Source organism: Paenibacillus sp. 7516 (assembly GCF_002272715.1).
GTDB classification, from domain to species: domain Bacteria; phylum Bacillota; class Bacilli; order Paenibacillales; family Paenibacillaceae; genus Paenibacillus; species Paenibacillus illinoisensis_A.
In genome coordinates this window covers 1-115,343 of the sequence record NZ_NPBI01000006.1, presented here as the reverse complement: position 1 = coordinate 115,343, position 115,343 = coordinate 1, and the positions used below count along the sequence as shown (strand labels likewise).

At 47.1% G+C, this 115,343-nt stretch carries 98 protein-coding genes (1 of these 98 running past the window's edge); 79 read left to right on the top strand and 19 right to left on the bottom strand.

The genetic code is table 11. The annotated features are described in order from the left end of the window. Together CHI14_RS03980 and CHI14_RS03975 are read left to right on the top strand one after the other, a co-directional pair. Positions 1-717, top strand: partial view of a tyrosine-type recombinase/integrase gene (locus tag CHI14_RS03980; RefSeq protein ID WP_095287127.1) — the 3' portion only. Its footprint begins 228 nt before the window's first position; the window shows 717 of its 945 coding nt (coding positions 229-945); its start codon lies off the left edge, out of view; the stop codon is at positions 715-717. Positions 718-731: 14 nt separating this feature from the next. Next, positions 732-1,946: a chromate transporter gene (locus CHI14_RS03975; RefSeq protein WP_095287126.1), complete on the top strand. Its 1,215-nt coding sequence runs from the start codon at positions 732-734 to the stop codon at positions 1,944-1,946. 268 nt (positions 1,947-2,214) lie between these two features. Here CHI14_RS03975 and CHI14_RS03970 read toward each other — a convergent pair whose 3' ends face one another. Continuing rightward, positions 2,215-3,144, bottom strand: coding sequence for an L-lactate dehydrogenase (locus CHI14_RS03970; RefSeq protein WP_095287125.1), 930 nt, complete (start codon positions 3,142-3,144; stop codon positions 2,215-2,217). Between the two features lie 315 nt (positions 3,145-3,459). Between CHI14_RS03970 and CHI14_RS03965 the strand changes: the two genes are divergently transcribed. From CHI14_RS03965 to CHI14_RS03900, 15 genes are all read left to right on the top strand, one after another. Beyond that, positions 3,460-4,740 carry a VPS10 domain-containing protein gene (locus CHI14_RS03965; RefSeq protein ID WP_095287124.1) on the top strand — a complete coding sequence of 427 codons (1,281 nt, stop codon included), beginning with the start codon at positions 3,460-3,462 and terminating at the stop codon, positions 4,738-4,740. A 137-nt stretch (positions 4,741-4,877) separates the two neighbouring features. Continuing rightward, on the top strand, positions 4,878-5,087 hold the full coding sequence (locus CHI14_RS03960) for a hypothetical protein (RefSeq protein WP_095287735.1): 210 nt from the start codon (positions 4,878-4,880) through the stop codon (positions 5,085-5,087). Positions 5,088-5,351: 264 nt separating this feature from the next. Next, positions 5,352-5,744 carry a DUF2500 domain-containing protein gene (locus CHI14_RS03955; protein ID WP_095287123.1) on the top strand — a complete coding sequence of 131 codons (393 nt, stop codon included), beginning with the start codon at positions 5,352-5,354 and terminating at the stop codon, positions 5,742-5,744. 181 nt (positions 5,745-5,925) lie between these two features. After that, on the top strand, positions 5,926-6,675 hold the full coding sequence (locus tag CHI14_RS03950; protein WP_095287122.1) for an SDR family NAD(P)-dependent oxidoreductase: 750 nt from the start codon (positions 5,926-5,928) through the stop codon (positions 6,673-6,675). 204 nt (positions 6,676-6,879) lie between these two features. Next, positions 6,880-8,571, top strand: a complete 1,692-nt coding sequence (locus CHI14_RS03945) for a hypothetical protein (RefSeq protein WP_249280992.1) — start codon at positions 6,880-6,882, stop codon at positions 8,569-8,571. Between the two features lie 162 nt (positions 8,572-8,733). Next, positions 8,734-9,156 carry a cell wall hydrolase gene (locus CHI14_RS03940; protein WP_095287120.1) on the top strand — a complete coding sequence of 141 codons (423 nt, stop codon included), beginning with the start codon at positions 8,734-8,736 and terminating at the stop codon, positions 9,154-9,156. Positions 9,157-9,174: 18 nt separating this feature from the next. Continuing rightward, the gene (gene gerQ, locus CHI14_RS03935) at positions 9,175-9,684 is read left to right on the top strand and encodes a spore coat protein GerQ (protein WP_095287119.1); all 510 of its coding nucleotides are present in this window, start codon (positions 9,175-9,177) and stop codon (positions 9,682-9,684) included. A gap of 128 nt (positions 9,685-9,812) precedes the next feature. After that, positions 9,813-11,447, top strand: coding sequence for a sigma-70 family RNA polymerase sigma factor (locus tag CHI14_RS03930; protein ID WP_249280991.1), 1,635 nt, complete (start codon positions 9,813-9,815; stop codon positions 11,445-11,447). Between the two features lie 433 nt (positions 11,448-11,880). Beyond that, positions 11,881-13,197 carry a hemolysin family protein gene (locus tag CHI14_RS03925; protein WP_095287117.1) on the top strand — a complete coding sequence of 439 codons (1,317 nt, stop codon included), beginning with the start codon at positions 11,881-11,883 and terminating at the stop codon, positions 13,195-13,197. Between the two features lie 276 nt (positions 13,198-13,473). Next, entirely contained in the window at positions 13,474-14,673 is a 1,200-nt protein-coding gene (locus CHI14_RS03920; protein WP_095287116.1) for an MFS transporter, read from the top strand. 318 nt (positions 14,674-14,991) lie between these two features. Further along, entirely contained in the window at positions 14,992-15,804 is an 813-nt protein-coding gene (locus tag CHI14_RS03915; RefSeq protein WP_095287115.1) for a Cof-type HAD-IIB family hydrolase, read from the top strand. 15 nt (positions 15,805-15,819) lie between these two features. Then, on the top strand, positions 15,820-16,458 hold the full coding sequence (locus CHI14_RS03910; protein WP_095287114.1) for a sugar O-acetyltransferase: 639 nt from the start codon (positions 15,820-15,822) through the stop codon (positions 16,456-16,458). Between the two features lie 180 nt (positions 16,459-16,638). Beyond that, a complete protein-coding gene (locus CHI14_RS30625) occupies positions 16,639-16,767 on the top strand; it encodes a hypothetical protein (protein ID WP_283163793.1) in 129 nt (42 codons plus the stop codon). Positions 16,768-16,876: 109 nt separating this feature from the next. Then, positions 16,877-18,355 (top strand): Lsa family ABC-F type ribosomal protection protein, encoded by a 1,479-nt coding sequence (locus tag CHI14_RS03905; protein ID WP_095287113.1) that lies wholly within the window; start codon positions 16,877-16,879, stop codon positions 18,353-18,355. Between the two features lie 197 nt (positions 18,356-18,552). After that, positions 18,553-19,044, top strand: a complete 492-nt coding sequence (locus CHI14_RS03900) for a hypothetical protein (protein WP_095287112.1) — start codon at positions 18,553-18,555, stop codon at positions 19,042-19,044. Position 19,045: 1 nt separating this feature from the next. Here the strand turns inward: CHI14_RS03900 and CHI14_RS03895 are convergent, their stop codons facing one another. The 4 genes from CHI14_RS03895 to CHI14_RS03880 all read right to left on the bottom strand — a co-directional run bounded on the left by CHI14_RS03895 (position 19,046) and on the right by CHI14_RS03880 (position 23,333). Next, positions 19,046-20,005, bottom strand: a complete 960-nt coding sequence (locus CHI14_RS03895) for a hypothetical protein (protein ID WP_095287111.1) — start codon at positions 20,003-20,005, stop codon at positions 19,046-19,048. After that, positions 19,983-20,573 carry an RNA polymerase sigma factor gene (locus tag CHI14_RS03890; RefSeq protein WP_095287110.1) on the bottom strand — a complete coding sequence of 197 codons (591 nt, stop codon included), beginning with the start codon at positions 20,571-20,573 and terminating at the stop codon, positions 19,983-19,985. The genes CHI14_RS03895 and CHI14_RS03890 overlap by 23 nt, the downstream gene beginning before the upstream one ends. Positions 20,574-20,780: 207 nt before the next feature. Next, positions 20,781-22,013, bottom strand: coding sequence for an aminopeptidase (locus CHI14_RS03885; protein ID WP_095287109.1), 1,233 nt, complete (start codon positions 22,011-22,013; stop codon positions 20,781-20,783). An 84-nt stretch (positions 22,014-22,097) separates the two neighbouring features. Continuing rightward, the gene (locus CHI14_RS03880) at positions 22,098-23,333 is read right to left on the bottom strand and encodes an aminopeptidase (protein ID WP_095287108.1); all 1,236 of its coding nucleotides are present in this window, start codon (positions 23,331-23,333) and stop codon (positions 22,098-22,100) included. 215 nt (positions 23,334-23,548) lie between these two features. Between CHI14_RS03880 and CHI14_RS03875 the strand changes: the two genes are divergently transcribed. The 23 genes from CHI14_RS03875 (at position 23,549) to CHI14_RS03765 (ending at position 53,920) form a co-directional block, all read left to right on the top strand. Further along, on the top strand, positions 23,549-23,821 hold the full coding sequence (locus tag CHI14_RS03875; protein ID WP_221192408.1) for a hypothetical protein: 273 nt from the start codon (positions 23,549-23,551) through the stop codon (positions 23,819-23,821). A gap of 176 nt (positions 23,822-23,997) precedes the next feature. Then, positions 23,998-24,807 (top strand): MBL fold metallo-hydrolase, encoded by an 810-nt coding sequence (locus CHI14_RS03870; protein ID WP_095287107.1) that lies wholly within the window; start codon positions 23,998-24,000, stop codon positions 24,805-24,807. 163 nt (positions 24,808-24,970) lie between these two features. Beyond that, positions 24,971-25,972, top strand: coding sequence for an aldose 1-epimerase (locus CHI14_RS03865; protein ID WP_095287106.1), 1,002 nt, complete (start codon positions 24,971-24,973; stop codon positions 25,970-25,972). Between the two features lie 149 nt (positions 25,973-26,121). Further along, entirely contained in the window at positions 26,122-27,510 is a 1,389-nt protein-coding gene (gene fumC / locus CHI14_RS03860) for a class II fumarate hydratase (protein WP_095287105.1), read from the top strand. Positions 27,511-27,822: 312 nt separating this feature from the next. After that, complete coding sequence (locus CHI14_RS03855) at positions 27,823-30,561, top strand: CHASE3 domain-containing protein (protein WP_095287104.1); 2,739 nt, start codon at positions 27,823-27,825, stop codon at positions 30,559-30,561. Positions 30,562-30,817: 256 nt separating this feature from the next. Beyond that, positions 30,818-32,428: a PucR family transcriptional regulator gene (locus CHI14_RS03850; protein WP_095287103.1), complete on the top strand. Its 1,611-nt coding sequence runs from the start codon at positions 30,818-30,820 to the stop codon at positions 32,426-32,428. 304 nt (positions 32,429-32,732) lie between these two features. Continuing rightward, positions 32,733-34,238, top strand: coding sequence for a factor-independent urate hydroxylase (pucL, locus tag CHI14_RS03845; protein ID WP_095287102.1), 1,506 nt, complete (start codon positions 32,733-32,735; stop codon positions 34,236-34,238). Continuing rightward, positions 34,238-34,615: a hydroxyisourate hydrolase gene (gene uraH, locus CHI14_RS03840; RefSeq protein ID WP_095287101.1), complete on the top strand. Its 378-nt coding sequence runs from the start codon at positions 34,238-34,240 to the stop codon at positions 34,613-34,615. Before pucL ends, uraH begins: the two co-directional genes overlap by 1 nt. A gap of 40 nt (positions 34,616-34,655) precedes the next feature. After that, positions 34,656-36,071 carry an allantoinase AllB gene (gene allB / locus CHI14_RS03835; protein ID WP_095287100.1) on the top strand — a complete coding sequence of 472 codons (1,416 nt, stop codon included), beginning with the start codon at positions 34,656-34,658 and terminating at the stop codon, positions 36,069-36,071. After that, on the top strand, positions 36,058-37,359 hold the full coding sequence (locus CHI14_RS03830) for a Zn-dependent hydrolase (RefSeq protein WP_249280990.1): 1,302 nt from the start codon (positions 36,058-36,060) through the stop codon (positions 37,357-37,359). The genes allB and CHI14_RS03830 overlap by 14 nt, the downstream gene beginning before the upstream one ends. A 6-nt stretch (positions 37,360-37,365) precedes the next feature. Next, positions 37,366-38,607 (top strand): pyridoxal-phosphate-dependent aminotransferase family protein, encoded by a 1,242-nt coding sequence (locus CHI14_RS03825; protein WP_095287099.1) that lies wholly within the window; start codon positions 37,366-37,368, stop codon positions 38,605-38,607. Next, positions 38,601-40,196, top strand: a complete 1,596-nt coding sequence (gene ggt / locus CHI14_RS03820; protein ID WP_095287098.1) for a gamma-glutamyltransferase — start codon at positions 38,601-38,603, stop codon at positions 40,194-40,196. Before CHI14_RS03825 ends, ggt begins: the two co-directional genes overlap by 7 nt. 84 nt (positions 40,197-40,280) lie before the next feature. Beyond that, on the top strand, positions 40,281-41,603 hold the full coding sequence (locus tag CHI14_RS03815; protein WP_095287097.1) for a 5'-deoxyadenosine deaminase: 1,323 nt from the start codon (positions 40,281-40,283) through the stop codon (positions 41,601-41,603). 74 nt (positions 41,604-41,677) lie between these two features. Then, positions 41,678-42,760 carry an XdhC family protein gene (locus CHI14_RS03810; RefSeq protein ID WP_095287096.1) on the top strand — a complete coding sequence of 361 codons (1,083 nt, stop codon included), beginning with the start codon at positions 41,678-41,680 and terminating at the stop codon, positions 42,758-42,760. Beyond that, a complete protein-coding gene (locus CHI14_RS03805; protein ID WP_095287095.1) occupies positions 42,726-43,379 on the top strand; it encodes a nucleotidyltransferase family protein in 654 nt (217 codons plus the stop codon). Before CHI14_RS03810 ends, CHI14_RS03805 begins: the two co-directional genes overlap by 35 nt. Positions 43,380-43,746: 367 nt before the next feature. Next, on the top strand, positions 43,747-44,658 hold the full coding sequence (locus CHI14_RS03800) for an FAD binding domain-containing protein (RefSeq protein WP_095287094.1): 912 nt from the start codon (positions 43,747-43,749) through the stop codon (positions 44,656-44,658). Positions 44,659-44,692: 34 nt separating this feature from the next. Next, the gene (gene pucD, locus CHI14_RS03795) at positions 44,693-47,017 is read left to right on the top strand and encodes a xanthine dehydrogenase subunit D (protein WP_095287093.1); all 2,325 of its coding nucleotides are present in this window, start codon (positions 44,693-44,695) and stop codon (positions 47,015-47,017) included. Beyond that, on the top strand, positions 47,014-47,562 hold the full coding sequence (locus tag CHI14_RS03790; protein ID WP_095287092.1) for a (2Fe-2S)-binding protein: 549 nt from the start codon (positions 47,014-47,016) through the stop codon (positions 47,560-47,562). Before pucD ends, CHI14_RS03790 begins: the two co-directional genes overlap by 4 nt. Before the next feature lie 714 nt (positions 47,563-48,276). Next, entirely contained in the window at positions 48,277-49,353 is a 1,077-nt protein-coding gene (glpX, locus tag CHI14_RS03785; RefSeq protein ID WP_095287732.1) for a class II fructose-bisphosphatase, read from the top strand. Positions 49,354-49,610: 257 nt separating this feature from the next. Continuing rightward, positions 49,611-50,657 carry a LacI family DNA-binding transcriptional regulator gene (locus CHI14_RS03780; protein ID WP_095287091.1) on the top strand — a complete coding sequence of 349 codons (1,047 nt, stop codon included), beginning with the start codon at positions 49,611-49,613 and terminating at the stop codon, positions 50,655-50,657. 39 nt (positions 50,658-50,696) lie between these two features. Further along, positions 50,697-51,869, top strand: a complete 1,173-nt coding sequence (locus CHI14_RS03775; RefSeq protein ID WP_095287090.1) for a Gfo/Idh/MocA family protein — start codon at positions 50,697-50,699, stop codon at positions 51,867-51,869. Between the two features lie 119 nt (positions 51,870-51,988). Beyond that, complete coding sequence (locus tag CHI14_RS03770; RefSeq protein WP_095287089.1) at positions 51,989-52,714, top strand: ThuA domain-containing protein; 726 nt, start codon at positions 51,989-51,991, stop codon at positions 52,712-52,714. Positions 52,715-52,813: 99 nt separating this feature from the next. After that, positions 52,814-53,920, top strand: a complete 1,107-nt coding sequence (locus CHI14_RS03765; protein WP_095287088.1) for a Gfo/Idh/MocA family protein — start codon at positions 52,814-52,816, stop codon at positions 53,918-53,920. A 105-nt stretch (positions 53,921-54,025) separates the two neighbouring features. Here the strand turns inward: CHI14_RS03765 and CHI14_RS03760 are convergent, their stop codons facing one another. Together CHI14_RS03760 and CHI14_RS03755 are read right to left on the bottom strand one after the other, a co-directional pair. Next, complete coding sequence (locus CHI14_RS03760) at positions 54,026-54,847, bottom strand: SPL family radical SAM protein (protein WP_095287087.1); 822 nt, start codon at positions 54,845-54,847, stop codon at positions 54,026-54,028. After that, positions 54,844-55,428 carry a bifunctional transcriptional activator/DNA repair enzyme AdaA gene (locus CHI14_RS03755; RefSeq protein ID WP_095287086.1) on the bottom strand — a complete coding sequence of 195 codons (585 nt, stop codon included), beginning with the start codon at positions 55,426-55,428 and terminating at the stop codon, positions 54,844-54,846. Before CHI14_RS03755 ends, CHI14_RS03760 begins: the two co-directional genes overlap by 4 nt. 180 nt (positions 55,429-55,608) lie before the next feature. Here CHI14_RS03755 and CHI14_RS03750 point away from each other — a divergent pair, with 180 nt between their 5' ends. The 3 genes from CHI14_RS03750 (at position 55,609) to CHI14_RS03740 (ending at position 58,366) form a co-directional block, all read left to right on the top strand. Next, positions 55,609-56,589 carry a Gfo/Idh/MocA family protein gene (locus tag CHI14_RS03750; protein ID WP_095287085.1) on the top strand — a complete coding sequence of 327 codons (981 nt, stop codon included), beginning with the start codon at positions 55,609-55,611 and terminating at the stop codon, positions 56,587-56,589. A gap of 30 nt (positions 56,590-56,619) precedes the next feature. Beyond that, positions 56,620-57,342 (top strand): SAM-dependent methyltransferase, encoded by a 723-nt coding sequence (locus CHI14_RS03745; protein WP_095287084.1) that lies wholly within the window; start codon positions 56,620-56,622, stop codon positions 57,340-57,342. A gap of 130 nt (positions 57,343-57,472) precedes the next feature. Next, positions 57,473-58,366 carry an NAD-dependent epimerase/dehydratase family protein gene (locus CHI14_RS03740; RefSeq protein WP_095287083.1) on the top strand — a complete coding sequence of 298 codons (894 nt, stop codon included), beginning with the start codon at positions 57,473-57,475 and terminating at the stop codon, positions 58,364-58,366. A gap of 107 nt (positions 58,367-58,473) precedes the next feature. Here CHI14_RS03740 and CHI14_RS03735 read toward each other — a convergent pair whose 3' ends face one another. Beyond that, a complete protein-coding gene (locus CHI14_RS03735) occupies positions 58,474-59,505 on the bottom strand; it encodes a LacI family DNA-binding transcriptional regulator (protein WP_095287082.1) in 1,032 nt (343 codons plus the stop codon). 402 nt (positions 59,506-59,907) lie between these two features. On the opposite strand from CHI14_RS03735, the gene CHI14_RS03730 reads away from it, so the two are divergent. The 4 genes from CHI14_RS03730 (at position 59,908) to CHI14_RS03715 (ending at position 64,462) form a co-directional block, all read left to right on the top strand. Then, positions 59,908-61,698, top strand: a complete 1,791-nt coding sequence (locus CHI14_RS03730; RefSeq protein ID WP_095287081.1) for an L-fucose isomerase — start codon at positions 59,908-59,910, stop codon at positions 61,696-61,698. A gap of 70 nt (positions 61,699-61,768) precedes the next feature. Continuing rightward, a complete protein-coding gene (locus tag CHI14_RS03725) occupies positions 61,769-63,268 on the top strand; it encodes a rhamnulokinase (protein ID WP_095287080.1) in 1,500 nt (499 codons plus the stop codon). A 27-nt stretch (positions 63,269-63,295) separates the two neighbouring features. Further along, positions 63,296-63,958: a class II aldolase/adducin family protein gene (locus CHI14_RS03720; RefSeq protein WP_095287079.1), complete on the top strand. Its 663-nt coding sequence runs from the start codon at positions 63,296-63,298 to the stop codon at positions 63,956-63,958. A 153-nt stretch (positions 63,959-64,111) separates the two neighbouring features. Then, positions 64,112-64,462 carry a hypothetical protein gene (locus tag CHI14_RS03715; RefSeq protein ID WP_095287078.1) on the top strand — a complete coding sequence of 117 codons (351 nt, stop codon included), beginning with the start codon at positions 64,112-64,114 and terminating at the stop codon, positions 64,460-64,462. Between the two features lie 92 nt (positions 64,463-64,554). Here CHI14_RS03715 and CHI14_RS03710 read toward each other — a convergent pair whose 3' ends face one another. Next, positions 64,555-65,181 carry an FMN-dependent NADH-azoreductase gene (locus CHI14_RS03710; protein WP_095287077.1) on the bottom strand — a complete coding sequence of 209 codons (627 nt, stop codon included), beginning with the start codon at positions 65,179-65,181 and terminating at the stop codon, positions 64,555-64,557. 261 nt (positions 65,182-65,442) lie between these two features. Between CHI14_RS03710 and CHI14_RS03705 the strand changes: the two genes are divergently transcribed. The 6 genes from CHI14_RS03705 to CHI14_RS03680 all read left to right on the top strand — a co-directional run bounded on the left by CHI14_RS03705 (position 65,443) and on the right by CHI14_RS03680 (position 72,379). Continuing rightward, the gene (locus CHI14_RS03705; RefSeq protein ID WP_095287731.1) at positions 65,443-66,381 is read left to right on the top strand and encodes a sugar-binding transcriptional regulator; all 939 of its coding nucleotides are present in this window, start codon (positions 65,443-65,445) and stop codon (positions 66,379-66,381) included. A gap of 213 nt (positions 66,382-66,594) precedes the next feature. Next, positions 66,595-67,245 carry a deoxyribose-phosphate aldolase gene (gene deoC / locus CHI14_RS03700; protein ID WP_095287730.1) on the top strand — a complete coding sequence of 217 codons (651 nt, stop codon included), beginning with the start codon at positions 66,595-66,597 and terminating at the stop codon, positions 67,243-67,245. A gap of 185 nt (positions 67,246-67,430) precedes the next feature. Next, the gene (locus CHI14_RS03695; protein ID WP_095287076.1) at positions 67,431-68,621 is read left to right on the top strand and encodes a NupC/NupG family nucleoside CNT transporter; all 1,191 of its coding nucleotides are present in this window, start codon (positions 67,431-67,433) and stop codon (positions 68,619-68,621) included. 29 nt (positions 68,622-68,650) lie between these two features. Further along, on the top strand, positions 68,651-69,829 hold the full coding sequence (deoB, locus tag CHI14_RS03690; protein ID WP_095287075.1) for a phosphopentomutase: 1,179 nt from the start codon (positions 68,651-68,653) through the stop codon (positions 69,827-69,829). A 139-nt stretch (positions 69,830-69,968) separates the two neighbouring features. Further along, the gene (gene deoD, locus CHI14_RS03685) at positions 69,969-70,676 is read left to right on the top strand and encodes a purine-nucleoside phosphorylase (RefSeq protein WP_095287074.1); all 708 of its coding nucleotides are present in this window, start codon (positions 69,969-69,971) and stop codon (positions 70,674-70,676) included. 401 nt (positions 70,677-71,077) lie between these two features. Continuing rightward, positions 71,078-72,379, top strand: a complete 1,302-nt coding sequence (locus CHI14_RS03680; protein ID WP_095287073.1) for a pyrimidine-nucleoside phosphorylase — start codon at positions 71,078-71,080, stop codon at positions 72,377-72,379. A 140-nt stretch (positions 72,380-72,519) separates the two neighbouring features. On the opposite strand, the gene CHI14_RS03675 is transcribed toward CHI14_RS03680, so the two are convergent. Then, positions 72,520-73,503, bottom strand: coding sequence for a TIGR03943 family putative permease subunit (locus tag CHI14_RS03675; RefSeq protein WP_095287072.1), 984 nt, complete (start codon positions 73,501-73,503; stop codon positions 72,520-72,522). A 41-nt stretch (positions 73,504-73,544) separates the two neighbouring features. Continuing rightward, positions 73,545-74,576: a permease gene (locus CHI14_RS03670; RefSeq protein WP_095287071.1), complete on the bottom strand. Its 1,032-nt coding sequence runs from the start codon at positions 74,574-74,576 to the stop codon at positions 73,545-73,547. Positions 74,577-74,818: 242 nt separating this feature from the next. Here CHI14_RS03670 and CHI14_RS03665 point away from each other — a divergent pair, with 242 nt between their 5' ends. From CHI14_RS03665 to CHI14_RS03635, 7 genes are all read left to right on the top strand, one after another. Further along, positions 74,819-76,018 (top strand): GTP-binding protein, encoded by a 1,200-nt coding sequence (locus CHI14_RS03665; protein ID WP_095287070.1) that lies wholly within the window; start codon positions 74,819-74,821, stop codon positions 76,016-76,018. A 70-nt stretch (positions 76,019-76,088) separates the two neighbouring features. After that, positions 76,089-76,238, top strand: a complete 150-nt coding sequence (gene rpmG, locus CHI14_RS03660) for a 50S ribosomal protein L33 (protein WP_036613813.1) — start codon at positions 76,089-76,091, stop codon at positions 76,236-76,238. A gap of 49 nt (positions 76,239-76,287) precedes the next feature. Next, complete coding sequence (locus CHI14_RS03655; protein ID WP_095287069.1) at positions 76,288-76,995, top strand: metal ABC transporter ATP-binding protein; 708 nt, start codon at positions 76,288-76,290, stop codon at positions 76,993-76,995. Then, positions 76,941-77,834 (top strand): metal ABC transporter permease, encoded by an 894-nt coding sequence (locus CHI14_RS03650; protein ID WP_095287068.1) that lies wholly within the window; start codon positions 76,941-76,943, stop codon positions 77,832-77,834. The genes CHI14_RS03655 and CHI14_RS03650 overlap by 55 nt, the downstream gene beginning before the upstream one ends. Next, positions 77,821-78,969, top strand: coding sequence for a metal ABC transporter substrate-binding protein (locus CHI14_RS03645; protein ID WP_095287067.1), 1,149 nt, complete (start codon positions 77,821-77,823; stop codon positions 78,967-78,969). Before CHI14_RS03650 ends, CHI14_RS03645 begins: the two co-directional genes overlap by 14 nt. 167 nt (positions 78,970-79,136) lie before the next feature. Next, complete coding sequence (locus CHI14_RS03640; protein WP_095287066.1) at positions 79,137-79,613, top strand: hypothetical protein; 477 nt, start codon at positions 79,137-79,139, stop codon at positions 79,611-79,613. Between the two features lie 46 nt (positions 79,614-79,659). Then, positions 79,660-80,367 carry a M50 family metallopeptidase gene (locus CHI14_RS03635; RefSeq protein WP_095287065.1) on the top strand — a complete coding sequence of 236 codons (708 nt, stop codon included), beginning with the start codon at positions 79,660-79,662 and terminating at the stop codon, positions 80,365-80,367. A 76-nt stretch (positions 80,368-80,443) separates the two neighbouring features. Here CHI14_RS03635 and CHI14_RS03630 read toward each other — a convergent pair whose 3' ends face one another. The 5 genes from CHI14_RS03630 to CHI14_RS03610 all read right to left on the bottom strand — a co-directional run bounded on the left by CHI14_RS03630 (position 80,444) and on the right by CHI14_RS03610 (position 84,443). Further along, positions 80,444-80,815, bottom strand: a complete 372-nt coding sequence (locus CHI14_RS03630) for a DUF4363 family protein (RefSeq protein WP_095287064.1) — start codon at positions 80,813-80,815, stop codon at positions 80,444-80,446. A 32-nt stretch (positions 80,816-80,847) separates the two neighbouring features. Next, the gene (locus CHI14_RS03625) at positions 80,848-81,576 is read right to left on the bottom strand and encodes a DUF421 domain-containing protein (RefSeq protein WP_095287063.1); all 729 of its coding nucleotides are present in this window, start codon (positions 81,574-81,576) and stop codon (positions 80,848-80,850) included. A 228-nt stretch (positions 81,577-81,804) separates the two neighbouring features. Beyond that, complete coding sequence (locus CHI14_RS03620) at positions 81,805-82,668, bottom strand: SDR family oxidoreductase (protein ID WP_095287062.1); 864 nt, start codon at positions 82,666-82,668, stop codon at positions 81,805-81,807. Next, positions 82,665-83,732 carry a mannonate dehydratase gene (uxuA, locus tag CHI14_RS03615; protein WP_095287061.1) on the bottom strand — a complete coding sequence of 356 codons (1,068 nt, stop codon included), beginning with the start codon at positions 83,730-83,732 and terminating at the stop codon, positions 82,665-82,667. Before uxuA ends, CHI14_RS03620 begins: the two co-directional genes overlap by 4 nt. A 42-nt stretch (positions 83,733-83,774) precedes the next feature. After that, positions 83,775-84,443, bottom strand: a complete 669-nt coding sequence (locus tag CHI14_RS03610) for a GntR family transcriptional regulator (RefSeq protein ID WP_095287729.1) — start codon at positions 84,441-84,443, stop codon at positions 83,775-83,777. Positions 84,444-84,704: 261 nt separating this feature from the next. Between CHI14_RS03610 and CHI14_RS03605 the strand changes: the two genes are divergently transcribed. Next, positions 84,705-85,007, top strand: coding sequence for an ArsR/SmtB family transcription factor (locus CHI14_RS03605; protein WP_095287060.1), 303 nt, complete (start codon positions 84,705-84,707; stop codon positions 85,005-85,007). A gap of 97 nt (positions 85,008-85,104) precedes the next feature. Next, positions 85,105-86,505, top strand: a complete 1,401-nt coding sequence (locus tag CHI14_RS03600; RefSeq protein ID WP_095287059.1) for an aldehyde dehydrogenase — start codon at positions 85,105-85,107, stop codon at positions 86,503-86,505. Between the two features lie 61 nt (positions 86,506-86,566). On the opposite strand, the gene CHI14_RS03595 is transcribed toward CHI14_RS03600, so the two are convergent. Then, positions 86,567-87,481 carry an AraC family transcriptional regulator gene (locus CHI14_RS03595; RefSeq protein WP_095287058.1) on the bottom strand — a complete coding sequence of 305 codons (915 nt, stop codon included), beginning with the start codon at positions 87,479-87,481 and terminating at the stop codon, positions 86,567-86,569. Positions 87,482-87,697: 216 nt separating this feature from the next. Between CHI14_RS03595 and CHI14_RS03590 the strand changes: the two genes are divergently transcribed. The 9 genes from CHI14_RS03590 to CHI14_RS03550 all read left to right on the top strand — a co-directional run bounded on the left by CHI14_RS03590 (position 87,698) and on the right by CHI14_RS03550 (position 98,425). Continuing rightward, positions 87,698-89,923, top strand: coding sequence for a glycoside hydrolase family 52 protein (locus CHI14_RS03590; protein WP_095287057.1), 2,226 nt, complete (start codon positions 87,698-87,700; stop codon positions 89,921-89,923). After that, positions 89,920-92,061: an alpha-glucuronidase family glycosyl hydrolase gene (locus CHI14_RS03585; RefSeq protein WP_095287056.1), complete on the top strand. Its 2,142-nt coding sequence runs from the start codon at positions 89,920-89,922 to the stop codon at positions 92,059-92,061. The genes CHI14_RS03590 and CHI14_RS03585 overlap by 4 nt, the downstream gene beginning before the upstream one ends. Positions 92,062-92,138: 77 nt before the next feature. Next, on the top strand, positions 92,139-93,206 hold the full coding sequence (locus CHI14_RS03580; RefSeq protein ID WP_095287055.1) for an NAD(P)-dependent alcohol dehydrogenase: 1,068 nt from the start codon (positions 92,139-92,141) through the stop codon (positions 93,204-93,206). A gap of 167 nt (positions 93,207-93,373) precedes the next feature. After that, complete coding sequence (locus CHI14_RS03575; protein WP_236146554.1) at positions 93,374-93,640, top strand: HPr family phosphocarrier protein; 267 nt, start codon at positions 93,374-93,376, stop codon at positions 93,638-93,640. Between the two features lie 142 nt (positions 93,641-93,782). Then, entirely contained in the window at positions 93,783-94,034 is a 252-nt protein-coding gene (locus tag CHI14_RS03570; protein WP_095287054.1) for a type B 50S ribosomal protein L31, read from the top strand. Between the two features lie 183 nt (positions 94,035-94,217). Further along, complete coding sequence (locus CHI14_RS03565) at positions 94,218-94,523, top strand: Dabb family protein (protein WP_170948013.1); 306 nt, start codon at positions 94,218-94,220, stop codon at positions 94,521-94,523. Between the two features lie 116 nt (positions 94,524-94,639). Then, positions 94,640-95,407 carry an SDR family NAD(P)-dependent oxidoreductase gene (locus tag CHI14_RS03560; protein WP_095287053.1) on the top strand — a complete coding sequence of 256 codons (768 nt, stop codon included), beginning with the start codon at positions 94,640-94,642 and terminating at the stop codon, positions 95,405-95,407. Between the two features lie 242 nt (positions 95,408-95,649). Next, on the top strand, positions 95,650-97,377 hold the full coding sequence (gene poxB, locus CHI14_RS03555; RefSeq protein WP_095287052.1) for a ubiquinone-dependent pyruvate dehydrogenase: 1,728 nt from the start codon (positions 95,650-95,652) through the stop codon (positions 97,375-97,377). Positions 97,378-97,669: 292 nt separating this feature from the next. Next, entirely contained in the window at positions 97,670-98,425 is a 756-nt protein-coding gene (locus CHI14_RS03550) for an SDR family NAD(P)-dependent oxidoreductase (RefSeq protein WP_095287051.1), read from the top strand. A gap of 132 nt (positions 98,426-98,557) precedes the next feature. Here CHI14_RS03550 and CHI14_RS03545 read toward each other — a convergent pair whose 3' ends face one another. Together CHI14_RS03545 and CHI14_RS03540 are read right to left on the bottom strand one after the other, a co-directional pair. Next, positions 98,558-98,908 carry a ribosomal protein L7/L12 gene (locus CHI14_RS03545; RefSeq protein ID WP_095287050.1) on the bottom strand — a complete coding sequence of 117 codons (351 nt, stop codon included), beginning with the start codon at positions 98,906-98,908 and terminating at the stop codon, positions 98,558-98,560. A gap of 41 nt (positions 98,909-98,949) precedes the next feature. Beyond that, positions 98,950-100,140, bottom strand: coding sequence for a cytochrome P450 family protein (locus CHI14_RS03540; protein WP_095287049.1), 1,191 nt, complete (start codon positions 100,138-100,140; stop codon positions 98,950-98,952). Positions 100,141-100,430: 290 nt separating this feature from the next. Here CHI14_RS03540 and CHI14_RS03535 point away from each other — a divergent pair, with 290 nt between their 5' ends. From CHI14_RS03535 to CHI14_RS03500, 8 genes are all read left to right on the top strand, one after another. After that, complete coding sequence (locus CHI14_RS03535) at positions 100,431-101,408, top strand: aldo/keto reductase (RefSeq protein WP_095287726.1); 978 nt, start codon at positions 100,431-100,433, stop codon at positions 101,406-101,408. A 301-nt stretch (positions 101,409-101,709) separates the two neighbouring features. Beyond that, complete coding sequence (locus CHI14_RS03530) at positions 101,710-102,810, top strand: ATP-binding protein (protein ID WP_095287048.1); 1,101 nt, start codon at positions 101,710-101,712, stop codon at positions 102,808-102,810. After that, positions 102,798-105,212, top strand: coding sequence for a DUF5682 family protein (locus CHI14_RS03525; protein WP_095287047.1), 2,415 nt, complete (start codon positions 102,798-102,800; stop codon positions 105,210-105,212). The genes CHI14_RS03530 and CHI14_RS03525 overlap by 13 nt, the downstream gene beginning before the upstream one ends. Further along, positions 105,197-106,387, top strand: a complete 1,191-nt coding sequence (locus CHI14_RS03520) for a VWA domain-containing protein (RefSeq protein WP_095287046.1) — start codon at positions 105,197-105,199, stop codon at positions 106,385-106,387. The genes CHI14_RS03525 and CHI14_RS03520 overlap by 16 nt, the downstream gene beginning before the upstream one ends. Before the next feature lie 47 nt (positions 106,388-106,434). Continuing rightward, entirely contained in the window at positions 106,435-109,995 is a 3,561-nt protein-coding gene (locus CHI14_RS03515) for a DUF4132 domain-containing protein (protein ID WP_095287045.1), read from the top strand. Between the two features lie 109 nt (positions 109,996-110,104). After that, a complete protein-coding gene (locus tag CHI14_RS03510; protein ID WP_095287044.1) occupies positions 110,105-111,781 on the top strand; it encodes a hypothetical protein in 1,677 nt (558 codons plus the stop codon). After that, positions 111,750-112,046 (top strand): hypothetical protein, encoded by a 297-nt coding sequence (locus tag CHI14_RS03505; RefSeq protein WP_212676974.1) that lies wholly within the window; start codon positions 111,750-111,752, stop codon positions 112,044-112,046. Before CHI14_RS03510 ends, CHI14_RS03505 begins: the two co-directional genes overlap by 32 nt. A 209-nt stretch (positions 112,047-112,255) precedes the next feature. Beyond that, entirely contained in the window at positions 112,256-114,760 is a 2,505-nt protein-coding gene (locus tag CHI14_RS03500) for a WG repeat-containing protein (protein WP_095287042.1), read from the top strand. Positions 114,761-115,343 lie beyond the last annotated feature (583 nt).

The window sequence follows — 115,343 nt, the reverse complement described above, 5'->3', positions numbered from 1 at the left end:
CGCAAACATGCAGCGGTAAATTGCTTCTTCAAGTCGCTAATCGAATTGGAAGTGTTAACGAATAATCCCGCATCAGGAATCAAAAAATCCAAAACCGAGAAAAATCGGGCCCCCGTCTTTCTGGATGAAAGCGGTCTGGAGCGATTTTTGCAATCGGTAGAAGGAAAGTATCGTACACGCAATCTTGCGATCTTTCTGTTAATGGGTTATATGGGATTGCGGGTTGGTGAAGTCCATGCGCTCAACTGTAAAGACTATAATGCGGAGCGGCGCACGCTGGACGTCTTCGGTAAAGGCCGTAAATGGCGTACACTCCCTGTTCCGGAGATGGTTGCGGAGCTGTTAACCTTGGCTGTAGAAGAGCGTTTGTCTCCATGGCGGTCGAAGGAAGAAGCGATGTTTGTTTCGCAAAAAGGGAAGCGATTATCCATTCGCAGTATTCAGCTCATATCTACGGAAACCTTCGAACGTTTCCAACAGGAATCTCCGACTCATCAGCGTCTACACTATTCCAGCCATAAGCTGCGGCACTCATTCGCAACCATGATGCTGCGGCGCGGCGCCGATCTGCGTACGGTTCAGGAGTTGCTCGGTCACGCATCGATTCAAACCACAACCGTTTATACGCACGTCACCAGCCGGGAGAAGGAAGAGGCGATGGCTTTGCTGGATGTCAAAATTCCAGAATTTATGGTGTCTCAACCACTCTATGATTAGGAGAGATGTGCAGAATGGGAGAGAACAAAAATACCCCAACGATGGACGAGCCACAAGAAAAAACAGCTTCTCTTTGGGAAGTCCTCCTGGTGTCAACTAAACTGGGATTGACTTCCTTTGGAGGACCTACTGCACATTTGGGTTATTTTCACAATGAATATGTACGCAAGCGACAATGGATGGATGAGCGAAGTTATGCGGATCTTGTAGCACTGTGTCAGTTCCTTCCAGGACCAGCTAGTAGTCAGGTTGGTATTGGAATTGGTGTAATTCGGGCAGGTATTATTGGAGGGCTGATTGCATGGATCGGTTTTACACTTCCTTCCGTAATTGCTCTGGTGTTGTTTGCTTTCCTATTGAAGGAATATGATATAAGCAATGCCGGATGGCTTAACGGATTAAAGATTGTAGCTGTCACGATCGTCGCTCATGCGATTCTGGGAATGGGCCAAAAATTAACGCCTGATAAAATGAGGGTTACGCTTGCTGTGTTGACAGCAACAGTTGCTCTATTATGGACAGCTGTTTACAGTCAATTCGTTCTTATTTTCTCAGCAGGATTGATTGGTTTGTGGTTGTATAGGAAAACATCTGCTCCGCAGGTTCCTGATCTTGTTGTCCCGATAAGTCGAACGGTCGCCGTACTATGTTTGACTACCTTTATTGGTTTGTTCATAGCACTGCCGATATTGCGTCAGTTTACGGGGATTCAGTGGTTAGCCTTATTCGATTATATGTACAGATCGGGTTCGCTGGTCTTTGGGGGAGGACACGTGGTTCTGCCACTTCTGGAGCAGGAATTGGTACCCAGGGGATTGTTGACAAAAGATGATTTTCTGGCTGGGTATGGGGCAACTCAGGCCGTACCAGGACCGCTGTTCACTTTTGCTGCTTATCTCGGAGCAATCACAATGGGTATATCAGGGGCGATTGTTGCTACGATAGCCATTTTTTTACCGGCTTTTTTACTTATCATTGGCACGCTTCCTTTTTGGAATTCCCTCCGCAAAAATCAGCACATGCAAGCGGCACTGACTGGAATAAACGCAGCGGTGGTTGGCATTCTTCTGGCAGCTCTATATCAACCACTATGGACGACAGCTGTTAATACACCTGCTGATTTTTCGTTGGTATGCATTCTATTTATCATGCTTGTTTTCTGGAAGTGTCCACCGTGGTTCATTGTCATTGCCGGGATTATAGGTGGTATGTTAATTGAACTATTATAGGAAGAACCAACCAATGATTCCTTGGATTCATTGGTTCTTTTTTTGTTATGAGGCGATTAAAAAAGCGGAAATTATAGAAATACGCTTATTTTCTGATTAGTAGAGCGATACAAAGAACAAATAGAGTATACATAGCAAATGTTATGTAAACTGAAATAATGTGTCGGACTTCGTTCAGGCCATTACCGATTAATTCATACCAAAGAACCATCCGAATCAGCATGAAATGCGATCCAGATGGTCCTTTGGTTATATTAAAATAATGACATTATTCCAATCCTGCGATCTGTTCCTTTAATTTGTTTGCTGAAGCTTGGAAAGCGACTTTCTCTGTCTCATTTAGTGGAAGCGGCAATATTTCACGTACACCGTTGCGATCCACCACGCATGGAACCCCGAGATAAACATCGGAGACGCCATTATAGTCTTCCAGCAATGTAGATACGTTTAGGACCGATCCTTCATTGCCCAAAATGGCGGCTACAATACGATCCAAAGCAAGTGCGATTGCATAGGAAGTGGCTCCTTTGGCATTAATAATCTCATAAGCCGCATTTTTGGTGCGATCAAAGATATCCTGCTGCGTTTCCTCGTCGAGTTCCAGATCTGTTCCGGCTACGTTGGCTAGACTCCATACAGGTACTTCGGAATCACCATGTTCCCCAATGATGTGTGCATGAATGCTGCGGGGATCAATGCCTTTGTTCTTACCAATCAGGTAGCGGAAGCGGGCGCTGTCGAGCAAGGTACCGGAGCCAATCACCCGTGAAGCAGGCCAGCCGCTCTGTTTCCAGGACGTATAAGATAATATGTCTACAGGATTGGTGGCTATGAGCAGAATACCATGAGAGTTCACTTCGGTAATACGTTCAATGATATCTTTGAATATGCTGGCATTTTTCTTCAGCAGATCAATGCGGGTTTCACCAGGCTTCTGGGAGGCACCGGCCGTAATGATAATGATGTCTGCGTCTTTGCAGTCCGAGTAATCGCCAGCCCATACTTTGACGCCTCCGGTAAATGGAAGCCCATGGTTCATATCCAGCATTTCGCCTGTAGCCTTATCATGATTCACATCCACAAATACCAACTCGGATGAGCGCTGTCTTAACATCAGCGTATATCCCGTTGTTGTTCCCACCGCGCCCATGCCAATAATGACTACGCGACTTGGTTTGAGCAATGCACTGTTTACCATGTTCATATCCTCTCCTTTTTGGGGTAGACTTCCATCCATATTAAGGTATAAATGTTTGAAAAGAAAGCGATGTCTATAAAATATTTCACTTTCGTTGTCTGTTTAAGGAAGATTGAGTCGAAAGTACGGCATGGGCATCCAACTATGGAACGAGTACTGCCTAGCGGTTACCTTCTGATACCCCTATTACCCAAGATGAGCCTTTTCGACATGGTTTGTGGTAGAATGGGAGAAGTGGATTCTGATGAATCGTAAAATGTATACCGATCGGACAGGCATGCGCGCCTGCTATTGGATGAGAGAGGTGAACTCCACTTGCGTTTGCAATGGACCAAAATCGCGCAGACAGCATTGCTGTCTATAGGAATAGCTGCCCTACTGGCTGCCTGCACCGACACAGGTCAGACCCCGGTGGCAGAACCGCCCCAACAGCAGGAAGAGATCGGAAATACCGGACAGACATTAACGGTTGTTCCTCCTGATAACAGTACGCAAACGACTACAGATACGGCGGAATATCAGATCCAGACACGTCTGACCGACTTCCAGCTGCTTAATGACAACGGAGGATTGGCGTGGGGTGTTACGAGAAACGCACTGCGTTTATATTACACTCAGGATCGGGGCGTAACCTGGACGAATATTTCTCCTTCGGAGAATGTGCAATTTCCGGCCAACCCGCAGTATGGGCAAAGCATTTATTTTGTAGATCGTACCCATGGTTGGATCGTTCGTGAAGGGCTGGGCGGAACCGATACGATGGTCTTGCGCACCAATAATGGGGGAGTAAGCTGGAGCTTGTCTTCCTTGTCCCAGACGGACAAAGTCACTGCCATATCCTTTGTATCCCCGGAGAAAGGCTGGATTCTGACTACGGTGGATACTTCCATCGGGAAGCAGGATAAAAAGCTGTATGTTACCGAGGATGGAGGCATCACCTGGAAGGAGATGTCATCCAGTGATGAGGACGATCGGCCGGCTTCGGCGGAGATTCCGACACGCGGATATACAACAGGCCTGACTTTTTCAGATCCGAAACACGGCTTCTTGACAGCCCTTGAATTTGGCACTCCGAAGCTGTATGTCACGACAGATGGCGGAGAGAATTGGAAGACTGGACCGACATTTTTTGACCGGAATGACTTCAATGGGTGTGGCAATTTCAACATTGGTTCACCTCAGTTTTTTGGTCGGGAAGCGAAGGGGGCTTGGATGCCTTTAACCTGTTCCAGCGGAGATTATACCAAGTTCAACGGATACTTCACAGATGACGGAGGTAAGAGCTGGACGTTATCGACCTTCGGCCTGAATAAGCAGAAGGGAATCAATCGTAACCTGACTCCCGCTTTCCTGAATGCTTCAGAAGGTTGGGTGGTTCAGTCGGGCACGACATACCAGACCAAGGATTCGGGAAAAAGCTGGAAGGCACTTCCGGGCAGTAAAGTCCTGGACGGTATTCTGGAGGATTATCCGGAGATCGTGAAGCTGCAGATGGTTTCCTCGAAACTCGGCTGGATTTTGGTAGAGAATACGGATACCAAGAGATCCTTGCTCCTGCAGACTGTGGATGGTGGTATGCAGTGGAAAGTGCTGTAGGTATCTTAAAAAATAGGCATTGTTTAGAAGAGAAACCGTCGGGTTTCTTTTCTTTTTACCTACTTTGTGAAATTAATCACAATAACTTCGTTTAAATGATGTTATATTGAATTCAAGAAGAGATGGGAGTGATGAAGATGAGAACCAATGAACAAACTCAATTCACGCAGGCGGACGAATTAACGAGATACATGCTTCACTTATGCTACAATTGCGATGATGCCAACCGTTGTACAACCGAAGAAGAAGTGAAGGCCTGCATGGCACAATACGCTCAGCCAGAAGAACCCGAACAAGCGGAGGGAGCAGAAGCAACCCGCGATTTCATGAACCTGATGTATGCATAACAAGCAATGCAAGGTAGAGAATGGTAACAGATAGAGAAATGCTGGTGTACTGAATGCAAGGCCCCTGATCAGGGGCTTTTTATTTGCAACAAATCTTGAACCTCAAGGTGCAGCATGAAGGAGGTCATTCGCGCGGAACATTTTCTGTCCGTTCCTTACAATTTGAACTCCTGATAACAAGTTCCATATTACTCGCGCATATACATGTACAGGAGACGGGTCAAGACTCTGGCTGTCCTAGGTGTAAGAACGGAGGGGAGAGACATGGGCATTGAATCATCCTGGATGTTTGATTTTTTCGGAACCGTCTTTCCAGTCGTATTTGTTCTGATTATAGGTATTGTTCTTCTGTCTGTGGGGAAAGAAGTATGGAGATGGGGGCGCAACAACGCAGAGCCTCTGCTTACCGTACCTTCACGAATAACGGGCAGAAGGATGCAGATCAGTCAGTCGCAAGCTGAACCAGGCAGTTCAGCCCGTACGCTGTATTACATTACCTTTGAAGTCGAGAGCGGAGATCGGCTTGAGTTCAAGGTGAACGGAGAAGAGTACGGATTGTGCTCCGAAGGAGATGAAGGCCGTCTTTCCTTCAAGGGAACACGGTATATAGGCTTCGAGCGCTACAACCGCCTGTATTCAGAACGTGTACGCGGATAATCCGGCTGGCTTGCGCCATAGTGGCGTAAGCTTTTTTTAATGCCTATTTTCTTGGACAAGCGTTTCTTAAAGGTGGTATCGTGTTTTTATATAAGGAGAGGGTCTTTATAACAATAAGGTTTCTTGATTCGACATAATCGTATGGGATGATAGAAGCGTCTTAATAGAGGAGGAATTCATGATGTCATTTACAGATCAAGTCGTTGTTGTTACGGGAGCAGCTCAGGGGATTGGACGCAGCGTTGCCGAAGCTTACGCGGTTGCTGGTGCCAAAGTTGTACTTGCCGATTATCAGGAGGCGGAAGGCGCCGCAGCAGCTGCTTCGATTCGCAATGAAGGCGGCGAAGCCATCTTCGTTCAGTGTGATGTTCGCAAGGAGCAGGATATTACGAATTTGATTCGCACAACCATCGAAGAATTCAAACAGATCAACATCCTGGTGAACAATGCCGGTGTAGTCAGGTGGAAGTCTCCCTACGAGCTGACCTTGGAGGAATGGGACGATGTGCTTAATACGAATGTAAGAAGCTGCTTTCTCGCGAGCCGTGAAGCGGCCAAACATATGAAACAAAATGAACATGGAGGTGCTATAGTCAATATGGCATCGACACGTGCGTTTATGTCTGAACCTGAGACAGAGGCTTATGCAGCGTCCAAAGGAGCCATTGTGGCCCTGACACATGCGATGGCGGTCTCACTTGGCAAGGACGGTATTCGGGTCAATTGTATCAGTCCGGGATGGATTGAGACAGGCAATGTGGACGAATTGAAGCGGGAAGATCATGAACAGCATCCTGCAGGACGTGTAGGCGTCCCTTCGGATATCTCCCGCGCATGTTTATATTTGTCGGATCCAAGCAATACCTTTGTCACTGGGACCAATCTGATGATTGATGGGGGCATGACTCGAAAAATGATATATGAGGACTAGAACCGGGATTCCCTCGGTCTGTTGTACAAATTGAATGCTCCAGCATCCGTAAGCCCAAGTTAAGCACTTGGGCTTATTTGAAATTCGGAAATCGATTGCTATAATGAATGTGATTTTACAACAGAACAAGAATGGAGGGAGTATATGTTCGGGAATTCATCCCGGAAGATCATTGGCCTATTACTGCTGATTGGAGGGATCATAATGACAGGAATGGCTTCGCCTGTGGAGGCAGACACGGGCGACATACGGGCAGCCTGGGTATGGCAGGCCAAGTCTGTCCAAGATGATGGAGGAGATGAGCTGCTGGCTAACGCAGCTAAATATAAGATTAACAGACTCTATGTGAACGTGGATATGAATTTATCTGATGAGGTATATCGCACGTTTATATCCAAAGCCAGTAATGCCGGTATTGCTGTTGAAGCACTAGGAGGGGACCCGTCCTGGGCTGTTCGTGACCGTGAGGCGCCAATGCTCCGTTTGGCTGCATGGGTTTCTGACTATAATCAGAGAGCTGCTGCAGAAGAACAATTTGATGCCATCCATCTGGATATCGAACCCTATGTTCTGCCTGCATGGAAAGACGATTCAGAGCCTTTGGTTCAGTCATGGGTAGCCAATATGAAATTGTTGCTCGAACAGGTCGATTCAAATGGTGCCATCGACATTAATGTGGATCTGCCATTTTGGCTGGATTCTTATACGATCGCTGGTACAAAAACAACAGATGATACAGATAACCTGCCGTTATCACGCTGGTTCATGGAACAGTTTAATCATGTTACTTTAATGGCTTACCGCGATAACGCACAAGGGAATAACGGTATTATTCAACTCATTGAACAGGAGATGAATTGGGCCGATGCCAGCGGTGCGTCAGTCACCGTTGGCGTAAATACGAAGCCGATGCCTGGTGAAGAGTTTACGACTTTTGCCGGAAAGGGTGCAGCGCAGCTGGAGAGTGTCTTGGCAGAGGTTGCAGAATCCTTACGTAATCACGCTTCATATGCCGGTTCTGCCGTACATGATATCGTATACTGGGGACAGCTTGAACCCGAAGAACAGCCCGTGCCGGAGAAGCCAACCTTACAGCCTGAGCTTCGCGGAACTTACATCTGGGAGGCCTCGCAGGTAACGGATGATGGCGGTCAGCATATTCTTGAATTCGCCGCAGCACAGCATATTAACTTCCTATATGTCCGGCTTGATCTGGACCAGCCTTATTCAAGTTACCGCAGTTTTGTTAAACGAGCCCAGGCACAAGGGATTGAAATTCACGCCATGGGCGGCCATCCCATCTGGGGCAGATCCGAGAACAGACCACGGATCGAGCGACTGATTAATTATGTGAAAAATTATAATGCCGAAGTTGAACCCGAAGAACGATTCAAGGGTATTCACCTGGATATCGAGCCCTACACACTGCCGGAATGGAATTCCGACCGCGATGCACTTTTGACAGAATGGGCCTCCAATATCTCCTTTTTCCAGGAAGAAACGAAGAAGGACAGCAGTTTGGAGACCAGTGCCGATCTGGCTGTATGGCTGGATAGCTCCCCTTTGCCAGGACAGGACATGTCTGTTAGTGAATTTATGATCCGCACATTGGATCATGTCTCCCTCATGGCTTTCCGTAACACGGCTGAAGGGTCCAATGGCATTGCGGCAGTGGTCAGACAGGAGATGGAAATCGCCGACCGTTTGGGCAAACCACTGCTGATTTCGGTAGAAATGAAAGAGAATCACGAAGGCGCCCATATTTCATTTTACGAAAAAGGTGCTGCCGAGATGGAACAGCAGCTTGCGAAGCTGCCTGAACTGCTGAAGGATCATGAAGCCTATCAAGGTAACATGGTACATGCTTACGATTACTGGATTAATGCCAAGCCTTAATTAGGCTGGTTATATAGGAAATGTTTGTTCTCGGGACTTCACATGGGGTGAGGTTCCGGGATTTTTTTTGTGGAAAAAAGTTGGATTCGTGTCACCGAATAGGCTCCTGCACAATACGATGTACGGTGATGAAGAGAGCTGAAGCAAGGGAGGAAACAGAATATGGCTGTTATTAAAGCCAACTCAGAAGACGTCAAGCTGCTGGCAAGACTGATGAGGGCAGAGGCTGAAGGTGACGGCGAACAGGGCATGCTGCTCGTAGGTAATGTGGGTGTGAACCGGGTGCTGGTGGACTGTTTGGATTTTGGGGACATTCGTGACATTAACCGCATGGTATTCCAGAATCCCGGCGGGTTCGAATCGACTCAAAAAGGCTATTTCTATCAGCGGGCAAGACAATCCGAGATTCGCTTGGCACAACGTGTAATTAATGGAGAACGGATCTGGCCGGCCAGTAATTCTCTGTGGTTTTTCAGGCCCGTGGGCGATTGTCCTCCAACCTGGTATAACCAGCAAAATACGGGCCGTTTCAAAGCGCACTGTTTCTTCAGTCCGACAGGTGAAGATTGTCCGGAAGTTTATTAAATTTTGGGAGGAATTACAATGATTAATCAACCATATCAACCAACAACACAGGCACTGGGTCAACAAGCCAACTCGCAAGTTCAAGGAACATCCTATAAAATCGGTAACGGCGCGCCTTCGATGTCGCCAACACCAGGCATGGTTTCACCAAGCATGGTTTCTCCAAGCTCCACAAGCGTACCACCGCTTGTATCCAGCGGCAGTCCAATGACGCCAACAGGTGGAGTTGTAACGACAACTGCGCCGCAGTTTGAACAATCATACATCGAAAACATCCTGCGCCTGAACCTCGGCAAATTTGGTACATTCTACATGACATATGAAGGTAACAAAGAATGGAATGCACGCATTTTCCAAGGAATTATTGAAGCTGCAGGTCGTGATCACATCATTATCAGCGATCCTAAGACAGGAAGACGTATTATGCTGTTAATGGTTAACTTCGATTATGCTACGTTTGATGAGCCATTGTTGTACCAATATCCGGGCGTTATCGGTAACTATCCTCAAGCTCCAAGCAGATTCTAATTTGTTATTAAACGGGGGTTCCTCTAGACAGAATGTTTAACCACGCTGTTCCGCATGTGGATTCGCATCCACAAGTGGGACAGTTTTTTTCGTTATAATGGAGATTGTAGTAACCTTTAATCGCATTCATGGCACTTATACATATACAGGCTGAGCACGACGCTCACAGAGAGGAGTTTACATCATTGAACGAGTGGATTGAGGGAGCCATCCGGGGCGAGCCTGAGGCTTATGAGCAGTTAATGAAACAGTTCCGCGGAATGGCGCTCGCTGTAGCCTATAACAAACTGGAGGATGCTTTCTGGGCTGAAGATATGGTACAGGAGGCGTTCACAGAAGCATTTGCTAATCTGTCGAAGCTGGAGACAGCCGAAGCCTTTCCAGGATGGTTTAAAGTAATTGTTGAACGGCAGTGCTACCGTTGGTTAAGGCGCAAACAGCACATCACTTCCCCTGAGCAGGAGTTGCAGTACAACATCGATTCGAGCGAAGAGGGGGACAACCCTGAACAGCTTGTTTTGCAAAAGGAACGGTATCGGATTCTTCGCGATTCCATATCCAGTCTGCCGTTATCCATGCAGCATGTAGTGGACATGTTCTATTTTCAGGGATATTCGCTTAAGGAAATTTCCGATTTCCTTAGCGTTTCTGTTCCGGCATTGAAGAAAAGGCTGTTCGATGCCCGGGCGAAGCTGAGGCGTACATTACCCGTGGCGGACGTTATAACCGTATTTAATGAACTTTATGAAGGGGGCAAAGGCATGCTGCATATTACGAATGGAGACCATGCTGCAGATCGTTTGCGGCACAGCGGGATCGAAGGGGAGGTTATGGTCTGGCGGGAACTTTATACATTCGGTCCTGTCGTCCAAGATATGGGGAACGAGGTGGAGAGAAGCAAGCGTGCTGCCTATCTGGAACAGCAATTAGGGATTCCCCAGAAGGAATATCTGCAAATCGCGGAGCTGGAGCGAAAACTGCATGCGTTTCATCAGTACAAGGAGATTGTACTCTGGTTTGAATATGATCTCTATGATCAGGTGATGTTATCTTATCTGCTGCACTATTTTAATGGTCAATCGCTTGGGGAAACCAAGCTGAATCTGTTATGTATTGATGCTTATCCGGAAATAGAGAACTTTCGGGGGCTGGGCCAGCTTACACCCGGACAGATCGGACGTTTGTCTGGTACGTGGCATGTCATGGGGACGGAGGAGCTTCAGGCGGGAAGTCAGTTCTGGCAGGCGTACACCTCTTCCGATATTCAGGATCACATGGATTATTTAAGACAAAACAGTACGGTTCTCCCATTTGCGCATGCTGCATTTGAGGCTCACTTGACCCGCCTGCCTTCACAATCTAATGGTCTCGGTGCAATTGAACAAGCGACCCTGAAAGCTGTGAGTCAAGGTGTCGATCATCCATATCCGCTCTTTGAGCATGTGAGTGAACGGCTGCATGTGTTGGGGATGGGAGACCTGGAATATTGGGCACATTTAAGAAGTATGACCAAGGAGCCCCATGCTCTACTGCATATTAGCGGAGCAGACACGTTCCCTGATTTCAAACAGCACAATGAACATTTCCGTAATGCAGTATTGTCTCTGACGGAGTTCGGCATCCAGGTTCTTGCAAAAGAAGCAGACTATGCAGAATTAAGAAAAGACGAGATGTGGATAGGAGGTTTGTGGAACGTACAAGGCGAAGAACCGCAGTGGCGATGGGATACGGCGTCCCGTTTCCCTGTCAAAATAAGCAGATAACATTACCTCCTTAACTCGCTGTACCATCCAAGAGTATTCCCCGAAGTTGGATATCAATGGGAATACTCTTTTAAGTTTTACATTGTACTTGAATTCGATTTAGACACCTTGCCTGGTACAAGATATAAACAATAAACCCGTTTGATATTTTCTCAATATACTTAGTTAGCAAATGTAAATAAGACGGCGTATTCGCTACCTTTGTAAAGTAATTTGCTGGTTAGCATCATTTCGTTGTCATAGGACACGGATTGACTGTGTAGTTTAGAGTTATATAATAAAAGAAGCATATCCTTTTATTCGACACAATCCAGAAGGAGGTGGAAGCATTGGGAAGTTGAACCTGCAAATGAGCGGCAGAATGGCTAATATCCTACATTTTCGAAGGAGGTGGACCTATTTGCCGAAGAATGACGGCGAATAGGATGACAATTTGAGTGACCCCTTACCGAGTATATTAAATTTATTTTTAATTGCTTTGCTTGTATTGATGAACGGTTTTTTTGTCTCGGCAGAATTCGCGATGGTAAAAGTTCGCGGCAGCCGAATTGAGGCTTTGGTGGAAGCAGGCAACAAAAGAGCCATCTATGCTTCTAATATTGTACGTAACCTGGATGCCTATCTGTCTGCGTGCCAATTGGGCATAACGCTGGCTTCCCTGGGACTCGGCTGGCTCGGTGAGCCTGCCATTGCACACTTGCTTGAGCCCATGTTTACCGCGTTTGGACTCGGCCCGGTATATGTACACGGAATTTCGATTGTGATTGCATTTGTTATTATTACGATTTTGCATATTGTACTCGGGGAACTTGCTCCCAAGACGATGGCAATCCGCAAATCGGAGACGGTCACGTTATGGTCTGCGGTACTGCTTACGTTCTTTTACAAATTGATGTATCCCTTTATCTGGGCTTTGAATGGTATGGCGAACAGCCTGCTGAGATTGTTTCGAATGGCACCTGCTTCGGAGCATGATTCGGCACATAGTGAAGATGAAATACGCATTCTGATGAAAGAAAGCAATAAGAGCGGTTTAATTGACAATACTGAATTGGCGCTTGTTGATAATATATTTGATTTTACGGCAACAACTGCCCGTGAAATTATGATTCCGCGGACGGAAATGATCTGTCTGAACGCCAATCAGTCCATGCTAGAGAATCTGGAAATTGCCAGTGAAAGCATGCGAACCCGCTATCCCGTCTATAACGGTGACAAGGATCACATTATCGGCTTTATTCACATTAAAGACCTGATGCGGTCCCAGCTCACAGATACCATTTCTGTTATCCGACCAATTCTTGCCGTTCCCGATTCGACGCCAATCAGTGATCTGCTAAAGCGTATGCAGCGCAGCAAGACACAGATTGCCATTCTGATTGATGAGTACGGCGGAACTTCCGGAATGGTAACACTGGAGGATATTATGGAAGAGATCGTAGGCGAGATTCAGGATGAGTTCGATCAGGAGCGTCCTGCCATTGAGAAAGTGGATGAGATGGAATACTCCATTGATGGCATGATGCTGATTGAAGAAGTCAGTGAGCGATTCGAACTGGATATGGATCGGAGCGACTATGACACGATTGGTGGCTGGCTGTACTCCAGAGTGGAGACGATTCCGCCTGAAGTCGGTCAATCCGTTGAATATGGAGGATATGTATTCGTCATTCAGGAGACGGAGCATAAGCGGATTTCACGGGTAAATGTAATTAAGCTTGAAATGTTAGTGGAGGAAGAAGGGGCTTAGTTTAGTTGCTTCATTCCAGTGTAAGTTATTCGAAGCAGTCTAGTGATGATATTTCATCCTGGGCTGCTTTTTTATGCACCTATGGAACATTCCGTATAGTTTCGATTAAATGTTACAGTTTTCCGGATTTGACTAAAAGTAATAATTATATCTGATTTTGCTGATAGACTGAGTATTGACAAAGGAACACCTTATCCCGCATATTTAACTTAAACACTTTATAAAGTATGTTTATTAATCCAGATGATCGACTACATCAAGAGAGGAGTTACAAAGATGGCAACCTGGTTTCTCATCGTAATCTATCTGGCTTTTATAAGCCTGGGACTTCCGGATTCACTGCTTGGATCTGCATGGCCGGTCATATGGCCGGAAATAGGTTCCTCCGTAGGCTCAGCAGGTTTCATTTCCATGATTATTGCCGCAGGCACCATCGTCTCCAGTCTGGCAAGTGGGAAAATGATTCAGAAAATGGGCACAGGCAACATTACGTTGTTTAGCTGTTTGCTAACCGCAATTTCGTTGATTGGATTTTCTATGGCACCTTCAATGTTGTGGTTTATGATCTTGGCCGTTCCACTTGGCTTGGGCGCAGGAGCCGTGGATGCAGCGTTGAATCATTACGTCGCTACAAATTACCAAGCGCATCATATGAACTGGCTGCATTGTTTCTGGGGGGTTGGCGCCACCATGGGCCCAATCATCATGGCTGGTTATATAGCAGACCAGAACTTCTGGAGAGGTGGTTATGCTGCAGTTGGTGTCATCCAGTTTGTACTGGTTATCGTACTTCTTATCACGCTGCCGTTATGGAAAAGGGTGGCTGCATTGCGTGAGACCGCACCAACAACTATGACCGATAACGAGACAAATTCGGAAATACGTATGCCAGGGAACGTCTTGAGATTAAGAGGTGTTAAGCCCTCATTGCTCGCTTTTCTGTTATATTGCGGGGTTGAAACTACAGTGGGTTTATGGGGAGCCAGTTACTTGGTTGGAACGAGAAGCATCTCGGCAGAGATGGCGGCGGGCTGGATCTCTCTTTATTACGGAGGTATTACGTTTGGCAGGTTCATTACAGGTTTTATCTCGTTAAAACTTAACAACCGTTTATTGATTCGTTATGGTCAATGGACAACGATCCTCGGAGGACTCCTTTTATTGCTTCCGCTTCCTTCATCATTTTCGGTAGCAGGCTTTATTTTAATCGGGCTTGGTCTAGCGCCAATCTACCCTGGACTTTTGCATGAAACGCCAGCTCGCTTCGGGAAAGAAAACTCCGTCAAGTTAATGGGATACCAGATGGCTGTCGCTTATAGCGGTACGACGCTGCTTCCTCCTCTCTTTGGGTTTCTTGCAGCGAAGACCAGTACAGATTCATTTCCGGTTGTCGTGCTTGTGCTGCTCGTATTGATGTTATTTAGCGCGGAAACCGTGAATCGCATACTCCTAAAATCTCAGAAAGTGGGGAGGTGAGAAGATGGCATATGTTATTTTAGCTGTTATCATCTGGGCCGCAGCCTATGCGTGTTTAGCTTTGTCGAAACAGTCTATTGAAGTGAAACCTATGCGCTCCGTCGATGATTGGTTTGAGTAACGGATGTACGGTCGTGAAAAAGTGGGTTGACATGAAACCAGTTACATGGATTACGCTTGTTATGTAGTTTATTAATGGCATACCGATTGCCGAGTGAACATGATCATCTTATTTTTCTGCTCTCTTTATAAATATACATTACAAAGTTGGTATGAAAAGTGTAATGAATTATCCTTAAACAAAGAGGGGATTGCTAAATGATTAAACTTGTAGTAACTGACTTAGATGGAACGTTCCTCAACAACAAGGGATTATTCGATATTGAATTATTCAACAAAGTGCATTCAGAAATGCAGAAGCAGGGAATGACCTTTGTGGCATGTACAGGAAAACAGTGTGAACGGGTAGAAAAATTGTTTGGAGAACATGGCAAGGGGATATGGGTACTTGGAGATAGTGCAGCCAGAATTAAGAAAGATGGGGAAGTTGTAAAAGAATTCAGCATTGATCGTGAACTTGCATTACAAAGCATTGAAATAATACAACGTTTTGCTCCAAACATGACCCTCATTGTATGTGCAAGCGATGCAGCATATGTTCACTCTTCCATCCCCGAGGAGATGTACAATGTGGTTAAAAGCTCATACGAACAGGTTAAGAAGATTGACTCTTTCCAAGAGATCGACAGCCGCTTTATTAAAATAACAGTATACGATACAGAGGAACGGAGTAGTGCCTTAAGGAAACATGTAGAGAAGACGCTTGGCGGCCAAATCTATATTGTAGATTCAGAACCCAAGTGGCTTGATATCACGGCCCTGCATACGCATAAAGGAGAGACGGTTAAAAAATTGCAGGAGCTGCTCGGCGTAACTTATGAAGAAACGATGTCCTTTGGAGACGGAGAGAATGATGTAGAGCTTATGGCTATTGCCAAATACAGCTTTGCCGTCAGCAATGCATGTGAGAATACCAAAAAAGCAGCGCGCTTTATTACGAAATCCAATGAAGAGAACGGGGTTCTCCTGACCATCCAGGACTGTATGGACCTTCAAAAAAACGTGAATTGATCGGGAGTTGATCACATGACTGAGGAAGAACGGATATTGAACGGGATTTTATTCAGTCCCAGCCACCCGGAACTAAAGGCCATTAAACTTCGTTCGCACAACTTGAGCCATCAATACAGCCAGATGTTCGAGGATCAGGCAGAGGAACGTGAAGCGATTCTGACACAGATTCTTGGTCGCAAAGGGGAATCCTGCTTCATTCAAGGGCCTGTATTCTTTCATTATGGTGTTCACACAGAGATCGGTCATCATTTCTTTGCGAACTACAATCTAACGATTCAGGACGATGCCAAGGTTACCATTGGAGACCATACCAGTTTTGGTCCTAATGTAACGATTGTTACTCCCATTCACCCGTTTATCGCTTCTGAACGCCGGCAAATGCTGGATCAGAACGGTGATCCGAAGTCTTTGTGTTACGCCAAGCCCGTAACGATCGGAAACGATGTATGGTTATCTGCTAATGTAACGGTATGCGGAGGAGTTACCATCGGAGACCGTTGTGTAATCGGTGCCGGAAGTGTAGTGACGCAGGACATTCCGGCAGACTCCTTCGCAGCAGGTGTCCCCTGCAGAGTCATTCGCAAAATTACGGAGACGGACAGTATGCGTTATAAACCGGAAGTCATGGCGGATTGCCGTGTTATCGAATAGAAATCCATTCTAAAGGGAGCGAGCACTTGTCCAGACCCGGATAAGAACTGGCTCCCTTTGCCTGCGTACGGATCCTTCTGGGAACTCCGAACCATCATCCTTGACCCACGAATCCCATCCATGTTAAGTTTTCTGTATCTGAAAGTCGAAACCATATGATTTTAAAGGGGGGATAGAGTTATGACTGAATTAGAGGTTGTAGATGTTTATGTGAACCTGTCACTGGATATGAACATTGGCATGGTTCACCAAATCAAGAATCGGAATTCGGAGCTTTATCTATCCACGCATCGTTTTACCTGGCTTTGAGCTTCGAAATGCTTGGATTCTTTCGAGATCGGATACAATAAGGGAATCATGTCATGATCATAACCTCATTTATTTAGCATCTGAATATAAATGAAAAGGATGATCCCTTATGTCAATGATAAACGTATCAAACCTGACTTTTGCCTATGACGGCAGTTATGATAATATTTTCGAAAATGTGAGTTTTCAATTGGATTCCGACTGGAAATTAGGCTTTACCGGAAGAAACGGGAGAGGGAAAACGACTTTCCTTAACCTTTTGCTTGGCAAATATGAATATAGTGGTACCATCTCTGCCCAGGTTGATTTCGAGTACTTTCCTTTCCCTGTTGAGAATAAAGACTCGATGACGCTTGATGTGATAAGTGATGTTTATCCAGACTATCAGCATTGGGAACTGGTGCGGGAGCTTAACCTTCTGAAGGTTTCCGAAGATGTTTTGTACCGACCATTCGATTCCCTATCCAATGGAGAACAAACGAAAGTCATGCTGGCTGCCTTGTTCATGAAGGAAAATCAATTTTTGCTCATAGATGAGCCTACCAATCATCTTGACATGCATGCCAGAAAGCTCGTCAGCAGCTATCTAAGCAGAAAAAGTGGTTTTATTCTCGTATCACACGATAGATCCTTCCTGGATCACAGTGTAGACCATATCCTTTCGATCAATAAAACGAACATCGAGATTCAAAAAGGCAATTTTTCCGCCTGGTGGGAGAATAAGAAGAGACAGGATCAATATGAGCTTGCAAGCAACGAAAAGTTACAGAAAGACATTAAACGCTTGTCCGACTCCGCTAAACGGACTGGCGGTTGGTCACATGAGGTTGAAAAGTCCAAAAACGGGACTAGAAACTCCGGTTCGAAAGTGGATAAAGGCTACATTGGGCACAAGGCTGCCAAAATGATGAAACGGTCCAAAAACATCGAACAACGGCAGCAATCTGCTATTCAAGAAAAATCCAAACTTCTCAAAAATATCGAAAGTGCAGAACGGCTGCAGATCCATCAATTGGAATTTCACAAAAATGAAATTGTTCAATTGGACAATGTGTCGATTGCATATGGCTCCAATATCGTTTGTAAGGATATTTATTTAACCGTTGAAAAAGGAGACCGAATCGCTCTTTACGGTAAAAATGGTTCGGGTAAATCAAGCATTCTTAAATTGATTTGCGGCGAGGATATTGCCTACACAGGTCAACTTCGCAAGGATCCTCAGGTCAAAATATCTTATGTATCACAGGATACCTCGGGTCTCGCGGGAAGCTTATCCGAATATGCGATGACACAGGGCATTGATGAAAGTCTCTTCAAATCAATATTACGGAAACTGGATTTCTCCAGACTGCAGCTGGATAAGGACATTTCAACGTTTAGTGCTGGACAAAAAAAGAAAGTACTGATTGCCAAAAGCCTCAGTGAGGAAGCTCATTTGCACGTTTGGGATGAACCACTTAATTTTGTTGATGTCATTTCCCGCATGCAAATTGAAGACTTGCTGCTTGAGCATTCGCCAACACTTCTTTTTGTAGAGCATGACAGCGAATTTTGCTCGAATATTGCCACGAGTATCATTGAGTTATGAATAGCGTGGATGTGACTCTTTAAAGCCTATACGAAATGGAAAATATTTAGGTTTCACTCACGCTGCAGATTTCACAGTAAGAAAAGACGCTGCCGACATGAAGGTCGGAGCGTCTTTTTTATTTTTGAAACCTATAACCTCCTCCGTCCGTTTATACCTTACACAAAACCAAATATGACATTGGAGGAGGAATACATATGTTGAAAATGAGTCTGTCATCCCTTTTGAAGATTACCCTTGTTGCTGCCTTATCGGTGCCTGCAATTCTATCTATTCCCGTTGGCAGCACTGCCGCAGCCAGTCCTAACATGGTATCTGGTGCACTCACCGCACCACCACCGCCGGAGGAGCCAAATGTTCACTCACTGGCAGCTCTCAAGTATATATATCAGGCAGCAGGGAACGTTTCTCCGGGAGGAGGGCTGACAGCGAACGTTAATACATCAACAACCACCTACAAGGAAATGAAATCACTTCAGGTGGATTACCGGCTGGAACGCTGGACGGGCTCAAATTGGGTGACGTATCGGTCTGGTACCAAAAGTAAAACACAAACACAATCCCTGTCGGCACAGTCGAGCTGGACGGTGATCACAGGTTATTACTATCGGGTCGTTAGCACACATACTGCGAATGACGGAACGAATTCTGAAAATACAATCCATATTTCAAATAATGTATTATTTTGATTCATTGTCTCGTGCTGCCAGGGAATTTTTGTTCCTGCAGGTCATTGGCAATGGCAATCATTTCTTCCTTCGTGACCGTTCCAAACAAGCTCATGTTGACCGAACCCATCATCCACTGAAAGGTATTATATGGCGGGCCGATGGATACAAAAGCATCACTACCGTCAGCTAATTTGACTACACTTGTTTCACGAAGCATCGTCCCTTGGATGACCTGCCCAGGCTTAACATAGTAATAATCAAATTGAATAATTTGTTCTTCACCATTCACGCTCTCACCCGTGTAGCGGACTCTCATACGATCGGATTTATAATAGTCATCCGAATCAACCGGAATTTCAGGATTCACGGTCAGTTCAAATTTTATCTCTTTAAAACGCTCGGGTATCGCTCTTGACAACAAAAAGTCACCATTGAATCCCGAGCGGGCTATTTCTTCCGTTACGACGATATCATCAAATAAAATGTCTTTCTCCGCGGGTTGTTTTTGCAACTTCTCGGCCTCCTCGCCAGTAGCAATTATAGGAGCTTCGTTAATTCCGGGTTCAGGCGGTGGGAGTGTTTTGGCGGTAGAAGGATCCGGGCCAAGCTGTGCGGTGCGATCTTCAATAATGATGGATTTCATACCATTGCCCCAATCCTTAATTGATTGAACAAAAGGGGACACGGCCTGGGTTCCGGATGGCAGACTGAAAATGACGCCACCGATCGTTAGGGAGGCAGCTACCACAACGGATAATTTCAAGGTACGCATTCTTTTCTTTCTGACGGCAATCCGGGTAATTTCCTTTTGTACACGGAGCCAGGATTGATGCATCTGCTGGGAGTCGGGGGTAGGGGGAGCAGAGACAGCCTGATTGAAAGCCTCATCAAAGGCCAGATCAAAGGCTGCATCAAAATATTCTTCTTCCTGCTCTGTATGATAGTGCTCAATATGTCTATCTGACTTGCCTTTGCTCAATGGTCCCACCCCATTCCTTATGTAATTGCTTCTTGATACTACCACGGGCCCTGAACAAACGTTGTTTCACAATTTCTTCCGAAGTGTCCAGCAGCTCAGCCATTTCCCGATAGGACAGACCTTCTTTCCAGCGCAGCTCTATTAATACCCGGTATTCGGGTTTAAGCTGCTCCAGATAGAACTCAATAGATTCCTGCATCATTTGTGTCTCCACGGTACTCTCTACGGAAGCTGCCGTCTGATTGATCGTCTCCATATCTATAAAAACACTATCCGTATCCAGTTGGTTACGGTTATTTTTATTTTTTCTAAGATAATTAATGGCGGTGTTCCGGGTGACGACCTTAAGCCAGGCTTTCAGTTTGACTTCGTTCTCGAAAGAGGGTTTGTTTTTAATAATTTTAATAAATGCTTCCTGAATAATGTCTTCAGCTGCTGCACGTTCCTTGATGATATAAACGATGAGTCCATGAACCATATTATAGTATTCGTAATACACTTCTTCCTGAAGTGAAGGGCTCAAATTATGGAAATCTGAGGCCAAGAGTAATTGGAGCCGATTGGCCATGATGTTCTCCTTTCTGGTGAACAATCCACAAACATTGGTATCATTTCATTTTACAACATTATATGGAAACGATACAATGGGAGGTTGCTAAGACAACCTTAGAAAGGTGCACTCCGAAACCCAAAGAGGCTGCCCGCCAAACCAGTCATTCTGGTCTGCAAGACAGCCTTAAGATATCGATACAACGTGATTATTCATTGGAAAAGCTTAAAATGCCCAATCTCCATTCAGGAAGACCGCTTCCCGTTCTCCGCTTGCAGTAATCCCATAAATGTTGGTTTCTGGAGAACCCATCATGAAGTCTACATGCGTGATGCTGGAATTCATGCCACGAGAAGCAAGTTCTTCGGAGGACATGGTTTTCCCGCCTTCCATATTGAACGCATAGGAACTGCCGATCGCGAGATGACATGAGGCGTTCTCATCATACAGCGTGGTGTAATATAGAATGCCGCTCTCGGAGATCGGGGAATGGAAGGGTACAAGTGCAACCTCGCCAAGATAGTGAGATCCTTCATCCATGTTGATTAATCTTTCCAGGGTATCTTGACCTTCTTCCGCATGAAAATCAACGATTCTGCCATTTTCAAATGTGAGAGTGAAGCGATCGATAATACTTCCGCCATAACTCAGCGGTTTGGTGCTGGACACTGTACCGTTGACGCCATGTTTGCTAGGAGCAGTAAATACTTCCTCTGTGGGAATATTAGCTACGAAGCGAGTCCCTTGTTCATTTACACTGCCCGCTTGTGCCCAGATATGACCTTCAGGTAGTTCAACCGTCAGATCCGTTCCAGGGGAGACAAAATGGAGTGCTTTATACTTTTTGCTGTTTAGGGCAACTGCTTTATGTTCCAATCGATCGATATGCTGTTCCCAAGCTTCAACAGGATGATCCAAATCTGCTCTGACAGCGGCAAAAATGGCTTCCCAAAGCTGCTCCATCTGCTCAGCGGCTGGCAGCTCGGGGAACACTTTGGCAGCCCAGTCCGGTGAAGGGCAGGCAACACCTGTCCAGCTCATTTTGTCAGCCTGCTGATACTGTCGGTATTTGGCCATGGCTTGTCCATATGTACGCTGATGGGTCGAAATTCGTTCAGGATCAATCCCTTTGAGCAGATCTGGACTTGAAGAGAGTACCGTCAGAAAGGCAGCATTGTTCGCTGCGAGCTCTTCAAGTTCCGCAGCATGCCACTTGGGCGTCTCTTGGAATGATTCCAATGGAGCCATCTCGAATCTTAGGCGATTGACGGTTTCATCTCCATATTTTACGATGACTTGTTTGGCCCCGGCTTCGTATGCTTTACGAACGAGCAGGCGTACAAATTCAGCGGTATCGATCATGGCGCTGATGACCAGAATTTGACCGGGTTGTACGTTGGCCCCCACCTTGACTGCCAGCTCAGCATAACGATCCAATTTTTGTTCAAAACTTAACATGGTAGTGACCTCCGTATCTATAGTTTTCACCTGCTTACGCAGGAAAAGAGAGGAGTAATCTCCTCTCTTCATGTAGCGCAAAAATTAGAATGCCCAATTACCTTGCAGGAAGATCGGTTCTTCTTTTCCTTCGGAAGTGACACCGTGAATGTTCATGTCAGCCGATCCAACCATGAAATCCACATGGGTAAGGCTGGAGTTCAAACCGTTATCGATCAGTTCTTGCTTCGACATCGTTTTGCCGCCTTCCAGGCAGAATGCATAGGCATTACCGATGGCCAAGTGGTTGGATGCATTTTCATCGAACAGGGTGTTATAGAACAGAATGTTCGTGTCGGAAATCGGTGATTTATGAGGAACAAGAGCGACCTCACCCAGATAGTGCGCACCTTCATCCATTTCGATGAGGTTTTGCAGGGCATCATGTCCTTGCTCGGCAGTAAAATCAACAATACGACCATTCTCGAAAGTAAGAGAGAATCCATCGATCAGATTACCGCCATAGCTGAGTGGCTTGGTGCTGCGAACGGTGCCATTGACACCCGTTTTCAGCGGAGCCGTAAATACTTCCTCTGTTGGCATGTTGGCGATGAAGACATGACCCTGTTCATTCACGCTGCCACCGGAAACCCAGATGTGTCCTTCTGGAAGCTCAATGGTCAGATCCGTTCCAGGGGCAGTATAGTGAAGTTTCTTATATTTTTTCGTATTGAGCAGATCAGCACGTGAATCGAGATTTTGCAGATGTGTTTTCCATTCGGAAACAGCATCCTGCTCGCCAATACGAACAGTTTTGAAAATAACATCCCATAGCTTATCCACTTGCTGCTCCGCAGGCAGATCCGGGAATACTTTGGCAGCCCATTCCGGGGAAGGGACCGCAACGATGGACCAGCTGAATTTATCAGCCATCTGATAAGCACGGTATTTCTCCAGTGCTTTTCCGCGCACTTTTTGGCTGGTGACGATACGTTCTTGAGCCACACCATTTAAGAGATCAGGGTTCTCCGCGATGACATGCAGGATGGCAGCCCCTTCTTCAACGAGTTCCGTCATTTCGCCTGCAAACCATTTTGGTTCGATAGAGAATGCCTCATCCGGTGCGAGATCATAATGAAGACGTGTTACGGTTTCATCACTCCAGTTTACTTTGACCAGCTTGGCACCTGTTTCATAGGCAGCCTTCACGATCTTACGTACAAAATGTGCTGCAGTGATTGGTGCATTTACAACGAGTGTCTGTCCAGGATGGACGTTTACTCCCACTTTGACAGCTAGTTCCGCGTACTGCTGTAAATGAAGCTCAAAATGATTATTCATGCTATATTCTCCTCCTGTAATATAAGGTTTCCGTAGCTCGTTCACTGGAACATGAAGCCCTCAAATCATGTATGTAAGGATGCCCCCGAGGACCTTCATTTGAATAAGGTATACGTTGCTACGATATATATTGTACAATTAACCAATAATAATTACCAAACTAGGTTTACCATAATTGTTGTAGACCTGTTACAGATGAGAGATTAAAGGAGTGTATGTTGGTGAATATCGAAATTATTCGTGCCGAGATGCGTCGGGAAGACGAGAAATCCTATATTGGAACCACCGTTTTTCGTGCTGAAGGAGAAAAGTCCATTTATGAGGTAACGTTCATGAGCAAGAACGGCAAAGATTGGGATTATAGCCTCCATTTCACGGAGCAATCCGGTGATGAAGAAGAACTTCTGCGGATGGACGAGCTGCTCGAAAACGACGACGATGTATACGACAAGCTGCTTGACGCGGCTTTGGATGCTTTTCCTGCGTAATCAGAACGTAGGAAGTTGTTCTATTATGTGAATGAACAGACTATACTAGACGGTGTGTGCCCGAACGGGTATGCATCGTCTATTTTTAATTAGATGAGGGGAATAGATATCCCAAAAAGGGGCAGTCTATGGATGGCAAACAGAGGGACAATCGCCTGAATGGGAGGTAACCGTGGATGACATCTGACAATCTGATCACAGCAGGAATGACGGGGCTTGAAGAAGTCGCGCATGATATCCTCAGTCTGCGTACATTATTTGTTAATGTGGTATTCATCGGTGAACCGGGAAGCAGGAACTGGATTCTAGTGGATAGCGGGATGGCGGGATTTACAGATCATATTGTGCGGATCGCTGCAGAACGGTTTCAGGGTCCACCGTCCGCCATCATATTGACTCATGGTCATTTCGACCATGTTGGTACTGTAATAGAGCTTGAACAGTTCTGGGGTGTTCCGGTCTTTGCCCATTCACTAGAATTACCTTATTTAACGGGCTTTAAAGATTATCCACCAGCCGATCCTTCCGTAGGTGGGGGACTGATGGCAAGATTGTCTTTTGCCTATCCGAATGAAGCAATTAATTTGGATGATCGCATCTTCAGCCTGCCGGAGAATCATACGGTACCTGGTATGCCTGGATGGCGTTGGATTCACACTCCAGGACATACACCTGGTCATGTGTCGCTCTTTCGAGAGGAGGACCGTTTCCTGATTGCCGGGGACGCCATTATTTCGGTAAAACAGGAATCGCTATGGAGTGTGCTGCTGCAGGATGAACAGATGCATGGACCACCTGCATACTTTACGACGGACTGGGACGAGGCTCATCGATCGGTTCATGTGATCAGGAACTTGGAACCGCGCGTAGTGGTCACGGGGCACGGACATTCGCTGACAGGTGATTTTTTGCGTGATTCGCTTGAGGAGCTAGATATGAATTTCGAACAGAATGCTGTGCCGGAACACGGCAAATATGTCGATTAAACGATATGAAATGAACATTCGGAGGACAGCCGCGAACAGTGCAGCTGTCTTTTTTGTCGCCTGATGATGAAAATGTTCTATATCACAGATTGGTATTTTGTGCCCAGTCATGATATATTCGAGCCGTATAATATAACCCTAGTATGCAGGAGGTACATATAACATGACACAGAATTCAGCGTATGAGGAGCAATTTGGCGGAATTCCGGCGGTATGGCTTCGATTCAATCAATTTGAGGCGGCCTTAATTCCAAGCGTGGGTGCGAACCTGGTTGCGTTTCGTGATACAGAGCGCGGTCATCGCTATCTTCGTGAACCTGATTTGAATAATATGGATGCATTCAAGGCTGCTCCGGCCGTGTACGGCATTCCCGTTCTTTCTCCACCGAATCGCTATGAAGATGGCCGCTTTCCTTGGAATGGCGAAATCTATCAATTACCTGTAAATGAACCTGCTACGGGCAATCACTTGCACGGATTTTTACACGAGGCAGATTGGAAGGTAGAAGGATATGGAACGACTGAACTGGAGAGTTATATCCTGCTGAGCCAAGAGATCAAAGAAGGACACCTTTTCCATCAATACTTGCCGTTCACGTTCACGGTAACGCTTCGTTACTCTCTTGACAGCACAGGGCTCCAGCAGCAGCTGAAGGTTCGTAATAACGGCAAAGAGCGCATGCCCAATTTGTTTGCGTTCCATACAGCCATTAATGTCGCCTTTGTACCCGACAGTGATGTGTCGGACTATACCACCAAAATCACCATCGGTCAGCGCCGTGAGCTGAATGAACGTTCTTTGCCTACCGGCCAATTTCAACCGCTTTCACCGGATGAGGAGAAGTTGAAGGCGGAGGGTGTCAGCCCATTCTTCGAATCCATGGATAATCACTATACAGCGGAACCCCAGAATGGTCGAAATTATATGGAGCTCACGAACCAACGTACAGGGGATAAATTTGTTTATGATGTTGGAGCTTCATACAAACACTGGATGATCTGGAACAACAACACGGAAGGTGGCTTCTTCTGTCCTGAACCTCAGATGAACCTGGTTAATGCACCGAATGTGCAAGGTCTACCAGCCGAAGAAATCGGATTAGTCGGACTTGAGCCTGGTGAGATCTTCGAACAAGCCAGTCGTTTGTATCCAATCTATTCATAATTTCATAAGTCAATAAACGATTGCGTGTTTTGATGTGCGCTTACAATTTTGTCGAAAAGGTGAAAATCTAAACGACAATCATGTATAATATGACGAGATGATTAAATTTTCGAGAAACAGAATTCATCTTTTTGGAGGAGGAAAATCAAGTGGAATACCGCATTGAAAGAGATACGCTCGGAGAGATGAAGGTACCAGCGGACAGACTATGGGGGGCTCAGACACAGCGCAGTAAGGAAAACTTCCCGATTGGTCGTGAGCATATGCCGATGGAAGTTATTCGTGCACTTGCCATTTTGAAAAAGAGTGCTGCCGCGAGCAACCATAAGCTCGGCAAGCTGTCTGCCGCTAAATCGGATGCGATTGCCTATGCAGCGGACGAGATCATTGCCGGTCGGATTGACGATCATTTCCCGCTTGTGGTATGGCAGACTGGAAGCGGCACGCAGTCCAATATGAATGTGAACGAAGTCATCGCCAATCTGGGTAACCAGCTTCTTGAACAGAAGGGCAAGGAAGAGCGTTTGCATCCGAATGACGATGTGAACATGTCCCAGAGCTCCAACGATACGTTCCCGACAGCTCTGCATGTTGCAGGTGTACTTGCTGTCGAAGACCAGCTCTTGCCAGCCATTGCTGTACTCAAATCTACCTTTGCAGACAAATCCGATGCTTTCAAGGATATTATCAAGATCGGACGTACCCATCTGCAGGATGCTACTCCTATCACACTCGGACAGGAGATCAGCGGCTGGGAAGCAATGCTGGACAAGAGTGAGCGCATGATTCGTGATAGTGTTCAATATATGAAGGAACTGGCCATTGGTGGTACCGCCGTGGGAACAGGCATCAATGCTCATCCTGACTTTGGCGATTATACTGCCAAGGAGATCGGTAAACATACAGGTAAGGATTTTGTATCGGCACCAAACAAATTTCACGCACTTACAAGCCATGATGAAGTCGTTTATGCGCATGGTGCTGTTAAAGCGCTTGCAGCCGATCTGATGAAGATTGCCAATGACGTGCGCTGGCTTGCCAGTGGTCCGCGCAGTGGACTCGGAGAAATCCGCATTCCGGAGAACGAACCGGGTAGTTCCATCATGCCAGGCAAAGTGAATCCAACCCAGAGCGAAGCACTGACGATGGTTGTCACCCAAGTCATGGGGAACGATGCTGCGATCGGATTCGCGGCAAGTCAGGGTAACTTTGAGTTGAATGTGTTCAAACCGGTCATTATTTATAACTTCCTGCAGTCCGTACAACTGCTTGCGGACTCGATCATTGCTTTTAACGATAAATGCGCAGTGGGTATTGAACCTAATCTGGGTCAAATCGAACATAACCTGAACAACTCGCTTATGTTGGTTACTGCTCTTAATCCGCATATTGGATACGAGAATGCAGCCAAGATTGCGAAGCTGGCTCACAAAGAAGGATTGTCTCTGAAAGAGGCTGCTCTGCAGACCGGGTTGCTTACCGAAGAGCAGTTCGATCAGTATGTGGATCCTGCGAAAATGATTGCTCCAAAAGCTTAAGTTTTTTTATAGTAAAGACGTTAGAGGAAGAAACGACCTGCATATGCAGGTCGTTTTTTCTTGTTAGGGATACATCTAAGCCTTCTTGACTATGTCTGAATTTGTCAGAGCTTACAACCCCAGAATAGTCAGACTGCACCCACATGACCAAAATGCGTTTAACCCCAGAATGACAACCTTACACTATGTAAATGTTGAAATAAGACTTGATTGGATATAATGCTTGTCAGACTTCCGGTATCCATATAAACTACATAAGCAGATCAAAATTGTTGTGCGGTGAATTGATTGATTTCATTGGAGGTTTCCGCGTTGTCGAAGAAGAGAAGGTTTACGATACGCTCCAAAATTTTGTTGGGCTATCTCGTGGTTGTATTGTTATTTGGAGCTGCCTTGCTGGTTCTATCGGCTCAGATTAACGAATTGCAAAAAGAAAACGATTTTATAAGCCATCATGACCTCGAAGTACACAACTTGACCAATGCCATTGAGAAGGATGTACTTGATATGGAGACCGGACAGCGAGGATTCATGCTAACAGGAAAAGAAAGCTACCTGGAGCCTTACAATCAAGCACTCTCGGAGTGGAATTCGAACTATGACCAGTTATACGGACTTATCAGTGATAACCCATCCCAGCAACAGAGATTGCAAACGATTAAAACGCATATTTTACGCTGGATTGAGGTTGCAGCAGAACCATCCATTGCATTGAAAAATCAGGGTGATCAGGAGCAAGTGATTACGTTTTTCCAATCCGATCCGGGTAAAAACGAAATCGATTTGCTGCGTTCACAACTTACAGGCTTTCGCAATACAGAAATTGCTTTGACGGAAGCACGAGTAACCAGTCTTGCCGAACGCAGTTCCACCCTGCTTACGATCATGTATACCTTATGGGCTGCTATTGCAGCATTTTCAATCGGAGCAGCGATCATGGTCTCTGGTAATATTGTCAAAACGCTGCGTGACGTAAGACAAACCATTCGAGATATTTCCCAAGGCGGCAACTTGGCAGAACGGATTCATGTGCGAACAGAGGATGAAGTGGGTGACCTTGGACGGGAGACTAATAAGCTGCTCGATAAGGTACAGGAGCAAAATCGCGTGAAGGATCAGCTTACGAGTATCGCTACACTCCTGCAGAACCCGACTAATCTGGAGGGTTTGTCACGTCTGTTCCTGAATGAGCTTTCCATTCTGCTGGAGGTTCCCTACAGTGTACTGTACTATTGGAAGGATAATCGGCTCTTGCGCTTAGCAGCTTATGCAGCAGACGGGGAAAAAGAGCACTCCATCGGCAAAGTGTCACTTGCACCGGGCGAAGGACTCGTGGGTCAAAGTGCAGTGGAGAAACGGATACTGCGTATGAATGACTTGCCACAAAACTATATTCGAATCTCTTCGGGACTAGGCCATGCTTCTGCAACATCACTTACAGTCGTCCCTGTGATCTTCGAAGGCCGAACGATTGCGGTGATAGAGTTAGCTTCATTAAAGCCATTGCAGGAGAACGAACTCGAACAGCTTCATGAATTAGTTGAAATATTCAGCGTATCTCTACACTCCACGGCGACACGCATGGAACTGCAGCAGTTATATGATGAATCCCAGGTACTGAACGAGGAGCTCCAAGCTCAATCGGAGAAGCTTCAGCTGCAAACCGAGGAAATGCTGTCTCAAACAGAAGAACTGCAGATGCAAACCGAAGAGCTGCATATGCTGAACGAACGTCTGGAATTGCAAAAACATGCAGCAGAAACATCAGCGAGCGAGCTTGCGAGTGTAGCAGACCAGCTGCGAACAAGTTCGGGATACAAATCAGAATTTTTGGCTAATATGTCACATGAATTGCGCACTCCTCTGAATAGTATGCTCATCCTGTCCGAGATTTTGGCTGAAAACAAACATGAGAACTTGAGCAGCGAAGAACAAAAATACGCATCGGTCATTCATACTTCAGGCAAAGATTTGCTTAATCTGATCAATGACATTTTGGATCTGTCTAAAGTGGAGGCAGGGGAAATGGATATTGATCTTGGCGAAGTTTATCTCGGCGTCCTGCCGGAGACGATGAATCAGTATTTCTTAAAAACCGCTGAGCAGAAAGGAATCGACTTCCGGATTCAGATGCAAAGCCATTTACCGGAAACGATAGTCACGGATGAGATGCGCTTGCATCAGATTCTAAGAAATCTGCTCTCTAACGCATTTAAGTTTACACACGAGGGCGAAGTTGCTCTGACTATCTCCCGAATGAATCTGGCAAGCCCGGAAGCTGGTGGCCCAGAGACGGATGTTATTGCATTTTCGGTCAGTGATACGGGGATCGGCATTGCAGAAGATAAGCTGCTGCAGATCTTTGATGCATTCAAACAAGCGGATGGCGCGACTGCAAGGAAATACGGTGGAACGGGACTCGGCCTGTCCATTTCCCAATCTCTTGCGACTTTGCTCGGGGGTTCCATATCGGCGACCAGTCGCGAAGGACAGGGCAGTGTATTTACTCTTTTCTTGCCATTGAGACCTGAGGAGCCTGAGACGAAGAATACTTCACGACTATTCTTGAACGAAGTAGCTACAACGATTCCCATCGTGGGATCTTTATCTAATCCATCAAGGGATGAGATTCTGCTGACACCTCTGGAAGAATCGTTATTAAGGGGGCGTCAGGTTTTTGTCGTAGATGATGATATTCGTAACGTATATGCCCTTGCGAATGCACTTGAACAGTATGGCATGCATATCATTACCGCGCAGAACGGGTATGAATGTCTGGAGATGCTGGAACGCGGGGAAGCCAATCCCGATATCATTTTGATGGATATCATGATGCCGGAACTGGACGGTTACGATACGATACGTCAGATTCGGGAGCGATTGAAGCTGACCCAGCTGCCGATCATAGCATTAACGGCTAAAGCCATGAAAGAAGATCGTGATAAATGTATTGCAGCAGGTGCCTCGGACTATATTAGCAAGCCGCTGAATATCAAAGAGGTCATATCCCGAATGAAATTGTGGCTTAGTCCGGAAACGCTAGAGATTTAAGAACTTATTTACCGCAAATCAATCCTTTCATACACGTTATTAAACCAATGAAACATTGCCAAGCTCATGCTGCAATGATGTCATTGGTTTTATTTTTGTCATGTAAGCTCTGGAATCAAATTTGATGTTATAATACTTAACAAATAGTTTGATTCCGATGAAGTGAATGGGTTGTGGACCTTGGGGAAGTGCTTTTCATTTCCATTATAAGAGAAAAATATAACTCGATAAGTTATATATGCGGGAGGTTGTGTCTATGCAGCTTACGGTTAAAGAGGCTTTGCAAGTATATCCGTTGTCTGAGGCCAGACTCGTTGCCGGCGGGGAGGGGACTTCACGGATGATGAAATCCGTTAACGTCATGGACGCCCCAGATATCGCGGATTGGATTAAATCCGGAGAGTTGTTATTCACAACCGCTTTTATCATGAAAGACAACGAAACAGATGCTCTTCGATTAATGCGCAGACTAAATGACCGCGGATGTGCAGGACTCGGCATTAAACTCGGACGTTTCTGGCAGTCCATTCCCCAAGGGATCATAGAAGAGGCGGACCGTTTACGTTTGCCGCTACTGGAACTGCCATTCCAGTTCACGTTTTCGGACCAAATGAATGCTCTGTTCAAGGCGGAACACGAGCGAAGTCACCGGCTGCTGCATGAAGTTGTACAGAAACAGAAGAAGCTGATGCATTTTGCATTACAACAACAACAGCAGCATCGAAATGTATTTGCCGAGCTTGCGACCGTATTAAACTACCCACTTGCAGTTATAGGCTCCAGGGGACATGTACTCTATGGTAGTGAGACGATTGCCGGAGATGCACTGGTACAGGGGTGGCCATGGAAATCCGTTATGCATCGCGTGAAATGGAATCAGGGCAGTTGTCATCGGGTTCCCATCAAACAAAATGATGAAGAGTATGGGTTCCTGCTCGTGTTCACAGATTCAGCACTCTCCCTGCGGGCAGAGGAAGAATTATTTCAGCAGGCTGCGGACGTACTGGCATTTTATATGGATATGACCTATCGTGAACACATAAACCCGACCGTGCAGGATGAGATGCGTACATTGTTAACCCAATACCTCGATAACAAAATGACGGTGGAAGAGTTGACCAGACTCAGTGAGAACAAAGGCGTTCATCTGTTCCAGGGTACTTATCAATGCGTGCTCATTACGCTGGAACCTTCAGTTTTCACTGAGGGGAAGCTGCTGAAGCAAATTCATCGTGAACTGCAATATAATCCATTGATGCAATTTACGGCGTCGCAGCATTTTCAGATGGAAGATGGCATTCTGTCGATATATACATGCCCGACAGGGCGCGACTATGGGGAGGAACTTTCGGGTTTTCTGCTCAGTCGCTTCGCGGATGTGTTATCTGCACAGGAGGCAAAAGGAGCATCTGTGCCGAGATTCTGGATTAGTAAAATGAAACATGAGCCCAAATCACTACGTGAAGCTTATCAGGAATGCCTGGATACCCGGCAGCTGGCACGCCGCTTCGGAATGAAGGATCGTGCACTCCAGTTCGAGATGTTGGAGTTTGCCTACGTGTTCCAACATGTCCCGGATAACATCATGGAGAATTACTGTAATAAAGTATTGGAACCTCTGCTGGCTAGAGATGGGGATACTAATCACATCTTGATGAACACACTCGAATCTTTCATTGAGAACGATGGACTGATCAACGAAGCTGCGAAGCAGCTGTTTGTTCACCGCAACACCATTACCTACCGTATGGAGAAAATCGGAAGTCTTCTGCAGATGGATTTTAAAAAAACGAATGACTTGTTAAAGTTAAAACTGGTATTTACGTTCCGTAAATTTGGCCGGGATAAAAGAACCGAGAGACCATAAGGATGCATTAGCCAGAGAGTGAACAGATTCCAGATAGAAATACACAACTTAAACAAATCCGGAGTTACCGACTTTTGTGCTTCATAACCATCATCCTAATGTTGATAAAAAACCGTACGCCCCTTATCGGGGCGTACGGTTTTTTAGATTATGTGACATGGAAATCCTTAATCCCTGTGCACAGATAACAGTTCGAGAATATGATGTTATGTTATATTACAAAATTGCGTAGATATTATTGCTGCATCCTGCCCTGAACCTTAGAATGAAGAACAACAATTCACAGAAGACCGGAGGTTCTGACATGAGCGATTTTATGAAACTCGTTAACAGCTGGTCTGTCACACAGTTCGTGCATACCTTTGGTGGCTTATTTGAGGAATCACCATGGGTGGCTGAACGTACCTGGACTTTGCGACCCTTTAATTCATTGGAACACATGATGAATATCATGAAACATGTTGTTGAAACGTCTGACGACGACGTCATCCTGCAGCTGCTGCGCAACCATCCCGATCTCGGAGCAAGAATCAGTATGAGCAGCAATTCCGTGAAGGAACAAGCTGGTGCTGGACTGGATTCTCTCTCTCCCGAAATGTATGACGAATTGAGTCAATTAAACAAGGAATATACAAGCCGATTCGGCTTTCCATTCATATTGGCGGTAAAAGGTCATACCGCTCAGTCCATTCTTGAATCGATGCGTCAGCGTCTCTCACGAGATAGAGATGAAGAATTTCAAACGGCTTTAAATGAAGTATTCAAAATTGCATCTATCCGTCTGGAGAAGTGGCTGGTTCAAATTGGGCATGAACATGAAATTGAACCGAAGCCTGCTGTGGTGCCGAAACGAACCATGTATTACGGCAAAGGTGACGTGTGGTTGTATCGCTCCTATGCCAAACCTCTAACCGGGATCGGATCAATACCGGAATCCCCATTTACCGGCAGAAGCAATGTTCTCTTCGGCATGAACATTAAGGTAGCTGTGCAAGGGGATGCATTCTTGCCTTCGTTTACGGAAGGGGATAATTCCAGCATCGTGGCCACGGATTCCATGAAGAATTTTATTCTCAAACACGCTGCGAGTTATACCGGTGCTACCGTTGAGGGATTTCTTGCGTATGTGAGTCAGCTCTTTCTTGAGACATACCCTCAAATGACGAAAGTTCAGATGACCGCGGATCAAATCCCTTTTGAAGATGTACCCATTGGAGTCGATGGAAGTTATCGATCCAGCACGATGGTATTCCGGTATTCGCAAAATGATCGGGGTACGGCTGCAATAGAGGCAGAACGTAACGGTAATCAAATTGAATGGAGTAACCATTTCAGTGGTCTAGCTGATCTGCGACTGATCAAGGTTAAGGGGAGTGAATTTGCGGGATTTATCAAGGATGAATATACTTCACTGCCTGAGACAAGAGATCGTCCCTTGTTCATTTTTCTGGATATCAATTGGCGGTACCACGACCCAAGAGATGGAATGGACGATACGCGCGGACGTTATGTGGCCGCTGAACAAGTAAGTGATATTGCTGCTGCCGTGTTTCACGAATGCCGTTCTGCATCCATTCAACATTTGTTGTATCAGATCGGACTCCGTGTATTGAAGCGTTTCGGGCAATTGAGTGAAGTATCGTTTGAATCCAACAATCGGACATGGGATACCGTGCTGGAAGAAGTGACTGAAGGAGAAGGCAAGGTGTATACCGAGCCCAGACCACCATACGGGTTTCAAGGTTTTTCAATGACCAGGGAAGATCTTGAAGCAGAGGACAATGATTCGAAGAGAGAAGGTAGATCGTAATGGCAGAGGCTGGAGGACGCATAACAACTCACGTACTGGATACATCCAAAGGAGTACCAGCCGAGGGAGTTCGAATCGCACTGCATCTTGTCCAAACGGATGGAGAAGCGGAGTCCAGGATAAAAGTTACCGAGTCAGTGACCAACGGTGATGGCCGTCTGGATGCACCCTTACTGGAGGGGGGGCGTCTGGAGCAAGGCATTTATGAGCTTCATTTTGACGTCGAAAAGTACTATACAACTCGTTCACCTGAACAATCAGTGCCAGCATTATGGACGGTTGTACCCATCCGTTTTGCCGTATCCGATACGGAAAGTCATTATCATATCCCTTTACTAATCGCTCCAGGAGGTTACAGTACATACCGCGGAAGCTGAAGAATTTTGAACACAGGTTCTGCACAGGGAGGGCATCCAAATGGCAAATTTTGATTCGATCATCCGGGGAGCCCGGGTCGTGTTAAAAGATCGTGTACAGCAGCTGGACATTGGTATCCAAGATGGGAAAATCACAGCTTTATCCTCTAGGCTGAAGGTTGAGGAAGGAACTGAGGTAGTCGAAGCAGCCGGTTTCACCGTTATGCCTGGCGTAGTGGATATCCATGTTCATTTTAATGAACCGGGGCTGGCCAGTTGGGAAGGATTCAGTTCGGGATCGGCTGCGCTTGCTGCAGGAGGAATTACCACTTATGTTGATATGCCGCTTAATGGAGTCCCGCCAACGACAAGTCCGGAAGCTTGGGATATGAAAAAGCAAGCTGCCCAGGATCGCTCCTATGTCGATTATGCATTCTGGGGAGGGTTAGTTCCGGGTAATCGGCAGCAGCTAATGAACTTAGCTGAGTCCGGCGCAGCCGGATTCAAGGCATTTATGTCGGAGCCGGGTGGAGAAGGAGAGGACATCTTTGCAAGAGCCGATGAGCAAACGCTTTTGGATGGAATGCACGAGATTGCGAGGCTCAATCGTGTACTTGCCCTTCATGCCGAAGATGAAGAAATGGTTGCACAGCTTGGCGCGAGAAGCATTGCCGAAGGAAAGACAGGGCCAATGGATTATGTGAAATCCCGTCCTGCAGAAGCAGAAGTCGTAGCCGTCACCAGGGCGCTTCAATATGGAGAACAAACCGGGTGTCCGCTGCATTTCGTGCACATCAGTACGAGAGAAGCGTTAGAACGAATTGCGGAAGCCAAGGGGCGCGGTCAGGACGTCACTTCTGAAACTTGCCCGCATTACCTGACGCTCACAGAACAGGATGTAGTTCGGTTGGGGGCTGTGGCGAAGTGTGCTCCACCTCTCCGCAGCAGCGCCGAACAAGAGACATTATGGGATGCACTGGCATCCGGGCTTATTGACGTCATCGCATCCGATCATTCACCGTGCCCGCCATCCATGAAACAGTCGGACAATTTTTTTGAAATATGGGGCGGTATTTCCGGTGCGCAGAGCACACTGCTGATCATGCTGGATGAAGGTCATCTTCACCGCCGTTTAAGCTTGCCTTTACTCGGAAGGGTTCTTGCTTTGCAGCCGGCCAGAAGGCTTGGGCTTGAGAGTAAAGGAGAAATTGCAATCGGTAAAGACGCGGACCTTGTGCTTATTGATTGGAATACGAGTACCACATTAAACATGGACGATTTACTATATACCCATAAACAGAGTCCATATATCGGACGTACATTTGCATGCGCCGTAGCTGAAGTGTACTGCCGAGGGATCAAAGTATATAGCGCAAAGGAAGGGCTATCCGCTAAGCCTGCAGGTCAGTTTATTGCTGCTGGCTCGTATGGGAAAAATGGCACGCGCGGAACGGAGGAGTATCATGACAGAGTTTGAAACGTTCATGGGTTCCGAGACGGAAGAGCCGATTCTTCCCTTGCCGCAGCTGGAAGAAGTGAAGCTTCAAGGCATGCTGGATTGGCTGTCCACATTCGGAGCTGATGCCAAAGGCGGCGTAACTCGCCTGCTGTATGACAAAGCCTGGTGCGAGGCACAGCATGCCCTGGCTGCACGGATGGAGCAAATGGGACTGCTTCCCGAATTCGACCAGTCCGGCAATCTATATGGCACGTTACGAGCTGCAGATTCTGAAGCAGGAGCTGAGCAGCTCCCCATAGTGACCGGATCACACATTGATTCTGTCGTTTACGGTGGAAGATATGACGGTGCCTACGGTGTAGCGGCAGGAGTACTGGCTCTGGAGTACTTACGACAACATTTCGGGGCGCCGAAGCGTACGCTGCAAGTGGTTTCGCTATGCGAAGAGGAAGGAAGCCGATTTCCATTTGCCTATTGGGGATCACGAAGCATTACGGGGATCACCTCTCTTGAAGACATTCAACACTTGACGGATAAGGATGGAATACCTTTTTCACAAGCGATTCGTGAAGCTGGGTTCGGGTCAGACAGTGGCTACAGACCGGCTGCTCAAAAGTATGGAGCCTTTATTGAACTTCACATCGAACAAGGTCAGGTGCTTGAACGACTTGGTCATTCGATTGGAATTGTATCCGATATCGTTGGCCAGAAGCGATTGAGCATTTCGATTAGTGGCGAAGCGAATCATGCGGGTACAACGCCTATGTCATGGCGGAAGGATGCACTGGCAGGTGCAGCCGAGATGATTACAGCGGTTAGAACGATTGCTATGGCAGCAGGTGAACCCCTTGTGGCAACGGTTGGCCGGATCACTGCTGAACCAGGTGTAGGTAACGTGGTCGCGGCACATGCCGAATTCTCGCTTGATATCCGACATATCCGGCAGGAGAGTATTGATCGGTGCTGGCATGACCTGCTTCAGGCCTTTCTTCAGATTGCATCCAAACTGCAGCTTGAATTGAACTGGGAAGAACACTTGTCGGTTGCTCCGATTCCAATGAACGAACAAATCACAGCAGATATTCAGAATATTTGCCAACAGGAGCAGCTGTCCTATATGCATATGCCCAGCGGAGCTGGCCATGATTCACAGATTTTTCAGCCAGCCTGCCCGACAGCAATGATTTTTGTACCAAGTCAGGCCGGGATCAGTCACAGTCCCCTTGAATTCACAGCTGAGGAGGACCTGATGCGAGGATTTCGGGTTCTCGTTCAGCTACTCTATAAATACGGTTACGGGAGTTGATTGACCATGTCCAGCTATAGAGAATTATCTCCGTCCTTGCGAACCATCATGACCCCGGGACCAGTTGAAGTCGACCCCCGAGTTCTAAGGGCTTTGTCCTTCCCGATCCTCGGACAGTTTGATCCGGAGTTTACGTCCCTGATGAATGAAACGATGGTCATGCTGCGTGAATTATACATGACCAACAATGAGTGGTGTTATCCGGTAGATGGCACCTCACGTTCCGGCATTGAAGCCGTGTTGGTAAGTTTAATCCAGCCGGGGGATAAGGTATTGGTCCCCATATACGGACGGTTTGGACATTTGCTTGTAGAAATATCGGAGCGCTGCGGTGCGGAGGTTGTATGTATTGAAACGACTTGGGGATCGGTCTTTGATCCGGAAGAAGTGATCAAGGCTATTCATACTCATAAGCCGGATATTGTGGCCATGGTTCATGGAGAGACATCCACCGGCCAGATGCAACCCCTCGCCGAGATCGGCAAAGTATGCCGTGAATTGGATCTTCTTCTCGTCGTTGATGCGGTTGCCACTATAGGTGGTACTCCCGTTAAGACCGATACCTGGTATCTGGATGCGGTCATGGGCGGAACGCAGAAGTGCTTATCCGTTCCTTCCGGCATGGCCCCATTGACATATAACAGCCGTGTGGAGAAAAAATTGATGAGTCGCAAAACGGTCGAACGCGGACTCCGTGACGCGACAAGCGTGAGAGCAGAGGGACGAACCATTGCAAGCAACTATTTTGACCTGAGTCAGCTGCAGGATTATTGGAGTTCTGCCCGGTTGAATCATCATACAGAAGCTACATCGATGCTCTACGGTTTACATGAAGGTTTGCGAATTTTGCTTCAGGAAGGACTGGAAGCCCGTTTCGAGCGGCATCGGATTAACGAAAGCGCGCTCGTCGCTGGAATTCAGGGTATGGGGCTTCGAATTTATGGAGACATGTCCAGCAAACTTCCGGTAGTGACGTGTATCCATATTCCGGAAGGGATCGATGGCGAATCCGTACGAAGCATGCTTTTACATGATTTCGGCATCGAAATTGCGAGTTCATTTGGTCCTCTTAAGGGGAAAATCTGGCGAATTGGAACGATGGGCTTCAGCTGTCAGCGCAAAAACGTCCTGCATGTGCTTGGTGCACTGGAGGCGGTTCTGCTCCGTCATCGCCACGGGCTACCTGCGGGTGAGGCAGTGCAGGCAGCACTCGACGTGTACGCTGGAAAGGAGGAAGCCTTATGTTAAATCAGATGCCCGTGTCCAGAGAGGTGATGGTCACCTCACCACATTATCTGGCGAGCGCGGTTGGAAGCTCGATTCTCCAGAAGGGTGGTAACGCTTATGATGCTGCTGTTGCGGTGAGCGCAGCACTGGGCGTAGTTTATCCGCACATGACTGGACTTGGAGGAGACGCCTTTTTCCTCATTCACGATGGAGCAAGCGGAGAGATTACCGCTTATAACGGAAGCGGCCGCTCGGCAGCAGGTATTCATGCCGATACGTTCAAAGCAATGGGCATGAATGCCATTCCCCAGCGCGGTGTGCTAAGTGCGATAACGGTTCCGGGAATGGTGGATGCATGGTGGGAAGTGTGGTCCCGCTACGGGCGATTACCATGGGAGCAGCTGCTTGAACCAGCCGCGCAGTACGCGGAGAAGGGGTGTCCTGTATCGCGCAATCTGCGCCTGTGGCTGGAACGGGATGAGGATTTCATTATGGGGCATTCGCCGCTGCGAGCGGTATTTGCCCCTTACGGCACATTGCTTCAGGAAGGAGAGCTGCTCGTCCAGACCGAACTGGCTGCTTCCATTCGCCTGATTCAGGCGGGAGGACGGGATTCTTTTTATACAGGAGAGCTTGCAGATCGTCTGACTTCAGCGATTCGAGAAGATGGCGGCATGCTGGCACCTCAGGACTTTGCAGCACACAAGGGAGAATGGGTAAAGCCTGTCAGCACGGAATACCGGGGTTATCAGGTTCACCAAATGCCGCCCAACTCGCAGGGCTTCTCTATATTGATGATGTTAAATATGCTTGAACACATAGATCTCTCTTCCGTAAGTCGTACTTCGCCGGAGTTCTACCATTTGATGGCCGAAGTGGTGAAAAAGGCGTTTCGTGATCGTGACCGGTACCTTACCGATCCTGACTTTCGCGAAATCCCCTTGAATCAATTGTTATCGAAGACTTACGGGGATGAGTTATGGAATGAGATCCAGTCTACACCTCCTGTAGCACAGCCTTTCTTGTCCAAAACGATTGGGCAGGATACAGCCTACGCTGCTGTAGTCGATCAGGAAGGCAACGCTGTCTCGTTTATTCAGAGTCTGTACTTTGATTTTGGCGCAGCCTACGTTCCTGGTGATACTGGCGTAATTATGCAAAATAGAGGCTCCTTTTTCTCTCTCGATTCGACAGATGCGAATGTGCTTGAACCCAATAAACGCTCTTTTCATACGCTCATGCCTGGTCTTGTCACCCGCAATGGGAAGCCTTATATGCTTCTGGGTACACAGGGCGGAGAAGGGCAGCCTCAGACGCAGTTATCCGTACTTACAGGCGTTCTCGACTATGGTCTGACCATTCAGGAAGCAATCGGTCTGCCACGCTGGGTCTACGGACGGACGTGGGGTGAAGAAGGCGACACGATGCGGGTGGAGAATCGCTATCATGATGACGTATGCGAGACGCTGGCTCACTGGGGACATAACGTGGAGATCAGAGCGCCATGGGATGACATTATGGGCCAGTCGCAAGGGATTGTCATCCGTGAGGATGGCATGATTAGCGGAGCTGCCGATCCCAGAGGAGATGGCATGGCCATCGGATGGTAACCACGCGTGGTTGCTGCTTGGATTGATTAAGGTTTCTCATGAAAACAGCGTAAAAAAGACATAGATACGATAGGGGAGATTATCATGGGAACGATCCTGCTGAAGGGTGCACAGCTTGTCACGATGAATGCGGAAGAAGATATATTTACAGGGGATCTGCTGATCGAGGATAACAAAATCAAAGAAATTGCCGAGTATATCGACGTTCAGGCTGATCAGGTTATTGATGCCCGTGGCAAAGTTCTGCTGCCAGGCTTTATTCAGACACATATTCATTTGTGTCAGACACTCTTTCGTGGACGTGCGGACGACCTGGAGCTCATGGATTGGCTTCGTCAGCGAATCTGGCCACTGGAGGCAGCGCATGATGAGGAATCCGTCTATTATTCGGCGATGCTTGGGCTGGGCGAACTGATTTCGAGTGGAACCACGACCATTTTGGATATGGAGACCGTGCATCACACGGATTCGGCTTTTCAGGCGATGGCACAGAGCGGCATTCGGGTGATATCTGGCAAGGTCATGATGGACCATGGTGACGAAGTGCCTGAACCGCTGCGTGAAAATACGGCAACCTCGCTGCAGCAAAGTGTTGATTTGCTTGAGAAATGGAACGGTTTCGGGGGCGGACGCATTCAATATGCGTTTTGTCCGCGATTCGTTGTTTCCTGTACAGAGGAGCTGCTCGTTGAAGTACGTGATCTATCGAACAAGTATCATGTGAAGGTGCATACACATGCTTCGGAGAACCGTGGCGAGATTGAACTGGTCGAACATGAACGCGGAATGCGTAACATTGTCTATCTGGACCATATCGGTCTGGCAACCCCACGTCTCGTCCTTGCACATTGTGTCTGGCTTAGTGAAGAGGAGAAGGAAATCATCCGCAAGCGAGGGGTAAAAGTTACCCACTGCCCCGGCTCGAATATGAAATTGTCATCAGGTATAGCGGAAATTCCTGACTTGCTTAACCGCCAGATCGCGGTGGGAATCGGTGCGGACGGCGCACCATGCAACAACAACCTGGATATGTTTCAGGAAATGCGTCTGACAGCATTAATTCAAAAGGTTCCTCATGGGCCTACGATCATGGATGCACGTACGGTTCTGCGCATGGCAACGATGGGGGGTGCCGAAGTGCTTGGGCTGTCGAAGGAAATTGGCAGTCTGGAAGTGGGCAAAAAGGCAGACATGGTGTTGTTGGATCTGGATGATTTCCATACGTATCCTTCGTATGAGACAGATGTTTATTCCCGCGTGGTGTACTCCGCGACTCGGAGCTGTGTGGACACGGTCATTATTGATGGAAGCATTGTGCTCAAAAACCGCAAGATCCAGACCATTGACCGTGGCATCGTGCTTCGCGAATCGGATAAGAGCATTGCACGTTTGATGAAGAGAATCTGAGTTAGGTAATTTTCAGAAGCAAATGTTGTATAAATGCTGCTCCTAGAAGATTTTTCGGAAAGGTGGAGACGAATATGGAAATGCATGATCTGTGTGCAATTGCAGCAGGTGAGGCACGCTGTGTACTTGCAACAGCGGTCAAGGTGGAAGGTCATGCTTACCGTAAGCAGGGAGTCTCTATGCTCTTGACCGAAGATGGCAGAATGTATGGCAGCATAAGCCCGGGATGTCTCGAGAGTGATCTGCAAGCACGTGTTAAACATGTGCTGGACACGGGAAACATGGCATTTGCCGAATACGACATGCGCCCTGAAGATGATCTCTCTTGGGGAGAAACGATTGGCTGCGGAGGATTGGTCGTTGTCTTGCTGGAACCTGTCTGCGGCGAACTGAGAAGTGTATTAACTGAGATGTACGCTTGTTTCACATCCGGTTCAGCGGCGAAGTTTACTCGTTACTTTCAACATCATTATTCCCTTGTTCAGTATGAATGGCATCGAGTTGATTCAATCGATAGGAAACTTGTTCCTTCCATAGAAGCACCTCGCATGTCTTCCGATTCATTCCGGACAGAAATCGTTAAGGACGTAAAATCAACTGAAGCAGAGTACTGGAATCTGCCTTTGCAGATAACGACCGTATACACTCCTAAACCGCGCCTTATTATAATCGGGGCGGGAAATGATGCCATACCTGTTGCCAGGCTAGCGAGGGGATCAGGATTTCATGTCATCATTGCTGATTGGAGAGAGGGACTGTGTACGTCCGAAAGGTTTCCGGATACAGATCTTGTTCTTGGTTTTCCCACTGAAATTATGCCTGTGCTGAATATACGATGTAGGGATTACCTCATACTGATGAGTCATCAGTTCCCGCGTGAACGTGAATTCTTGGAGCTTCTGTCGGGAAGTAAGTATGCTTATCTGGGTATTATGGGGTCCAGAACACGGACAGCACGACTATTGAATGATTTACCACCACTACCAAATCTCCATTCTCCGGTCGGTCTCAGTATCGGGGCAGAGGGTCCAGAAGAAATCGCCATTAGTATTGCTGCTGAACTGATTGCGTGCAAGCGCGCTGCTGTGACAGGAGACTGCTCTGTTCAAAGGGGGAGTACCCATGCGTTTGACGGGCATTCTGCTCGCCGCAGGTAAGAGTACCCGTCTTGGCCGAGATAAATTAGCAGTGGCTATGCCAGATGGGAGATCTTTGGCGGCCTGGTCGCTTCAAGCGGCACTCGATTCTGAACTGGAACAGGTCATCTGTGTGGTGAAACCGGAGGATTCCTTGGAATGGCTCCCCGAGAACGTACTCCACGCATCAGTATCTTCAGCTAACTATAGGAGCGAGACTAAGCTCCAAATTGCTCTCAGTACAGAATATTCCTCCGGTATGGCCGCATCGCTTCAATGTGGTCTCAAGGAAGCCAAGGAATACGGGGCAGAAGGTGTAATGATTCTTTTGGCGGACCAGCCTTTAATAAGGGCGCAGGATATTAATCAGGTTTTGGCAGCACTTGCAGTGAACAAAGAGTCTGATTATGCAGCTGCTGCGGACGGCGAGGGGCGGAAGCCTCCTGTTGCCTTTCGCTCTCATATGTTTGATCACCTCCATGCTCTTGTCGGAGATGAGGGTGCGCGGAAGATTATGCGTAATGACACCTTCTCTGGGATTCAGGTAAACTTGCCTGACTTTTGTTTCTGGGACGCTGATACGGAGGCTGAACTGAAACGCATCATGGAATATGTAAATGAATCAGCTCAAATGAAGTAACTTCGACCCAATAACATGCCCCCTCAATTGAATACAACGAAGTCGTAGGTTATCTACTTATCTCTGCTCTCTTAACATAAACAGGTCATCCAGTTCGTTTGGTTGGCCTTTTTGTGTCGTTTATAGGATTTCACGTGAGGAACAGTGTTAGGTATCGTAACTCCTATCATGCATGAAGCACAAAATGTGGATTGTATTTATACATTTATCCAAATCGATGTGAAGCTAATTGACGCTAACCCTTTAGTCTCATATGATTTGAAGAATTATCTGGATCCTGTAGCATGAATTATCTTCAACAGTCAGCGCCTATACGGATTGAATCCAGCGTCCTATATCGTGTTTATAAGAGAGAGGGGATGGAACGATGGTAATACCAGCATATGGGTCAGGAGCGATGCCATCGGTATGGCAGCCGGAAGATCTGGAAGAACTCCGGATGTTGAGGAACAGGTTGGAAGGAAGCTTCTGCTACGCTGCAGGTGCAACATTGCTGCGGACCCAGTGGGAAGGCGGTCTTGTACCTTCACCGGAGCATATGATCAGTCTGGCCCGTATTCCAGGAACAAGTGACGTATATATGGATGGAGATCGAATGGTGATCGGGGCCTTGACCCGATTGAATAGATGTATTACGGACGAATTATTTCATCATCTATCGTTATTACAAGAGGCTGTGAAAACGATAGCTGCGCCGTCCATTCGCAATGTAGCGACAATTGGCGGCAACATTGTATCTGGAGTCGGAGATACGTTACCTGCATTACTCACATACAACGCAGAACTGCAGTGGATGACGGACGAAGGGTTGGAAATCCGTACACTAGACTCCTGGTTAAAAGGGGGGCGTGATGGCAGTCGCAATCCAAGTGACGTGTTAATCTCGATCCAGGTTCCGCTGGATAAGATGTCTGTCTCTGATCCGAAGAACCAAGAGCCTGACGTGAGAGAAATTGCATTTTACCGCAAGCTGGGCAGGCGAGAGACGTTTAGCGCATCTCTGGTAACCATTGCTTTTCGAGGAGAGATTGGTACAGATGGTCGTTGGGAAAAGGTTGTGATCGCTGCAGGTGGAGGGTCAGGTGTAGCCATGCGGTTACCTGCCTCGGAACAGCTTCTGCTTCGCGAAGAGGCTTCCCTTATGCAAGCTGAGTTGCTAGGCAGAACCGCTTCTTCGGAATTTGTGACCTATGGCGATGTCTTTGCAACTGAACAATATCGCAAGCAGACTGCTGGTAATTTGCTGGGGGCTGGACTGTGGGAAGCACTATACCGTTGATTCAAATCTTGATCAAGAAAAGGGGAGAGAGACCATGCTGCTGAATCGGAAACATAGCGGAAAACGGTGGCATTTGAGACCGGACGGAATTCCAAAGGTAACTGGACAACTCCAGTATCTAACGGATATGACGCTACCCGGAATGCTTCATGGAAGAGTACTGCGCAGCACCTATCCTTATGCTCGCATTCTATCCATAGATACTACAGAAGCAGAGGCGATGGAGGGAGTGTATGCTGTCCTTACCTCCAAAGACGTACCCGGCCTGAATCGTTTTGGAATTGCAACGCCTGACCAGCCTGTATTTTGCGAAGACGTTGTACGTTATGTCGGGGATGCCCTTGCGGCAGTAGCTGCGGATTCCCCGGAACGGGCAGCACTGGCACTCGGTGCAATCCAAGTGGAGTATGAGGAGCTTACCCCGCTAGACAGCACGGATGCAGCTCTTGCTCCTGACGCACCGGAGCTGCATCCACATGGACCGGGCAATGTACTGCATCGCACCGAAATTAAACGCGGGAATGTGGAGCAGGCTTTTGCAGCATGTGAACACATTGTCACGGAAACGTATTATACACCTCGTCAAATGCACGCTTATATGGAGACAGAAGGCGGCCTGTTTGTCCCGGATGACGAAGGAAGGCTTAATGTCTATGCAGCCACGCAGCACGGGTACAAGGACCGGATGCAGCTGGCACGGATTATCGGTTGTCCTGAGGAAGATATCCGTGTCGTATCGTCTCCCATTGGAGGTTCTTTCGGGGGGAAGGACGAATTGAACGTGCAGCCTTATGGCGCACTTCTTGCGTTGACCAGCGGACGTCCCGTGAAAATGCATAATTCCCGCAAGGAATCCGTTCGTGCAGGTCTGAAGCGGCATCCGATGAAAATTGAAATGCAGACGGGAATCAGCCGCGAAGGCATTATTCAAGCTCACCGGGTTCGCATTACGGCAGATACAGGAGCGTACGCCACGCTTGGAGCACCTGTGCTGAACTTCTGCACGGAGCATTGTCTAGGTCCTTACTCCATACCCAATGTGGATGTAGAAGGCTTGTCCGTGTACACCAACAATGGGCTATCAGGTGAATTTCGCGGATTTGGTGGGAATCAGGCAATCTTTGCTGTAGAAGGCCAAATGGATCGACTCGCTGAGATCATGAATATGGACCCATGGGAGTTTCGCAGACGGAACATGAGAGAAAAGGGTGACCCTGGTCCGTTAAATCAGAGAATTCTGACTACAGATGGACTGTCACAGGTATGGGAAGCCATGGATCGTTCTGAATTATGGCAAAAGCATCAGCATCCCCAGGCAGATCCTTCTCAGCCCCCATGGATCAAGCGCGGCGTAGGAGCTGCAATTGCCATGCATGGTGCCGGATTGGGTTACGGGATCCCGGACCCGGCAGGAGGCCGCCTATCTCTTAATTCCGAAGGGAAAATAGAAGTGGCTTTCAGTTACGAAGAATTTGGTCAGGGATTGATCGCTACATTGGAGATCATGCTCTGCGATCTGTTTCAATGCAATACTTCGGATCTAAGTATCATCATTGGCGATACGGATCGGGTTCCTCACAGTGGCTCGAGCACCGCTTCACGTTCGACAACGATGGCCTGGATGGCTCTGCAGCGATTGCAGACCCCTTTCCGTTCCAGAGTCCTATCGGCAGCATCGGCCTTGTCGGGCATTCCGGCTGATGAACTGGTGACAGGACCTGGCGGTGTATGGCGTAAAGGCCAACTGCCTAGTGATGATGTAGAGACGAAATCATTGGGATTTGTTACTGCCTACTCTGATTTGGCGGGCCAGGGCACAGCGGAAGAATGGGTATTTGATACTCATTTCGATTATCCAACCACGCCAGACCATGTCGTGGGCGGACACTATCTATATACGTATGCGGCGGTTGCCGCAGAGGTAGAAGTGAACACGTTAACCGGAGAAGCCAAATTGCTCGATACACGTCATGTGGTAGCCGCCGGACCTGTCATTAATCCGATGGGCTTCATTGGACAGATCGAAGGTGGAAGTGTGATGGCACTCGGGTTTACGTTAACGGAGGATGCTGTCATGCAGGATAGTCGATATCTTACGACCAATCTGGATACGTATTTGATTCCAACGATACGGGATATCCATACCAATCTCGAGGTTGAGGCTATTGAAGACCTCCCCGAAGGAGATCCTTTTGGACCGAGAGGGATTGGCGAGATTGGTTCTGTGGCACTCGCGCCGGCAATCACTGCAGCAATTCATCAGGCTACCGGGGTGTGGGTGAATCGATTGCCCGTTCCGCGCGAACAACTGGTTCAATCACTACATGTACCTTTAAAGGAAGGGGTGAGTCCCTCATGAGCAAGCCGCTTGGTAACATCTGGTCAGCCGTAGTGAATGGGGAAGAGAAGCGTCTTGACATTGCTCAAACAACCCGGCTGGTGGATGTGCTTCGAACTCATTTGAACCTGACCGGAACCAAGGTGTCCTGTGAAGTTGGACGCTGCGGTGCATGCATGGTGCTTATGGATGGAGAGCCGGTCAACTCCTGCCTGATTATGGCTTATCAATGTGAAGGAAGTGAAATTACGACCATTGAAGGGCTTCATGGTGAGCGGGAAGGGGGTCTGCACCCGATACAGCAGGCCTTTGTTGAAGAGGGCGGGTTTCAATGCGGTTATTGTACACCAGGTATGGTTATTGCCACCAAGGCACTGCTTGATCATCATCCCCAGCCTACACAGGAACAGATCGAAACGGGATTATGCGGCAATCTATGCCGCTGCACCGGATATGGAGGAATTATTAGAGCAGTATGTAAGGCAAGTGAGAGTTGCACAGATTCATCAGTTGCATCATCTCATGATATTAAAAGCGAGCGAATGACAGCTGTACAGCAAGATTAAGAAGTGAGGGTATACAGACCAGAGAAGGGGACTCCTTTTTTGGTTTTTTTTGTATAATCCATGTGAATTTATCATTAGGAATCGAGAACGAGCTGCCCCAATAGAATTTAGATAGAAATAAAAGGATTATTTCAATCAAAAACGTTACATAACATTTATTATGTAAACTTATAATTTTCAATACCTCCTATAAGCTGTATCTATATTGTTAAATGAAAATTAATGATGATCATGACGGTGATCTAGATAAAAAATTCCTAAATTTATCAAAGAAAGTATAAATATTGGATTTCTTATATCAATTGATTTCGTGAATAATCTTGTAGGAAACGACTTTATATAAATCGTTTTCGAATTTAAGGAGCTTAAAGGGAGTTGAACTAAGAATAAAGTGATGAGAGTTTGTTAAGTCCATGTTTGAAGAATTTTATTCAACATTTTCTTCCACCTGAAATTGCTCTTATCCGAAGGGGAGTAATGCTCCAAAAATGAAAGGTTTTTTTAACTTTTTTAATCAATCGTTATGGGAGTTTATATGATAAGAGTCTTCAGAATGAGCACAAGTCTTATTGCCTGATCAGATCCAAGCAAAAAGGGAGAAACTTTCAATCGAAGTGTAAAAGGGTGTATATAGATCATTTTCATATGGATTTGCGATGGATTTGGGAGTACTTTCCATGTATGCTGTTGAAAACTGGAAAGGAAGTGGGGAAAATGGAACGCGAACTGGCGTTGGAAATTGTCCGAGTAACAGAATTGGCTGCGTTAGCTTCAGCCCCCTGGATGGGACGAGGTGACAAGAACAGTGCAGATGAAGCGGCTACTTTGGCCATGCGCGCCATGTTCGATTCCGTGTCTATTCGCGGCACGGTGGTAATCGGTGAAGGAGAAATGGACGAAGCACCCATGTTGTACATCGGCGAGGAAGTGGGTAACGCTGAAGGACCTGAAGTAGACGTTGCTGTAGATCCTCTTGAAGGTACAGAAATTGTGGCCAAGGGACTGAACAACGCTTTATCGGTTATTGCAGTGGCGGGAAAAGGAAACCTGCTCCATGCACCGGATATGTATATGGAGAAGCTGGCTGTAGGTCCAGCACTGGTCGGCAAGGTCAGCATCGAAGACCCGGTTGAGGTTACGCTTGAGAAAGCAGCTGCTGCACTGAACAAAAACATTTCGGATCTGACTGTCATGATCCTGGACCGTACACGGCATGAGAGCACGATTAAAACGCTGCGCAAGGTTGGCGTACGAATCAAGTTCCTCAGTGACGGCGACGTAGCGGGTGCCATGGCCCCTGCATTCCCTGAGGCAGGCATCGACTTATACGTTGGTTCTGGCGGAGCTCCTGAAGGCGTACTGGCTGCAGCAGCGCTCTCTTGCCTGGGAGGCGAAATACAAGGCCGCTTAATGCCTGCCAATGCAGACGAGTTCCAGCGATGCCTGCAGATGGGCATTGATAATCCTTACAAAGTCTTAACGATGCAGGACATGATCGGTACCGAAGATGTCATTTTCGCTGCAACCGGTGTAACGCCAGGAGAGATATTGGGCGGTGTGCGTTATCTTGCAGATGACCGTGCCGAGACGGATTCCATTGTCATGCGTGCCAAAACCAAAACGATCCGTTACATTCGCTCCGTGCATTTCCTGCCCAACAAGGAAGTGCTGCACAAGGTAAGGAAACTGCAAGCCACGCCGGAACCTTCAGACCGTATCCAGAGCCCGGCTAAAATAGTGGAACAGGCAGAGTTTAGCCAATCTTCAGTTAATCAGAGTGTGTTGACATAGACAAAACCGCACTTTAAAGGTCTAAAAATCGCTGCCAAACCATAGGTTATCTATTCGAATCATCGATCATTCTTAGGACAAGATTTATGCTCTTAGATCAATCAAACAGGAAGGGAATCTGCTTATAGAGATCCTCTTCCTGTTTTATGTTAAAAGCATTGACAACGGTTACAACACATGAGAAAATGTACGCGCGTACATAAAAATCATCTTCTACAAATAGTATCGTATTTAAAGGACGTAAGGGGGTGAAATTCATGGCATCCCGCAAAGAGGTCGCTGACTTGGCAGGAGTCTCCGAAGCTACGGTCTCTCGGGTTCTTAACGGGGTTGGTCCGATGAAAGAGGAGACTCGCCGCAAAGTATTGGAAGCTTCTCAGAAGCTGGGGTATGTGCCGAGTGCCCTTGCACGCAGCTTCGCCAGAAGCAAAAGCGGCAACCTCGGGGTTGTTTTGCCTTATGTTCCGAAGGCGCATTTGTTTTCTGCTTATTTTTTCTCCGAAATGCTAAGTGGTATTGGTAATAAGGCCAGAGACAGCGGTATGGATCTGCTGGTCATGTTCAGATCACCAGGTGAAGTCATGAATTATGCCGACCTGTTCCGACGTCAAAAAGTGGACGCCTGCATTATTCTTGGGGCCAGAGATGACCTTGGGGAACTGGCAGCGATGCAGCAGCTGCAAGAGGAAGGTCACCCTTTTTGCGTTATGAATCAACACTTTGCAGGAGAGGCCTTTCTGGAAGTGGATGCTGATCATGTGGAAGGCAGTCGGCTCGCCATTCGTCACCTTACCGATCAGGGCTACCGCAATATTGCTTTTCTCAACGGTCCGGACAGTTATTCCAACAGTCAGGAGCGGCTGCAAGGTGTCCGCGTTGGCTTGCAGGAAGCCGGAATGGAGCTGGATCCCAGCTTGCTGCTTGAAGGGAATTACAGCAGAAGAAGCGGTGTGGAGGCTGCAGCCACGATTGCGGCAAGGCTTGACGAGATCGACGCCGTATTTGCTGCCAATGACCGTATGGCTATTGGTGTTATGCACGGTTTGCGTGAGCGCGGGATTAGGGTGGAGGATTTCCCGGCTTTTGTCGGGTATGACGACTCCGATGCTGCCGAGATGGCCGTGCCTCCGCTAACCAGCGTCAGGGTACCTTTTTATGAAATGGGCGAACTGGCCGCATCGAAGCTCATTCATGGTTCTTTGCTTGGAAGCGCTTCAACTAAGGATACGGATTTTTCTTCTGAATGGCCTAGAGAGTTATTGCCTGCAGAGTTAATCGTCAGAGCTTCATCGATTCGTAAGTAGTATAGGAGCATGATTTAGATTCCAAAGGAGGAAAAGAACATGTCACAACGTCTACGTGTCGGAATGGTAGGATACAAGTTTATGGGGAAGGCCCATAGCAATGCTTATCGCAGTTTGCCGATGTTTTTCCCGTCTGCACCGTTACAGCCTGAAATGGCAGTCATCTGCGGCCGGAATGAAAAAGGTGTCCAGGAAGCAGCGAACCAGTTCGGCTGGTCTGAAAGTGTAACCGATTGGCGTGAATTGGTACAGCGCGATGATATTGATCTGATTGATATTAACGCTCCGAGTGATGCACATAAGGAGATTGCACTGGAAGCGGCCCGTCAGGGTAAACATTTGTTCTGTGAGAAACCGCTGGCCTTGTCGCTTGCCGATTCGCGAGAGATGCTTCAAGCAGCAGAAGATGCTGGTGTTGCCCACATGGTTGGATTCAACTATCGTTTCTCTCCGGCTGTGCAGCTTGCCAAGGAATTGGTTCAGAGCGGCCGCCTGGGTAAGATCTATCACTTCCGCGCATTTTTCCTGCAGGACTGGATCATGGATCCATCATTCCCGCTTGTCTGGCGCTTGCAGAAGGAAGTGGCTGGCTCGGGATCGCACGGCGATCTGGGTGCACACTTAATTGATCTCGCACGCTTTCTTGTTGGTGAGTTCCAAGAAGTCATCGGAATGAGTGAGACGTTCATTAAGGAACGGCCGCTTGCTTCCGAAATGACTGGACTCAGTGCCAAAGGCAGTTCGAGTGCGGATGCACCGAAGGGCGAAGTGACTGTGGATGATGCCACATTGTTCCTGGCCAGATTTGCTGGTGGCGCGCTTGGCAGCTTCGAGGCTACACGCTTTGCAGCAGGTCACCGCAGCACAAATTCATTCGAGATTAACGGCAGCCTGGGCAGTGTCCGGTTTGACTTTGAACGAATGAATGAACTGGAAGTGTATTTTACGAAAGATGAAGAGGACGTTCAGGGATTCCGGCGTGTTCTGGCTACAGATCCGGCGCATAAGTATGCCGAGGCATGGTGGCCAGCAGGACATACCATCGGATTCGAGCATACGTTTACACACGAGATGCTGGAACTGGTTACAGCCATCTCTGAAGGTCGACAGCCTTCACCAAGTTTCCACGATGGTGTTGCGTGCCAGGCTGTGCTCGAAGCCGTAGAACGTTCTGTAACAGAACGGCGCTGGGTTTCCCTTGATGAGATGTGAGCAATGTTTAGCTATTTATACATGCTAGAGAATTCGAAATGAAGAGAAGTCAATCGATCAGCGTGACAGCGATACACAGGCAGGATCTATAAAACTATCCGAAAGCGAGTGATAAAGCGATGAGTAAGGCACTTATTGTATGGGGCGGCTGGGATGGACATGAACCGGAGCAGGTAGCAGCGATTTTTGAGCGCATTTTGAAGGAAGAACAGTTTGAGGTCGAGGTTTCGAACACATTGGAAGCCTATGCAGATGCCGACAAACTGCTGGGACTCGATCTGATCGTTCCACTGTGGACGATGGGACAGATTGAACAGGAACTGGTCAACAATGTATCGGCTGCCGTTCAGAGCGGTGTTGGGCTCGCAGGCATTCACGGCGGAATGTGTGATGCATTCCGGAACAATGTCGATTGGCAGTTTATGACTGGCGGTCAGTGGGTTGCACATCCGGGCAATGATGGCGTGGAGTATACGGTAAACATCAAACGCGGTTCAAGTCCACTGCTGGACCACATTGAAGATTTTCAGGTGAAAAGCGAGCAATACTACCTGCACGTTGACCCTGCAGTGGAAGTACTGGCAACAACTCGTTTCCCGGTCGTGGAAGGTCCCCATTCAGCGAATGGGCCAGTGGATATGCCGGTTGTATGGACGAAGCGCTGGGGTGCTGGCCGTGTGTACTACAACTCGCTTGGTCATCATGCGGATATTGTAGAGATGCAGCAAGTCACTGAAATGATGCGCAGTGGCTTCAAATGGGCTGCAGCAGGTAAAGCGGTTGCTAACAATAAAACAGGCAAAAAAGCTGAAGTATACACAGGCATGGCCGATAACCAAACTTAATTTCCGTTACTTTTTGTGATAAACCAAGTGACAAACGTAAGTGAGCAAATCTTGACCAGCATTCCACAATTCCGATCCGCTTGAAGGGAGCCCACCTGCATGAAAACAATGAAAGTAGGCATTATTGGCTGTGGTAAAATCAGCAGTATTTATATGGAAAACTGTCACCGCTTCGAAATCTTAGATCTGGTTGCCGTAGCGGATATTGACCGCAAGAGGGCTGAAGAGCAGGCAGCAGCCTATAACGTTCCGAATGTATACACGGTTGATAAGATGTTGGCCAATCCGGAGATTGAACTGATCATCAATTTAACGATTCCTGCAGTACACGCAGATGTATGTTTACGCTCTCTTGAAGCGGGAAAACACGTCTACGTCGAAAAACCACTCGCTGTTACACGCGAGGAAGGGCAGGCTGTTCTGGAAACTGCCAAGCGCAAAGGATTGCTGGTAGGCTGCGCACCTGAAACATTCTTCGGATCAGGCATTCAAACCTCACTCAAACTGGTTGAAGATGGCGTTATCGGCAAACCTGTAGCTGCTACAGCTTTCATGATGAGCCGAGGACATGAACACTGGCATCCCGATCCGGAATTCTATTACGCTTCAGGTGGCGGACCGATGTTCGATATGGGCCCTTACTATCTGACAGCATTAGTGCAGCTGCTGGGTCCGATCAGCTCTATTGCTGGCATGACAGGCAAAGCGATGGAAGAGCGTACCATCACAAGTGAGAAAAAGAGAGGGCAGACCATCCCCGTTGATATTCCAACGCATGTGGCAGGACTATTGCAGTTCGAGCAGGGCGCCATTGGCACCCTGATTACAAGCTTTGATGTTTTTGGAGGAAGCGCACTGCCACCGATTGAGATCTATGGCACACACGGCACGCTGCAGGTACCCGATCCTAACACATTTGGCGGCCCTGTACGTTACCGTTTGCTGGGTGAACAGGAGTGGACGGAAGTTCCTCTTCTTCCGGGCTATCAGGAAAATACACGCGGGATTGGTGTAGCTGATATGGCGTATGCTGCTAACAGCGGCCGCGCTCACCGAGCGAGCGGAGAGCTTGCCTACCATGTGCTAGAAGCAATGTGGGCATTCCATGACTCTTCTGATGAGCAGACTTTCTATAAAATGAGAAGCACCTGTCAGCGTCCTGCTGCTCTTCCGGAAGGTTTGGCTCTATATAGTCTTGATCAATAATTTTGGATACGCAGCATGAATACAAATCAAACAGCCCTGTCTTCCGCTCAAGGAAGCAGGGCTCTTCGTTCGTTTTGATCTTACAAATTGATCGTCCAAACACATTTAAGGCTCAAATCCCTCCTGACTGATCCAGATCTCATGTTCCGCAAAATGCTTTCTCATCCGTTCCTCGACGATCTGATAGGCCTCAGGTTGATACCAGTCTTCTAAGCCTAACTCCTGATAGAGCAACTCCATGCCCAATCTGCGCGTGCGTTTCCCTTGACTGCCATCGCCCATGAAGTAATCATCGATACATACACGTTGAACCAGAGGCCGAAGGAGGGACGGAAAGTTATCGCTGCTCGGAAGCACAGGAGCAATCGCAACCTGGGTAGCTATACCTGCATCCCTTAGTTGTTCCAAGGCATGTAATCTACCGGGAATGGGTGGTGCAGCCGGACTAAAATGCTTGCGAATATCATCCCGATCCGTCTCAATCGTCATGCTGACACGCACCCGGTCACCCAATTGCTGCAGCAGGTCCATATCCCGTGTGACGAGAGGACTGCGGGTTTGAACCAGAATGAAATCCGGAGGATGCTGTATCATCACTTCGAGCAGTGAACGTGTAATTTGCTCCTTATATTCGACAGGCTGATATGGATCGGTACTGGATGACATAAAGATTGTGACTTTACCTTTGGAGCGAGCACGTTTCAACTCTTTGGCAAGTACGCTGTCAGCTTCCTGCTTCACATCAACCCAGCTTCCCCAATCCTGCTTGCGGAACAAAGAAACGGGCATTTGCCTGACGTAACAGTAAGAGCATCCAAAAGAACAGCCTGTATAGGGATTTAGCGTGTGAGTGTATCCGTTAAGGAAACCGGTCCCTTTGTTCAACAGAGTCTTAGGTGTTTTATATAAATATTGGGTCTTATTCATTGCTGTTGCTCCTGTTCCCGGTAATGAGCAGGTGTCTGCCCTGTAAGCTTGCGAAACACGGCACTGAAATAGGCCGGATTCGTTATACCTACTTGGCGACCGATATCTGAAATCGAGAGTGTAGTGCTCGCAAGCAGTTTTATCGCTTCGGTCACCCGTGTGTTCTGAATATATTGCACCGGAGTTATACCCGTAATCCGCTTGAACACACGATGCAGATGATACGGGCTACCATGGCTAATCTGGGCAAGAATATCCAGAGTAAGAGATTCTGAATAATGATGGTTAATGTAATTCGTTACAACGGAAACCCATTCCTGATCAGGAACACGCTGTCCTGTAGGTTTGCAGCGTTTGCATGGTCTGAAGCCTTGTGCCAGTGCATCTTCAGGGTGATGGAAACCCAGTACATTTTCGTATTTCGGATCTTTGGATTTGCATGAAGGTCGGCAAAAAATACCTGTCGTCCTGACACCGTAATAAAATTCTCCGTCATAGGAGGCATCATTGCTGATAATGGCTGTCCATTGCGTTTCATCTATTGCAAAAGAAGGGAACTCTTGTTTATCCCGAAGCTTCATAGGGATCACCTCACGACACATTATACCCTTGTACGTAAGATGTTCAACAGATTCTCGCATAAAAAAGCAAGATCTCAATGGCAAGCAGACGACGATCCTTTCCGTTCAAGGGAATGAAATATGCTACAATGAGCAGGATGATGTACATGCGAAATTCTTTCACGAAAGAGGTAGGTAATAATGGTTCGATTCGGAGTTGTAGGTACCAACTGGATTACAGAGCGGCTTCTTGAAGCCGCAGCACATGTGAAGGGATTCGAATTGACAGCTGTCTACTCACGGACAGAGGACAAGGCGAATGCATTTGCAGATCAATATAAGGCCAAGCATCGATTCACTGACCTGGAGGACATGGCAGCGAGTGACACGATTGATGCGGTCTACATTGCTACACCCAATACATATCATGCTGATCAGACGGCGCTGTTCCTGAGAAATGGCAAGCATGTATTATGCGAGAAGCCACTTGCAGCCAATGCTGCAGAGGTTTCTCATGTGATTAACACAGCTCGCGATAACAACGTTTTGCTAATGGAGGCGATGAAGTCAACGCTGGCTCCCACGTTCAAAATGGTACAGGCACACCTGCACAAAATTGGACCTGTGCGCAAGTATATTGCGGGATACTGTCAGTATTCATCCCGTTACGACAAGTACAAAGAGGGGGTTGTGCTCAATGCATTCAAGCCTGAACTTGCAAACGGCGCTTTAATGGATCTTGGGGTGTACTGTCTGTACCCGCTAATCACTTTGTTTGGAGCACCGAATCAGGTTCAAGCTCAAGCCATCATGCTGGATTCTGGTGTTGATGGACAGGGCAGTGTACTTCTAGGCTATGAAGGGATGGAAGCCGTGGTGACTTACTCCAAGATCTCCAACTCTCATGTGCCAAGTGAAATTATGGGAGAGCGCGGCAGCATTATCATTGATAAAATCGGTTCCCCCGAACATGCTGAAATACGATACAATGACGGTACGGTAGAACCGTTGACAGCTGAGCAGACCTATCCAGCCATGTATTACGAGGTGGAGGAATTCGTTAACCTCGTTCAGCAGGGGAAACAGGAGTCCGAGCTGAACAGCTATCAGCGCTCCTATGTAACCATGCAGGTGATGGATCAGATCCGCAATCAGATTGGTCTGGTTTTCCCGAACGATTAATGGAATGACAGGAAAGTGAGCTGAGAAGAGATGAGTAGAGAAGAGCAGCGAGAGAACAAGAGTTTAGGTCTTGAACTGGAGAAGATTATTTTTATTGGAAGAACGTATGAGGAATATATGTCAATGTTCAACCTTACAGCAGAAGATCTCCATGGCAGAACCATTCTGGACTGTCCGGGTGGGGCTTGTTCATTCAGCAGCCATGCCCGCAGGCATGGTATGGATTCCATGGCAGCAGATATTGCATACCAACACGAAATCGGCAATTTGGAACTGAAAGGGCAGCAAGACGTTGAACACACCATGCAGCAGTTGAAACAGGTGCGTGACAGCTACAGATGGGACTATTTTGGTTCAATGGATGGTTTGAAGCAAGCAAGAATGAATGCTCTTCGGGATTGTACGGCAGATATGAGAAACTTTCCAGAGCAGTATGTTTATGCAGAGCTTCCAGTCCTGCCTTTCACTGACGAACAATTCGATATGACGTTATCTGCGCATTTTCTGTTTACGTATGCAGATCGATTGGACTACAGCTTCCATGAGCAAACCATTCTTGAATTGCTGCGCGTAACAAGACAGGAGCTGCGGATTTTCCCTACAGTCGATCTGTCTGGTAAACGCTATGAACATATGGACGAGATCAAGTCCTTTCTGAAGAACCTTGGATTCAGTGTTACAGAAGTCAGTACGACGTATGAATTTCAGCAAGGAGCTCATACGATGCTCAAAATTACAAAACCTGAATCCTGAGTCATGTGATAAGAGGTCTTTCCATCCTTGAAACGCAGGTTAACTGTTGCGTTAAGGGGTATATTTGTTGTAGTATTGCAAACCTCGCTATAATATACGAAACACCAGAAGAGGGTAGGAGGTCTATCGGATGAAAAAGGTACTCATTCTTGGCGGGACACGCTTTTTCGGCAAACGTCTGGTCGATCATTTGCTGTGGGAAGGCAAATCGCAAATTACGGTTGCGACGCGCGGCAAAACGAACGTGGACTTTGGGCCGGAAGTGAACCGGATCAAGATGGATCGGGAGGATCCGCAATCTCTAGCGGAAGTGGCACAGATTGACCAGTGGGATGTGGTATATGATAACATCTGTTACTCACCGGATGCGGCGAAGTCGGCGTGTGAGGCTTTTGCGGGCCGTACCCAAAGATATGTGCTTACATCAACACTCTCCGTGTATGGCGATCCCCAACCGGGATTTACGGAAGAGGATTTTGATCCATACACGTATCCATTGAAATACGGGAATCACGAAGACTTTACGTATGGAGAGGGCAAGCGGCTAGCGGAGGCGGTGTTTTTTCAGGAAGCGAGTTTCCCTGTCGTGGCGATGAGAATTCCAATTGTTCTCGGAATAGACGATTATACGAGAAGACTGCATTTTCATATTGAACATGTGCAAAAAGGAAAGCCAATTGGCATGCCGAATCCGGAGGCCGAGATTGGATTTATCAATTCCACGGAAGCAGCCAGATTTCTTGCCTGGTTGGGGCATTCGTCGATTACCGGACCTATAAACGCTGCTTCGAAAGGATCCATTTCGCTGTCTGCCATGATGGACCTGATTGAGACTGTGACAGGCATGCAGTCTCAAGTGTTACGCGAAACCGTTCAGGAGGATATGTCCCCCTTCGGTATCTCGGAATCGTGGACGATGGACACAACCAAGGCAGAGCAGGCCGGATATACCTTTGAAGCACTGATGGACTGGTTTCCGGGTCTCGTACGTGAAGTGGCACTGGCGCTGCAGTCCGAAGGTTAAATTTTTGTGGTATCTAAGCATGAATGGTAAAACAGGACGCAAGGGATGAGTAACTCCTTGGCGTCCTGTTTTTTTATATTAATTTAAGTCCAGTCATACGGATTCTATCATGATTCCAATGGTTTCGATTGCCCTAGTGGCAGGGAAGCTGAAGCACGGATACGCAGTTCAGATGGAAGTATGACCGTTTGCGGATCAGTTGGTGCGGTGCCTTCAATTCTGTCGATTAGCATATGCATGCCTTTGGCTCCAAAATCATAGGCAGGCTGTGCTGCTACCGTGAGGAAAGGATCAAAAGCGGAAGCCAGATCCAGATCATCAAAACAGACGACCGAGATGTCCTCCGGTACACGCAGCCCTCTTTTACGCAGCAGACGAATGACCCCAATCGCGAGCATATTATTGGCTGCAAAAATAGCCGTTGGCTGATTCGGCTGTGTAAGTAACTGTTCCATTCCAGCCTCATCACTGAAATCACGATAACCTGTCCGAAGGACAAGCTTCGGATCAACCTTAACTCCTGCTTCACGTAACCCCTCAGCATATCCTTCTTCACGTAATCTGGCCGTAGAAACCTCGGAAGAGCCGTTAACGAGCGCAATGCGGCGGTGACCCAGTTCCGTCAGATATCGGATCAGTAGAAGTGCACCTTGCCGACTGTCCCCCGCAATAACATCCGATGTAATCCCCGGTACTGTGCGATCCAAGATCACAAACGGGATGTTCCTCTCATGTAACTGCTGCAGATGCTCAAGGGAACGGTCGCCCGTAGGGGCAAATAGGACTCCGTCTACACGCGTTGACAGAATCGTCTCCACGTAGTTCTTCTCCTTGTGGTAATCTTCATCACTATTCCCGAACAACAGACGATATCCACGAGCGTTAGCTGCATCCTCGGCTCCGCGTGCGAGCGTCGTATAAAATGGATTGGTGATATCTGTAATCAGTAGAGATAACATCTGTGTTCGCTGAAGTACAAGACTGCGTGCGTTCGAATTCGGTATATACCCGAGTTCATCAATAACCTGCTGTACGCGTTCCCTGGTGGCCGTGCTGATGCGACCTGTTTGATTAATCACTTTGGAGACCGTCATGGCAGAAACATTGGCTTTCTTGGCAATATCATAAATAGTGATCAATAGAATCTAACCTCTCATAACATAGTCTTACCATTCTATAGGATAATGCCGATTGACAGCAATATGGGCGCGTGCTATGTTAGGGTTACCGATAACCCAAAATACAAAACAAACCACTTTTTTCAGCAAACCATTTACAGTAGGCATTCTTTTTTGCTCTATACATCCGTTCCTGCAGAGAAAGAGGACTGCATCATGGAGATCCATACATAAAATGAACTTTTGTTCAATTTAAAATTGTAAACGTATTCATTTAATGAATTGCTCTCTTGTTCAGGACTGACGCACCAATGGGTATCGGGATTACATCGTCAAGGTCTGACCGCTTTAACTGCATCCTGAAAGACAACGTGAAATCAATTCGTACCTATCCAGAAACCACTTGAAGGAGGACGTATTAGTATGACACATCAGGATTACCGTTATAAACAGGCTTTTCCCAAGATTGGTATTCGTCCCACCATTGACGGCAGACGCAAGGGAGTACGTGAATCCCTGGAGGAACAAACGATGCGAATGGCAACATCGGTAGCTGAGCTGCTTACGGCAGAACTTCGTTATCCGGACGGCTCCCCGGTCGAATGCGTCGTTGCCGAATCCTGTATCGGCGGTGTAGCCGAAGCAGCTGCGGCGGCAGAGCTGTTCAACCGTTCGAATGTAGGAGTCACCATTACGGTTACTCCATGCTGGTGTTATGGTACGGAAACGATGGATATGTCTCCATCCATACCTACGGCCATCTGGGGTTTTAACGGTACGGAACGGCCTGGCGCAGTTTATCTGGCAGCCGTACTCTCTGCACATGCTCAGAAGGGGATTCCGGCCTTCGGGATCTACGGCGAGGATGTTCAGGATGGCGGGGATACGACCATTCCAGATGACGTCCGTGAGAAATTGCTTCGCTTCAGCCGGGCGGGTCTTGCAGCCGCTACGATGAAGGGGCGGGCCTATCTGTCCATTGGTTCGGTATCCATGGGAATTGCCGGATCCATTGTGAACGATTCCTTTTTCCAGGAATATCTCGGCATGAGGAACGAATATGTGGATATGAGCGAGCTGACCCGGCGGATTGAGGAAGAAATCTATGATCCGGAAGAATACAAGTTGGCACTGGCTTGGGTGAAAGAAAACTGCATTGAAGGGCCGGATAACAACCCGCCCCATCTGCAAACAGACCGCAAGCGGAAAGAGTATGAATGGGAAACTGTCGTGAAAATGACTCAGATCGTACGTGATCTGATGGCAGGCAATCCGAGATTGGCAGAACTCGGTTTTACAGAAGAATCGATGGGTCATCACGCCATTGTATCCGGCTTCCAGGGTCAGCGGCAGTGGACGGATCATTCGCCTAATGGCGATTTCCTGGAGTCGATCCTGAATTCATCCTTTGACTGGAATGGCAAACGCTCTCCTTATCTGGTAGCCACAGAAAATGACAGCCTGAATGGTGTATCCATGCTGTTCGGCTCCCTGCTCACTCATACAGCCCAAATTTTTGCAGATGTACGTACCTATTGGAGTCCGGATTCGGTAGCTCGGGTAACAGGACACCAATTGGAGGGAAAAGCAAAGGACGGGATTCTCCACTTGATCAATTCCGGCTCCGCGGCACTCGATGGCACTGGGCAGCAATCCAGAGACGGTAATCCTGCTCTGAAGCCGTTCTGGGAAATTACCGATGAAGAAGTTCAGAACTGCCTGCAGTCGACATCGTGGAGACCTGCCTCAGTCGAATATTTCAGAGGGGGCGGCTACTCCGCTGACTTCCTGACCAAAGGCGGTATGCCCGTCACGATGACACGTCTCAATCTGGTAAAGGGTCTTGGTCCTGTACTGCAGCTTGCGCAGGGTTACACCGTAGATCTGCCTGATGAAGTGCATAATACGCTGGACCAGCGGACGGATCCGACTTGGCCATCAACTTGGTTCGCCCCTATTTTAACAGGAACAGGCGCATTTACCTCCGTTTATGAAGTCATGAACCAATGGGGCGCCAACCACGGCTCGATCTCATATGGGCACATTGGAGCAGATCTCCTAACCTTGGCTTCAATCTTGCGGATTCCGGTGAGTATGCATAATGTACCGGAGTCCGAAATATTCCGTCCACGGGCATGGGGGTTATTTGGAACAAGTGAACCGGAGAGTGCAGATTATCGTGCTTGCAGCGTATTTGGACCTTTATACCGCTAGACTATCCTGTCAGACGCCATATTCTGCCTAATCAGAATGTGGCGTTCTTCCAAAGGAGGAGGCAAGAGAGATGGGAAATAAGGCAAACCATGTGCTTGCTGCTGACTATGGTGCCGGAAGCGGCCGGGTGGTCAGGGGAAGTTTTGACGGAGAGATGCTCTCGTTACAGGAAGTACATCGATTCAGTAATGATCCCGTTCAGCTTGCAGACGGATTGTATTGGGACTTTCTAAGACTGTTCCATGAACTGAAACAGGGCATTGTAAAGGGCACTCAGGGATTAACTCACCCTGTACGTTCCATTGCCGTTGATACCTGGGGCGTTGATTATGGCTTGGTGGATGGAACAGGAAGATTATGCGGGAACCCACGTCATTACCGGGAATCGCGTAATGCCGATTGGATGAAAGAGACACTGCGTATGATTAATGAAGAAGATCTGTATACCATGTCCGGCGTTCTGCCTCAGCAGATTAATACGGTGTTCCAATTGGTTGGAAGCTTACGGGAAAACGCTGAATTACGTCCGGATATACGGATGTTATTCATGCCGGATCTGTTTCACTTTTATCTCTCGGGACAGCAGGCCTGTGAATATACAATTGCCAGTACAAGCGGACTTCTGCATGCCGGAGAGGACCGCTGGAACGAATCCTTATTTGGCCGCCTCGGTTTACCTGAAACACTTTTCCCACCTATTGTTCGGCCAGGCACTGTGCTGGGAAGGTTAACAGATGATCTGTGCGCAGAGTTACAGATTGAACCCATGCAAGTCATATCTGTAGGCTCGCATGATACGGCATCAGCACTTGCAGCCATCCCTGCGTCAGATTCAAATTTTGCTTTTATCAGCTGTGGAACATGGTCATTAATGGGCATGGAACGCGACTCCCCGGTACTCGATGAACGCAGCCGAGGTCTGGGATTCACCAATGAAGGGACGGTTAATGGCAAGACAAGAATTTTGAAGAATCGGTCAGGTCTCTGGCTTCTGCAGGAGTGCAAAAGGCAGTGGGAACGGGAAAATCATATTTTCAGTCATCAGGAACTGGTTCACCTCGCAGCATCGTCTCCAGCGCTACAAAGCTTTATCCTGCCGGGAGATGCGATATATCTAACACCGGGTGATATGCCTGAACGAATACGTCAGCAGTGCTGTGCCACCATGCAGGTTATTCCGGAAACTATCGGAGCGATTGTACGCTGCATCTTGGAAAGTCTGGCTCTGGAATTCAGGCAGACACTGGATGAACTTGAACTTGTCACGGGGAGTCGGCCGAGCGTCATTCACATGGTAGGTGGAGGTGTTCAGAATCGTTTACTGTGTCAGTTTACAGCGAATGCCACCGGTATTCCTGTGGTAGCAGGGCCAGTGGAGGCAACAGCCGCCGGGAATTGCATGCTACAATTCATGGCCCATGGCGAAGTAGGCAGTTTGTCTGAGGTCAGGGAGATTGCCGCCGCTTCCTTCACTCTGAAAACCTATGAGCCAGAGGATAGCCTGCTATGGCAGGAAGCCTATGAAATCTATCAAAAACTGAATGGGCGCTTAGCGAAGGGATTGAAATAAAAAGAAGATAAGGGAGTGGAGGAACACATGACTGAACAGCTGGTAAGAGAAGAACTGACCAAATATGCCCGCAGATCGGTAGCGCAGGGTCTCGTGGTTGGACCTGGAGGCAATCTGAGCGCCCGTTCGGAAGGGACGATGCTGCTCTCTCCGAGTGGTTATGCACTTGAGGATATTGAACCGGAGGAATGGATTGCGGTTGATATCGGGACAGGTGAGACCCGGGCGGGATCAACACGTCCTTCCTCAGAAGTGTTAATGCATCTGTACAGCTATCGCGTGAATCCCGATATTCAAGCGATTGTTCATACGCATCCTGCATATACGATCGCTCTGAGCCTCGTGTACGATGAACTGCCTCACCTTTTTCCGGATCAGTCTGCACTTGTAGGGGACGTCGGTTTCATTCCTTACGTTCTTCCCACAACCAAACTGTTGGCCGATGCAGTCGCTGCTAAGGTGGACTCACATTCGGCCCTCATCCTTGTCAATCATGGACTGGTCACGACAGGAAAAAATTTGCGCGAAGCCTATTATCGAACTCAAGTGGTCGAGGAAAGTGCAAAAGTGTATATGATTGCCAAGGCAGCTGGAGAACCAAGGGTTCTTACGGCTGAACAATATAAGGAGATCCAATCTCTGGACAGTGAAGCGTATCGTGTCCAGTTGTTGCAACAGCTCAAGTCATAATATCAAGAGTGCTAATATCGAGTGTATTCGAACTATTTCGTCATGATTCGACATAAACAGCAAAAAGCTGAACCTTATTCCGACACCTATTGCAAATCCTGAAAAACCGAGTATAATACTTGGTAAATAGACGAAAAGGGGATGCAATAAACGATGAAAACACATGCTGAATTGAACTCACTTCTTGTTGACGATTATCTGGATCTCCTGAACATAGCGACACAGTTAGGTGACGTTGAGTGGAAGAACTCCATTCTGCAAGCACTAAAAGAAGAGGTGGACGCTAATCGTCACTTGGATTCTCAAGAAGTACGCCAGGATCTCTGGACCCAGTTTGAAGGGATTAATGAACAGATGCATGATCTCTTAATGCAGCTCAAACATGCCGATTCCGCTGAAGAGAAAGAGCAAATCGTTGAAATGCTCTGGGGATTGAAAGTGGACCGTAATGCCATTACCCGCAAACTTGAAACCATAAGCCGTGCCAGTGCCGGTCATCAATAATCAGATATCATTCTTTATTATATAAAAGCCCGCTGTGTGCCCCTTCGTACGAATAAGGGAGCATAGCGGGCTTTACTTTTTTCATTTCATGATTAAAACTGCTTCGCTACAGTTCGAGCCTGTTCCATTGCATCCTGTTTTATCTGATCCGCCCGTTCTCTGAATTGGTTGTGACCTTCAATGAAGATCCCATCCAGCTTGGGTACACCCAGGAATGACATGATGATGCTCAGATATCGATGCCCGGATTCCATTTGAGCTGCAGATCCTTCGGAATAAATGCCGCCACGGGCCTGAATATGCAGTGCCTTTTTATTCGTCAAAAGTCCGATCGGACCTTGCTCTGTATAGCGGAACGTTTTGCCAGCCACACAAATGGAGTCAATGTACGCCTTCATGATTGGAGGAAACGAGAAATTCCACATTGGAGTAACAAAAACATACTTGTCAGCTGATGCAAACTGATCCGATAGCTCATTCAGACGGCTTACCTTGGATTGCTCATCCGCAGTGAGTTCACTGCCGGATTGGAGTTTACCCCAACCACTGAACACATCGGCATCAATATGCGGGATGTTGGAGCGATACAGATCGAGATGGACAACCTCATCCGATGGATTGCTTTCCCGGTATGCATCTATAAAAGCTTGACCAGTGGCCATACTGAAGGAGGTCTCATGATCATGTGGATGGGCAGTAATATACAGTAGGGTTGGCATGCAATACTTCCTCTCAGTCATGTATTTTGGTGAATTCATAATTCCTCAAACGATAAAGTGACCGCTGTAGTATGCACCCTAGAGTTCTTTTTATGCTTGGATTTCACAAATCTTCTCATATGTCATTAGCTACAGAAGGAATAGTGACCTGGTACTTCATGATGTATAATAAACTGAACTAGCAGTGAATTGAAAGTTTAATCAGTATGGAACAAGAATTGCAAACGATACCATGGATGAGTGAGATGATTGCAGATGGGAATGGATCTGGAGAAACAACGATTAAGCATTGAAGCAGCCAAATTGTATTATCAGTCGGATTACAGCCAGCAGGATATCGCCGTTAGGCTGGGCGTGTCTCGTCCAACCGTATCCCGGTTGCTCCAGTATGCCAAGGACCGAGGTTATGTCCGTATTGAAATTATGGACCCGCTGGAGGACATTGATATCATTGCCGGGGAACTCAAAGCCAAATATAATCTGGATACCGCACTCGTCTGTTTTGCACCATTGAAGAGTGATGAAGAGATACAGAGGCATATCAGCAAAAGAGCTGCGGACTATCTGCAGGATACCGTACAGGATGCAGATATTATTGGAGTGACATGGGGAACAACGATGTACGCGGTGGCCAAACAGCTTCGGGCCAAACAGGTTAAAGGTGTTGAAGTCGTTCAGTTAAAGGGAGGCGTAAGTCATTCTCACGTAAACACGTATGCAGCGGAGATTGTGCATTTATTCGCGGAAGCGTTCCATACCGTTCCACGGTACTTGCCCCTGCCTGTTATTTTTGACAATATTGAAGTCAAGAAAATGGTGGAAGCAGACCGGCACATCGGACGCATCGTAGAGCTCGGCAGACAGGCCAACATCGCGATCTTCACTGTGGGTACGGTGAAGGAGGATGCGCTCCTGTTCAAGCTGGGTTATTTCAACGAAGAGGAACAGCAATTGCTGATGAATTCGGGTGCAGGTGATATCTGTTCACGTTTCTTTGATGCTGAGGGTCAATTGATTAGTGAAGAGATCAACAGCAGAACCGTAGGGATTGACCTGGCCGAATTACGGAACAAAGAGAAATCCATTCTTGTTGCCGGTGGTCAACGCAAAATTGAAGCCATCCACGCAGCGCTCAAAGGACACTATGCTAACATTTTGGTAACAGACCAGTACACAGCCCAGGCTTTGCTTCGATTCTAAATCTGAGGATGACAACATCTGCCACGGAACAATGGTGGATGTTTTGCTTTTTTAGGGCAGAAGCTATAAGCGTTGTTTCGCTCACAATAGCGGGTGAACGAGAGTGAACAAAGGTTCATATTGATTTTTACATATGTTCATGTTAGTGTAAGGCTATAAATAAACAGTTCAGATAAGGGAGAGATTCAATTGACTACAGCTCAATTAGCCAAAATGATCGATCATACCTTGCTTCGTGCGGACGCAACACAAAGCGAAATCAACAAATTGACGGAAGAAGCGAAACAGTACCAATTTGCTTCTGTATGCGTGAATCCGGGATGGGTTTCTTATGCAGCAGGGCAGCTTCAAGGCAGTGGCGTGGATATCTGTACAGTAATCGGATTCCCTCTGGGAGCTTCTACTTCCGAGACCAAAGCGTTCGAAACGACAGATGCAATCGCTAAAGGTGCTACAGAAGTGGACATGGTGATCAACATCAGCGCGTTAAAAGATGGAAAAGATGACTATGTGGAGCAGGATATTCGTGCTGTTGTTGAAGCGGCAGCGGGTAAAGCATTGGTAAAAGTCATCATTGAAACGTGTCTGCTTACAGATGAAGAGAAAGTACGTGCATGCCAGGCAGCGGTTAGAGCAGGCGCCGATTTTGTCAAAACATCCACAGGTTTCTCTACAGGTGGGGCAACGCCTGAAGACATCGCTCTGATGCGCCGAACAGTTGGACCAGATATGGGTGTAAAAGCATCGGGCGGTGTACGCAGCCTGGAAGACATGCAAAAAATGATTGAAGCAGGAGCAACTCGGATTGGTGCAAGCTCCGGCGTGAAAATCATGCAAGGTGGACAATCTACATCCTCTTACTAAAAACCAGGTCGTTGATCTGTTCTCCAGAAACCGGTATGTACACCGATGATGGGGAACAGGTCCTCAACCTTTATCAAATGAACAGTTTGTAAGCGCTTCATAACTTTTCTGAAAGCTTCATTTTACGGTATGGCCTTTGAACAGAATTCAACATCGGGCTAAACTACCTTCAAAGGAGAGATTAAATGAAATTTTTGATTGCCATTCTCGGTTTACTTGTTGTTTTTGGACTGGCTTACATTGCAAGTAACGGCAAGAAGCAAATTCGCTACCGGCCGCTGGCCGTCATGATTGTTTTACAGATTATACTCGCCTATGCTTTGCTGAACACCGAAGTGGGAACATGGCTGATTGGCGGATTTTCCACGATATTTAAAAACCTTCTGGACTATGCAAACGAAGGAATTACCTTTGTCTTCGGCGGTTTAGTAAACGTTGGAGCAGAAGGCGGGAGTGGCCCGTTTTTCCTGACGGTGTTGATGCCGATTGTCGTCATCTCTGCTCTGATTGGTATATTGCAGTATATCCGAATCTTACCTTTTGTTATAAAATATATTGGTCTGGTATTAAGCAAAATCAACGGAATGGGCAAACTGGAATCATATAACGCGGTTGCTTCCGCCATTCTGGGGCAATCTGAAGTGTTCATCTCCGTAAAAAAACAAATCGGTTTGCTGCCGAAGCATCGGCTGTACACACTATGTGCCTCAGCCATGTCCACGGTATCGATGTCCATTGTTGGTGCCTATATGTCCATGATTGATCCGAAATATGTGGTTACAGCGCTTGTGCTGAACCTGTTTGGCGGTTTTATCATTGCTTCCATCGTGAATCCTTATAGGGTAACCGAGGAAGAAGATATATTGGAAGTGCAGGAAGAGGAAAAACAATCGTTCTTCGAGATGCTGGGTGAGTACATTCTGGACGGTTTCAAAGTGGCGATCGTTGTTGCAGCAATGCTCATCGGTTTCGTTGCCCTGATTGCGCTCATTAACGGCATATTTAGTGCTGTTCTCGGCATTTCGTTCCAGGAACTGCTTGGTTATGTGTTTGCACCCTTTGCGTTTATTATGGGCGTTCCCTGGAAAGAAGCGATTCAGGCGGGAAGTATTATGGCAACCAAAATGGTATCGAACGAATTCGTTGCCATGCTGGATCTAACCAAACAAACCGCACTGTCTGCCCGTACGACGGGCATCGTGTCGGTCTTCCTCGTATCGTTCGCCAACTTCTCCTCCATCGGTATCATTGCCGGTGCGGTCAAGGGACTTCATGAGAAACAGGGCAATGTGGTGGCCCGATTCGGTCTGAAGCTGCTTTACGGTGCTTCGCTTGTCAGCGTGCTGTCTGCGATCATCGCCGGACTGTTCTTGTAAGCCGGATAATTGGAAGGAGTGCGTAAGTTATGTCAACATTCAAAAGAGTACATCTGATCGTTATGGATTCTGTAGGTATTGGTGAAGCGCCCGATGCGGCAGAGTTTGATGACTACGATGTGGATACGTTTGGTCACATTGCACGTGAACGTGGAGGTCTGAACATGCCGAATATGGCAAGTCTCGGACTATCCAACATTAAAGAAATTGAGGGCATTCCTGTCGCGGATGCACCCAAAGCATATTATACCAAAATGCAGGAAGCATCCCGCGGCAAAGATACGATGACAGGACATTGGGAGATCATGGGACTCTATATTGATACGCCGTTCCGTGTATTCGAGAATGGCTTCCCGGATGAGCTGATTCAGCGCATCGAAGAGAAGACAGGCCGCAAAGTCATCGGAAACAAACCAGCCAGTGGTACGGAAATCATTGATGAGCTTGGTGAAGAGCATGTAAAAACCGGAGCGCTCATCATCTATACATCCGCGGATTCCGTTCTGCAGATTGCAGCACATGAAGATGTGGTGCCGTTGAAAGAGCTCTATGAAATTTGTGAATTCTGCCGGGAGATCACGCTTGATGATCCATACATGCTGGGCCGTATCATTGCTCGTCCGTTCGTTGGGGAAGTCGGTAACTTCAAACGTACAGCGAACCGTCACGACTATGCGCTCAAACCATTCGGCCGTACGGTGATGAATGAGCTTAAGGACGGGGGATTCGATGTTATTGCCCTTGGTAAAATTGCTGACATCTATGATGGTGAAGGGGTGACCAAGTCTGTCCGTACAGTGTCCAACATGGATGGCATGGACAAATTGTCCGAGACGATGGATGAAGAATTCACCGGGCTTAGCTTCCTGAACCTGGTAGACTTCGACGCATTGTTCGGTCATCGCCGTGATCCACAAGGATATGCTCAAGCGCTTGAGGATTATGATGCACGTCTGCCTGAGATTTTTGAGAAAATGACCAACGATGATCTGCTGATTATTACGGCTGACCATGGTAATGACCCAACGTATCGTGGCACGGACCATACACGTGAGTATGTGCCACTGCTTGTGTATTCTCCACGCTTTACTGAAGGTAAGCAGCTTGAACTGCGCAGTACATTTGCAGATCTTGGTGCTACGGTAGCCGATAACTTCGGTGTACAATTGCCGGAGTATGGTACGAGCTTCCTGAAAGATTTAAAATAGATCTCGTCGTTCGTCGGTCAAGCTAAAACCAGATGAATAATGAAATTGTAAACAAAAGATATGCAGAACACCGGAGCAGCTTCGGCTGCCCGGGATCTGGCATGACTATATTAATGGATAAACTGGAGGAGATTTAACCATGAGTACACATATTGGAGCCAAACCCGGAGATATCGCAGAAACGATCCTTTTGCCAGGAGATCCATTACGCGCTAAATATATTGCGGATACGTATTTGGAAGATGTCGTTTGTTATAACGAAGTTCGCGGAATGCTGGGCTTTACCGGTACATATCAAGGAAAACGCATTTCGGTGCAGGGTTCAGGCATGGGAATTCCATCGTTCGCCATCTATGCCAATGAGTTGATTAGCGAATATGGCGTCAAAAACCTCATTCGCGTGGGAACATGTGGAGGTATGCAGGAGCACGTGCGTGTTCGTGACGTCATATTGGCTCAAGCGTCCTGTACGGACTCCAGCATGAACAAGCTTGTGTTTGGCGGATATGATTTCTCCCCAATCGCAACGTTCTCCTTGCTGAAAGAAGCGTATGACCGCGCGACAGCAAAAGGCATGAAAATCCATGTAGGTAACGTATTCAGTTCCGATTCGTTCTACCGTGACGACCGCTCAGTTACTGAAAAATTGATGCAGCACGGTGTATTGGGCGTGGAAATGGAAACGACAGCACTGTACACGATCGCAGCGAAGTTTGGCGTGAATGCATTGACCATTCTGACAGTAAGCGACCACTTGCTAACCGGCGAAGAAACTTCTGCCGAAGAACGCCAAAAAACATTCAACGACATGATGGTCGTTGCACTGGAAACAGCAATCACGCTGTAAATTACGCTAATATCCATTGATTTGAATTGAAACTTTGTCATTAGCACGTAGTGAAGGAAACGGATCAATTCTGAAGAAGCGAAGCGTTCGCTTTTGTCTTCGAGTTTTTTACCACCACAATAATATACAAATTTACACGATAACGGAGAGGGTAGAATAAACCTGAAGAAGCGAAGCGTCAGCCTTAGGCATCGCGACAACTTTTGACAAATCAGAAGGTAGTGAAGGGAACGGAATCGATTCTGAAGAAGCGTTAGCGTTCGCCTTTGTCTCCGAATTTCTACCTAACTAAAAGTAATTCAAAGAAATTTAGAGACAACAGCGATCGGAAGAACGATCCGTAACCGGAACGGTCACCCTCGGATATAAGTTAAATCACTCACAACAAAGGAGAGATCATCATGAGAATGGTAGACATTATTGCCAAAAAACGTGACGGAAAAGAACTGACAACAGCTGAAATTGATTTTGTTGTTCAAGGTTATACCCAAGGAGAAATTCCGGATTATCAAGTCAGCGCTTGGGCGATGGCCGTTTTCTTCAAGGATATGACGGACAAGGAACGCGCGGATCTAACGATGTCGATGGTTAATTCGGGTGAAACGATTGATCTATCCGCCATTGAAGGCATCAAAGTAGACAAGCACTCCACCGGAGGCGTTGGTGACACAACAACTTTGGTGTTGGCGCCGCTCGTTGCTGCTCTGGATGTTCCTGTAGCAAAAATGTCCGGACGCGGTCTGGGTCACACTGGCGGAACAACAGACAAACTGGAGTCCGTTGCCGGTTTCCACGTCGAGCTGGAGAAGGAAGAATTTATTAGATTGGTAAATGAACATAAGGTAGCGGTTATCGGTCAGAGTGGTAACCTTACACCAGCCGACAAGAAGCTTTATGCACTCCGCGACGTAACAGCAACAGTTAACTCCATTCCGCTCATTGCCAGCTCCATCATGAGCAAGAAAATTGCTGCAGGTGCAGATGCCATCGTACTGGATGTAAAAACGGGTGCGGGTGCATTCATGAAAACGACGGAAGATGCAAAAGAACTGGCACATGCCATGGTCAGCATTGGTAACAATGTAGGGCGCAAAACGATGGCTGTCATCTCCGACATGTCTCAACCACTGGGCTTTGCGATCGGTAACGCGCTTGAAGTGAAAGAAGCTATTCTGACGCTGCAGGGTAAAGGACCGAAAGATCTGGAAGAACTTTGTCTTGCCCTTGGACGTCAGATGGTATTCCTTGCTGGCAAAGCAGACTCTTTGGAACAAGCGGAAGAGAAATTGAAAGAAGTGATCCAGAACGGGAAGGCACTGGAGAAATTCAAGCTTTTCCTGACCAACCAAGGTGGCGATGCGTCTGTCGTCGACCATCCAGATCGTCTGCCACAGGCGAAATATCTGATCGAAGTTCCAGCTGACCAGGACGGTTATGTCGCTGGAATCGTCGCGGACGAGATTGGTACTGCTGCGATGCTGCTTGGTGCAGGTCGTGCTACCAAAGAATCAGAGATTGATCTTGCAGTAGGCTTGATGCTGAACAAAAAAGTTGGCGACAAGGTCAAAGCTGGTGAATCGCTGGTAACCATCCATGCCAATCGTGAGGATGTGGCAGACGTGATCGCAAAGATCAAAGAGAACATTACCATCGCTGATCACGCCGATGCTCCAGTGCTCGTTCATGATATCGTAACAGAATAATTAATCAGATCCCCCGAGTACAATATGTCTTGTTCTTGAATTGAAAAACCCGAAGCCGTGGATTTATGGCTTCGGGTTTTTTCTCGTTCAATGAATATGAGACTCGGTCTGGGCCTTAACTTAGGTTTAAACCATCCCTCTCATTTCGCCTGCAGCTTATCATAGGCCATTACGGAATCTGCATTGGTATAAATATAAGGCGTGGATGGCTCAGAAACAGGAGTAATTTTCGCTGCCCGGATCTCAATGGTATCCTTGCCATTCACCTGGGCGGATCCGATGCTGCCATCAATCTGTACCCAGCTGTCGGTAGGAAAACTGTCGGCTTCTGGGATGTGGATCATTACGCCAAATGGCGCTGCATCTGCTGGGCAGCACATGACGAGGAACCGTCCAAGCGCAAAGTGTGATTCATGATCCATGCTTTCATCCCGATAGACAAAGCCAGTAAGGGAGATCGGCTTGCCTGCAAATTGTCGTTGAAACATGTCAATGGTGCCAAGCGTTTCCGAAAAAATCTCAGGATAAACCTTGATGACCGGTTCTGAATACAATTTTTCCGCTAGCTCAGCAAATTCACGGCTGTATTCATCAGGAGGAATGAATTGGACCTTACCCGCTGCCCCGGAAGCAGCAGATGATTGATTCTGGGCAAAATCTTGAATATTCAGGCGGGCACCTTCCTCTGGTACAGGATCTTTACGCCTGATTTCGGGAGGAGCATAAGACAGCGACATGCCCTTCTGACTGGCCATGGAACTGCCGAGTGCCTGGTCGGGCAGCAAAAAGCCGAGCAGCAGAGGAAACATGATTAAGGCGTAGGTCACCAAGCTTCGAAGACCTCCAGACGGAGGGGGATGTTCACAATCGCAATGGACCTGGCCCTGACCGAACAGTCCATGCCAAGCCATAATGACCGCGATGAACAGTAGTGGTATGGGGCAGCATAACAGCAAACGCTGCATCGTAGGTGCCAGATAATAATGTAAAGAATCATTTTCCTTCAAATGGAAGATGTATATGGCAAGACCACCAATCCATACCGCACGTATTAATGAATGCCACTGGATGGAGTGTCTCCTTGAATTGTGACTGTGGGTGTGAAAGGATGCAGGATGAATCATCTAATCACCTCTTTTCAATTTTCAATGAAGTGAGCTATACGCTATACCAGAAGGTTAACTAGCCAAGATCCAGCGAAGACGAGAACAATGATGGCTATGCTTAACCCAATGACAAATCTTGTGCGGAAAGTGGATAGCAGCATCAGTGTACTCTTGAAATCGAGCATGGGACCAAGAACAAGAAATGAAATGAGCGGACCGAGAGCGAAGGTATGCGAGAACGCAGAAGCCACAAATGCATCGGAAGTGGAGCAAAGAGACAATACATAAGCAAATCCCATCATAAACACATAGGAGGCAACCGGGCCGTTTCCAAGCGCAATCAAGTCACTTCGACTAATAAACGTCTGAATGCAGGCTGTAATCAATGCACCAATGACCAAATACTTGCTCATATCCACAAATTCATCTCCGGCATGAATAAAGAAGCTGCGCCAATTTCTCTCATGGTTATGGTCGTGGTCGTCGTGCTTAGGTGAGTGTGCCATTTTGAATCCAGAGTGAGTCTTGACCTCTGTCACAGCAGCCTTGGCTTTGCGCAGAGGATTCTGCCGCACAAACAAATATACCAACAAGCCTATCGAAGCTGCGACGGCAAAAGCCAGCCCCATGCGGGCTATCGTGATTTCGGGATGAGATGGAAAAGCGAGCAATGTTGCGGTAAACACGATAGGATTGACTACAGGACCGCTAAGAATAAAAGTAACTGCAATGTATGCAGGCATGCCTTTATGCATCAAACGGCGAACAACCGGTATCATGCCACATTCGCAGATCGGAAATATGATTCCGAGTAAACCAGCCACGAGTACTCCACCAATGGGGTTCTTTGGTGTCAGCTTGCGTACCATCTCTTCCGACACGAACCACTGCATGAGTGAAGAGAGCAGTACACCGATGAGTAGAAAAGGGGCAGCTTCGAGGAAAATGCCGATGAATACGGTTTTCATATTTTGCAAAGCTTCGCTGTTCCACGCCTGTTTCAGATCAGAGGACATCGTGATAAGCACGGGAACAAGAAAGGCGCAGGGAACCAGGATGGACAGGAGCTTCATATTGGCTGCAAGCTTCATACAACAGACCTCCACAACCGGACTTTTAGTAATCTATATGCTTGTACCTTAAGCAACATACGCAGTTTGGTCTTTTAATCATAAATTTTACGATTTATTCGTTAGTGTTGAATCGAGAAGTTGACAAGCGAAAGTAAAGTCAAGTATAGTGTTGATTGTTAATCGTAATTATTACGATTAACAAAATCGAAAAATATATGGGTTCTTCCTTTTATTAAGAACCTTGAAGTGGAGGAATAGATATGTCTGAAAAACAAGAGAATCATCGGGTACCGGTGACCGTATTAAGCGGTTATCTGGGCGCAGGCAAAACAACCCTATTGAATCATGTGCTGCATAATCGGGAAGGTATGAGAGTCGCCGTAATCGTAAACGACCTGAGTGAAGTAAACATTGATGCCGGGTTAATTCGAGATGGAGGCGGATTATCACGTATTGACGAGAAGCTCGTGGAGATGTCCAACGGCTGTATCTGCTGCACGCTTCGGGAAGATCTCCTAAAAGAAGTGGAACGTCTCGCTACGGATGGTTCTTTTGACTATATTCTGATTGAATCGACGGGTATTGGAGAACCTGTTCCCGTTGCACAGACGTTTACATATATCGATGAAGAACTCGGAATTGATTTAACGAAGTTTACCCGACTCGATACCATGGTAACCGTTGTGGATGCGGCGCAGTTCTGGCGGGACTTTTATTCAAAAGAAACATTAATGGATCGGGGACAGGAAGCAGGAGAGGGCGATGTCCGGGGCATCGTGCATCTACTGACCGATCAGGTTGAATTCTGTGATGTGCTGATTCTCAATAAGTGTGATCTCGTCTCTGAGGAGGAATTGTTGAAGCTCGAAAAAGCTCTGCATGCGATGCAACCCGAAGCCAAGCTGATTCGAACGACTCACGGGCAGATTGATCCGAAGGAGATATTGAACACGGGACGGTTTGATTTTGAAAAAGCCAGTCAGTCTGCAGGCTGGATCCGCGAATTAATGAAGGAAGAGCACACCCCGGAAACGGAAGAGTATGGCATTCACTCGTTTGTATACCATCGGAAACGTCCGTTTCATCCGGAACGATTGCTGCGCTGGATTGCGAAGTGGCCGGAGAATATTGTCAGATCCAAGGGCTTGATGTGGCTGGCTACACGGAACCATATGGCCATCTCTTTCAGTCACGCAGGCACCTCCAAGCAACTTGGACCAGCTGGCTTATGGGTAGGTGCGATGAGCGAAGAGGAACGACAAATGCATTTTGGAGATACGTTACCAGCCATTCCGGATTGGGATGATACGTGGGGAGACCGGGTAACGAAATTGGTATTTATCGGAATTGATATGGACCGCGCTGAGATTGAGCGAACATTGGACGATACGTTGCTTACCGAAGAAGAAATGCAGCTTAATTGGCGTGAACTGAAAGATCCTTTTCCATCATGGGGTTGACAATAGAAAATGGATAGGATAGTATCATTAAACAGTAATAATTACGATTAAAAGCGAGGAGGTCACAACCATGAGAGTCATTGTAACTTTAGCATGTACAGAGTGCGGGGATCGCAACTATACCACGACGAAGAACAAACGTAACCACCCGGAGCGTCTTGAAATGAAAAAATATTCACCACGATTGAAGAAAATGACGATTCACCGGGAAACGAGATAAATTTTTTTGTCATTTTTAAATCGTAATATTTACGAAAAGAGGATCTACCATGATTCTATCTTCCATGCGCGACGTAGTTTTTGGATATGGCAAAGAACCCGTCATCGATCAATTATCGCTGGATATTCATGTGGGAGAGTTTGTAGGCATTACTGGACCCAATGGTTCGGCGAAGACAACCATGCTGAAATTGCTGCTGGGGCTGTTACAGCCCTGGAGCGGCACGGTACATATGAATATTCAGAACAACCGTGGCAACAAACTGGAGATCGGGTATGTGCCCCAGCAGATGGCATCATTCAACAGCGGGTTCCCCAGTACAGTCATTGAACTGGTGCGATCCGGATGTTACCGCAAGCTTGGTCTATTCCGAAAATTCTCACCCGACCAGGAAGCCATAGTCGAACGTAGTCTTCGGGAAGTCGGTATGTGGGAATATCGCAATACACGGGTAGGCGCGTTGTCGGGTGGACAGAAGCAACGCATTTGCATCGCCAGAGCTCTGGCAGGACAGCCTCAAGTTCTAGTTCTGGATGAGCCGACAACAGGCATGGACCGCCGCAGCCGGGAAGGGTTCTATGATCTGATGCGACACTATGCAGATGTACATGGATTGACCATTATTATGGTGACACATGGCCTTGAAGAGATGGGCAACCGGTTGGACCGGACGATCACCCTGGAGCGTCAAGAAAGTGAGGAATGGCAGTGTTTGAGTACGAATTCATGCAGCGAGCCTTTTGGGCAGGCGGACTGATTGGCATGATTGCTCCGATTCTTGGTGTCTACCTGATGCTTCGGAGGCAGGTGCTGATGGCCGATACGCTGTCCCATGTTTCTCTGGCGGGGGTGGCCCTTGGTTCGGTCATGAATCTCAACCCGGTAATCTGCGGGTTCGCGATCGCTGTCATTGGTGCGTTACTGGTCGAACAATTACGGAGAAGCTATCGTACGTATAGCGAAGTTCCTGTAGCGATTATCATGACCTCAGGTCTGGCACTGGCTGTGGTGCTTATGAGTTTGAAAACTAACTTGTCCAAAACCTTCAGTTCTTATCTGTTCGGTTCTATCGTTGCAGTCAGCAATGTTCAGTTATGGATGATGGCAGCTGTATGCATCATTGGTTTGTTTTTCTTCATTGTTCTACGGAGACCATTATATAATCTGACGTTTGACGAAGAGACAGCCTCTATTGGGGGCGTTCAGGTAAAAGGTTTATCATTTGCTTTCGCCGTATTGACAGGTCTGACGGTTGCTTCGGCCATGCCAATCGTTGGCGTACTACTTGTATCCGCGTTGATTGTGCTGCCAGCTGCGCTGGCACTTCGAATCTCTCACAGCTTCGCTGCTGCATTGGTCATTGCCGTCATTACCGGGTTAATTGGCATTTTTGGCGGATTGACGACATCTTACCATTTGAATACACCGCCAGGCGGGACGATCGCACTCATTTTGCTCGCCTTTCTATTGACTGGAATATCAGCACAAAAGCTGATTCAACTATACAATCGTAAACGGCACCGCAAGGAAGTAAAACAGCAACGTGCAAGGATATTAATACATTCAAGGGAGAATACACCACATGAAATTCAGTAAAAAATCAGCAATGGGACTGTTGTTCAGTCTCACACTTATTGTAGCAGGTTGCGGACAAACCAAACCCGCATCCGATTCGGATGCAGCTTCAACAAGTACTCCGGCTGCAACTGAGGAAAAATTGAACGTACAGGTCAGCTTTTATCCAATGTATGAGTTCACCAAAAATGTAGCAGGAGATCTGGCTGATGTACATACACTCGTTCCTGCTGGTATGGAGCCTCATGACTGGGAGCCAACACCTCAGGATATAGCAAGCATCGAGAAAGCAGATGTACTCGTCTATAATGGTGCTGGCATGGAATCATGGATTGATCAGGTAAAGGATAGTCTGAGTAATGACAAGCTGGTAGAAGTTGAAGCAAGCCAAGGCATTGATCTGCTGGAAGGCGTAGAAGACGGCCATCATCATGGGGACTCTAGTGCAGATGAACACGACCATGATCATGCAGATGAAGCAACGACAGAAGAGCATGCCCATGATCACGAGCATGGGGAAGAAGCTGCTGCAGAAGAGCATGACCATGATCATACAGATGAAGTGACGACAGAAGAACACGACCATGAACATGGTGCCAACACCGAAGAAGGGCATTCACACGATCATGGCGGACTTGACCCGCACGTTTGGTTATCACCTGTTCTGGCTGTTCAGGAAGTGCGGAACATCGAAGCCGGACTGACACAGGCTGCACCGGAACATGCCGAACAATTCAAGCAAAATGCGGATGCGTACATCGCCAAGCTGGAGACACTTGACCAAGAATTTAAAGCGGCTGTATCCGACAGCAAACGGAAAGATTTCATTACACAGCATGCAGCGTTCGGCTATCTTGCTCAGCAGTATGGTCTGCAGCAAGTACCTATCGCCGGGTTGTCTCCCGAGCAAGAGCCATCTGCAGCACAGATGGCATCTGTAATCGATTTTGCCAAGGAACATCAGGTCAAAACGATTTTCTTCGAAACACTGGTATCTTCCAAAGTATCCGAGACCATCGCCAGTGAAGTGGGTGCCAAAACAGCCGTATTGAATCCCATTGAAGGATTAACCGAAGAGGAAATTGCTGCGGGTCTGGACTACATTGGTGTTATGGAGCAGAATCTGGAGGCCCTCAAACTGGCTTTGAATGAATAATTAAAACCCATTTGATACCAGTCATCGAAAAAGGTACAATGGTACAACATGCTGAGGAATGGCCGTGCCATTCCTTTGCCTTTTGCCACGCAGAGAGCACAGCGATGTGCTCTTTTCTTGTGTCAGACGATCGGAAGACCAATGAGGGATAGGGGGAGAAGAAGCTTATGGGTCTAAGTGAAGAACAGGAAGTATTGCTAAGTCAGCAGCCGCCTCATCTATGGAGAAGACGCAAGCAGGAGCTGCTGCACTGGACGGAACGTGATAAAAATACTGTGTCTGCGAAAAGAACGGTGCTGTGGAACGGTGTAGAAATAGATGCGGAGCTGCTTGAAGCCTTATCCTCACTTCAGCAAGCCGGTGTTGGGACCGAGTTTTCATGTGCCGGAGTAAGTCCGCTAGATGAACCGATAGACCATTCGTTATATGCCTATGTTACACTAGTGCAGAGTGAAACCGCCGATCAATTCGTCCAATATGCACTGAAGCATATGCGAAATCGTCTGCTCGTTACGCTCGAGGTCGAGAAGGGACGTTATGATTTGTCTTCTTTCTTCATTGGGCATAATCGCAGCTTCTGTTGGTGGATGGAATATTGTGCAGCCCACTTTTTCATGAGAAACGAGAAGAGGGTTGATACGTAGTATAACGATGGGCATGTTTAGTCGGTGATGGGGAGGGAACACGGAATTGAATAAATGGCTCAAAACCATATTGTTTTTGGTGGCTTCAGTTTTTCTAACACGTTTTATTCCGTTTTCTTCGTTGTTCCGGAATCTGGACACGATGATTCATGAATTCGGCCATGCTTTAATGACCCTGCTGTTATCCGGGAAAGTATTACGAATCGAATTATACGCCGATCACAGCGGCGTCACATACTCATCTATGTTAACACCAGGCAGATCCATTCTGGTGTCATTGGCAGGGTATGTCACGGCCTCCCTTTTTGCATGGTTGTTATTCTATCTATACCGCAAAGGGCTGCATATGTGGGGGCTGGGTATCATGACTGCTGTAGCGCTGGTTTCCCTTTTGTTATATGTACGAGGAGAATTCGGCATGTTATGGCTTACAGGTTTCATTGCTCTGAATGTCGTGATTATGATCTTTGGCGCCAAAATCGTGAAGTACTACTATCTGTTACTTGCTTTCTTAACATTGGAAGAGTCTGTGGTTAGTGCCATGTACGTCGGTTTCATGTCCTGGACACAGCCATCACGGGCAGGCGATGCAGCAAATCTGGCTCAACAGACGTTCCTGCCAGCCCTGTTCTGGGGTACACTTTTTGCATTGTTTGCACTGTGGTGCGCAAAAGGGGCGCTGAGTCTGTTTTTCCGCAAAGAAGGTACATCTCGCAGTCCACGATCACGTGGTGTACGTTCGCGCAACGCTTAGATGCATTCAGAAAAGGCACTTCCTTTTGGGATAAAGGAGGTGCCTTTCTGCGTCACTTGTGATTTTGTATATCTTATTAATCCCCAAGATTATCCCATAGGACATAGAAATAATAAATCTCCTCCATAATCGCCTGATCATCTTTAGCAGCAACGCCTCCCCTGATTCGAGCAAGCGTACCCAGAATATCGTAAATGGTCTCACGTTCCACACTAAACTGAATACGATTGACGATGCGATCCCAGGCTTGCATTGCATATTCAGCTTGAGACTTGGCCTCAGTCCACTGTTTCTTCTCTACTTGCTTTTCCAAGGTTTGTACGGATTCAAGCAAGCGATCCTGTGTACCAAATGGTTTTTTGAGAAATGACCCTGTGGCCATGATGGCTACAAACAGAACAAGCAAAAATATGGGCAGTACATACAGCAACCAGAAACGTGTTTTCATTCAACCGCCTCCATGCAGATAGTAAAAGAAAATCAGAAGGGTCCTTTATAATCACCCATATCCGTTTTTTCTGAGAATTGGTCTTCGAAAAGATCGACATACAATTTGTCGTTAGGCAAGATGGCCGCAAAAGCAATGTCCTGGATCGTAATGTTTTTCTTTTTTAACTGTTCAGTCAGCCAATTTATGTCCTTGTTTCTCTCCTTCAGGTTTTGCTTGATCAAGACACCATCAATAATGAGCTCGGTCATCAGTTTGCTTTTTGGAGGGTGCATATGCATGTCTTTGGCTGTAACTGGCTGATTCTCGGGTTTCAAAATAACGGAGAGACTGCCGTCCGGTTCAAGGATTGCATAATCCAGTGTCGTGATGTCAAATACGTCTTTTTGACGCAGCATCATGGTCAATTCATCGAATTTCACTCGCATTTTATGAAGGTTCTGTTCAAGAATTTTACCGTTCTGTATGACAACTGTAGGATCAGAGTCAATCAGCTTGGAGATCGCTCGATTTTTAAGTGTTATGTATTGAAAAATAATCGTAATGATTGTAAAAATCGTTAGCGCGACGAAATGAATCCATGCCTTGGAAGACAAATCAGTAGCGAAGGTTCCCGCAATGGAACCAATGGTAATGCCATTGATGTAATCAAAATACGTAAGGTTACCCATTTGCTGTTTGCCGAGTACTCTTGTATAGATGATCAGGGTCAAAAAAGCAATTATGGAGCGTACAGCCACAACCCATGTTTCTTCCATCATGTATGTATCACCTTCCTACACTTGGCGTACTTCAACATCATTTCAAGCTGCCAATTGATATTGTGGGACTAGTACAAAGCTTTTCCTCGGCTGGATGATCTTATTCGGAATATGAAAAAACCCGAAACCAGGATACACGCTCCTGATTACGGGTCGTTACTACATGTTAATAATTAATTTTAACGCTTTATTAATAAGGTAGCCTATATAGAAGGATCAATCAGACAATTAGACGCCAGCATAAGCCATAAATCCTCCGTCGACGGGAATAACCGTGCCTGTAACGAATGCAGACTGCTTCTCATCCGCAAGCCACATTAGCGTGCCCAGCAGATCTTCAGGCTTCCCGAACCGGCGCATTGGCGTATGTGCAATGATTTTGCTGGAACGTTCAGTAGGGGAGCCATCTGGATGAAGCAGCAAATTTCGGTTTTGTTCTGTAAGGAAAAATCCTGGTGCAATGGCGTTAACCCGGATTCCCGATTCGGCAAGATGGACTGCCAGCCATTGCGTGAAATTGTTAATGGCAGCCTTGGCCGCACTGTACGCAGGCACTTTGGTCATCGGCGAAGGTGCACTCATCGACGAGATATTAATGACTGTTGCAGGCTCATCACGATCAATCATTTGTCTTGCAAAGATCTGGGTAGGAATAAGGGAGCCCACAAAATTCAGATCCATGACCTGGCGGAATCCATCCACACTGACGTCAAAGAACGTGGTGACATCAGGCTGCTCAAGATCTTCCAATCTGAAAATTTCATTCGTCGTATTGGCACTGGCGTGATTACCGCCTGCCCCATTGATCAGGATGTCGCATGGACCCAGCTTTTCCTGTACAATTTCCGCCGCGGCCTTCACACTGTCCACTTGGGTTACGTCACAAGCAACGGCAATGGCGGTTCCCCCAGCAGCTTCAATTGCTGCAACAACTTCTTCACCTTTGGAAACCGTGCGATTGAGAATGGCCACACGGGCCCCGTGACGAGCTAGTTCTTCGGCCATGGATCGGCAGAGGACGCCGGCACCACCTGTAATTACCGCTGTTTTTCCTTCCAGACGGGAAGATGTTTCAAATACATAGTCGCTCATGCTTTTGTCCTCCTTTGTAGCGAATCCCATACACCCCAGAGATACATGATACCCAGAGCACGATCGTACAGACCATAACCAGGTCTGCATTGTTCGCCCCAGAGGTGACGCCCGTGGTCCGGTCTTGCATAACCTTCAAATCCAATGTCGTGGTAAGCTTCAACTACACCTGCAATATCGACGTTCCCATCCTGGCTGCGATGTGAAGTCTCAATGAAGTCACCGTTATCATACACTTTGACATTACGAATATGGGCAAACGGAATCCGGTCGCGGAATTCATGAATCATACCAATAATATCGTTATCCGGGTTAGCTCCAAGAGATCCGCTGCACAGGGTTACAGAGTTGTAAGGGCTATCATAAAGATTCAGATATCTGCGCAGGTTATCCTGGCTGATAATGATCTTTGGTAAACCGAAAATAGGCCATGGCGGATCATCCGGGTGAATGGCCATACGAATGCCAAGCCGCTCAGCCGTAGGAATGATCTCCTGGAGAAAATATCGGGCATGCTCCCACATATCTTCCTCGGTCACATCCTTATAAGCTTCGAACAGGCCAGTCAGGTACTGCAATCGTTCCGGTTCCCAGCCTGGCATCGTTAACGCGGAATTTTCGGTGATGCGCCGAACAAGTTCCAGTGGTTCAATATCTGCGAGCTTGCTGCTTTCATAGAAGAGGGCAGTAGATCCGTCTTCCATCTCCTTATGAAGATCCGTACGCAGCCAGTCGAAGATGGGCATGAAATTGTAACAGATTACTTTTACGCCAACCTGGGCGAGTTTTTCCATCGTTTTTTTGTAATTGTCGATGTATTTGTCCCGAGTAGGCAGGCCCAGTTTGATATCTTCATGAATATTGACACTTTCTACTACATCCAAATGTAATCCTGCACGATCAGCTGCCGCTTTGACAGCCAGAATTTTGTCCATGGGCCATTCTTCGCCTGCCGGAACATCATGCAGTGCCCACACAATGCCCTCCACTCCCGGAATCTGCCGAATATGATCCAGCGTCACCGTATCATTGCCTTCGCCAAACCAGCGAAAAACCATTTTCATCACGTTCACCTCATCAAGTGTAATTAGAATAAGCCAGACATGTCATTGTTGAAAATAGGAAGGATATGTATCCTGAAGGATGGCCAGATCTGTGACGGTCAGGTGAAGATGTTCCTGCATAATTCGTTCTGCCGTCTGGGCATCATGCTGCTGAATGGCCTTCACCATGGACCGGTGCTGTTGGATCAGATGATCCCACTGATGATCCGAAGACAAACGAAGCATCCGGCTTCGATTGAGGTGTACATTCATCTGCTGGATCACGGTCCATGTTTTGCTTTTGTTGCATCCTGCAAAAAGGGTGCTATGGAATTCCTCGTCCAGTTGAAACATTCGTTCATCGTCCGGTTGCAGCAAACATGCTTGCTGCTGAGCAAGGTTTTGCTCCAATAAAATCATCTCCTGATCCGGAAAATGCTCGCATGCAAGCCGGATCACGGCCCGTTCCAGCTGCTCACGCATGAAGCGTGCTTCTTCAACGAGGTCTACCTGTATAAGAGAAACATACGTACCGCGCTGCGGATACACTTCAAGCAAACCTTCCTGTGCAAGTCTTACAAAACTCTCTCGAACAGGAGTACGGCTTACCTGAAACTCCAGCGATATTTCCTTCTCGGAGATAGCCGTGCCAGGAGGCAATTTTAAACTTAGAATCAATTGCTTCAACGTAGCATAGACGACATCCCGTGTTGAGGAGGCTTGCTTATTCATGGACGACAGACCGTTTAGGGAAGACGACAAACCGGCTTTGGACGAAAACTTTGGGATATATTCCACAACTTCAACTCCTTCAATGACATACTACCATACTTGTATGGTAGTATGGAAGCGCTTTTATTACATTTCAAATGGAATATTGAATGAATAATTGAGTTTTATCTGAAGTAGAGATAAAATAGAGGTCAATAGGTTTAAACACTTAAACCTATGTATATGAATGTATACAATGATCGAGCAAATTGAGGTGAACATATGGGTCAACAAGCGATAAGTATTTTCCAGTCCTGCATTCCATTATTCCAGGTGCTAAGCGATAACCACCGTCAAAATATTTTGTTAATCCTAACCGAGCGGGGTCAGATGACCGTAAACGAGATTACAGAACAATCCAGTCTGTCGAGACCAGCCATCTCTCACCATCTCAAGTTACTGCTTGAAAAAGGGCTTATTTCCGTGGAACAGAAGGGTACCCAGCGGTATTATTCTGCTTCCCTGAAGCCATCCGTTGAACTGTTGAAAGAACTGGTTGCTGCGTTGGAGAAAGAGTGTCTGTAGACAACCGATGAATCTTAACAATGAAGCACGTAGTCTTCCGTTCGTTACGTTCGTTTGTTTAAACGTTTCATCAATATAAGTAGAGGAGACATATGATATGAGCACCTTGCAGGAATTAGATCATCATGCGGTTAAGCTGATTTTGGAGCAGCAGCGCCAGTTTTTCCGTTCCGGGGCTACGCGTTCAGCGGAGACTAGAATCGAGCGTTTAACCCGGCTGAAACAGGCTATTCAGAACTATGAGTCCAAACTCACCGAAGCGCTGCATCAGGACTTGGGTAAAAGTGAGTTTGAATCCTATACAACCGAAATTGGTTTTATGATGGACAGCATCACACACACGATAGGAAAAATAAAAAAATGGGTCAAACCCGTTAAGGTAAAAACGCAGATGGCCCTGGTCGGCTCCAAAAGTTACATTATTCCTGAGCCATATGGATCCGTGCTGATTATTGGACCTTTCAACTATCCATTTCAGCTTCTGATTGAACCTCTGGTTGGTGCGATTGCCGCTGGGAACACTGCGGTGCTCAAAGCCTCCGAAAACACGCCTGCTGTTTCGGCCGTTGTACGTGAAATAATCGCTTCGGTGTTCGAGCCGGGTTATGTACAAGTCGTGGAAGGCGCTAAGGACACAACGACAGCACTGATTAATGCTCCGTTTGACTACATCTTTTTTACGGGCAGTGTACCGGTAGGTAAAATCGTCATGGAGGCTGCTGCCAAAAACCTCGTTCCTGTTACCCTGGAGCTTGGAGGGAAAAGTCCTGTCATCGTGGATGAGAAAGCAGATATCAAAGTTGCTGCTGAACGCATCATATGGGGCAAACTGCTCAACACGGGACAGACCTGTATTGCTCCGGATTATTTGCTTGTGCATGAACAAGTGAAGGAGCAGCTGATCTCGGAGATGAAAAGAGCTGTGGAGACCTTCTTTGGTACAGACATTCAGCATAATCCCGATTATGGGCGCATTGTCAATCAGGCTCATTTCAGAAGATTAACGAACCTCATCGAACGGGACCAGGACAAAGTGATCTATGGCGGTCATGCTGATGAAGCGGATCGCTACATTGCACCGACACTGATTGATGCTGAATCTTGGGATGCAGCCACCATGGAAGATGAGATCTTCGGACCGATTTTGCCCATAATCAGTTACCGCAGCATTGATGAAGCCATTGAAGGGATCTTGAAGCGTCCGAAGCCGCTCGCTCTCTATTTGTTCACATCAGACATACAGCTTCAGGATAAAGTGCTCAGCGAGGTTTCTTTTGGAGGCGGCTGTATTAATGATACGATCACTCACGTAGCCAATCCACGGCTGCCATTTGGCGGTGTAGGACATTCCGGTATTGGCTCTTATCATGGGCGGTACAGCCTCGAAACCTTCTCACATATGAAAAGTGTGCTGAAAAAGAGCACCAAACTGAATTTGTCCATTTTGTACCCGCCGTACGATGGCAAGCTGAAGACAATCAAGCGTTTGTTGAAATAAGCACTGCTGCATAAGCAGAGGAAGCTCGTAATCATTTATTTCGCTCAACATTCTGACAGACTCACTGTAGAGCAGGCTGTTCCTGTCGGAATTGAGACGGTGACATGCCTGACCAACGCTTGAATTGACGGCTAAAGTGAGCGATATCCTTGTAACCGAGCATTGCAGCGATACTTTGAATTGACAGTTTCGGATTACCAAGCAGAACCTTCGCTTCGTGCAAAACCATCTCGGAGAGCGCCACGCGCGGAGACTGACCAAATACCTGCTTGAACACACGGTTACAATGAGAGGAGCTAATCCCCAGTTCAGCAGCAATGTCATCAATTCCATAGTGGCTGTCGGTTTCATTGCCTTGCTTAAACTGCTGGTTTACCAGCCCTTGCAGTCGATTCCGGATCTGATGAGCAAGCTCAATCCGCTCATATCCTTCGGAGAACAGATGTGCTGCCTCCTGAGAGACGGCTTCCCACAAGTGCCCGAATAATTCGAATACAGCGGATTGCAGCTGCATGCGCTGAACCATTGTATTCGGTGTCGATTCTTCATTTGCAGAATTCATTAATTTGCTCAGAACCGGCTCAATTTTTAATGTAACCGGATTGTCTGCATGGAAGAGAGTCTGCTTGATTCGGGCAAGCAAGGAGAGGAACAACTGATCATCGATATCAAAGTGCATGCAGAAATACGTAAATCCCTGACCGTCCTGGCTCTGGCTGGAATGAACGCTTCCTGGAGGAATGAGGAGCAGTTCGCCAGCCTTTTGTGTGTACATTTGTCCGTTCACCGACATGAGCTGTACACCCTCTGTCACATAGTTCAGCTCGTATTGGGGGTGTTCATGTGCCGGATAATTCCAGTCCGCACCGACACTCCGCAGATGAATGGCAAAGAGATTGACGGTGGTCTGTACATCCGGGTAGAAGACCTCATGTACACTTTCACCCAGAGCGGGAGGCAAATAAGTAGAAGACATCGGAGACCTCCTTTATAATAGAAACTAATAAAATGGGCAGTCAGCTTACAAGGCTGGCATGTTCGAAAATAAATGTAATCGCTTTAATTGATTATAAACGATCAGCTTGATTTGGGTAAATATCCGATTGATTTGTCCATGGTCTAGGGCGGAATGGGCATGTTAGGATGAGGCTATGAAAACGCATGCAAACCATATTGAGAGGGGTCATCGTTCATGAGCACATCCAAATCGATCTTTTATAACGCCCACCACTCACCGATCGGGGCTTTTGCAAGTTTTACACTTGGATACAAAGGTGCCAAAGGTGGACTCGGCCTGGAGCTGGGAAAACCTGCAGACCAAAATATATATATAGGATTACAATCTCGCGATGGCGAACATTATGAGGCACTGCCCTTTTTTGCAGCGACCGAGGATGAGAGTGTTCGCTACGATGTAGAGAAACTGGACAATGCGGAAAACGGAATCGAAGAGGGAGCCGAAACACAGGCGCAGTCCCAGAAGCCTTCTTCAAACCAATCTAAGCGTCCGCTCATTGCAGCATTTCGTGATGAAGAAATTACACGTGAATTCAAGCCCGGTACAGACACCTGGATAGCGGGAGATCTGACTTTCCGGATCTATTCCCCAGTTCGTCCTGTACCTGAACCGAAGCATGGTGATCTTGAACAATTAAAGGATGCTCTGGTTCCAGCGGTTCTCGTGGAGATGACGATTGATAACACGCAAGGGCAGCAGTCACGAAGAGCATATTTCGGATATCAGGGTAATGATCCGTATTCGGCAATGCGCATGATCGGCGGACCCGAGGGCGGAAAGCTCACAGGTGTCGGACAAGGAAGGCTTACAGCGATTATGTCATCAGATGATGGACTGTACCCTGCACTTGGGTTCACGTTAGATAAAATCCTACAGGAAAAACATGTGGAGAATTTGGCTTTTGGATTAGGTCGGACAGCTGCATTGCTAATGGAAGTCCCTGCTGGAGAGAAACGTACATATCACTTCGCAGTTTGTTTTTATCGCGGTGGCATCGTCACTTCCGGTTTGGATACGACGTACTGGTATACCCGATATTTCGCGGATATCCAGGAAGCCGGCCAGTATGCTCTGGATCGTTTCGACGCATTGACATCATCTTGCGAGGAAGCAGAACAGCGTCTGGATACCAGCTCACTGTCGGATGATCAGGCATTTATGCTCGCCCATTCCATTCATAGTTATTATGCAAGCACGCAGCTGCTGGACGCAGATGGTGAACCGTTCTGGATTGTCAATGAAGGCGAATATCGGATGATGAACACCCTTGATCTGACAGCAGATCAGTTATATTTTGAACTTGCCCTGAACCCTTGGACGGTCCGCAACGAGCTCGAGTGGTTTGTGAAACGTTACAGCTATACCGATCAGGTTCGCTTCCCTGGGGAAGATCAATTGTATCCAGGCGGCTTGACCTTTACCCATGATATTGGTGTGGCGAATGTGTTCTCCCGTCCAGGATATTCTGCCTATGAGTTAGTGGGGATAGATGATTGCTTTTCCCAGATGAGTCATGAAGAGCTTGTGAACTGGCTGTGCTGTGCAACCGTATACATTGAACAAACCCAGGATCAGGAATTTGTGAAGCAGATGCTTCCTGTAATTCAGGATTGCTTCGATAGCATGCTTAACCGGGATCACCCGGATGAAGATCAGCGTAACGGTCTGATGGGACTCGATAGCAGTCGTACAAAAGGTGGAGCAGAAATTACGACTTATGACAGCCTTGATGTGTCACTCGGTCAATCCCGTAACAATATTTATCTGGCAGGGAAATGTTGGGCCGTATATGTGGCTCTTGAAAAGCTGTTTGCCGCGGAGAAACTCTCGGATTTATCCCTTCGGGCCGGACGTCAGGCTGATCGCTGTGCCGCGAGTGTTGCAGCCCAGTTGACAGAAGGAGGCTACATCCCGGCTGTTATTGCGGAGAATAACGATTCCCGTATCATCCCTGCTATAGAGGGGTTGGTATTCCCTTACTTTACAGGTTGTGAAGGTGCACTGGATCCACATGGCCGGTTTGGTTCTTACCTGCAGGCACTCCGAACCCATTTGAAGACCGTTCTAGTACCAGGTACTTGCCTATTCGAAGATGGGGGATGGAAGCTGTCCTCGACAAGTAATAACTCGTGGTTAAGCAAAATCTATCTATCCCAGTTTATCACTAGAGAAATACTGGGCATGGAATGGGATGAATCAGGGCAGGCATCCGATGCCGCGCATGTGAACTGGCTGCTGCATCCCGAAGAGTCTTACTGGTGCTGGAGTGACCAGATCCTGTCGGGCGTTGCCGTAGGCAGCAAATATTACCCGCGCGGCGTAACATCCATCCTTTGGCTGCTGGAAGGCAAAGGTACTCGTTTGGAACAGATCTATGCTAGCAAGGAGGCGGTACGATGAATCGTTCAATTGTTCAACAAAACTTGGCTGGCCCGCAGTATGATGCGTGGCTTGGATATCTCTCTGGTGAATACAGTCGTAAGAGTACTGCAAGTCAGACTGTTCCTGCTTGGGCGAAACGTATATATGCAATAGAGAAGCATGAAGTAATCTCTACAGCTCTGGAAGAGCTTACACAAGGATTGGAGAAATTGTTCGGTGATAAACCAATAACAGTCTTATCCGGTACCGACCTTGCGGATAAACAGGCTTCCCAGGATCCTGGTATCTGGATTGGCACGTGGGCAGGCAATTCACTTCTTGCAGAGGCGTTCAGCGAGAGTGAACGCGCCGCTGTTCATGGTGAAGGGTTCGTCATCCGTGAAGACGAGGAACTAGGCAGACTCTTCGTTGGTGCAGAGACACCTCAAGGTGTACTGTATGGTACATTCCATTTGCTCAGAGAGCTGGTTCTGGCACAGGGGAATTCAAGTGAGGCGGATACATCCCCGAATAAATGGAGTCATGTGATTGAGCAGCCACGGAATGCGCTGCGGATGATTAATCAATGGGATAACGTGGACGGAAGCATTGAACGCGGATACGCTGGTAGATCTATCTTTTATGAAAATGGAGAATTCACGCAAGATATCGTACGCATTCGGGATTATGCACGATTGCTCGCTTCGACTGGCATCAATGCCATCTCCATCAACAATGTCAACGTACATCAGCGCGAAACATTGTTTCTGACAGAACGCTTTCTGAGTGATGTAGCTCGTGTGGCCTCTGCATTCAGAGCGTACGGCATCCGACTTTACTTAAGCGCCAACTATGCAAGCCCAATGGAGATCGGCGGATTGCTTACTGCAGATCCACTGGATGAGCAAGTACGAGAATGGTGGAACATTCAGACTGCCAAAGTGTATGCGGCCATCCCTGACTTTGGCGGATACCTGATCAAAGCGGATTCCGAAAATCGCCCGGGTCCATTCACCTACAATCGGGACCATGCAGATGGAGCGAACATGCTTGCCGAAGCACTACGTCCATTTGGTGGATTGGTTATATGGCGCTGTTTCGTCTACAACTGCAAGCAGGACTGGCGAGATCGCTCCACAGACCGAGCGCGTGCTGCCTATGGTCACTTTAAGCCTCTGGATGGCCGGTTTGCAGATAACGTCATTTTGCAGATCAAAAATGGTCCGATGGATTTTCAGGTCAGGGAAGCCGTGTCTCCGTTGTTCGGAGCAATGGACAAGACCAATCAGGTGCTCGAATTTCAGATCACCCAGGAATATACAGGTCAGCAGCGGCATTTGTGTTATCTGATTCCACAGTGGAAAGAAGTATTGGATTTCGACACCTATGCGAAGGGACAAGGATCGGAAGTTAAACGTATTGCGGATGGTTCCCTGTATAACAGACCTCATAGCGGTTTTGCCGCTGTTTCGAATATTGGTGCAGATGCATGCTGGACAGGACATCCACTTGCTCAGGCCAATTTGTACGGTTATGGTAGACTCGCCTGGAATCCCGAACTGTCTTCGGAAGAGATTGCGGACGAATGGGTTAGACTGACGTTTGGGCACGACGAAGAAGTCGTTCGTCTGATCTCTGGCATGCTTCTGGACTCTCTGGACATCTATGAAAATTATACGGCTCCGCTCGGAGTAGGCTGGATGGTTAATCCGGATCATCATTATGGTCCCAATGTGGACGGTTATGAATATTCCAAATGGGGAACGTATCACTTCGCAGATTGCAAGGGCATTGGAGTAGATCGGACCGTACAGAGCGGTACAGGTTATACATCGCAGTATCATACGGAAAATGCAGAACGATATGAAAATGTCACGACCTGTCCGGATGAGCTGCTGTTATTCTTCCACCATGTTCCTTATACGCATGTGCTGCATTCTGGCAAGACCGTCATTCAGCACATTTATGATACACACTTCAAGGGTGCGGAACAGGCGCAAGCTTTAGCGGAAACCTGGAGAAAGCTCGAAGGTAAAGTGGACCCGGAAATTTTCGAAACCGTAGCTCTGCGTCAGGATAATCAGGCCGAGCATGCCAAGGAATGGCGGGACATGATTAATACGTACTTCTATCGTAAGAGTGGTATTGAGGATGAGCAGGGACGAACCATTTATTAATTTGAAATTCAGCTACACCTGCCTAGTTTTATTGAATGAAAGAGCAGCATTGGCAACCAAGAGGAGGCGAAAATCCAATGGGACAGCATCAATTACCACAGACGATGAAAGCAGCTGTAATGACTGAACCAGGACGAATCATCATCGAAGAACAGGCTGTACCGAAGCCTGCCGAGGACGAAGTTCTGATTCAGGTCATGGCAGTAGGCGTGTGCGGGTCGGATGTGCATTATTTTGAACACGGAAGAATCGGCAGATTTGTAGTGGAAAAGCCCATTATTCTGGGGCATGAATGTGCAGGTATTGTAGCGGCTATAGGCTCGAACGTATCGCGCTTGAAGGCGGGTGACCGGGTTGCCATCGAACCAGGCGTTACTTGTGGACGCTGCGTAGCATGTAAGGAAGGACGTTATAACCTGTGTCCAGATGTACAATTCCTGGCTACCCCGCCTGTTGATGGCGCATTTGTACAATACATGACCATTCGTGAGGATATGGTTTTTCCAATCCCGGATCATCTGTCCTTTGAGGAAGCTGCCATGAACGAGCCTTTTTCGGTAGGTATTCATGCTGCGCGTCGAAGTAAACTTGCTCCTGGGACCACGCTGGCGATCATGGGCATGGGACCTGTTGGGCTGATGGCTGTTGCTGCTGCAAAATCATTCGGAGTCGACAAAATTATGGTTACGGATCTGGAGGAAGTTCGACTTGAAGCTGCTCGGCGCATGGGAGCCACGCATACGATCAATGTGAGAAACGAGGATGCACAGACGGTCATTCGCGAGTTAACAAATGGAATCGGTGTGGATACGGCTTGGGAAACTGCAGGGAACCCCAAAGCGCTCCAATCCGCATTGTATTCACTGCGGCGGGGAGGCAAACTTGCCATTGTGGGCCTGCCGGCACAGGATGAGATTGCACTGAATGTTCCTTTTATTGCCGATAACGAGGTTGATATATACGGGATATTCCGCTATGCCAACACCTATCCAGCGGGAATTGAGTTCCTGAGCTCCGGTGAGCACGATGTATTGTCCTTGATCACTGATCGTTATTCACTGGATGAAACTCAACAAGCGATGGAACGGGCGCTTCACAATAAGAGCGGCAGTCTGAAAGTGATGGTTTATCCCAACGGCATTTAATTCTCTACTCAGGAAGTCCCGATTCAGGGACTTCTTTATTTTCATTTTCACTAAATAAATGATTATACAAGCTCCCATAACATGGTATAATTCATGAAGATTTTAATATATAAATGGATACAAACCACTCTGGTTGGTAAGCTACTTAGCGAAAGGAACTGAAGGTTGTGAGAACACATGAATTTACGATTCACTCTGATTTTCACCGGGATGATCTGATGTCTATATCTTCTCAAGCGTCACGTTTTGCCTCGGATATTTCATTGTCGTTTGTTGAGTCTGAGCATGAGCATCGTGTAGATGTCAAAAGCCTGCTTGGTATGGCGCTTCTTCCGATTCGTCATGGCAGTATAGTCAGATTGCAGACGCGAGGAAGAGATGAATTGGAGGCTCTGGAGTACATGCTGGATGTACTGGAGAAGGGAATAACTTAGAACGTGATCAGGTGCAGATTGTGGCGAATAGGTAAATATTTATCGTTTCTTCAAATCCTGCTGGTACTTTGTCCAAAAAAAGAGTATAATAAAATTTAGTTCTATTCAAGAAAGTACCCATTTAAAGGAGTGTAAATAGATTATGCCAAAAGCTGATATCCATCCAAAGACACAAACGGTTATTTTTTACGATGCAAGTGCTGATTACAAATTCCTGAGCTCTTCGACTAAATTCTCGAACGAGACAATGGAATGGGAAGATGGTAACTCTTACCCTGTAATCCGTGTGGACACTAGTTCCGCATCCCACCCTTTCTTCACTGGTAAACAAAGAAACGTGGACATCGGTGGTCGTGTTGACAAGTTCAACCGTAAATACAACCTCAAAAACTAGTTTGTCCATAGATGACAAGATCAACCTCGGGAATTCGTTTCCGGGGTTTTTCTATGTCTTGAACATCATTTGTAGGTCTACCAAGACTCCAAACGCTGACAATTTTTATTAAGGATTGCGCTTACATATCATTCGGAGGTAAACTAGGACATGAGTGAAATCATATTGGAGGAGGAAATAGAGATGAGTAGCATTACACATATGGTTACGTTTACACTTTACGCTGGCAAGGATACAGCAGAGGCAGAAGCTTTTCTGAAGGAAAGTGCGGAAGCACTTGCAGTCATTCCGGGCGTGGAGAACTTTCAGGTCCTGCGTCAGGTAAGCGCCAAAAATGAGTTTGACTACGGTTTCTCAATGGTTTTCGCCGATCAAGCAGCTTATGATGCTTACAATGAGCACCCGGTTCACCGCAAATACGTGGAGGAACGGTGGGAGAAGGAAGTTAGTCGTTTTCAGGAAATTGATCTGATTAATCACGCAATATGATGTAACTCTTTAATGATTAGGTCAGGGAATGACACGTTTCGAAACCGTTTTAGTTCATCATGCTGCATTTGCAGTGGTTTCATTCATTGATATAGAACCAGAGAGGTGCTGTCGCCATGCAATTGGATCTTACAGGCAAGACCGCGCTGGTCACTGGCTCCACTGGACAACTCGGGAGAGTCATCGCCCGTACGCTGGCTAGTTGTGGTGCCGATCTCGCGCTGCATTACATAAACAATGAAACGAAAGCTCTCGAACTTAAGCAAGAGATTGAGGCGAGTGGTAGACAGGCAGTTATCGTTCAAGGAGATATTACGAAACAGGAAACGGCTATGCAAATGCGGGATCAGATTCAGGCTGGTCTTGGCGTCGCTGGAGTTGACATTGTGGTCGCTAATGCAGTTATTCAATATGAATGGACCACTGTGCTCGAACAATCTCCCGAAGACTACATCAGCCAGTTCGAATCTTGTGTGCTGCAGAGTGTGTATCTCGCCAAGGCATTCATTCCGTACATGAAGGAAGCTAGAGGTGGTCGATTTATCGGCATTAACACGGAATGTGCCATGCAGAACTTTGCGACACAATCGGCATATACCGCTGGGAAACGTGGGATGGATGGACTGTATCGGGTTCTTGCCAAGGAAGTGGGAGAGTATCAGATTACCGTCAACCAAGTCGCTCCAGGCTGGACGATAAGCGAACGTGATCGTAACAGCGAGCCTGGTCATGATGAGGGTTACACGCGTACAGTTCCCTTGAAACGCAGGGGTGAAGATCAGGAGATAGCCAATGCGGTAGCCTTTCTGGCCTCGGATCTGTCCTCTTTTATTACAGGTGCCTATATCCCGGTCAGTGGTGGCAACGTGATGCCAGCTATTTGATTTGAAGATGTGATAGAAGATAAGTTAATTGAATGACTTATATACGTATATCTTGTTTGAAAAGAATCATTGAAACACCCCTATCTAGCTCCGTGTAGACGGAATGGCTTAGGGGTGTTTTGTTTTATATATCCAAAACTACATATGATTTTGATTCGGTTTTCGAAAGATTGGGGTATTAGAATAGGTATATTAACCGGGTGGAAACATAACTCAAAATAAGCGATTAAAGGAGATCCGTTATGAAAAAAACAATCGCAGATGTATTGGTTGAGGCATTATTAAATGCAGGAATTAAACGAATATATGGTATCGTGGGAGATTCTCTGAATGCCGTACTGGATTCCATCCGGCGTTCGGGTAAAATCGAATGGATTCATGTTCGTCATGAAGAGGTGGCGGCATTTGCCGCTGGGGCAGATTCGCAGGTCAGTGGAAGTATCGCAGTCTGTGCTGGGAGCAGTGGGCCAGGAAACATGCATCTGATTAACGGCTTGTACGATTGTCACCGAAACCGTGTGCCCGTACTTGCTCTTGCTGCTCATATTCCTAGTGATGAGATCGGAAGCGATTATTTTCAATCGACTCACCCTGAATATCTCTTCCAGGAATGCAGTCATTATTGCGAGGTCATTACGACTGCCAAGCAAATGCCTCGTTCGGTTACGATGGCGCTGCAAACTGCGGTCTCGCGTTCAGGCGTATCCGTCATTGTTCTTCCAGGAGACGTGGCAGGTCTTGAGGCAGCTAACCTGCCCGTTCCCGAGCATGTTTACCATGTGACACAGCCTGTTGTTCACCCTTCTGAACAGGAATTGCGGAAATTGGCCGATTACCTGAATCAGGACAAAAAAATCACATTGCTCTGTGGTGCGGGATGTGCAGGTGCGCGGGAATCTCTCATGCAGCTGTGTGATCGTCTGAAATCCCCCATGGTTATAGCTTTGCGCGGTAAGGAGTATCTGGAGTACGACAATCCCTATTCAGTCGGGTTGACCGGCTTAATCGGGTACTCATCCGGTTATCATGCCATGATGGACTGTGATGTCTTGTTAATGCTTGGAACAGATTTTCCCTATCGTCAATTCTATCCGGAGGATGCGATCGTGCTACAGGTTGATATACAGTCATCCCATCTTGGTCGGCGTACGAAGCTGGACTATGGGGTGTGCGGAGATGTCAAATCGACCATTGAGGCTTTGATGCCTTTACTGACGCATGAGCATCATGACAAACATCTGCGCAAAAGTGTGGACCATTTTCTGAAGGTACGTAAGGAGCTGGATGAACTTGCTGTCGGTAAACCCGGAAAAAAACCGATTCATCCGCAGTATCTAACCAAAGTAATCAGCGATGCTGCTGGGGAGAATGCCATTTTCACCTGTGATGTAGGTACACCTACGGTATGGGCCGCACGCTACCTGGAAATGAGTCGTAACCGAAGATTACTGGGTTCATTCAATCACGGTACCATGGCAAATGCACTTCCACAGGCGATAGGCGCACAGGTAGCCAATCCGGGAAGGCAAGTGATCTCGCTGTCCGGAGATGGCGGGCTTGCGATGTTGATGGGGGACCTGCTCACGCTCAAGCAGCATAATCTTCCGGTCAAAGTAGTCGTGTTCAACAACGGTGCGCTGAGCTTTGTGGAGCTGGAGATGAAAGCGGCAGGATTCCTTGAATCTGGCACCGAACTCGTAAATCCCAATTTCGCCATGGTTGCACAAGCGATGGGCATTGAAGGTATTCGGGTGGAAGACCCCGCAGAACTGGAGGGAGCGGTGGAACGTGCACTTCAGCATGATGGACCTGTCCTGATCGATGCTGTCGTGAATCGTCAGGAATTGTCCTTGCCTCCGAAGATTAATATCAAACAGGCAGAAGGATTTACGTTGTGGATGATGAAGGCGGTGCTCAACGGGCGTGGTGATGAATTGATCGAGCTTGCCAAAACCAACTTGCTCAGATAATTTGCGTGTAATGCGCAATCTCTTGCTCTATAGCACATCTCACTTGAATGGAGAGCGTAAATTCACCGAATGGTGAATACTCTCCTTCCGAGATGGCAAGGTTGTGATCCAAATCATGGTATGTACTTATATGATATGGTTTGTTTTTACGTCGTAAGTCCATTAAAATAGATAAAGTCAGGCAGGATTTATGTCAGTTTTAATCTACATATGTCGCAAATTGTTGAATTACATATCATCGCAATGAGCCGATCCGATGACAAGATGACTAACACAACTGGAGGAGATCAGAATGAGTCACACAGGTAAAGTAGCCATTATTACCGGAGCAGGAAGTGGATTGGGTCAAGCAGCTGCACTGAAGCTGGCAGAAAAGGGCGCATCCATTGTGGTTGTTGATCTCGTCGAGGAGACTGGTCTAGCAACAGTGAAACAGATTGAGAAGCTCGGTGCCAAAGCCATCTTCGTACAGGCAGATGTTAGCAAGGCGAGTGAAGTTGAGAATTATGTCAAAAAAACAGTTGAAGAGTTCGGTCGAATCGATATGTTCTTCAACAACGCAGGGATTGCAGGGCCTGGTATTAAGCTCATCGAACACACGATTGAGCAGTTCGACCAGATTATCGATATTAACCTTAGAAGCGTATTTTATGGACTGAAATATGTCATCACCGAAATGCTGAAAACGGGTGGCGGTGCCATTCTGAACACGGCTTCAACGGCAGGGATTGTCGGTGTTCCGGCAGTTGCTCCTTACGCGGCTACCAAGCACGGCGTAGTTGGTTTGACCCGTACAGCAGCCATTGAGTATGGCAAAGACAACATTCGTGTCAATGCGATTGCACCAGGAACAATCGAGACGCCAATGGTTATTCAATTCGGCAAGGACAACCCGGAAGTATTCAAAGCAACCGTAGACAGCATTCCATCCGGACGTCTTGGCAAGCCGGAAGAGATCGCGAATCTCGTTGCCTTCCTGCTTGGTGATGAAGCTCCTTACATCAATGGTGCTGTGTATCCGATTGACGGCGCAGTGACTGCCCAATAATAGTGGATAAAAAATAAAGAGGCCCGGTACGTATACAGGGTCTCTTTATTTGTCTTTACTCACATACTTCATATTACTACGACATTGCTCATTTAGCGTTGGCAGCATCGGTTTGGAGAGTTAACAAGCAGATTAGGATGAAGTACGATCCAATGCATCTACATAATCTTTGGCATCTTTAAGAGAAAGGTTTCTGGCTTCGCGAAGCTTTTTAATGGCCTTGATCTTATGGCCTTGTTGAATCATTAGGATCAATTCCTGATCCAGCTCTGACAACTCCGTTGGATGTTCGGACGATGATGACTGGGTAGATGATGAAACAGGATAATTCAATGAGGAACGTGGCGTTATGCCGGCACCATTCTCAATACGTTCCACATCCCGTTTAAGTTCATTCAGTTGGCTTTGCAGACTGATTACTCTGGTGAGTAGTATCACAATTAGAAGTAATAAAACGATTAAAAAAATGGTGTTGATTTCCATGATGTAGAAGGCCTCTCTTTCTTTACGTGTGAATCATTTAATCATTTGAGTTGAACCGGGAGTTCCTTCAGTCCTCGAACAATCATGCCGGGTCTCCACTCCAGTTCGGTAACATCCGTTTGAAGCTGTATCTCAGGATAACGAGCTAGCAATGTACTGATGGCGATTTCGCCTTCCAGACGTGCCAGAGGGGCTCCAAGACAGAGATGAATGCCTTTACCAAAAGCAAGATGCTGGCTCTTCTCTCTTGTTATGTCGAAGATATCGGCATCCTTGAATTTCTCAGTATCCCGATTCGCAGAATCAAGCGCCACAATCACGAGCTCACCTTTGGCAATGTTCTGTCCACGAAATTCAACATCCTCCAGCGCCCAGCGTGACGTACTGAATTCAACAGGGCCATTGTACCGCAGCATCTCTTCAACTGCATTATGGATAAGCTCCGGCTTCTGAATCAGCAGATCTCGCTGCTCAGGGTGTTCAAGAAGGGCCAATACACCATTGCCAATCAAATTAACCGTGGTTTCGTGGCCAGCAATAATGAGCAGGGAGACAACACCGAGTAATTCATTTTCAGTGAGTTGTTGTCCGGATTCCTCTGCAATCACAAGCTGGCTTATCAGGTCTTTACCTGGATTCTCGCGTACTTTGGCAAACCAGTCGGTCAGGTACTCGGTAAACTCCTTCGCATGCTGCTCAAACATCTCCGCGTGATCCGAACTTGATGCATCAATGATCGAATTGGACCATACGCGGAACTTGTCCTGATCCTCAACAGGTACACCCAGAATCTCACTAATGACAATAATCGGAAGTGGAAAGGCATACTCATCAATCAAATTCATTTTGTCTCTGGAGCCTATTTTATTCAGCAGATCATCGGCGATGTCCTGAATGTGGCTTCTCATATCCGCAACCAATTTGGGCGTGAACGCTTTCTGTACAAGTCCTCTCAGGCGGCGGTGATCCGGCGGATCGGAGAATAGCATGTTATTCACAAAAACCGTTTGATTTTCAGGTCCATATCGTTTGGCTACATCCTTACTGAAGCGTTGATCCTTGAGTACTTCAACCGCATCCTCATACCGGGTTATAATCCATCCGAACTCGCCATGAGGAAACATGACTTTGAAAACAGGGTCTGTCTCTCTCAACTTTTCGTACACGGGGTAGGGGTTTTGAGTGAATTCCTTGGTGAAGAATGCCGTTTGTGACGTTTCATTCGTATTCAATTCAATTCTCTCCTCTCATCCAAGAGCTCAAATATGAAGTCCTTTGTTTAAAGGATCATATGTATGCTTCTACGGCTTGATACCTAAAGCCTGCACCCTCTATATATTCAATATGAAGAGCGTAGAAACCTTGTTTTCATTCAAATCGGTTTTTCCTGTGGAGGAGCAGGGCAGAAGATATACCCATGGAGAGGAGGATTTTTTTGGAAGGAGGAGGAAAATAGAGTCTGAGGAGAGAAGCAGTAGTGAATCAAATTTTAGTGAAATATCAAAGTAAGGAGCAATCTATCATGAATGAATCACGGCTTCCTCTGAATCGTCATCAGATTCCAGCGAGTCCGCTTGTATTAGGTTGTATGCGATTTGGAGGCGAGTGGGACGGACTTCCGATCACCAATGATTTAGTATACGAAGGTCACCAGGCCGTTGAGGCAGCTCTGGAGATCGGCATTAATCATTATGACCTGGCTGATATCTATACACGTGGCAAAGCAGAGCATGTATTTGGACGAATCCTGTCAGAGAGAAAAGGATTGCGAGATCAAATCATCATTCAATCCAAATGCGGTATACGTCTGGCCCTGGAAGACGAGGGACCGCAGCGTTACGATACATCTGGTGCGCATATTCAAGCCAGTGTTGACGGTATTTTATCTCGGCTCGGCGTGGAGTACCTGGACATTCTGTTACTTCATCGTCCTGACCCTCTCGCGCATCCTCAGGAGATTGGTGAAGCACTGGCAAAACTTCATCAATCCGGAAAAGTCAGACATTTTGGTGTATCCAACATGGGTTCGGAACAGATTCGTCTGCTGCAACTCAATAGTTCGGTGCCTCTTATCGTGAACCAGCTCGAGATGAGTTTGGACAAAATCGGATTCGTGGAAGCGGGGGTTACCGTGAACCGTCCACAAGCCAAGGATCAAGTCTTCCCTTATGGTACGATGGAGTATTGTCAGGCCAAGAATATCCAGCTGCAGGCTTGGGGTCCACTTGCACAAGGGAGATTTACGGGCAGGGTAGTCGAAGGTCAGAGACCCGAGATTGAACATACTGTCCAGGTCGTGAATAAGATTGCCAGGGAACGGGGCGTAACGGCTGAATCCATTGTACTCGCTTGGTTAATGAAACATCCCGCAGGCATTCAACCTGTGATTGGTTCAATTCGACCGGAACGTATCCGAGCTTGCCGTGATGCTACCCGGATTGAACTAACGCGACATGAATGGTATGAGCTATATTCAGCGTCCTGTGGAAGAAGAATGTAAGCAGGAGACATATGGATTGCGTATTAGCGGAAACATTTTTTCTTATACGAGAACGAAACACAGGCCGTCGGTCTGTGTTTTTTTATTTGTCTTTTTATAGATAGATTCAACACAGGTACTAGTCGTCTAATGAATACATAAATGCGCTATATTCCATGTCCATAGACTTAGTTCAGAGTTCTGATAAGAGGGACGTTTCAACCATTTTTCCCGGTTTCTAAGGTGGTTCAGAAACCACTGTGATAAAATAAGAGGAATAAGAACATACGATCTGTTTTGTGGAAGGAGATTAAGGATAACGATGGAAATGCTTAAGCCGCCGGCTGAGACATTATATGAGACTGAATTACGCGCACTTCGGGAGGAAGACAAGGGAAAACGTCCCCCCAACTGGTTATTATCTCCCGCATATGTGCGAGATTTCATTATTGGCAGGGACAAACCCGCCATGTTGGATGGAGAAGCCATACCAATTACTCGAAAATTCTATGGGAATGACGTCTTAATTGAACGTGCGGTGGTAACGCTGGCGGGCAATCGCGGCTTAATGCTGGTGGGAGAACCGGGAACAGCGAAGACGATGCTCAGTGAGCTGCTGACAGCTGCGATCTCGGGAACCAGTCTGAACACCATTCAGGGTACGGCAGGCACAACGGAGGACATGATCAAGTATTCTTGGAACTACGCAATGCTGCTTGATAAAGGTCCATCGGAAGCAGCTCTTGTGCCAGCGCCGTTATACAGCGGCATGAAGAAAGGCATCATCACCCGTTTCGAAGAGATTACACGTTGTCCCGCTGAAGCACAGGATAGTCTGATCAGTATACTAAGCGACAAAGTCATGAGTATTCCTGAGCTTGATGGTGGTGTGCTGTTTGCCAAGCCGGGGTTTAACGTTATTGCTACAGCGAATATTCGTGATAAGGGTGTTAACGAGATGAGTGGTGCGCTGAAACGCCGTTTCAACTTCGAAACGATCAAGCCGATCAGCAGTGTGAAGATGGAAGCGAAAATTATTGAATCCCAGGCACGAAGCCTTTTATTACATAGCGATATTGATATTGAAATTAATCCGGATGTGGTCGAGCTTCTTGCCACGACATTCATGGAGCTGCGTACCGGCATGAGCCGTGAAGGTTACAAGCTGGACACGCCACAAGCTTCCATGAGTACTGCAGAAGCCGTTTCCGTATACGTACAGAGTGCAATGACTTCGTATTATTACGAGGATAAGGGTATTGCATTGGATCGCCTGGTTCAGAACATGCTTGGAACCATTGCCAAGGAAAATGACAAGGATTTGTCTGTTCTGAAAGCCTACTTCTCCAAGGTTGTGAAGGAGCGCTCCAAAGAAGAGGGAATTTGGAAGGACTATTATGAGGAGAAAAAATGGATCGGGTAGCGCCACAAGTGGAGCCGGATGTTACCCAGTTACAACCCCTCTTTGAGTCTCAGGTGTGTAACCTGAACAATGGTACGGTTTATTTTCCGATAAGGCATCATAGTCCGGTTTGCTCTTATCATTTGTTACAACTGATTGAGGCATATCAGCCGGACAGTATTCTGATCGAAGGACCCGAGAGCGGGAATTCCTTTCTCTCCGTGTTGGCTGATGAAGCAACGATCCCTCCGGTCAGCTTGTATTATACCTATGAGAGCGAGGATGACCGCGCGGCGTGTTATTATCCGATGCTTCGTTATTCCCCAGAATATGTAGCGTTACGTGAAGCTTCAAGGCTTAACATTCCTGCACAGTTCATTGATCTCGATTACTATCATTTCGCTAACAAGGAGAAAGCAGAACAGCATGAAATATCTGTTCAAGATGAGACGCTGCTGGCCAGTTCGGACTTTATCAACCGTTTGTGTCAAAAAATGAACTGCCGCAGTTTCGACGAGCTATGGGAGAAAGTGTTTGAGATCGGCGGCCTCGAAAAATCCACACAGGAATTTGTACAGGATGTGTTCACGTATTGTACGTTATCTCGTATGTGTTACACAGCTGATCGGTTACACCGTTCCGGTGATCTTGTCAGAGAAGAACACATGCGAAACTGCATCCGTGAGGCTTCCCTGAAATATGATCGCGTACTCGTCATTACAGGTGGATTCCATACGTACGGACTACTGGGCTTGGATACAGACTCGGCTTCGCACAAATCTTCAGACAAGCCTGTGAAGAAGAATATAAGCTCTGGAGCCAGAAATACGGTACATCAGCAGATGTATCCCATGGTGTACACCTTTGCAGAAGCGGACCGTCTGAATGGTTACGCGAGTGGAATGCCATATGTGAATTACTACGACATGATATGGAGCGAGCTGCTCCGCAAGAAAAGTACCGCATACAATGTAACGGCAGTAAATCTGCTGTCCAAGCTTACACGTGCACTCCGTAAGGGCCATGAGCACGTATCGACCAGTGACGCGATTGAGGCATACAGCATGGTTCAGGGGCTTGCAGCGCTTCGGGACAAAAGAGAAGGAGGGGTCTATGAGCTGATGGACGCAGCAACATCTTCCTTTGTCAAAGGTGAGCTTACACTGGCTACAGAAAAACCGCTGCAAGAGCTCCAGCTTCTTCTGACCGGAGATGCCATAGGAAGTGTGGCCCCCAATTCATTCAACATTCCGATTGTTGAAGATTTCAAAGCCCGTTGTGCGGTATCAAAGCTGCAGATTCGTACGACCGGTCAGCATAAAAAAGTACTTGATCTATATGCCAAACCAGAGCATCGGCAGCTTAGTCAACTGTTCCAATGCATTACCTATCTGGTTCCTGAATTCGCGAAACGCCAATCCGGACCAGACTGGATTGCCCAGCGAGATATGAATCTGGTCCGGGAAACCTGGATCTATACCTATTCATCAAGGATTGAAGCAAGATTAATTGAAAATTCACTTTATGGTGGTACCATTCAGGAAGCGGCAACCCGAAAAATGGCGGAACAGATGCAGAATATACCGGATCATCATAGCGGTGAGCTTGCTAGATCCATGCTCCAGGCTCTGCTTATGGGTTTACAGGATACAGCAGCACAATTGTATGATCAAGTCCGATCAGCACTGAGAAAAGACGGGAATTTCCTTTCGCTCTGTGGGAGTCTTCACACTCTGGACCGAATTCATCAGCACCGAAGATTGCTTGGATTATCGGATGACAGCCATCTTCCCGAGCTGGTTGCCGAAGCCTACAATAACGCAGTGGACAAATTGCTGCAGCTCGCGAGAACGAATCCTGATGAGCATCAGCCTGTTATACAGGGGCTGAAGCTGCTCGCGATGCTGGCGGAATCTTCCGAAGAACGTTACCGCGATGAAACCTTCAGAGCTCATCTGAATGAATTGCTGGCAGATCACGACCTTCCTGCTCAACTCGAAGGTGTATGCCTGGCCATTTCCTCTGGACTCGGTGATCGATCAAGGGAAGAGATCGTTGATCGTGCTCGGGGATACATTCGGGGAACGCCGGATCAAATGCGGCAGACAGCACTGTATTTACAGGGTGTGTTTTCCGTGGCACGAGATGCATTTTTATATGAAGATCAGCTGCTATCCGAGCTGAATTACATGATAGAGCAGCTGGATCATGATGATTTTATGTTGATGATCCCGGAACTAAGGCTTGCATTCACCTACTTTACACCTATGGAGACAACACTGATTGCGGATCGGGTTGCGAAGCTGCATCAGGTTCACTCCAATGAGATGGCGATACCGGGGATCGATGAACACACACTGATTCAGGTGAAATCCTGGGATGAAGCCATCCGGAAGGAGTTTGAGACATGGAAGCTGATCTGAACAGAGGGGCGAGAACTCCTGATCCATTGAAGTCCCTTCCTGATTCCAATCAGGCTGAAACGCTGAACCGATGGCGATTGATCTTGGGCGATTCTGCAGAAGAAGGCTTATCGAATACGGATGCATACGATGCGGAGCATTTCAAGTATACCGAAATCGATGAAATTCTGGGTTACCTCTACAACCGGGAATACGGCGAAGCACAGGGATATCGGAAAGAAGGAGGACGCGGATCCTCTAATCTTACGGTTCCAAACTGGCTGCATAAGGTTCGGGAATTATTCCCCAAGCCAACCGTGGAGCTGCTGGAGAAACAAGCACTGGATCGTTATGGTCTAACGGAGCTATTAACCGACAAAAAACTGCTCGAGTCTCTCGAACCCAACATGAACCTGCTGAAAAACATCATGCAATTCAAAGGACGAATGAAAGGGGATGTGCTGCGGAGTGCGAAGGAGATCGTGCGGACTGTAGTTGAGGACCTTCAGCGTAAACTGGAGTCCCAGACCAGAGCCAGCATCATGGGAAAACGCAGCAGTTACACACCAAGTTCCGTAAAGTCCCTGCGTAATCTTAATTTCAAACGAACCATTACCAAGAACCTGAAAAATGTTGATCGAACCAACCGTAGATTGGTGATTGATCGTCTTTATTTCGACGGTAATATCCAGCCGCATAATAAATGGAACGTCATCATTGCTGTTGACGAGAGCGGCAGCATGATGGACTCGGTCATTTACAGCTCAGTAATGGCCAGTATCTTCTATCGTTTGAATGCGCTGCGTACCCACTTGTTTATATTTGATACCCAGGTTGTCGATCTAAGTGACAGGTTGGATGATCCGGTTGACGTGCTCATGAGTGTACAGCTTGGTGGAGGAACTCATATTACCAAGGCTCTGCGTTATGGTGAGACGCTGATTGATAATCCTGGCAAAACGATCTACATCCTTGTAAGTGATCTGGAAGAGGGATATCCGATCCAACAAATGTATAAAGCGTGTAAGGATATTATGGATGCTGGTTGCAAACTGCTTGTGCTCACGGCACTCGATTTTAATGGGGATACCGTCTATAACAAACATGCCGCACAAACCTTAACCAATATGGGAGCACATGTCGCCGCAATTACCCCTAACGAGCTCGCAGAATGGATCGGTGAGATTATCACGTAATAGTTTATAACCAGGTTTTTCACTCAAAATTTAAGGAGGAATGTGTAATGCTTACTACAGATCGCGCTGTTGAGGCGTTAGTTGAGAAGTTTGCTGAGATGTGCTCGAAGGATTACTCCCTAAAAACAGATCGGAGTCAGGAAATCATTGATTATGTGCTGGGACACACTGACAAATTTCCTGAAATGATAGGGAATTCCAGCCATTATGTCTACTATACAATTGATGCGCTCATGAAGCTTGCCAAGAAAGATGATGGAGATATATTTTTCCGGGCAGGGGCTATTGTCATTCACCTGGAATCCCACTACTCCAGACGCAATTCGTGGGCTACGGATGGCTTCACCATATGTCTCGGCAATGACTCTGAAGCCTACGGTTTGAGTGGAAAGAGCAAAAGCCCAGATCGGATCGGTGGTCTGCTGTCCCGATTGGAGAAAATACGTAAGTTTGCCGGAGAAAAAGAAATTGTAGATGAACTCAAAAGCAGGCTAAGCCGTGTACAGGTATTTGTTGAGTCCAAAAAAGGCAACGGATATGGTAACCATGAGCGAGAAATAATCGACGCCTTGCTTCTACTGAAACTGTATTCCAAGTTGAACGGTGTCCCCTCACAGGCAGCACAGTTGCAATTACTAAGCAATCACCTGCCTGAGTTACTTCAACTGGTAGTTGCTGAGGATGCAGAGCAGCTCCGCCCGGCGTTACATAAGCTCATTGAGCCACTGGTTGTTTGCTCCATGCAGAGTAGGTCTAATCGGTCTGTGCATGATCTGAAACCGGAATTTCTTCAGCAAAAACGAAATCGCCTGATGGAAGAGCTGTACCCGGACACTTCATTGAATAAAAAAGAACAATTGTCTCAGAATGTGTTCCATCAGACCATGATCTTGATAAGCAGCTCGTTGTTGTATCTGATCAATGTCCATGGGGGAAAGGACCGTTTCCTCGAAAACAAAGGCGAAACAGGCCGTGCTCTATTGGAAGCAATAACTCAGCTGCATGAAATCTATCCGTTTGAGACGCGCATGTATCTGATGAGCATGGATTCCAGAGCCAAAAATGCCGACGGGCTGCTCGCTGGTCTGCTTCCTCTGGATGAACCATACCAACTGATCGAGCTGTTGAATAACGAATTGAATATGTATACGATATCATGGCAGTCGATCCAGTCGGCCATTATGAGTGATCCGGAACAATCCATACGAGCTTATCATATTCTCAAAACCCCATACCTCAAGTTGGTTATCCAAAAGATAATGGAAGATCAAGGTAGAGAAATCCCTGATGAGGACGGTACGCTTGAACAAGCCGTTTCTGCAGTACTCCGGGAGCCATTGGATGGTGGTCGCAGTGGTCTTGCCATCGCACGGTATCTCGAAGGTCAAACTTCGTTTGAAGATTACTGGAAAGACTCAAACAGCCGCAGTCTGTTTAACAATCTGAATCGTGACAAAAAACGTATTCAGAGTCTCATTGCCATCAGCTTCCTGCCAGTGGATTCGGAGGCAATGCGCCGGTTTGTAATTTTGGCTACCTATCCGGACTGGACGCTGGATATCGTCTCGGATATGTATCGTTCCTACGCTTTCAGCGGAGAGAAGCTGCTGCAGCGTTATGGGCAAGATCCAGAGGTACAGCAGGATAAGCTGTTGACCAGTTTGATCTCGCTAAACGGTATGACGGATTACAGGTACAAAGCAATGCCTCAGGATGAGTACCGCCGGATCATTCAGCTAAATCTGGACTATGCTCTGGGACAGTATAAAAAGCTCCCAACCGACACACGTATTTTAATTTTGGAGATTACCTTCGAGCAGCGAAGTGAACTCAAGACGGAGAAACTTGCCGAGGCGATTCGCGCTGGACTGCAGGATTCATCCAAAAAAGCCAACAGTCTCGCATTATCCGAATTCAATCGTGTACCTGATCCGGAACTGTTTACAACGATCTATCGTTCAGAGAAAAAAGCAAGCGTGAAAGAAATGGCGCTTAGTGCAATTCGCAGTTTGGATCATAAGAAGGAGCTATATCGTGAGCTTCTGGAGGGAGAGAAATCGGCGGAATGGAAGAACTTGATCCAAATTCTGCTGGATACCGCAGATCAAAGCCCGGAATATGCGCATGCTGCACTTGCTGATCAGGCGGATGCCAAAAAGCTGGCTAGATTCAGTTGGTTATCCCTGAAGGACTTGCCTTCGCTTATTCGTTCCGAAGACAATCAACCTTTGGATGATCGAATCAAGCAATATATTCTGGTGCAATCGGTCGATCATACATCTGCACCGAACGAAAGGCTGAATGAACTGCGCGAGTATGCTGATGAAGAATCGTTATCTCGATTCGCGACTGAACTGCTCCAGTTATGGATTCAGGACGGTGCCCCAGCGAAGGAGAAATGGGTGATGTATATCTCTGCGCTCTTTGGCAGTGTGCAAATCGTTCACATTCTAACGCCTCAGATTAAGGAATGGACCGAAAACAGCCGTGGAGCTATTGCGGCAGATGCTGTGAAGGTACTAGCTTATCTGAAAGAACCATCTGCTCTCATGGCCATTGATAAAATTAAACGCAGCGTGAAGAACCGTCAGGTGAAAGGTGCGGCAGAAGAAGCACTGCAGCTTGCGGCCGACAACTTGGGACTTACGCCGGAACAGTTGGAAGACCGGCTTGTGACCACCCTTGGTTTTGACGAGTCAGGAACGATGAGGTTAAGTTACGGTGAGCGTTCATTCCTGATTAAAGTGAATGGGGATTTGCAGGTCGTCGTTCTGAACGAAGAAACGGGTAAAACAGTGAAAAGCTTGCCTGCACCAGCACAGAAGGATGATGCAGAGCTCGCTGCACAATCCAAAACACGTTTTACGCAGCTGAAGAAAGATCTCAAAACCATGGTGGGCATTCAGGCACAGCGCCTGGAGGAATCATTGTCCAAGCAGCGTCTGTGGTCCGCTGAAGAGTGGAAAGCACTCTTTGTTGAAAATGTGATCATGCAAAAATTCGCTGTAGGTCTGATCTGGGGCACATATGAAGATGGTCAGCTGAATAGCACCTTCCGCTATATGGAAGATGGTACATTTAACACGGTCGATGAGGATGAATATGAACTGCCTCTGAATACACAGGTAGGACTCGTACACCCTCTTGAACTTGAAGCATCCGCTCTGGACGGCTGGAAAACACAGCTCGAAGACTACGAAGTGAAGCAGCCTTTCGAGCAGCTTAACCGTGAAATTCACCTGCTTGAAGAAGAAGACATCAAGCTAGAGGAGTATTCCCGACTTCCAGAATCGGAGTTTTCACCGACAGCTTTCCCGAAAGCACTGGAGAAATTCGGTTGGATCAAAGGGCCGGCAATGGACGGCGGCTGGTATCATGAATTTTACAAGGAGTACGATGAATACGTAGCTGAACTGCGTTTCAGCGGAACCAGTATCACGTATTATGAGGGGATGGACGATATTACGCTGGAATCTCTCCATTTCTTCAGACCGGAGAACAAGAGAAATTATTACTACAGCAATAACAAAAGCATTGCTCTGGGTCAGATTCCGGGACGCGTCTTCAGTGAGACACTCTACGATATCCTAAGAGCGTCGGGGCGTTGATTACGTGAGTGAATTCGAACAGAAATTCAGGACATTTTCGAAATTGTGCACGGAAGACTACCTCATAAGGCATGCGAATAAGGGATTATACAAAAGGTCTTTGAAAGACATGGATAACGGTGTGAGCGTGCAATATACGTGGAACGAATCATCAGTGAGCTGTCTGTTGAGTGATGGAACTCTCTGTACACTGGAAAGTACACTCGATCACTGGGATTGCTCCTGTCCGTCGGATCACATCTGCAAACATGTTCTGATCTCGATTCTGTATTATCAGCGTGAATATCAGACGGATGAAGATGTTACAGGGCAAGACATGCAGGCGGAGGCAGACCATTCATCTGAAGCGACTGACAATAATTCAAATTCCAGTTCGATTGCTATGGATGCAGAGGAGTTAATAACGGGTGATGAATCCCGTTTCCGCTGGATGACAGAGTCCGATCTGTCTATCTTAATCAAATTGTATAGCTCCTCGATGATCGAAGAGGTTTGGTTCCGGTTGAAGTATCCCGAGCAGATCGAAGTTCTGGAGGATTCCCTTCTTACCGTGCGACTTGTAAGACAAGACATCGAGGTTTCATTCACCCAGGAACCCAGTCTCGCGAAGGCGCTGTGTAAGGTTAAACAAACGGCTGGAAATATGGCGAAGCTGGAAGCCTTGCTTCGATATCGCAGACAACAACATGTGGACGATGAGGATGTCTTGAGTGGAAGAGTATATGATACCAAGTTCTCCATTCAAACCGTCCGTGAATGCCGGAACATGCTGGCCGTTCTGTTAAAAACCGGGCTTGCCAGGCTGCCACAGTCCTATATGGCCCAGCTGGAGACGCTCGCTGTTGCTGCGCATAGCGGTAACCTCCCTGATGTTGAACGAAGTTTACGGGGAATTCAGGGTGAATTAGAGCTATTCTTCAATCGACATATTCGTTTCTCCATGCAAACCATGCTTGATCGGGTGTCCAAGCTGTATCTCGCATTGCAGGTCCTGGAGCAAGAGCGTACTTCCGCTTATATGCAGTGCCAGCTTATTGGCAGCTTTCGCAGCAAGTATTACACAGTTCCACAGTTACATCTGTATGGTTTAGGAGCAGATGCATGGGAAACCAGGTCCGGTTACCGGGGCATAACGTATTATTTCTACTGTTTTGAAGACGAAGAAATATACACGTACAGCGATGTACGAGCCGTTTACTATGAAGATAATTCATTTTCCTATGCAGAGCATTATGGGGCATTTACACCATGGCTCACCAACGTGACCTTCCGTCAATTTGCTGGGGAAGAGCTGCAGTTCCAAACGGTAAAAGTGAACAACGACCGCAGGCTCTCTTCAGGGGAGAGTGCGAAGCTGAAACTAATGCCGCGAACAAAAGTGGAAGATGTGAATCTGGGCAAATACATGCAGGATGTTCCTTCTCTATTTCTAGAGGATTCAAGGGCATTTGAGCTATTTACCAACCCGAAGGAGCGTCTTGCCATCCTTCGGGTTGCCCGGATCGTAGATCACAGCTTTGACAAACGAACTCAACAACTTCTCCTTACCATTGAAACGGAAGAAGGCGAGCTGCTTCACCTGACGCTTCCTTACTCGATGGACTGGAAAATGATGATCCAGCGTCTCGAGTCAGGATACGGAGCCGCCTCGCTGGAACACTTTTATGCTTTTGTTCGCATTGAACAGAACAAATTCTATCCGATCAGCTTTCTAAAGGGACAACGGGTAATCAGCCTGAAATTGGATATAGGCTATGGAAGGACGGGTAGACTTGGAAGACTATAATCAGTTCATGCAGCAGATCGGCGGCTGGGCAGAAGAATTGCTGCTGCGCGGGATATCCCAATTTACCTTGAAGGATGTAGGCGTGTTAGAACAGTTTCTTGTGGAGATCAAACGCTTTCAACTGACATTCCTTGAGGAAATTGTAGGGCTACTGATAGCGGAAGGACGCAGCCTGGCTCTTGGTCATGGTAACGAGGAGCTTCTGCTGAACCATTATTGTCGCTTAACCCAATATGTACAACTAAGCATTCAGGAGACATCCTGAAGCTATCCGAAAGATTTGCAGAAGCGTGTGCCTCTGCAAATCTTTTTTTGTGGAGAAAGTGTTATTTGGTTTGCTTTACCGGGTCTATCCTTCTCCGTATACTATCCACCATGTCGCTCACGATTCATTAGTAATATTCGGTTAAATGTCATATCCCGGTTTATGATGCATACCATTAGGCGAATGCGGTCATAAGGGAGGAAACAGACATGTCGATGAGCGAGCCACTGTTAACTCAAATCGTAAAACAACAACTTCCGGCCGGCGCTAATGTCGTCACTATACTTAAACCTGTCGAACATCCAGCCATCTATGCGGCAGATCTCACCGGAGACGGGATGCCGGAGATCGCTGCGGTTTATAAACTGGATGGAGAATTAACCTTGTTGATTTTGAAATTTGTGCAAGGACAATGGACGAAGATGTCGGTCACCAAAGGCTTGGGATACAACACAACCTTGCTGACAGCTGCACCTGTAACATCCACGGCAAGAAACAATCTTATGGTCGGCTGGCAGCTCGGTTCCATCTGGTCCAAACTTGCTGTATATGAATGGACAGAAGCAGGGTTAACGGACGTAGCCCCAGCTGATCTATATTTCAGTCATGCGGAGATTATTGATATGCCCGGTCAGCATGGAAGAGATGGGAAAGTGGAGATTGCCCTTTGGACACATGATACCGGGGAGGCTTATCAGGTTGAACTTATCCGGTGGCAAAATGGGAAATGGGTACCTGCCACAGACGTATACATGTATTACTTTCCCAAGGTTGTGCAGTACTACGAACAATTAACTCAGCATTATCCGGACCACACCTTTTACTGGTATTATCTTGCCGACGCCCAGTATCGCGCTGGGTTATTACCGGCTGCTCTGATTTCAGTTCAAAAAGCATTAAGTTTCAACGAGCCTTACCCATCGCGGGAAGCGCTGCTTGAATTGGAGAAGCAGATCAAACAAAGTATGGGAGGTAGTCATGTACGTGAAACTACCTGGTTATTCCCGATTTCGGTAAGAACGATTCAGGGAACCCGGTGGGGCTATATGGATGAACAAGGTCGAATCCGGCTGGAGCCCGTACTTGATGACGCTCGTGATTTTCAGCCAAATGGCCTGGCTGTAGTTGTGAAAGATGGCAAGGCTGGTGTGATTAATCTGAATGGCCAGTATGTTGTTCAGCCTGTATATGATTCCATTAATTCATTCGAAGAAGAACGGGCAATTGTGATTGACGCTCAGGGCTTTAAAATGATCGATGAACAAGGTCATGTGCTTACGAAACGGGCTTATCCCTTCATCGCGAATATGAAGGATGGGCGAGCGCTTTTCTATGATACTTCCGGAGGTCAGGCAGGTGGAGATGTCAGTCGTTACGGCTACCTGGACGCTGCCGGCCATGAGGTGATCCGAGCACAATTCGTATCAGCCTACGATTTTAGCAACGGAAAAGCCGTTGTGCAGATCAAAGACAATGAGTTTGCACTCATAGATCGTAATGGAAACCGACTGGCTACATACCCTTACGCGTATGTGGGACCGTTAGGAGACGGTTTACTTGCTTTCCAGAAGGAGACACCCGGTAAATACGGATATATCGATGAACGAGGTCAGGTCCGAATAGAACCTAAATTTACTACAGCACTTCCTTTCAACGGTGGGCACGCGATTGTGAATACAGCAGAGGACTACAAATCCATTTATGGTGTCATTAACACGCAAGGGGCTTTTGTCATTCAACCGGCGTACAATGATATCCGAGATCTAGGGGAGCAGCGTTTTGCGCTGGGGCAGGCCATTGATCCGGAGCAACCTTTCATTGGCTCATTGTATGCGATTGCAGATGTTAATGGCAGGAGACTTACAGAGTTCATTTACAGGGACATAGGCGACTATAAAGGGGGGCTCGCTTCTGCTTCGGATGGAAGACAGTCTGTTCTGCTTGATCTGAGCGGACGCCCAGCACCAGGATATCCCCGTGTAGAAGGTTCCGGTACACTGGAAGTCGTAGCGCCGGATTTGATCAAAGCAAACGTTGATCAGCGTCTTTTGTATGTCAATCGAGCCGGACAGATCATCTGGCGGCAAAATACGATCGTTCCACTTCAGCCACCTTACCGTGTTCGTGAAGAGAAGTATAAACCTAATATCGATTATCTGGTTTATTATCCGCAGGTGGAAGGATTAACCGACCAGGCCGCACAACTGGCACTTAATTTGAAATTGAGGAACTTGTCTCAAGTCAAACCGATTTCTCCAGACCAAAAGCTGGATTACAGCTACACAGGGGATTTTGATATTACATTTTATCAGCAACAGCTGCTTCAGCTGCAGCTTACGGGATATAACTATCCCTTTGGGGCTGCACACGGAATGCCTACGATGATCTATGCCATTATTAATCTAAGCAGCGGGCAGCTGTATGAATTAAAGGACTTGTTTAAGCCGAATAGCGACTACGTAAAAGTATTAAGTCAAATTGTAGGAGATCAGATCAAAAATGATCCTCAGTATTCTTATGTATTTCCGGATACCTATGAAGGAATTAGCCCGAACCAACCATTTTTCGTGACGGCAGACGCGCTGCATCTATATTTCAATCCCTATGAGATCGCTCCGTACGCAGCGGGATTCCCGACATTTACGATTCCTTTTGTCCAGATCAGGGACATTATTAATACCGAGGGTTCGTTTTGGAAAGCGTTCCATATGTAGCATAGGACTATAATATAAAGTTCAAGATGAAGCCATATTCCATATGGCTTTTTTTGTGCAAAAAAGGTGACATTATCTAATTACAAAATATTGTAACTTTGATGGAAGAGATGGCGTTTAGATAGTAGGGGGGATCTTTGCTGTAATTGGATTGATGTACGCCATAGTTAAAGATAGAATTTTAAAGAGAAGAAGCGCTTTAGGCGATTTTTGTGGGATAAGTGGCTGTTTGAAATATTTGAGTACTATTTTAATGAGAATATTGATAAAAATTTCACAAAGATTAGTTTTCATTTGAACTTGCTTTAAAAGATAGGAATGGGGAATTTAGTTATGCTATTAGGTATACATAAAATTAATTAATTCCGTACAGGCTATAATCATGGTGGCCGTGCGTGAATATAAACGTTGCAATTCATGATTTCATCGTCAGGTACAGAAGTTGTTTGGGATTGATTAAAATTACGGCCGTGCAGGAATAAAATCCTGTGTGGCTTGGATTTTAACAAAACTAGAGAAATCGGAAGTTTAAATTTCGAAAATCAAATTACAATTCACACATTTATCCATATGATATTAAAAA

Coding starts and splice junctions, on each gene's coding strand:
- CHI14_RS03630 (WP_095287064.1), bottom strand. CDS start 80,815: ATGAAAACACGTTTCTGGTTGCTGTATGTACTGCCCATATTTTTGCTT.
- CHI14_RS03755 (WP_095287086.1), bottom strand. CDS start 55,428: ATGAAGCTTCGGGATAAACAAGAGTTCCCTTCTTTTGCAATAGATGAA.
- CHI14_RS03745 (WP_095287084.1), top strand. CDS start 56,620: ATGAGTAGAGAAGAGCAGCGAGAGAACAAGAGTTTAGGTCTTGAACTG.
- CHI14_RS03695 (WP_095287076.1), top strand. CDS start 67,431: ATGAAATTTTTGATTGCCATTCTCGGTTTACTTGTTGTTTTTGGACTG.
- CHI14_RS03775 (WP_095287090.1), top strand. CDS start 50,697: ATGTCACAACGTCTACGTGTCGGAATGGTAGGATACAAGTTTATGGGG.
- CHI14_RS03680 (WP_095287073.1), top strand. CDS start 71,078: ATGAGAATGGTAGACATTATTGCCAAAAAACGTGACGGAAAAGAACTG.
- deoC (WP_095287730.1), top strand. CDS start 66,595: ATGATCGATCATACCTTGCTTCGTGCGGACGCAACACAAAGCGAAATC.
- CHI14_RS03580 (WP_095287055.1), top strand. CDS start 92,139: ATGGGACAGCATCAATTACCACAGACGATGAAAGCAGCTGTAATGACT.
- CHI14_RS03765 (WP_095287088.1), top strand. CDS start 52,814: ATGAAAACAATGAAAGTAGGCATTATTGGCTGTGGTAAAATCAGCAGT.
- CHI14_RS03565 (WP_170948013.1), top strand. CDS start 94,218: ATGAGTAGCATTACACATATGGTTACGTTTACACTTTACGCTGGCAAG.
- CHI14_RS03900 (WP_095287112.1), top strand. CDS start 18,553: ATGTTGAAAATGAGTCTGTCATCCCTTTTGAAGATTACCCTTGTTGCT.
- CHI14_RS03950 (WP_095287122.1), top strand. CDS start 5,926: ATGTCATTTACAGATCAAGTCGTTGTTGTTACGGGAGCAGCTCAGGGG.
- CHI14_RS03920 (WP_095287116.1), top strand. CDS start 13,474: ATGGCAACCTGGTTTCTCATCGTAATCTATCTGGCTTTTATAAGCCTG.
- CHI14_RS03930 (WP_249280991.1), top strand. CDS start 9,813: ATGGCACTTATACATATACAGGCTGAGCACGACGCTCACAGAGAGGAG.
- CHI14_RS03710 (WP_095287077.1), bottom strand. CDS start 65,181: ATGCCAACCCTACTGTATATTACTGCCCATCCACATGATCATGAGACC.
- CHI14_RS03770 (WP_095287089.1), top strand. CDS start 51,989: ATGAGTAAGGCACTTATTGTATGGGGCGGCTGGGATGGACATGAACCG.
- CHI14_RS03640 (WP_095287066.1), top strand. CDS start 79,137: ATGGGTCTAAGTGAAGAACAGGAAGTATTGCTAAGTCAGCAGCCGCCT.
- CHI14_RS03560 (WP_095287053.1), top strand. CDS start 94,640: ATGCAATTGGATCTTACAGGCAAGACCGCGCTGGTCACTGGCTCCACT.
- CHI14_RS03520 (WP_095287046.1), top strand. CDS start 105,197: ATGGAAGCTGATCTGAACAGAGGGGCGAGAACTCCTGATCCATTGAAG.
- CHI14_RS03650 (WP_095287068.1), top strand. CDS start 76,941: ATGGCAGTGTTTGAGTACGAATTCATGCAGCGAGCCTTTTGGGCAGGC.
- CHI14_RS03910 (WP_095287114.1), top strand. CDS start 15,820: ATGACTGAGGAAGAACGGATATTGAACGGGATTTTATTCAGTCCCAGC.
- CHI14_RS03510 (WP_095287044.1), top strand. CDS start 110,105: ATGGATAACGGTGTGAGCGTGCAATATACGTGGAACGAATCATCAGTG.
- CHI14_RS03670 (WP_095287071.1), bottom strand. CDS start 74,576: ATGAAGCTTGCAGCCAATATGAAGCTCCTGTCCATCCTGGTTCCCTGC.
- CHI14_RS03750 (WP_095287085.1), top strand. CDS start 55,609: ATGGTTCGATTCGGAGTTGTAGGTACCAACTGGATTACAGAGCGGCTT.
- ggt (WP_095287098.1), top strand. CDS start 38,601: ATGTTAAATCAGATGCCCGTGTCCAGAGAGGTGATGGTCACCTCACCA.
- CHI14_RS03815 (WP_095287097.1), top strand. CDS start 40,281: ATGGGAACGATCCTGCTGAAGGGTGCACAGCTTGTCACGATGAATGCG.
- uraH (WP_095287101.1), top strand. CDS start 34,238: ATGGCAGAGGCTGGAGGACGCATAACAACTCACGTACTGGATACATCC.
- CHI14_RS03730 (WP_095287081.1), top strand. CDS start 59,908: ATGACACATCAGGATTACCGTTATAAACAGGCTTTTCCCAAGATTGGT.
- pucD (WP_095287093.1), top strand. CDS start 44,693: ATGCTGCTGAATCGGAAACATAGCGGAAAACGGTGGCATTTGAGACCG.
- CHI14_RS03535 (WP_095287726.1), top strand. CDS start 100,431: ATGAATGAATCACGGCTTCCTCTGAATCGTCATCAGATTCCAGCGAGT.
- CHI14_RS03890 (WP_095287110.1), bottom strand. CDS start 20,573: ATGGCCAATCGGCTCCAATTACTCTTGGCCTCAGATTTCCATAATTTG.
- CHI14_RS03760 (WP_095287087.1), bottom strand. CDS start 54,847: ATGAATAAGACCCAATATTTATATAAAACACCTAAGACTCTGTTGAAC.
- CHI14_RS03590 (WP_095287057.1), top strand. CDS start 87,698: ATGAGCACATCCAAATCGATCTTTTATAACGCCCACCACTCACCGATC.
- CHI14_RS03525 (WP_095287047.1), top strand. CDS start 102,798: ATGGATCGGGTAGCGCCACAAGTGGAGCCGGATGTTACCCAGTTACAA.
- CHI14_RS03880 (WP_095287108.1), bottom strand. CDS start 23,333: ATGAATAATCATTTTGAGCTTCATTTACAGCAGTACGCGGAACTAGCT.
- CHI14_RS03740 (WP_095287083.1), top strand. CDS start 57,473: ATGAAAAAGGTACTCATTCTTGGCGGGACACGCTTTTTCGGCAAACGT.
- CHI14_RS03585 (WP_095287056.1), top strand. CDS start 89,920: ATGAATCGTTCAATTGTTCAACAAAACTTGGCTGGCCCGCAGTATGAT.
- CHI14_RS03975 (WP_095287126.1), top strand. CDS start 732: ATGGGAGAGAACAAAAATACCCCAACGATGGACGAGCCACAAGAAAAA.
- CHI14_RS03940 (WP_095287120.1), top strand. CDS start 8,734: ATGGCTGTTATTAAAGCCAACTCAGAAGACGTCAAGCTGCTGGCAAGA.
- CHI14_RS03885 (WP_095287109.1), bottom strand. CDS start 22,013: ATGTTAAGTTTTGAACAAAAATTGGATCGTTATGCTGAGCTGGCAGTC.
- CHI14_RS03715 (WP_095287078.1), top strand. CDS start 64,112: ATGAAAACACATGCTGAATTGAACTCACTTCTTGTTGACGATTATCTG.
- CHI14_RS03720 (WP_095287079.1), top strand. CDS start 63,296: ATGACTGAACAGCTGGTAAGAGAAGAACTGACCAAATATGCCCGCAGA.
- CHI14_RS03570 (WP_095287054.1), top strand. CDS start 93,783: ATGCCAAAAGCTGATATCCATCCAAAGACACAAACGGTTATTTTTTAC.
- glpX (WP_095287732.1), top strand. CDS start 48,277: ATGGAACGCGAACTGGCGTTGGAAATTGTCCGAGTAACAGAATTGGCT.
- CHI14_RS03865 (WP_095287106.1), top strand. CDS start 24,971: ATGACACAGAATTCAGCGTATGAGGAGCAATTTGGCGGAATTCCGGCG.
- CHI14_RS03545 (WP_095287050.1), bottom strand. CDS start 98,908: ATGGAAATCAACACCATTTTTTTAATCGTTTTATTACTTCTAATTGTG.
- CHI14_RS03955 (WP_095287123.1), top strand. CDS start 5,352: ATGGGCATTGAATCATCCTGGATGTTTGATTTTTTCGGAACCGTCTTT.
- uxuA (WP_095287061.1), bottom strand. CDS start 83,732: ATGAAAATGGTTTTTCGCTGGTTTGGCGAAGGCAATGATACGGTGACG.
- poxB (WP_095287052.1), top strand. CDS start 95,650: ATGAAAAAAACAATCGCAGATGTATTGGTTGAGGCATTATTAAATGCA.
- CHI14_RS03655 (WP_095287069.1), top strand. CDS start 76,288: ATGATTCTATCTTCCATGCGCGACGTAGTTTTTGGATATGGCAAAGAA.
- CHI14_RS03850 (WP_095287103.1), top strand. CDS start 30,818: ATGCAGCTTACGGTTAAAGAGGCTTTGCAAGTATATCCGTTGTCTGAG.
- CHI14_RS03915 (WP_095287115.1), top strand. CDS start 14,992: ATGATTAAACTTGTAGTAACTGACTTAGATGGAACGTTCCTCAACAAC.
- CHI14_RS03610 (WP_095287729.1), bottom strand. CDS start 84,443: ATGAATAAGCAAGCCTCCTCAACACGGGATGTCGTCTATGCTACGTTG.
- CHI14_RS03530 (WP_095287048.1), top strand. CDS start 101,710: ATGGAAATGCTTAAGCCGCCGGCTGAGACATTATATGAGACTGAATTA.
- CHI14_RS03875 (WP_221192408.1), top strand. CDS start 23,549: ATGTTGGTGAATATCGAAATTATTCGTGCCGAGATGCGTCGGGAAGAC.
- CHI14_RS30625 (WP_283163793.1), top strand. CDS start 16,639: ATGACTGAATTAGAGGTTGTAGATGTTTATGTGAACCTGTCACTGGAT.
- CHI14_RS03790 (WP_095287092.1), top strand. CDS start 47,014: ATGAGCAAGCCGCTTGGTAACATCTGGTCAGCCGTAGTGAATGGGGAA.
- CHI14_RS03870 (WP_095287107.1), top strand. CDS start 23,998: ATGACATCTGACAATCTGATCACAGCAGGAATGACGGGGCTTGAAGAA.
- allB (WP_095287100.1), top strand. CDS start 34,656: ATGGCAAATTTTGATTCGATCATCCGGGGAGCCCGGGTCGTGTTAAAA.
- CHI14_RS03970 (WP_095287125.1), bottom strand. CDS start 3,144: ATGGTAAACAGTGCATTGCTCAAACCAAGTCGCGTAGTCATTATTGGC.
- CHI14_RS03605 (WP_095287060.1), top strand. CDS start 84,705: ATGGGTCAACAAGCGATAAGTATTTTCCAGTCCTGCATTCCATTATTC.
- CHI14_RS03600 (WP_095287059.1), top strand. CDS start 85,105: ATGAGCACCTTGCAGGAATTAGATCATCATGCGGTTAAGCTGATTTTG.
- CHI14_RS03515 (WP_095287045.1), top strand. CDS start 106,435: ATGCTTACTACAGATCGCGCTGTTGAGGCGTTAGTTGAGAAGTTTGCT.
- CHI14_RS03725 (WP_095287080.1), top strand. CDS start 61,769: ATGGGAAATAAGGCAAACCATGTGCTTGCTGCTGACTATGGTGCCGGA.
- CHI14_RS03505 (WP_212676974.1), top strand. CDS start 111,750: ATGGAAGGACGGGTAGACTTGGAAGACTATAATCAGTTCATGCAGCAG.
- CHI14_RS03805 (WP_095287095.1), top strand. CDS start 42,726: ATGCGTTTGACGGGCATTCTGCTCGCCGCAGGTAAGAGTACCCGTCTT.
- CHI14_RS03665 (WP_095287070.1), top strand. CDS start 74,819: ATGTCTGAAAAACAAGAGAATCATCGGGTACCGGTGACCGTATTAAGC.
- deoD (WP_095287074.1), top strand. CDS start 69,969: ATGAGTACACATATTGGAGCCAAACCCGGAGATATCGCAGAAACGATC.
- pucL (WP_095287102.1), top strand. CDS start 32,733: ATGAGCGATTTTATGAAACTCGTTAACAGCTGGTCTGTCACACAGTTC.
- deoB (WP_095287075.1), top strand. CDS start 68,651: ATGTCAACATTCAAAAGAGTACATCTGATCGTTATGGATTCTGTAGGT.
- CHI14_RS03905 (WP_095287113.1), top strand. CDS start 16,877: ATGTCAATGATAAACGTATCAAACCTGACTTTTGCCTATGACGGCAGT.
- CHI14_RS03945 (WP_249280992.1), top strand. CDS start 6,880: ATGACAGGAATGGCTTCGCCTGTGGAGGCAGACACGGGCGACATACGG.
- CHI14_RS03960 (WP_095287735.1), top strand. CDS start 4,878: ATGAGAACCAATGAACAAACTCAATTCACGCAGGCGGACGAATTAACG.
- CHI14_RS03550 (WP_095287051.1), top strand. CDS start 97,670: ATGAGTCACACAGGTAAAGTAGCCATTATTACCGGAGCAGGAAGTGGA.
- CHI14_RS03625 (WP_095287063.1), bottom strand. CDS start 81,576: ATGATGGAAGAAACATGGGTTGTGGCTGTACGCTCCATAATTGCTTTT.
- CHI14_RS03830 (WP_249280990.1), top strand. CDS start 36,058: ATGACAGAGTTTGAAACGTTCATGGGTTCCGAGACGGAAGAGCCGATT.
- gerQ (WP_095287119.1), top strand. CDS start 9,175: ATGATTAATCAACCATATCAACCAACAACACAGGCACTGGGTCAACAA.
- CHI14_RS03705 (WP_095287731.1), top strand. CDS start 65,443: ATGGATCTGGAGAAACAACGATTAAGCATTGAAGCAGCCAAATTGTAT.
- CHI14_RS03620 (WP_095287062.1), bottom strand. CDS start 82,668: ATGAGCGACTATGTATTTGAAACATCTTCCCGTCTGGAAGGAAAAACA.
- CHI14_RS03675 (WP_095287072.1), bottom strand. CDS start 73,503: ATGATTCATCCTGCATCCTTTCACACCCACAGTCACAATTCAAGGAGA.
- CHI14_RS03645 (WP_095287067.1), top strand. CDS start 77,821: ATGAAATTCAGTAAAAAATCAGCAATGGGACTGTTGTTCAGTCTCACA.
- CHI14_RS03780 (WP_095287091.1), top strand. CDS start 49,611: ATGGCATCCCGCAAAGAGGTCGCTGACTTGGCAGGAGTCTCCGAAGCT.
- CHI14_RS03595 (WP_095287058.1), bottom strand. CDS start 87,481: ATGTCTTCTACTTATTTGCCTCCCGCTCTGGGTGAAAGTGTACATGAG.
- CHI14_RS03825 (WP_095287099.1), top strand. CDS start 37,366: ATGTCCAGCTATAGAGAATTATCTCCGTCCTTGCGAACCATCATGACC.
- CHI14_RS03810 (WP_095287096.1), top strand. CDS start 41,678: ATGGAAATGCATGATCTGTGTGCAATTGCAGCAGGTGAGGCACGCTGT.
- CHI14_RS03800 (WP_095287094.1), top strand. CDS start 43,747: ATGGTAATACCAGCATATGGGTCAGGAGCGATGCCATCGGTATGGCAG.
- CHI14_RS03500 (WP_095287042.1), top strand. CDS start 112,256: ATGTCGATGAGCGAGCCACTGTTAACTCAAATCGTAAAACAACAACTT.
- rpmG (WP_036613813.1), top strand. CDS start 76,089: ATGAGAGTCATTGTAACTTTAGCATGTACAGAGTGCGGGGATCGCAAC.